116 protein-coding genes, 3 tRNA genes, 1 pseudogene and 1 riboswitch (1 of these 121 only partly in view) are annotated in these 112337 nt (G+C 60.3%); of the genes and pseudogenes, 64 read left to right on the forward strand and 56 right to left on the reverse strand.

Features of this window, described 5'->3' with window-relative positions; genetic code table 11:
- From FHT77_RS04800 to FHT77_RS04850, 11 genes are all read right to left on the reverse strand, one after another.
- On the reverse strand, positions 1-1387 hold the 5' portion of the coding sequence (locus FHT77_RS04800) for a phage terminase large subunit family protein (RefSeq protein WP_183752970.1). The gene continues 629 nt to the left of window position 1, outside the view; the window shows 1387 of its 2016 coding nt (coding positions 1-1387); the start codon lies at positions 1385-1387; the stop codon falls past the left edge of the window.
- Entirely contained in the window at positions 1384-2013 is a 630-nt protein-coding gene (locus tag FHT77_RS04805) for a winged helix-turn-helix domain-containing protein (RefSeq protein WP_183752972.1), read from the reverse strand. Before FHT77_RS04805 ends, FHT77_RS04800 begins: the two co-directional genes overlap by 4 nt.
- Before the next feature lie 174 nt (positions 2014-2187).
- Positions 2188-2724, reverse strand: coding sequence for a phage tail protein (locus FHT77_RS04810; protein ID WP_183752974.1), 537 nt, complete (start codon positions 2722-2724; stop codon positions 2188-2190).
- Between the two features lie 240 nt (positions 2725-2964).
- Positions 2965-3630, reverse strand: coding sequence for a transcription termination/antitermination protein NusG (locus FHT77_RS04815; protein ID WP_246719651.1), 666 nt, complete (start codon positions 3628-3630; stop codon positions 2965-2967).
- Positions 3620-4801 (reverse strand): helix-turn-helix domain-containing protein, encoded by a 1182-nt coding sequence (locus FHT77_RS04820; protein ID WP_183752978.1) that lies wholly within the window; start codon positions 4799-4801, stop codon positions 3620-3622. The genes FHT77_RS04815 and FHT77_RS04820 overlap by 11 nt, the downstream gene beginning before the upstream one ends.
- On the reverse strand, positions 4798-5463 hold the full coding sequence (locus FHT77_RS04825; RefSeq protein ID WP_183752980.1) for a hypothetical protein: 666 nt from the start codon (positions 5461-5463) through the stop codon (positions 4798-4800). Before FHT77_RS04825 ends, FHT77_RS04820 begins: the two co-directional genes overlap by 4 nt.
- Complete coding sequence (locus FHT77_RS04830; RefSeq protein WP_183753881.1) at positions 5460-5750, reverse strand: hypothetical protein; 291 nt, start codon at positions 5748-5750, stop codon at positions 5460-5462. The genes FHT77_RS04825 and FHT77_RS04830 overlap by 4 nt, the downstream gene beginning before the upstream one ends.
- 5 nt (positions 5751-5755) lie before the next feature.
- Positions 5756-7105 carry an SAM-dependent methyltransferase gene (locus FHT77_RS04835; RefSeq protein ID WP_183752982.1) on the reverse strand — a complete coding sequence of 450 codons (1350 nt, stop codon included), beginning with the start codon at positions 7103-7105 and terminating at the stop codon, positions 5756-5758.
- Positions 7105-7329, reverse strand: coding sequence for a hypothetical protein (locus FHT77_RS04840; protein ID WP_246719653.1), 225 nt, complete (start codon positions 7327-7329; stop codon positions 7105-7107). Before FHT77_RS04840 ends, FHT77_RS04835 begins: the two co-directional genes overlap by 1 nt.
- A gap of 2 nt (positions 7330-7331) precedes the next feature.
- The gene (locus FHT77_RS04845; protein ID WP_183752986.1) at positions 7332-7823 is read right to left on the reverse strand and encodes a phage regulatory CII family protein; all 492 of its coding nucleotides are present in this window, start codon (positions 7821-7823) and stop codon (positions 7332-7334) included.
- Positions 7824-8031: 208 nt separating this feature from the next.
- Positions 8032-8283 carry a hypothetical protein gene (locus FHT77_RS04850; RefSeq protein WP_183752988.1) on the reverse strand — a complete coding sequence of 84 codons (252 nt, stop codon included), beginning with the start codon at positions 8281-8283 and terminating at the stop codon, positions 8032-8034.
- Positions 8284-8380: 97 nt separating this feature from the next.
- Between FHT77_RS04850 and FHT77_RS04855 the strand changes: the two genes are divergently transcribed.
- From FHT77_RS04855 to FHT77_RS04930, 16 genes are all read left to right on the forward strand, one after another.
- Positions 8381-9067 carry an XRE family transcriptional regulator gene (locus FHT77_RS04855; RefSeq protein WP_183752990.1) on the forward strand — a complete coding sequence of 229 codons (687 nt, stop codon included), beginning with the start codon at positions 8381-8383 and terminating at the stop codon, positions 9065-9067.
- Positions 9068-9330: 263 nt separating this feature from the next.
- Positions 9331-9525, forward strand: coding sequence for a hypothetical protein (locus FHT77_RS04860; protein ID WP_183752992.1), 195 nt, complete (start codon positions 9331-9333; stop codon positions 9523-9525).
- A gap of 72 nt (positions 9526-9597) precedes the next feature.
- A complete protein-coding gene (locus FHT77_RS04865; protein WP_183752994.1) occupies positions 9598-9771 on the forward strand; it encodes a hypothetical protein in 174 nt (57 codons plus the stop codon).
- The gene (locus FHT77_RS04870) at positions 9768-9956 is read left to right on the forward strand and encodes a hypothetical protein (RefSeq protein ID WP_183752997.1); all 189 of its coding nucleotides are present in this window, start codon (positions 9768-9770) and stop codon (positions 9954-9956) included. Before FHT77_RS04865 ends, FHT77_RS04870 begins: the two co-directional genes overlap by 4 nt.
- Positions 9941-10291, forward strand: coding sequence for a hypothetical protein (locus FHT77_RS04875; protein WP_246719655.1), 351 nt, complete (start codon positions 9941-9943; stop codon positions 10289-10291). Before FHT77_RS04870 ends, FHT77_RS04875 begins: the two co-directional genes overlap by 16 nt.
- Positions 10281-10523 carry a hypothetical protein gene (locus FHT77_RS04880; protein WP_183753000.1) on the forward strand — a complete coding sequence of 81 codons (243 nt, stop codon included), beginning with the start codon at positions 10281-10283 and terminating at the stop codon, positions 10521-10523. The genes FHT77_RS04875 and FHT77_RS04880 overlap by 11 nt, the downstream gene beginning before the upstream one ends.
- Positions 10516-10704, forward strand: a complete 189-nt coding sequence (locus FHT77_RS04885; RefSeq protein ID WP_183753002.1) for a hypothetical protein — start codon at positions 10516-10518, stop codon at positions 10702-10704. Before FHT77_RS04880 ends, FHT77_RS04885 begins: the two co-directional genes overlap by 8 nt.
- Complete coding sequence (locus FHT77_RS04890) at positions 10701-10946, forward strand: hypothetical protein (RefSeq protein WP_183753005.1); 246 nt, start codon at positions 10701-10703, stop codon at positions 10944-10946. The genes FHT77_RS04885 and FHT77_RS04890 overlap by 4 nt, the downstream gene beginning before the upstream one ends.
- Entirely contained in the window at positions 10946-11488 is a 543-nt protein-coding gene (locus tag FHT77_RS04895) for a hypothetical protein (RefSeq protein ID WP_246719657.1), read from the forward strand. The genes FHT77_RS04890 and FHT77_RS04895 overlap by 1 nt, the downstream gene beginning before the upstream one ends.
- Complete coding sequence (locus FHT77_RS04900; RefSeq protein ID WP_183753007.1) at positions 11485-12105, forward strand: hypothetical protein; 621 nt, start codon at positions 11485-11487, stop codon at positions 12103-12105. The genes FHT77_RS04895 and FHT77_RS04900 overlap by 4 nt, the downstream gene beginning before the upstream one ends.
- Positions 12106-12178: 73 nt before the next feature.
- Positions 12179-12460, forward strand: coding sequence for a hypothetical protein (locus tag FHT77_RS04905; protein ID WP_246719659.1), 282 nt, complete (start codon positions 12179-12181; stop codon positions 12458-12460).
- Positions 12457-12756 (forward strand): hypothetical protein, encoded by a 300-nt coding sequence (locus FHT77_RS04910; protein ID WP_183753011.1) that lies wholly within the window; start codon positions 12457-12459, stop codon positions 12754-12756. Before FHT77_RS04905 ends, FHT77_RS04910 begins: the two co-directional genes overlap by 4 nt.
- Complete coding sequence (locus tag FHT77_RS04915; protein WP_183753013.1) at positions 12756-13172, forward strand: hypothetical protein; 417 nt, start codon at positions 12756-12758, stop codon at positions 13170-13172. The genes FHT77_RS04910 and FHT77_RS04915 overlap by 1 nt, the downstream gene beginning before the upstream one ends.
- Complete coding sequence (locus FHT77_RS04920) at positions 13169-13738, forward strand: hypothetical protein (RefSeq protein ID WP_183753015.1); 570 nt, start codon at positions 13169-13171, stop codon at positions 13736-13738. Before FHT77_RS04915 ends, FHT77_RS04920 begins: the two co-directional genes overlap by 4 nt.
- Positions 13735-14028 carry a hypothetical protein gene (locus FHT77_RS04925; protein WP_183753017.1) on the forward strand — a complete coding sequence of 98 codons (294 nt, stop codon included), beginning with the start codon at positions 13735-13737 and terminating at the stop codon, positions 14026-14028. The genes FHT77_RS04920 and FHT77_RS04925 overlap by 4 nt, the downstream gene beginning before the upstream one ends.
- Before the next feature lie 40 nt (positions 14029-14068).
- The gene (locus FHT77_RS04930) at positions 14069-14299 is read left to right on the forward strand and encodes a hypothetical protein (protein WP_183753019.1); all 231 of its coding nucleotides are present in this window, start codon (positions 14069-14071) and stop codon (positions 14297-14299) included.
- Here FHT77_RS04930 and FHT77_RS04935 read toward each other — a convergent pair.
- Both FHT77_RS04935 and FHT77_RS04940 read right to left on the reverse strand, forming a co-directional pair.
- Complete coding sequence (locus tag FHT77_RS04935; RefSeq protein WP_183753021.1) at positions 14259-15632, reverse strand: DUF6538 domain-containing protein; 1374 nt, start codon at positions 15630-15632, stop codon at positions 14259-14261. The genes FHT77_RS04930 and FHT77_RS04935 overlap by 41 nt on opposite strands.
- 137 nt (positions 15633-15769) lie before the next feature.
- A tRNA-Gly gene (locus FHT77_RS04940) sits at positions 15770-15843 on the reverse strand.
- Between the two features lie 261 nt (positions 15844-16104).
- Between FHT77_RS04940 and FHT77_RS04945 the strand changes: the two genes are divergently transcribed.
- Genes FHT77_RS04945 through FHT77_RS04955 form a run of 3 tightly spaced genes read left to right on the forward strand, consistent with a single transcriptional unit; the run spans position 16105 to position 20990 of the window.
- Positions 16105-17490 (forward strand): HlyD family secretion protein, encoded by a 1386-nt coding sequence (locus FHT77_RS04945; protein WP_183753023.1) that lies wholly within the window; start codon positions 16105-16107, stop codon positions 17488-17490.
- A 39-nt stretch (positions 17491-17529) separates the two neighbouring features.
- Positions 17530-18837: a hypothetical protein gene (locus FHT77_RS04950; RefSeq protein ID WP_183753025.1), complete on the forward strand. Its 1308-nt coding sequence runs from the start codon at positions 17530-17532 to the stop codon at positions 18835-18837.
- Complete coding sequence (locus FHT77_RS04955) at positions 18822-20990, forward strand: glycosyltransferase (protein WP_183753027.1); 2169 nt, start codon at positions 18822-18824, stop codon at positions 20988-20990. The genes FHT77_RS04950 and FHT77_RS04955 overlap by 16 nt, the downstream gene beginning before the upstream one ends.
- 21 nt (positions 20991-21011) lie before the next feature.
- Here the strand turns inward: FHT77_RS04955 and FHT77_RS04960 are convergent, their stop codons facing one another.
- Entirely contained in the window at positions 21012-22106 is a 1095-nt protein-coding gene (locus FHT77_RS04960; RefSeq protein ID WP_183753030.1) for a 2'-deoxycytidine 5'-triphosphate deaminase, read from the reverse strand.
- Positions 22107-22178: 72 nt separating this feature from the next.
- Positions 22179-22257: riboswitch (SAM riboswitch) on the forward strand.
- A 45-nt stretch (positions 22258-22302) separates the two neighbouring features.
- Between FHT77_RS04960 and FHT77_RS04965 the strand changes: the two genes are divergently transcribed.
- Together FHT77_RS04965 and apaG are read left to right on the forward strand one after the other, a co-directional pair.
- Positions 22303-23487 (forward strand): O-succinylhomoserine sulfhydrylase, encoded by a 1185-nt coding sequence (locus tag FHT77_RS04965; protein WP_183753033.1) that lies wholly within the window; start codon positions 22303-22305, stop codon positions 23485-23487.
- A gap of 200 nt (positions 23488-23687) precedes the next feature.
- A complete protein-coding gene (gene apaG, locus FHT77_RS04970) occupies positions 23688-24080 on the forward strand; it encodes a Co2+/Mg2+ efflux protein ApaG (protein ID WP_183753035.1) in 393 nt (130 codons plus the stop codon).
- Here apaG and FHT77_RS04975 read toward each other — a convergent pair whose 3' ends face one another.
- The 3 genes from FHT77_RS04975 to FHT77_RS04985 form a co-directional block, all read right to left on the reverse strand.
- Positions 24081-25076, reverse strand: coding sequence for an Hsp33 family molecular chaperone (locus tag FHT77_RS04975; protein ID WP_183753037.1), 996 nt, complete (start codon positions 25074-25076; stop codon positions 24081-24083).
- 92 nt (positions 25077-25168) lie between these two features.
- Positions 25169-26086, reverse strand: a complete 918-nt coding sequence (gene argF, locus FHT77_RS04980) for an ornithine carbamoyltransferase (protein WP_183753040.1) — start codon at positions 26084-26086, stop codon at positions 25169-25171.
- Between the two features lie 42 nt (positions 26087-26128).
- Positions 26129-27325 carry an aspartate aminotransferase family protein gene (locus FHT77_RS04985; RefSeq protein WP_183753042.1) on the reverse strand — a complete coding sequence of 399 codons (1197 nt, stop codon included), beginning with the start codon at positions 27323-27325 and terminating at the stop codon, positions 26129-26131.
- A 428-nt stretch (positions 27326-27753) separates the two neighbouring features.
- Here FHT77_RS04985 and FHT77_RS04990 point away from each other — a divergent pair, with 428 nt between their 5' ends.
- Positions 27754-28287 (forward strand): GcrA family cell cycle regulator, encoded by a 534-nt coding sequence (locus tag FHT77_RS04990; protein ID WP_037138066.1) that lies wholly within the window; start codon positions 27754-27756, stop codon positions 28285-28287.
- Between the two features lie 83 nt (positions 28288-28370).
- Here FHT77_RS04990 and phoB read toward each other — a convergent pair whose 3' ends face one another.
- The 7 genes from phoB to phoR all read right to left on the reverse strand — a co-directional run bounded on the left by phoB (position 28371) and on the right by phoR (position 36083).
- Positions 28371-29054: a phosphate regulon transcriptional regulator PhoB gene (phoB, locus tag FHT77_RS04995; RefSeq protein WP_007529789.1), complete on the reverse strand. Its 684-nt coding sequence runs from the start codon at positions 29052-29054 to the stop codon at positions 28371-28373.
- A gap of 36 nt (positions 29055-29090) precedes the next feature.
- Positions 29091-29804 (reverse strand): phosphate signaling complex protein PhoU, encoded by a 714-nt coding sequence (phoU, locus tag FHT77_RS05000; RefSeq protein ID WP_183753044.1) that lies wholly within the window; start codon positions 29802-29804, stop codon positions 29091-29093.
- A 43-nt stretch (positions 29805-29847) separates the two neighbouring features.
- A complete protein-coding gene (pstB, locus tag FHT77_RS05005; RefSeq protein ID WP_016552614.1) occupies positions 29848-30663 on the reverse strand; it encodes a phosphate ABC transporter ATP-binding protein PstB in 816 nt (271 codons plus the stop codon).
- A gap of 14 nt (positions 30664-30677) precedes the next feature.
- On the reverse strand, positions 30678-32000 hold the full coding sequence (gene pstA / locus FHT77_RS05010) for a phosphate ABC transporter permease PstA (protein WP_183753046.1): 1323 nt from the start codon (positions 31998-32000) through the stop codon (positions 30678-30680).
- Positions 31997-33478, reverse strand: a complete 1482-nt coding sequence (gene pstC / locus FHT77_RS05015) for a phosphate ABC transporter permease subunit PstC (protein WP_183753048.1) — start codon at positions 33476-33478, stop codon at positions 31997-31999. Before pstC ends, pstA begins: the two co-directional genes overlap by 4 nt.
- A 148-nt stretch (positions 33479-33626) precedes the next feature.
- A complete protein-coding gene (locus FHT77_RS05020; RefSeq protein WP_016552611.1) occupies positions 33627-34661 on the reverse strand; it encodes a substrate-binding domain-containing protein in 1035 nt (344 codons plus the stop codon).
- A 198-nt stretch (positions 34662-34859) separates the two neighbouring features.
- Entirely contained in the window at positions 34860-36083 is a 1224-nt protein-coding gene (gene phoR / locus FHT77_RS05025; RefSeq protein WP_183753887.1) for a phosphate regulon sensor histidine kinase PhoR, read from the reverse strand.
- Between the two features lie 236 nt (positions 36084-36319).
- On the opposite strand from phoR, the gene ppk2 reads away from it, so the two are divergent.
- The gene (gene ppk2, locus FHT77_RS05030) at positions 36320-37201 is read left to right on the forward strand and encodes a polyphosphate kinase 2 (RefSeq protein ID WP_183753050.1); all 882 of its coding nucleotides are present in this window, start codon (positions 36320-36322) and stop codon (positions 37199-37201) included.
- A gap of 1 nt (position 37202) precedes the next feature.
- Here the strand turns inward: ppk2 and FHT77_RS05035 are convergent, their stop codons facing one another.
- Positions 37203-38381 (reverse strand): hypothetical protein, encoded by a 1179-nt coding sequence (locus FHT77_RS05035; protein ID WP_183753052.1) that lies wholly within the window; start codon positions 38379-38381, stop codon positions 37203-37205.
- Between the two features lie 255 nt (positions 38382-38636).
- Between FHT77_RS05035 and FHT77_RS05040 the strand changes: the two genes are divergently transcribed.
- The 8 genes and pseudogenes from FHT77_RS05040 to FHT77_RS05070 all read left to right on the forward strand — a co-directional run bounded on the left by FHT77_RS05040 (position 38637) and on the right by FHT77_RS05070 (position 48157).
- The gene (locus FHT77_RS05040) at positions 38637-39596 is read left to right on the forward strand and encodes a nitronate monooxygenase family protein (RefSeq protein WP_183753054.1); all 960 of its coding nucleotides are present in this window, start codon (positions 38637-38639) and stop codon (positions 39594-39596) included.
- A gap of 130 nt (positions 39597-39726) precedes the next feature.
- A tRNA-Thr gene (locus tag FHT77_RS05045) sits at positions 39727-39802 on the forward strand.
- A 265-nt stretch (positions 39803-40067) separates the two neighbouring features.
- Entirely contained in the window at positions 40068-40580 is a 513-nt protein-coding gene (locus tag FHT77_RS05050) for a hypothetical protein (RefSeq protein ID WP_183753056.1), read from the forward strand.
- A 179-nt stretch (positions 40581-40759) separates the two neighbouring features.
- Positions 40760-42265 carry a DUF3300 domain-containing protein gene (locus FHT77_RS05055; RefSeq protein ID WP_246719660.1) on the forward strand — a complete coding sequence of 502 codons (1506 nt, stop codon included), beginning with the start codon at positions 40760-40762 and terminating at the stop codon, positions 42263-42265.
- 17 nt (positions 42266-42282) lie between these two features.
- Positions 42283-43229, forward strand: a pseudogene (locus tag FHT77_RS05060) (DUF2950 family protein).
- A gap of 2 nt (positions 43230-43231) precedes the next feature.
- Positions 43232-44449, forward strand: coding sequence for a hypothetical protein (locus FHT77_RS32185; RefSeq protein ID WP_409527433.1), 1218 nt, complete (start codon positions 43232-43234; stop codon positions 44447-44449).
- Between the two features lie 674 nt (positions 44450-45123).
- The gene (locus tag FHT77_RS05065; protein ID WP_183753060.1) at positions 45124-47355 is read left to right on the forward strand and encodes an autotransporter outer membrane beta-barrel domain-containing protein; all 2232 of its coding nucleotides are present in this window, start codon (positions 45124-45126) and stop codon (positions 47353-47355) included.
- Positions 47356-47422: 67 nt separating this feature from the next.
- Positions 47423-48157 (forward strand): DUF6065 family protein, encoded by a 735-nt coding sequence (locus tag FHT77_RS05070; protein ID WP_183753062.1) that lies wholly within the window; start codon positions 47423-47425, stop codon positions 48155-48157.
- Positions 48158-48608: 451 nt separating this feature from the next.
- Here the strand turns inward: FHT77_RS05070 and FHT77_RS05075 are convergent, their stop codons facing one another.
- Together FHT77_RS05075 and FHT77_RS05080 are read right to left on the reverse strand one after the other, a co-directional pair.
- A complete protein-coding gene (locus FHT77_RS05075) occupies positions 48609-49268 on the reverse strand; it encodes a response regulator transcription factor (protein WP_183753064.1) in 660 nt (219 codons plus the stop codon).
- Positions 49269-50633, reverse strand: coding sequence for a sensor histidine kinase (locus FHT77_RS05080; protein WP_183753066.1), 1365 nt, complete (start codon positions 50631-50633; stop codon positions 49269-49271). It lies immediately after the preceding gene.
- 581 nt (positions 50634-51214) lie between these two features.
- On the opposite strand from FHT77_RS05080, the gene FHT77_RS05085 reads away from it, so the two are divergent.
- Both FHT77_RS05085 and FHT77_RS05090 read left to right on the forward strand, forming a co-directional pair.
- Positions 51215-52708 (forward strand): MDR family MFS transporter, encoded by a 1494-nt coding sequence (locus tag FHT77_RS05085; protein ID WP_183753068.1) that lies wholly within the window; start codon positions 51215-51217, stop codon positions 52706-52708.
- Between the two features lie 122 nt (positions 52709-52830).
- A complete protein-coding gene (locus FHT77_RS05090) occupies positions 52831-53106 on the forward strand; it encodes a hypothetical protein (protein WP_183753070.1) in 276 nt (91 codons plus the stop codon).
- Positions 53107-53193: 87 nt separating this feature from the next.
- Here FHT77_RS05090 and FHT77_RS05095 read toward each other — a convergent pair whose 3' ends face one another.
- Positions 53194-54105 carry a GntR family transcriptional regulator gene (locus tag FHT77_RS05095; protein WP_183753071.1) on the reverse strand — a complete coding sequence of 304 codons (912 nt, stop codon included), beginning with the start codon at positions 54103-54105 and terminating at the stop codon, positions 53194-53196.
- Between the two features lie 238 nt (positions 54106-54343).
- Here FHT77_RS05095 and FHT77_RS05100 point away from each other — a divergent pair, with 238 nt between their 5' ends.
- From FHT77_RS05100 to FHT77_RS05130, 7 genes are all read left to right on the forward strand, one after another.
- Positions 54344-55846 carry a UxaA family hydrolase gene (locus FHT77_RS05100; protein WP_183753073.1) on the forward strand — a complete coding sequence of 501 codons (1503 nt, stop codon included), beginning with the start codon at positions 54344-54346 and terminating at the stop codon, positions 55844-55846.
- Between the two features lie 33 nt (positions 55847-55879).
- Positions 55880-56899, forward strand: coding sequence for an aldo/keto reductase (locus FHT77_RS05105; RefSeq protein WP_183753075.1), 1020 nt, complete (start codon positions 55880-55882; stop codon positions 56897-56899).
- Between the two features lie 9 nt (positions 56900-56908).
- Positions 56909-57385, forward strand: coding sequence for an RbsD/FucU family protein (locus tag FHT77_RS05110; protein WP_183753077.1), 477 nt, complete (start codon positions 56909-56911; stop codon positions 57383-57385).
- Positions 57386-57560: 175 nt separating this feature from the next.
- Positions 57561-58547 carry an ABC transporter substrate-binding protein gene (locus tag FHT77_RS05115; RefSeq protein WP_183753079.1) on the forward strand — a complete coding sequence of 329 codons (987 nt, stop codon included), beginning with the start codon at positions 57561-57563 and terminating at the stop codon, positions 58545-58547.
- 123 nt (positions 58548-58670) lie between these two features.
- Positions 58671-60218, forward strand: coding sequence for a sugar ABC transporter ATP-binding protein (locus tag FHT77_RS05120; RefSeq protein WP_183753081.1), 1548 nt, complete (start codon positions 58671-58673; stop codon positions 60216-60218).
- Positions 60219-60242: 24 nt separating this feature from the next.
- On the forward strand, positions 60243-61217 hold the full coding sequence (locus tag FHT77_RS05125) for an ABC transporter permease (RefSeq protein ID WP_183753083.1): 975 nt from the start codon (positions 60243-60245) through the stop codon (positions 61215-61217).
- 66 nt (positions 61218-61283) lie between these two features.
- The gene (locus FHT77_RS05130) at positions 61284-62303 is read left to right on the forward strand and encodes a zinc-binding alcohol dehydrogenase family protein (RefSeq protein WP_183753085.1); all 1020 of its coding nucleotides are present in this window, start codon (positions 61284-61286) and stop codon (positions 62301-62303) included.
- Between the two features lie 30 nt (positions 62304-62333).
- Here the strand turns inward: FHT77_RS05130 and FHT77_RS05135 are convergent, their stop codons facing one another.
- Together FHT77_RS05135 and FHT77_RS05140 are read right to left on the reverse strand one after the other, a co-directional pair.
- The gene (locus tag FHT77_RS05135) at positions 62334-63056 is read right to left on the reverse strand and encodes a copper homeostasis protein CutC (protein WP_183753087.1); all 723 of its coding nucleotides are present in this window, start codon (positions 63054-63056) and stop codon (positions 62334-62336) included.
- Positions 63057-63086: 30 nt separating this feature from the next.
- The gene (locus FHT77_RS05140) at positions 63087-64280 is read right to left on the reverse strand and encodes a LysR family transcriptional regulator (RefSeq protein ID WP_183753089.1); all 1194 of its coding nucleotides are present in this window, start codon (positions 64278-64280) and stop codon (positions 63087-63089) included.
- Between the two features lie 420 nt (positions 64281-64700).
- Between FHT77_RS05140 and FHT77_RS05145 the strand changes: the two genes are divergently transcribed.
- The 6 genes from FHT77_RS05145 (at position 64701) to FHT77_RS05170 (ending at position 71431) form a co-directional block, all read left to right on the forward strand.
- Positions 64701-65609: an ABC transporter substrate-binding protein gene (locus FHT77_RS05145; protein WP_183753091.1), complete on the forward strand. Its 909-nt coding sequence runs from the start codon at positions 64701-64703 to the stop codon at positions 65607-65609.
- Between the two features lie 65 nt (positions 65610-65674).
- A complete protein-coding gene (locus FHT77_RS05150; protein ID WP_183753093.1) occupies positions 65675-66841 on the forward strand; it encodes an ABC transporter permease in 1167 nt (388 codons plus the stop codon).
- Positions 66838-67782 carry an ABC transporter ATP-binding protein gene (locus tag FHT77_RS05155; protein WP_183753095.1) on the forward strand — a complete coding sequence of 315 codons (945 nt, stop codon included), beginning with the start codon at positions 66838-66840 and terminating at the stop codon, positions 67780-67782. Before FHT77_RS05150 ends, FHT77_RS05155 begins: the two co-directional genes overlap by 4 nt.
- The gene (locus FHT77_RS05160) at positions 67779-68528 is read left to right on the forward strand and encodes an ABC transporter permease (protein ID WP_183753097.1); all 750 of its coding nucleotides are present in this window, start codon (positions 67779-67781) and stop codon (positions 68526-68528) included. Before FHT77_RS05155 ends, FHT77_RS05160 begins: the two co-directional genes overlap by 4 nt.
- A gap of 47 nt (positions 68529-68575) precedes the next feature.
- Complete coding sequence (locus tag FHT77_RS05165) at positions 68576-68971, forward strand: VOC family protein (RefSeq protein WP_183753099.1); 396 nt, start codon at positions 68576-68578, stop codon at positions 68969-68971.
- Positions 68972-68980: 9 nt separating this feature from the next.
- Complete coding sequence (locus tag FHT77_RS05170; RefSeq protein ID WP_183753101.1) at positions 68981-71431, forward strand: glycoside hydrolase family 2 protein; 2451 nt, start codon at positions 68981-68983, stop codon at positions 71429-71431.
- Positions 71432-71547: 116 nt separating this feature from the next.
- On the opposite strand, the gene FHT77_RS05175 is transcribed toward FHT77_RS05170, so the two are convergent.
- Positions 71548-71940 (reverse strand): PRC-barrel domain-containing protein, encoded by a 393-nt coding sequence (locus tag FHT77_RS05175; protein WP_183753103.1) that lies wholly within the window; start codon positions 71938-71940, stop codon positions 71548-71550.
- 249 nt (positions 71941-72189) lie between these two features.
- On the opposite strand from FHT77_RS05175, the gene FHT77_RS05180 reads away from it, so the two are divergent.
- Both FHT77_RS05180 and pgi read left to right on the forward strand, forming a co-directional pair.
- A complete protein-coding gene (locus tag FHT77_RS05180; RefSeq protein ID WP_183753105.1) occupies positions 72190-73890 on the forward strand; it encodes a long-chain fatty acid--CoA ligase in 1701 nt (566 codons plus the stop codon).
- A gap of 138 nt (positions 73891-74028) precedes the next feature.
- Complete coding sequence (gene pgi / locus FHT77_RS05185) at positions 74029-75654, forward strand: glucose-6-phosphate isomerase (RefSeq protein WP_183753107.1); 1626 nt, start codon at positions 74029-74031, stop codon at positions 75652-75654.
- 73 nt (positions 75655-75727) lie between these two features.
- Here the strand turns inward: pgi and FHT77_RS05190 are convergent, their stop codons facing one another.
- The gene (locus FHT77_RS05190; protein WP_183753109.1) at positions 75728-76012 is read right to left on the reverse strand and encodes a BON domain-containing protein; all 285 of its coding nucleotides are present in this window, start codon (positions 76010-76012) and stop codon (positions 75728-75730) included.
- 175 nt (positions 76013-76187) lie between these two features.
- Between FHT77_RS05190 and FHT77_RS05195 the strand changes: the two genes are divergently transcribed.
- Positions 76188-76988: an alpha/beta fold hydrolase gene (locus tag FHT77_RS05195; RefSeq protein WP_183753111.1), complete on the forward strand. Its 801-nt coding sequence runs from the start codon at positions 76188-76190 to the stop codon at positions 76986-76988.
- 8 nt (positions 76989-76996) lie between these two features.
- Here the strand turns inward: FHT77_RS05195 and FHT77_RS05200 are convergent, their stop codons facing one another.
- Positions 76997-77923 carry a carbohydrate kinase gene (locus FHT77_RS05200; protein ID WP_183753113.1) on the reverse strand — a complete coding sequence of 309 codons (927 nt, stop codon included), beginning with the start codon at positions 77921-77923 and terminating at the stop codon, positions 76997-76999.
- A 90-nt stretch (positions 77924-78013) separates the two neighbouring features.
- Complete coding sequence (locus FHT77_RS05205) at positions 78014-78703, reverse strand: orotate phosphoribosyltransferase (RefSeq protein ID WP_183753115.1); 690 nt, start codon at positions 78701-78703, stop codon at positions 78014-78016.
- Between the two features lie 219 nt (positions 78704-78922).
- Between FHT77_RS05205 and FHT77_RS05210 the strand changes: the two genes are divergently transcribed.
- Positions 78923-80194 (forward strand): MgtC/SapB family protein, encoded by a 1272-nt coding sequence (locus FHT77_RS05210; protein WP_183753117.1) that lies wholly within the window; start codon positions 78923-78925, stop codon positions 80192-80194.
- Between the two features lie 16 nt (positions 80195-80210).
- Here the strand turns inward: FHT77_RS05210 and FHT77_RS05215 are convergent, their stop codons facing one another.
- A complete protein-coding gene (locus FHT77_RS05215) occupies positions 80211-80861 on the reverse strand; it encodes a TetR/AcrR family transcriptional regulator (RefSeq protein ID WP_183753119.1) in 651 nt (216 codons plus the stop codon).
- 98 nt (positions 80862-80959) lie between these two features.
- Between FHT77_RS05215 and FHT77_RS05220 the strand changes: the two genes are divergently transcribed.
- A complete protein-coding gene (locus FHT77_RS05220) occupies positions 80960-81784 on the forward strand; it encodes an NmrA family NAD(P)-binding protein (RefSeq protein ID WP_183753121.1) in 825 nt (274 codons plus the stop codon).
- Entirely contained in the window at positions 81781-82269 is a 489-nt protein-coding gene (locus FHT77_RS05225; RefSeq protein ID WP_405049503.1) for a DUF1772 domain-containing protein, read from the forward strand. The genes FHT77_RS05220 and FHT77_RS05225 overlap by 4 nt, the downstream gene beginning before the upstream one ends.
- A 33-nt stretch (positions 82270-82302) precedes the next feature.
- Here the strand turns inward: FHT77_RS05225 and FHT77_RS05230 are convergent, their stop codons facing one another.
- The 8 genes from FHT77_RS05230 to FHT77_RS05265 all read right to left on the reverse strand — a co-directional run bounded on the left by FHT77_RS05230 (position 82303) and on the right by FHT77_RS05265 (position 89633).
- Positions 82303-82839 carry a glyoxalase superfamily protein gene (locus tag FHT77_RS05230; RefSeq protein ID WP_183753123.1) on the reverse strand — a complete coding sequence of 179 codons (537 nt, stop codon included), beginning with the start codon at positions 82837-82839 and terminating at the stop codon, positions 82303-82305.
- Between the two features lie 190 nt (positions 82840-83029).
- Entirely contained in the window at positions 83030-84208 is a 1179-nt protein-coding gene (locus FHT77_RS05235) for a GGDEF domain-containing protein (RefSeq protein ID WP_183753125.1), read from the reverse strand.
- 180 nt (positions 84209-84388) lie between these two features.
- Entirely contained in the window at positions 84389-85429 is a 1041-nt protein-coding gene (gene pyrC, locus FHT77_RS05240; protein WP_183753127.1) for a dihydroorotase, read from the reverse strand.
- Between the two features lie 91 nt (positions 85430-85520).
- The gene (locus FHT77_RS05245; protein ID WP_183753129.1) at positions 85521-85871 is read right to left on the reverse strand and encodes a DUF805 domain-containing protein; all 351 of its coding nucleotides are present in this window, start codon (positions 85869-85871) and stop codon (positions 85521-85523) included.
- A gap of 112 nt (positions 85872-85983) precedes the next feature.
- Positions 85984-86610: a nucleoside triphosphate hydrolase gene (locus FHT77_RS05250; RefSeq protein WP_183753131.1), complete on the reverse strand. Its 627-nt coding sequence runs from the start codon at positions 86608-86610 to the stop codon at positions 85984-85986.
- Entirely contained in the window at positions 86607-87389 is a 783-nt protein-coding gene (locus tag FHT77_RS05255) for an ATP-binding cassette domain-containing protein (protein WP_183753132.1), read from the reverse strand. Before FHT77_RS05255 ends, FHT77_RS05250 begins: the two co-directional genes overlap by 4 nt.
- Before the next feature lies 1 nt (position 87390).
- Positions 87391-88455, reverse strand: a complete 1065-nt coding sequence (locus FHT77_RS05260; protein ID WP_183753134.1) for an ABC transporter permease — start codon at positions 88453-88455, stop codon at positions 87391-87393.
- Between the two features lie 152 nt (positions 88456-88607).
- Complete coding sequence (locus FHT77_RS05265; protein ID WP_016552567.1) at positions 88608-89633, reverse strand: sugar ABC transporter substrate-binding protein; 1026 nt, start codon at positions 89631-89633, stop codon at positions 88608-88610.
- A 231-nt stretch (positions 89634-89864) separates the two neighbouring features.
- Here FHT77_RS05265 and FHT77_RS05270 point away from each other — a divergent pair, with 231 nt between their 5' ends.
- Together FHT77_RS05270 and FHT77_RS05275 are read left to right on the forward strand one after the other, a co-directional pair.
- Positions 89865-91112 carry an ROK family transcriptional regulator gene (locus FHT77_RS05270; protein ID WP_183753136.1) on the forward strand — a complete coding sequence of 416 codons (1248 nt, stop codon included), beginning with the start codon at positions 89865-89867 and terminating at the stop codon, positions 91110-91112.
- Positions 91096-91578 (forward strand): RbsD/FucU family protein, encoded by a 483-nt coding sequence (locus FHT77_RS05275; protein ID WP_183753138.1) that lies wholly within the window; start codon positions 91096-91098, stop codon positions 91576-91578. Before FHT77_RS05270 ends, FHT77_RS05275 begins: the two co-directional genes overlap by 17 nt.
- A gap of 3 nt (positions 91579-91581) precedes the next feature.
- Here FHT77_RS05275 and FHT77_RS05280 read toward each other — a convergent pair whose 3' ends face one another.
- The 4 genes from FHT77_RS05280 to FHT77_RS05295 form a co-directional block, all read right to left on the reverse strand.
- The gene (locus FHT77_RS05280) at positions 91582-92619 is read right to left on the reverse strand and encodes a 4-hydroxyproline epimerase (protein WP_183753140.1); all 1038 of its coding nucleotides are present in this window, start codon (positions 92617-92619) and stop codon (positions 91582-91584) included.
- 799 nt (positions 92620-93418) lie between these two features.
- Positions 93419-93790: a surface protein gene (locus FHT77_RS05285; RefSeq protein WP_183753142.1), complete on the reverse strand. Its 372-nt coding sequence runs from the start codon at positions 93788-93790 to the stop codon at positions 93419-93421.
- A gap of 167 nt (positions 93791-93957) precedes the next feature.
- Positions 93958-94281: a hypothetical protein gene (locus FHT77_RS05290; protein ID WP_016552562.1), complete on the reverse strand. Its 324-nt coding sequence runs from the start codon at positions 94279-94281 to the stop codon at positions 93958-93960.
- Between the two features lie 96 nt (positions 94282-94377).
- Positions 94378-95364: a GlxA family transcriptional regulator gene (locus FHT77_RS05295; RefSeq protein ID WP_183753144.1), complete on the reverse strand. Its 987-nt coding sequence runs from the start codon at positions 95362-95364 to the stop codon at positions 94378-94380.
- Between the two features lie 116 nt (positions 95365-95480).
- Here FHT77_RS05295 and FHT77_RS05300 point away from each other — a divergent pair, with 116 nt between their 5' ends.
- The 3 genes from FHT77_RS05300 to FHT77_RS05310 all read left to right on the forward strand — a co-directional run bounded on the left by FHT77_RS05300 (position 95481) and on the right by FHT77_RS05310 (position 97338).
- Entirely contained in the window at positions 95481-96053 is a 573-nt protein-coding gene (locus FHT77_RS05300; RefSeq protein WP_183753146.1) for a cysteine hydrolase family protein, read from the forward strand.
- A gap of 160 nt (positions 96054-96213) precedes the next feature.
- The gene (locus FHT77_RS05305) at positions 96214-96684 is read left to right on the forward strand and encodes an aminoacyl-tRNA deacylase (protein ID WP_183753148.1); all 471 of its coding nucleotides are present in this window, start codon (positions 96214-96216) and stop codon (positions 96682-96684) included.
- 390 nt (positions 96685-97074) lie between these two features.
- A complete protein-coding gene (locus tag FHT77_RS05310; protein ID WP_183753150.1) occupies positions 97075-97338 on the forward strand; it encodes a hypothetical protein in 264 nt (87 codons plus the stop codon).
- A gap of 137 nt (positions 97339-97475) precedes the next feature.
- Here the strand turns inward: FHT77_RS05310 and FHT77_RS05315 are convergent.
- From FHT77_RS05315 to FHT77_RS05325, 3 genes are all read right to left on the reverse strand, one after another.
- Positions 97476-97552, reverse strand: a tRNA-Arg gene (locus tag FHT77_RS05315).
- Positions 97553-97673: 121 nt separating this feature from the next.
- On the reverse strand, positions 97674-99197 hold the full coding sequence (locus FHT77_RS05320) for an ATP-binding protein (RefSeq protein ID WP_183753152.1): 1524 nt from the start codon (positions 99195-99197) through the stop codon (positions 97674-97676).
- 155 nt (positions 99198-99352) lie between these two features.
- Complete coding sequence (locus FHT77_RS05325) at positions 99353-101353, reverse strand: methyl-accepting chemotaxis protein (protein WP_183753154.1); 2001 nt, start codon at positions 101351-101353, stop codon at positions 99353-99355.
- 446 nt (positions 101354-101799) lie between these two features.
- Between FHT77_RS05325 and rpmH the strand changes: the two genes are divergently transcribed.
- From rpmH to yihA, 4 genes are all read left to right on the forward strand, one after another.
- Complete coding sequence (gene rpmH, locus FHT77_RS05330; protein ID WP_016552555.1) at positions 101800-101934, forward strand: 50S ribosomal protein L34; 135 nt, start codon at positions 101800-101802, stop codon at positions 101932-101934.
- 21 nt (positions 101935-101955) lie between these two features.
- Positions 101956-102357 carry a ribonuclease P protein component gene (rnpA, locus tag FHT77_RS05335; RefSeq protein WP_016552554.1) on the forward strand — a complete coding sequence of 134 codons (402 nt, stop codon included), beginning with the start codon at positions 101956-101958 and terminating at the stop codon, positions 102355-102357.
- Positions 102357-104150 carry a membrane protein insertase YidC gene (gene yidC, locus FHT77_RS05340; protein ID WP_183753156.1) on the forward strand — a complete coding sequence of 598 codons (1794 nt, stop codon included), beginning with the start codon at positions 102357-102359 and terminating at the stop codon, positions 104148-104150. Before rnpA ends, yidC begins: the two co-directional genes overlap by 1 nt.
- Positions 104151-104285: 135 nt before the next feature.
- Positions 104286-104945 (forward strand): ribosome biogenesis GTP-binding protein YihA/YsxC, encoded by a 660-nt coding sequence (gene yihA, locus FHT77_RS05345; RefSeq protein ID WP_183753158.1) that lies wholly within the window; start codon positions 104286-104288, stop codon positions 104943-104945.
- A gap of 52 nt (positions 104946-104997) precedes the next feature.
- On the opposite strand, the gene FHT77_RS05350 is transcribed toward yihA, so the two are convergent.
- From FHT77_RS05350 to FHT77_RS05360, 3 genes are all read right to left on the reverse strand, one after another.
- Positions 104998-105555, reverse strand: a complete 558-nt coding sequence (locus FHT77_RS05350; protein ID WP_183753160.1) for a fasciclin domain-containing protein — start codon at positions 105553-105555, stop codon at positions 104998-105000.
- A gap of 123 nt (positions 105556-105678) precedes the next feature.
- Positions 105679-106398: an anti-sigma factor domain-containing protein gene (locus FHT77_RS05355; protein ID WP_183753162.1), complete on the reverse strand. Its 720-nt coding sequence runs from the start codon at positions 106396-106398 to the stop codon at positions 105679-105681.
- Positions 106395-106934: a sigma-70 family RNA polymerase sigma factor gene (locus FHT77_RS05360; RefSeq protein WP_114711098.1), complete on the reverse strand. Its 540-nt coding sequence runs from the start codon at positions 106932-106934 to the stop codon at positions 106395-106397. The genes FHT77_RS05355 and FHT77_RS05360 overlap by 4 nt, the downstream gene beginning before the upstream one ends.
- 132 nt (positions 106935-107066) lie before the next feature.
- Between FHT77_RS05360 and argB the strand changes: the two genes are divergently transcribed.
- Positions 107067-107954 (forward strand): acetylglutamate kinase, encoded by an 888-nt coding sequence (gene argB / locus FHT77_RS05365; RefSeq protein WP_016552548.1) that lies wholly within the window; start codon positions 107067-107069, stop codon positions 107952-107954.
- An 18-nt stretch (positions 107955-107972) separates the two neighbouring features.
- Here argB and FHT77_RS05370 read toward each other — a convergent pair whose 3' ends face one another.
- Entirely contained in the window at positions 107973-108749 is a 777-nt protein-coding gene (locus FHT77_RS05370) for an isocitrate lyase/phosphoenolpyruvate mutase family protein (protein WP_183753164.1), read from the reverse strand.
- Positions 108746-109825 (reverse strand): bifunctional transcriptional activator/DNA repair enzyme AdaA, encoded by a 1080-nt coding sequence (locus FHT77_RS05375; protein WP_183753891.1) that lies wholly within the window; start codon positions 109823-109825, stop codon positions 108746-108748. The genes FHT77_RS05370 and FHT77_RS05375 overlap by 4 nt, the downstream gene beginning before the upstream one ends.
- Before the next feature lie 101 nt (positions 109826-109926).
- Between FHT77_RS05375 and FHT77_RS05380 the strand changes: the two genes are divergently transcribed.
- Together FHT77_RS05380 and FHT77_RS05385 are read left to right on the forward strand one after the other, a co-directional pair.
- A complete protein-coding gene (locus tag FHT77_RS05380; RefSeq protein WP_114711094.1) occupies positions 109927-110634 on the forward strand; it encodes a pyrimidine 5'-nucleotidase in 708 nt (235 codons plus the stop codon).
- Between the two features lie 110 nt (positions 110635-110744).
- Positions 110745-111383: an EF-hand domain-containing protein gene (locus FHT77_RS05385; protein ID WP_183753166.1), complete on the forward strand. Its 639-nt coding sequence runs from the start codon at positions 110745-110747 to the stop codon at positions 111381-111383.
- A gap of 46 nt (positions 111384-111429) precedes the next feature.
- On the opposite strand, the gene FHT77_RS05390 is transcribed toward FHT77_RS05385, so the two are convergent.
- Positions 111430-112296: an LOG family protein gene (locus tag FHT77_RS05390; RefSeq protein ID WP_183753168.1), complete on the reverse strand. Its 867-nt coding sequence runs from the start codon at positions 112294-112296 to the stop codon at positions 111430-111432.
- Positions 112297-112337 lie beyond the last annotated feature (41 nt).

Below are 112337 nucleotides of genomic sequence, written 5' to 3' on the forward strand. Positions count from 1 at the left end.
CCCAGGTGTAGACCACGTGGGAACGGTATCCGGAGTCGATGCCAAACGCGTCGACGGAACGATGGCGGCCGAAGGCATCCGGCCACTGCTTGGTGCGGAGCTCCTCGAGCTTCAAGAACGCGCCGGCATGTGGATCATCCGTGGCGCCCTCGATAAACCCTGCGTCGACACGCCAGGACTGGCGATCAGGTCCGAAGGCCTTGAAGACGTAATAGATGCCGTTCAGCTGGACGTCGGCGGCACCCACAAAGACTAACCCGAGCGCAGGGATGCGGCCGCGCAGAAGTTCAGGATCACGGCGTTCCATCAGTCTGACGTGGTCCGGCGCGTCGCCCTTCATGTCGTAGGGCAGGCCGAGGATCAGATTGTAGAAGGTCTTGAGTTTGTGTGGATCGTCCTTGCACTGGCAGAACTCTGCAGCGATCTCGTGCCACGGCACGAATGGCGACGACAAAGCATCGAAATGATAGGAAGGATACGCGCCTGGTCGCGGGCTTTCCGCGACCCAGCGACCCTTCTTCATCAGGCCGACTTTTTCATGTGGCTCGATGATCGAACCGCAGCAAGGCGTGACGTAATGAGGCTCGTAAGGGAACGCGTCATTGAACCGGAAATGTATCCGGTCAAAGACAAACTTGAAACGCTCCCCGCAGCCAGGGCACGGCATCTGCCAGTAGCGCTGGTCTCCGGCCTCGAAGTAATCGTCGATCTTCGACGCGCCCTTGATGGTGGGCGTCGAGATGTAGACCCGCAGCCATTCGCCCGACATCAGGAACGACGTCTGGCGTGCCTTGACCATCCCGATGGGATCGCCCTGCCCGTCGAGGTCGTCCGGATACTCGTTGACCTCGTCGAGAAACGCTTTCTTGATTGTCGATGAACGAAGGTCGGCAGCCGAGCTGGCGATCGCGAGCTTGAGCGATCCGCCCGGAAAGCGTTTCGCCTGCGCGGTCGAACCTTCACCGCTGCGGCTTGTCTGTTCTCGCACGAGCTTTCTAAGCTGCGGCGACGTCTGCAGCATGACCGTAAGCTTCTCTCGGTTGAACTCCGAGAGAGCGCCGGTCGTCGGCTGCACAATCATCATGCGGCAAGGATCTTGCCCGATGTGGTAGGCGGCTGCCGCGAGGAGAAGCGTCGTGAAGCCGGTCTGCGCCGACTTCCGAACGGCGATCTCGTTGACGCCACTTTCCGTCATCGTGAACTGGAGAGGTTCGACGATGTACGGCGTCAGGCTGTCGTCCCACAATTCACCCGCTTTTGGGCCATCTGGCACGACCATGTTCGAGCGGGCATAGTCGACTGCCGTTGCCTGTTCGGTTGGCATGATCGCTGCCGAGAGGGCTGCGGCAATAACCGCCAACGCAGACCGTTTCAGCGTAACTCTCACGCGCCTTCCCCAAACATGAAATCAACTTGCAGACCGGCTTTCTCTGCCTCAGCCGCCTCACCTGCGAGCTTTGCCAGCGTTTGCGCCATGGATGTTCGCTGTTCGCGAACCTTGTTTCTGAGAAGCCGGCGCAGGGCCGGTTCCCCTTCCCGCGACGCTTCGATAATTTCAGAAACCCAGTTCAGCGGCGCGCCGAGATCCCGCAGCAATGCTTCGGTCACGCGCACTAGCGCCGTTTCAAGACCGTGCTCGCCGCGTAGCGCGACCAGCTGACCTTGGCGCTCCGCGAGATCCAGCGCCTTCAGCTGAGCATCGTACTTCGCGCGCTCTGTCTGAGCATCGCGAAGGCCTGAATTCACTTCCGAGCTGCTATCGTCGCGTTTCGTTTCTGCGCCGATCTCTTTGGCTGCGTCACCCACCGCACCGATCGCTCGGTCATAAGTAGCCAGCTCGACCAGGCGCCGCCTTCCATCTCGACGAGTGGTAATCCGACCCTCGTCCTCAAGACGGTTAACTTTCTCAGCGGCTGTCTGCTTGCTAACACCCTTGCGGCGAGCGAGCTCGGCCACCGTGATCCAAACACCGCCATCGACCGAAAGGAGGTTCTGTTGTGCGTCGGTTGCCATCGGAGTCAGGTCGTCAGCCTTTGAGTCAGGTGAGTCAGGTCAGTTTTCCGTCCGCCGTGACTAGCGAAATTTCGGGGTCGTCCCGGCCCGTATGGGGGCAGCCCCGAGGGAGGACCCGTTAGGGGGGGTTGGGGTCGGCGGGCCCCAAAGGGGTCGACTGGCCTGCCCGACCGTTTACTGGGGAAGGAGGCGATCGATTTCGTGGAGCACGCGAGGAGCAAGGTGCTCCTGTATGATCTCGGCCAATACGTCGAGGTAGACGTCCGGATTGTTCGTGATGGCATGCGCTGGGTTGGGGCCGAATAGCTCACGTATTGGCAGACGTTTGTCCGAGACCCTCATCGCCACTGCCCTGTGTCCACTGTCCATCTCAGCGAGGAATGCGCCGGCATATGAGCCTCGCGCCCGAACTCTGACACCGCGTGAGGTTTGGGTTGCTCCGAGCTTGTAAAGCGGCACCCATCCGGATTTGACGATGACGTCCTGCGTATTGCCACCGGCATTGAACCGCGCCGTCGTCGCCTTTCGAACCACGCCTTGCGGCAGTCTCGTATGTTCTGCCGAGCGCTTGACTATGCGGGTTCGAGCCATCTCGCGCATTCGGCGCATGGCGCTCGCCAGCGCCTTGGTCTTGATGCCCTCGGGCAGAGCCCGGATTGCACGTGACAGGTTGAGGATTTCGCTTGCGTCGAAACGAAGCTCTGCTGTCACGTGCTGGCTCCCGGAGAAAGGCCGCTGAAAGTCAGCGGCTATCCTTTAAGCAAAAAAGGCGACCCGAAGGCCGCCTATCTCATAGCAGTAGCACTTGCCCAGAACCGCGCCTCGTCGAGGCAGTCAAGGCGGGGTCTGACCGGTAAGCAACCCTGAAGATTTCGCTTCATTCGCCGATGGTCGAGCCATCGACTGATTGGGCCCACGCTGGGATCTCAGATCGTCCGAGGCAATTTGTAGTCAGATTTTTTCCAGCTGCGCAAGATCCAACTCCATCGGATTTTTCCGACCGAAAAGCTCGACCTCGACCTTCACACGGCAGCGCTCGACATCGATCGACATCACCCGCGCCTCGAAGGAGGCGAACGGTCCATCGCTGATGCGAACAATCTCCTCAGGCAGAAAATCTACCTTCGGCTTTGTCTTGTGGTCGTATTTGCCCTGCAATGCCATCGCCTTGAAACGAGCGATGGATTCGGCATCGGCCCGCCATGGAGTTTCTGCCCCGCCAACCACCTCGATAACGTCCTTCACCGAGAGCAATCCTGTCATGGCAGCGGCCGTTGGGACACACCGGACGAGGACATAACCGACAATTACGGGCCGCTCCGGGACGATGCGAACCCGTCCACGCTTGACCGTCTTATAGGCGTTGGTGCTGACCACGAGGCTCTCGACATCCGCATCAGCAAGAAGTTTTTCCACAGCGAACTCGCGACCGGTCATCACGCGAAGGCAATACCAGTGCGCCTTTACCTGTTCTGAAGCCGTGATTCGCTCGACATTGGCCTTCGAAGCCATAGAGAGCATCGTCGCGTTGATTCTACGGAGGCTGACGATCTGATCGAGCGCCGGCATCAGGCGGTTCATGTCGACCTTCTCGGCCATTGTGATCTTACGCTGCATTATCATCGCCCTTGCCCTCGTTAAGTTTCGCCTGAAAATCCGTCATTGCCGTTTCCGGCTCACCAGCCGGAAGATAGAGCCATTCGAGACCTGTAGACGGCAGCCACGGCCATCCCATGCGCTCGTGCAGAGCCTGCCACCGACGCGCCAGATCACTGTCACGATGCACCGCCTTGAACTGCTCGGAGATCCCGAGCAGCGGTCCAGGCACCGTCATGCCGACCGCACGCTCTGCCCTGGAATGCATGTCGGTGACCTTCGGCCAGCCGTAGCGCGCCTTGCGCTCGCGATCGACGAGGCGAGCAGCGTCTGCGTCCCGCATCTGCATTTTCTGGAATGCCGTCAGCGTCGGCCAACCGACCGTCGTCATCGGCTTCGACAGTTCTGCCAGGCGCAGCGCCATCCATGGGCGGCTGAACGGATTATGCACCGACGGTGGAGCGAACTCCGACTTCGGATCGTCCATCTTCAGCCAACCACGCTCCCGGAGGTAGACGCTGGGATAGACGAAGTTTGCCTTGGCCGCCTTGCCGGCCGCGATGAAGGCGGGAGTGCGAGCGATGCATTCTGCCCGATCCTCGTCGGTCAGTGCGAACCACTGCTTGCGAGCCGCATCCTCGCTTGTGTGCTGATAGCCCGGATAGGTCGGGTACCAGAGCTTGAACTTCCGCTCGATCGCTTTCGGGCTTTCCTGAGAAGAAGCCTCGCTCGCGCGCTCCCTCTCAGTTACGGGTTCTATTACTGGTTCCCTTACAGGTTCTATTGAGGACTCAGGAGTCCGGTTCAAACCGTCAGAATTGTCCGGTTCAAACTGCTCTTCCTGTCCGGTTGTCGCCTCGGATGAACCGGACAAATTGTCCGCTTGATTTTCCGCCTTCTCGGCAGGGGAAAACGCACGGAATCCGTTCTCGAAACCGAGGCTGTAGCGGTTCGCCTTGCGGTTCTTTCCCTCGCGCTGCTCGATCCAGTTGACGAGGCCCTTGTCGCGAAGCGCAGCCAGGCAGCGGCGCACCGAGCGCTCGTCGATCTCGCAGGCGTCGGCCAAATAGTCCTGCTTGGGATAGCAGCCGAAGATCGGGTTGTGGCAGTCGGCCAGATGCCACAGCACCCGCGCCTCGGCGCAGCTGATGCCGCGTACCTTGACCGCCCACATGGTGGCTTCGTGGCTCATGCTGCCGCCGCCTCCTGTAGGGCGTAGCCGCCCCACTGTGCTGCCGCCGCTGCGGCGATGCCCGGATAGGTCTCCGAACGAAGCTTCCAGCGATCGACGGATGGCGGGGCGCGGTGCACCCGCGCCCACCGGTTGCGCTCGTCTGTTCCGACCGCCGGAGGCGTCAGCTTGTTGGTTGGTACCAGCTTTGGAAGGCCCTTGAGATAGAAGCTAGTTGCCTTCAGCGCTTTATCGCCAAACCACCACGGCTGAACTGTTTGCGCCGGCGGTTGATAATTTCGGATGCGTTCCTTCGCATGGCGATGCATGACCGGGTTTTCGATGGCGATACGCTCGATCGGAGCATTCCAGCAATCCGAGAAAAGAGCAGCACCGTCATCGAGATCCGACCACATCTGCTCCAGCGTCTTGCCTGTCGGCGGCTTTGTAAGCCAGCGGACACCAGAGTTGCAGAGACGCGTGCACGGCGGATGCATCACTGCCAACAGGTCCCAGCCCTCCGCGAGCAGATCACGGACGTCACCGATGATATGTCGGTTGCTGCCGTCCACCGATGGCAAAAGATCGCACGACCAGACATCGTGCCCCAGCTCGGCAAAGGCGCGCCGCATGCGCCCCGATGTCTCGCAGCCGATCAAAACCCTCAAGGAATTCCCAGTCATTCAGCCCCCGTGGCGCCCGCCCGCGCCGCTATGTTCAGATCAATTAAGGTGAGGTTCAGCGCGAGAATGCGCGTTTGTGGCATCGCCCCGTCCGGCGTGCGCACAGAGTTCACGGCAGCAAGCCGTGCATCGAGGAAGTTGATGCCAGCGTCGAAGCCGACGGCCTGCAGCAGCTTGCGAATGTCCATATGGTCGCGGAAAACCACCCCGTCAGGGACTCGCCGCAGCCAATCTGCCCGCTCCGAATCCGTCGACATGTCCGCGAGGATATCCAGAAGAGGAAGCATGGCGTTCACGAGACCTCGCTTTCCGCCGGCTGGAATTTCTTCCAGTCGACGCGTACGAGATCCGGATGCTGGTTGCCGTAGGTTCCGTCCTCCTGCAGCTCCCACACGAACCACGCCGTGTTCATGCGGCTGCTGGCTTCCGGGCCGTCCCAGCCATCGCGGTGCATCATCGGCAGGCGGCGGGTGAAGACGTAGATGCGCGCCGGCGGATTGTCGTCCATTGCGAAGTTGCGGTCTTCGTCATCGAAACCGCAGACGAAGTTGAGGTTCAGCAGCAACGCCATCTTGCGCGGCTTATGGATGCGCAGCGCGTGCGCCACGTAGCTATTCAGCACCTGCCCATAGGGCGGATTGGTGACAATGTCGAAACTGCTGGCACCTTCCGGATCGCCTTCCGTTGTGAGGAAGTCGACCTGCCTCTGCACCTCCCCGAAGCTGTCTGCCGTGCCGTAGTCGACGAGGTCGGAGAGCACGACCCCGTAGCTTGCCGCTTCGAGCATACGGGCAATCGCGCCCTTGCCACATGATGGCTCCCACACCGTCGCGGTAAAGGCTTCGAGCGCGAGCAGCGTATGCATCGCCTCGGGTGGAGTTTCGTACAGGTTGTGGCCGCGCTCTTCCTTTGTCGCGGTCGCGGTACCTACCGCTGCCTTGAGGTTGGCACGCGACGGCTCAAGCCCCGCGTCGACACGTGCCTGAATTGCGCGCTCAACGAGACCCGGCGCCTTCCGCTCAGCCTCAGCCAGCCTGCGCGCCTCGTGGATCTCCTTGCGGGTGAGCCCAGCCTCCTCGGCAGTGAAAGCGTTCTCGTCTGGAACGCTTTTCGGACGACCCTTCAACGTCTTGCCATCGGCGACGGCGCGATCCCATTCTTGCGCGAGCAGGATCTTGGCGCGAGCCTCGATCAGCAACGCTTCGGCCTGCAGGCGCCGCGCCTTTTGCACAAGGCGATCCTTGGCACCGACCCGCGCGGCGAATTGCGCGCCGGCCTTTGCCTGGTCGTAGGCGCCGGACGCGAGAATGCGGGCCGCCACCGCGTCGCCCTCGTCGAGAAGCGTGCGCGCCCGATCCACCACCTGAACGAGGCCGGATGCATCGGCATTCACGATCGAGATGACGGCGTTAGCATGAGCTTCAACCGCAGCCTCGGGTTCGTCGAACTCGTCTAGCAAAGCGACATATTCCCGCGTCTTTTCGGTTGGATAGAAGCGCGTGCCGACCTTAGGATCTCGCGAGAGCAATTGTCGGCCATTCAGGCGTCGGGCAGACGCGACATCGCGTTCTTCAGGGCAATCGATGACGCCATCAGCAACGGCCTTGCGAAGCATTTCGTTCGCCTTGTCACTGAGCTTCATTACTCGCACCTCATGACAAGGTCGAGGTAGGCTTCGCCTTTCTCGGTGATGGTGACGAAGTGAGGGTCGTCGTTGAGGCGCGCGAGGTAGCCACCATCGACGGCCGGGCCGGCGCCGCGCAAATCACAAGCCAATGAAAGCGGATACGCCCGGCGGTTCTGCCGGGCGTAGAGCCTTACGCGGTAGAGGAGGCGGCGACCAGCGCTGCAGAGCCCTGGTTCCATGATCATTCCCCGACCACTTTCAGCTCTGTCTTGGCGCCGCCGGTCGCCTTGATGACTGCGAGCGACTGACGGAACTGCGACAGTCCTCGCTCGATCGCAGACGCCTCGCGATCCATCGAGTGAGCCTCAGCCGGCGTGACGATGCCGTCCGCCATGGCTGTAGCGCTCGCCGCCATCAGCGAAGCCGCCTTCTGCATCAGCTCGGAGTAGGAGGTCAGAACATTGACGTTTGCCTTTTGCTCCGCATCGGGGTCCGAAAGGCGCCTGCCGCTCAGCTCCGCCATCGCCTGCGTGACGACCGGGACGCCACATTCGTTTTCCAGCGCGTAGACGACGGAGATCGTCATCAAATCCGTGTCACGCGGATTGTTCATCCGGCCGATATGGCTGGCCGAGACCGAGGAGATCTCCGAAGCGCGGTCGATGCCGCCTACCAGCTTGATGAGATCCCGCTGCGCTGCTTTGACACGATGAAACCAGGCATCCGTAGACATGACAAAGTCCTTTCCCGCGCCGGGAATTCCGAGCGGTTTTTCCCGTGGTGGGAATTGATCGAAAATGTGAGTTTCAGTCCGTCAGCAGCTCACGGAGGTCCGCATGACTGAACGAAACTTCGAAGAGAAAGCGCGCCGGAAAGCGGAAGTCGTGCAATCCGGCGCGAGGTGGCGCGGCCTCGGTGGCCGCACTGGGAACAACGGGATTTCATGCCGCCTCCTTCACAGGCTCGGGACGGCGCAGAGGGCCAACATCTGGCCAAGCAACGCTTTCGGGCCAGTTGTCGGAAAACCATTGGAGAGCACGCTCGAACGTGCCGGTGGCGAGATCGCCGCCGTCGACAATGTCGTCGAGCTTGGCGCCCCGGTTGAAAACGATCGTCGACAGGCGCTTGCGACCGAAACCAGAGGCTTCGGCGTAGGCATCGGCAATAGTGATAAGTTGCTCTCTTAAGGTCATGGTGGCAAAATGCGGTCAAATGGCCGCATCTGTCAAGATCAAATAACCGCTTTCCAATGTTCGTACTGCGGCTGATAATCCGCACATGGAGAAATCTGTGACAGACATCCTCAAAGATCTCATTGCCGAGCAAGGGCTTACGTGGGAAGCCGCGTCCCTCAAGAGCAACTTGGAGCGGAGCTATTTTCGCAAGCTATTTGAGCGCGGCGGCGCTTCCCCGCGCGGTCAAACGTTGAAGAAGATCTCGGATGGCCTTGGCGTCCCGATGACGGTTTTGCTGGGTGAGTCCACCGACGCCAGCGCCATCAATATTGCCCCCGCGCTGAAAACCGATGTGCGCCCCGCATCTGCCCACTTGCCTCTTCCGATGGAAATGGCGAAAGATGTGCCGGTCATGGGAACGGCGGCCGGGTCTCACCTCAGAGGTGCATTTCAGCTGTCTTCCGAGCCGGTAGACTACGTGAGGCGCCCGCATACGTTGATAAACGCTCGTAATGTTTATTCCCTCTACGTCGAGGGAACCTCGATGGAACCGCAGTTTCAACCTGGCGATCTTATCTACGTGCACCCGGATAAGCCGCCGCGCTTCGGCGACGCCGTCGTCATTCAGGTGCAGTTGGGCGACAGCGAGGCAATGGAAGCGACGATCGGCATTTTCAGCAAGCGCGCGCCCGAGATGGTGACCATTCGCAAGCACAACCCCAGCGCCGAGATAGAAATTCCGCGCTCGACAATCGTGGCGATTCACAAGGTTCTGTCGGTAAACGAACTCTACGGCGTCTAGCCTCACCAATCCTGTTGACGGACACAAAAGAGCGGCGAATCACTTCGCCGCTCTTTCAGTTTTTGCCTCTATTTTTCAGGTACATCCGCAGCAATGCGGTTAAATAGCCGCACAGATCGTTGACAGCGGGCATTTGTCCGCATTATTGTCCGCTCTGTCCGGCTCTATTCCTCCTCCCAAGACCCGGACCGCCTACGGGGGCGCGCCGCTGCTCTCTCCTCCTCCCGGAGCAGCGGCGAAACCGGGAGGCGAAGGAGAGCAAAGTGCAGACACAGACCTACCCCGCAGCCGTCGCCCGCAGCATCGCACACGAAATGGCAGATCTGGCCCTTGAGCGCGGCGAAGGCATGACCCGCAAGGACTTTCAGGACCTCGGCTACACCAACGAGCAGATCGACAGCTACAGCAAGCAGGCCGCCCAGATCCATTCCCGTCTCTCGGTGCGCCGGGTCCGCTGAAACCTTCCGGTTTTGGCTCCCGCTCCGACCAGGAACGGAGCGGATGCCCAAACGGAAGAAAGGGCTCCTCTCATGCAGACAATTCGGACAGTTCGTCCGGCAGCATTGGCGCTGCCGGAACCGGGATCGCTTTACCTGCGCGTGACGCGGATGCCGGTGACGAGCCAGCGTCGTGCGGAGTTCGCGCTGCTGGCCGTCATCGTTGCGGTTTTGCCATACGCAATCATCCTGCAGGCGACGCGATGAATGACCAGGTATTCCTCGTTCTTTTGTCCCTCGGGTCCACGCTTGCCGGTGGCGCGCTCTATGGCGTCGCGATGTGCACCATCGACAGGATCGCAAAGGTGTATCGGCGCCGCGCTGAGCGCCGCCGTCTCGACACGCTACGTGTCGACAGCACGTGGGATCGCGCACCATGGAGGGATTTCTGATGGCCGAGATCCTGTCATTCCCTCCGAAGCTGCGCCCCGTCTCAAACGATTTCAGCCCAAGCATCGCTGAGGAAATCGAGATTGAGATGGGCCGCATTCGCCGCCGCAAAGTTGCGCAAGCGCTGGAGCACGTGGCGAGCGCTAACATCGATCTCGCTGTCGACAATCTCTGTGGCACGTCCGGCTTCGAAGGCCTCACCGACGAGACAATGATCGGCCTCGCCCACGCGATGATCTGCGTAATCGACGCGCTCGGCTGCCGCAATTCGGATCTGCCGCTCCGCCGGACGCTCAAGGAAACGATCGAGAGGATGGAGAACGCCAATGCAGGCTAAAGCCCTTTCTACTGCCGTGTTTACGCGGGTTGCCCTGCCGCTGCGGCACGAACGCGACAACGTTGGCACCATCGTTGACGCAACCGGACGCGGCATCGTCGTTGTCGATATGCATCGCGAAATGCCAGACGATCAGGTCAGCGCGATCGCCGATATGATTGTTCTCGCCGTTAACGAGCACCTCGGCTTCCCGCCACTGACCCCGCAACTCAAGGCTGTTGCCGATGCGTAAGATGAAAAAGCTGAAAGCTCGCGACCTTCGCCAGCAGACCCTTGATCGGCCGTTTGTCGTCAAGACGATCACGGTCAACCGACGTGTCGTCGCCGGTGATCATGGCGGCATCGCCTATGTCGACTTCACCATGCCATGGACGGCCATGTATGCCGCAGCGCTGAAGGAGGCGAGAACGTGAGCGAAGGTTTTCAACGCGTCCTCACGGAATATCAAGGCGAGGTCGCAGACGCCATCATTGCGGTATTGAGGGGCGTTGAAGTCTCGGATGCTCTTCCGGCAATTTGCTCGCTCCTTGCAGCGACCATCAACACTCACGCGCCAACTCACGCGGAAGCCTACGCCGTAGCGGAAGGATTCGGCGATCAACTGCTCGATCTCGTCGAGTTGGGCCAAGCCGACCAACTGAGGATGGCCCGCTGATGGCAACGCCAGAGGAAAAAGAACGCCTGGCGCAGATCCGGCGGCGCCACGAAGAGGCGAGCACAGATTGGCAGCTCGGCAGTGGCGGCGTTGAATTGTTTGCTGTGATCATCCGGCGGACCCCGCCAGCGCCGATCGTCAAACTTCTCGGCGACTGCGGCTACACCGATCGCGACTTCCTGATGCATGCGCACGAGGACATCACATTCTTGCTGGCGATGCTGAAGCGCGCAGCCGAGAAGCTGCGCAGCGTCATTCCGCCAGAAGATCCACGCGACATCGAGCGCCGAGAGCGCGAGGCCGCCGAAAAGAACTTCGCGGCCGAGTGCGCGATGAAGTGCCAGACCGACCGCGCCTTCCGTCGGTTCCTCATCGAGCGCCACCAGCTTGAGGACCCTGCCGACACCGAGCGCGTGAAGACGCGCGTCCGATCCATTCTCGCCATCTCCTCTATGGGCGAGCTGAACGAAGACGAGAACGCCGCCGCGCGCTGGAAGGCGCTACGGTCCGATTTCAAAGCATGGATGAAAGTTAGCGCATGACTGACGATGCAACTATTGAGCAAATGCGGAACAGCACAATCCGCCGCGCAATCGGCCCCACAATCCTCCTGGGCTCTGGCACGTATTTCGATTTTCAAGATCCCAGAAGCTCCTCCATCACGATCGAGGACATCGCCTTTGGCCTCGCCTTCGAGGGTCGATGCGCCGGCCAATGCTACAGTCGTATCCTGCAGAAGCGGGTGTTCTACTCAGTGGCCGAACACTGCGTTCGGATGAGTTGGTCTGTCGCCCCCGAGCTCGCTCTTGAAGCGCTCATGCATGAGGTTGGGGAATCCGTGTGTGGGGACATGAGCGCCCCTTTGAAATCCTTGAATCCGTCCTTCAAGCAGATTGAGAAGAACTGCGAGGCCGCGATTCTCGAAAAGTTCGGAGTAACCATCACCGACCCCGTGGAGATTAAGCGGGCCGACCTGCGGATGCTCGCTACCGAGCGCAGAGATCTTTTGCCGTGGAAAGGCGAGAGATGGGGCATCGACGAATACGCCCAGCCATATGACTGGGAGATCATCCCATGGGAGCCAGAAGTTGCCGCCAAAACATTTTTGGCGCGATATGAACAGCTGGTCGCTGCGCGGGGTACCCACGATGGACGCTAAGCAGCTTCGCATTCTGCAGCACTCGCTGGGCCTCGATCAATATGGCCGAGGCACCTTCTTTCGGAACCACTTTGTGACCGGAGAAGATAGCAAGGACCACGGTGATTGCATGGCGCTAGTCAAGGCGGGCTTCATGCGGGTGCGGAAAGATCATCCGCTAAGCGGCGGCGATCACGTCTTTTGGGTTACCGACGCCGGCAAGGCTGCTGTAGTCGAGCAAAGCCCACCGCCGCCAAAGCTTTCACGTGCCAAGCAAACCTATCAGGACTGGCTCGACTACGACAGCAGCATGTCCTTCATCGAGTACGCGAAGTGGAAATCGCGCCAGCGCACGGAAGGCCGGGTCTCCAGATGAGCATGTCGGAAAGCACCTACCGAGCCGAACGTGCTCGGCAAACCGAGATCCTGTCCCAAGCCGTAGCGAAGGTGATGCAGGAAGAAGCCAACCACTTTGATCCGCCAATGCTCAACGCGGCAATCGGCGCACTCGTTGCCAACCTCGCGGAAACACTTGCCGCGATCGGAGATCAACGCTCTCGCAAGCAGATGCGACAGCTCGTCGAAAAGGAGCTTTCGCGTCAGGTTGCGCAGCTGGTAGCGGCGGGCCGCCCAAATTCGAAAACCATAGTCGTTGATGGAGGGCTTCACTGATGGCAGATCGCCATATGCTGATCCAAGCACTCTCAAGGCTGGCAGGCAACCGCCACTCTGACGGCACCTCTTCAATCGTCAGCCAGGAGGATCGCACGACAATCATCAACGGTTGCCACGATCTGATGATAGCGGCTCGTCAGCCTCCCGTTCAGCTTGTGCGGGGGTACCCTGCTGACCTGACGGACGATCTACGCGAGATCCTTTCCATGATGATGTGGACCACCGGGCCAATCGCACACGCTCTTCGTGAAGGCGGACAGGACATCAAGCGCAAGGCCGAGGATGAGCAGGCAGAAGTCATGCACTGGCTGATCGGTCTTGCTCTAGAACACGGTAGCGAATGGCGGGCCAAGGCGTCTGACCGCATCCGCGAGATACGAGCCGCCCTCAGTGCTTCGGAGGTGGAGGGATGAAGATCGCTTCGCAACACGCCTGGAAAGATAAGGATTACAAGCCACGCCATGACTGGCCGGGGGATACTTTTGTGCAATGGGGCGGCAGCGGCGTCGTTCTCGGAAAGAACCCCTACACCACGGCATTCTTTGAGGCTTTCCCCGACAAGAACGTATCGAGCGCCGGCGGCTTTATCCGTGGGGAAGGCCCGACGATCGAGGAGGCAGAAGCCGCCGCTTTCGCCAAATTCACGAAGCAGGGCGAATGCAATCATCTGTGGGGACGCGAGAAATATCGCAATAGCGGGCAGCTATGCCGGCATTGCCGCGCGTTCCGTTGCGATCAGCTCAAAGAGGTCGTCATCCTCGGCAGACACCGCAAGCCGGTGGAGTGGTGGGAGGCGCATACGTTGGAGATCGATAGCGGAAGCAAGTATGTCCGCATCCTTCGCCTCAGAGCCAAGCTGTTCGGCATAACTGAGCGACCGCCCAAAGCGACCGCAACAGACGCGTTCATCGCATCTATCCTACCTGAAAGCGACGAGCCTCACCCCCCGGCGCCCGTAGAGATCGGAGGTGCGGAATGAGCTTCGTAGGCCTTGGCAGCAAGCGTGTCACCGCTAGGAAGGCACACGTATGCGTGTGGTGCGGACACCGTATCTTGATAGGCGCTCGCTACGATCGACAGAGCGGCATCATGGATGGCGACTTCCAATCGAACGCTTGGCACGAGGCGTGCTTAAGGGGTTTCGACGCATACTATGACGAAACTCGAGAAACAGAGTTCGAGCCCGAAGAGCACGAAATGCCGTTCTTCGCGCTCTATCAGCTTGAGACGCAGACCCCACCGCCCGTTTCGAGGGAGCTTGGGGAATGACGGCGAAGGAAATCATCGAGGCTCTCTGGAGAACGATACGATGAGCGCCGCTTCAGCATCGAAGCCTGTTACGATCGACCGAATTGAGCGAAGCCTAGACAGGCTTGCGCAGATCATGGTCGCATCTGGCGCTGAGGGTCGCGCCTACCTGCCGATCTATGAGCGGCTTGAAAGCGAACTTGAAGCGATGCACGATACCGATGACAAGATGTCGAGGATCTACGCGCGCGTCAGACGATCGAAGGATCGTACGGCAGCTCGATCTTCTTAAGTTCCGCCTGCCGTAGAACCAACGAACCGCCCTCTCCGTATTCCGGGCGGTCGATCGAGTGCCCCATCAGGATGCGGCGCAGCTCGGAATCCACCCTCGCCTCCTTCATCATGTCCTCGAAGCTATGCCGGAACGAATAGACGGTATGCTTCGGTGTTGGGAACAACTCGTTCTCCCGGAAGAACTTATTGAGCGCTGCCGATAGGTTGCTTTCCTTGTCCTTGTAGCGGGGGAAGCCGTTGGGGTGCTTCTTCATGACATCGAGCGCGATACCGACGAGCGGCACGACGCGGATCGAAGACTCGGTCTTGATCTCGCGCGGATCTTCCGGATCGTCACGCGGCTCTATTTTCAGATGCGGGACGGGATGGTTGAGCACGATCATCTCGGGCGGCAGATTGCATATCTCGCTCGGCCGAGCACCGAGCTGAGCCACCACCAGGACCACGCCGCGAGCCTCGTCATTGAGATTGGCGAGCTTCTTCGACTGGAAAATTACGTCCCTTATCCAGTCGATCGGGAAGGACGGGCGCTTTCTTTTCTTCTTGCCGCGCTCCTTGTAGCTCATTTTCTCGAACGGGTTCCGACGGTCGATCTCACCGAGATGAGTGAAATATGACCGGTAGAGAACGCGGAGATTGCCGATCAAGCGATTGCCGTGAGACGGCGTGTGGGTTGCCGGCCCCTCCTTCGGAGCAATCCGCTTCATCCAGTGATCGTAGAACTTCCGGGCATCGTCGCGCGAGATCTTGTCCATCTCAATGTCGCCGACGATCTCGACGAAGTAGTCGACCGCGAGCTGCTTGCCGTTCGTCCAGCGGACGCGCTGCCCCTTGCTTTTCCCCGCCAGCTCGTGCGGCACGATTTCGTCCTTATAGGTCTCGAACGCCTGGCTGATGGAGACAGAGGGCTGCGCAACGCCACCGAGCGCCGCCTTGATGGCAGTCGCCGGCGACTGCGGGCTCATGACCGCTTCAATACGCTGAAGGATCGAGCCGATATCTTCCTTCGCGACCTCGCCAGCCGGTCGATAGAAGAAGCCCATGGCCTGCGCCCGCTTGACGGCGGACATGTACGCCGACTTGGCTCCATTCGCCTCGACCCCGAGCGTCAATGACGCCCAGTACTCGTCGTCCGCTCCCTCATAAATGTCGCGCGCTGCCCGCGCTTGAGCGAGGTCGCTGGTCTGCAGCGAGATCCGGACATGCTGCCCGCGTCCGTCGAGATCGACGAGCGGCGTCGGTATTCTTCGCTTGTAATAGAAGACGCCTCCGCGCTCCGTGAGATAGCGGTTCGGGTCCTTCTGCTTTCCGCTTTGACGGCGATGTGCCATGCGCCTTAACTGCCATGTGGCTCACTTTGGGGCCCACTTTGTGGCACAGAAACTTGAATTCTGGCAAGATACAAAATTAAACTGTTAAATTTTGATAATCTTTTCAATCGACTAGCGCGAAATAGAGGCCACTAAAGTGGAGCGGGTGAAGGGAATCGAACCCTCGTATTCAGCTTGGGAAGCTGCTGCTCTACCATTGAGCTACACCCGCGTTAGAGCGAGACTTTCTACAGATGGCGGTGTCTGTCAAGCCGCCAAAATCGAGCCGGCAAGAAGTTGCGGTAGTGGATTGCGGCCTCGGCCCACCGCTGCGACTTTAACGCAACTCCCGGTCACTACCTCCTTTTAATAAGGAAATGTCATTTTACCAAGACTAACCCCAATGTTATAAGCGCCGGCAGGAACAAAACAAAATAACTTTGGAAACGCCCTTCAGTTCATCGAGATCGTGACAACGTCAGGATTGAAGAAAATGAAGGACGCAACTGCTAGCCTTGATCATCGTGATCACAGGATACTTTTGATATCTCGCATACTGGGCTACTCATTTGCCTTTATGCTTGTCTTCATCATCGCGATGGCGATGATCCCCAATCAGTTTTTTATCGTCTCTACGCGCGCCGTCGTCAACGCTCCCGTACAAATGATTGCTTCGCCAATCTATGGCAGGGTCGACAAGATTGCGCTGCAGGTCGGGCAGGTCGTCAATCTCGGCGACGTGATGGCAACGGTTTCCAATCCCAATCAGGACCAAACGTCACTGACGGGACTGCGGCTCGAGAAACTCGACCTGGCGGAGAAGCTCAACAATACGACGAGCGTGGTTGCCGAACGCAACGAGCAGTTGGAGAAGGTCAAAGCCCAGATTGCCAGCGTCAAGGACGGTGTGCTCAGCGAGCTATCCGCGGTGATCGACAATGCGAAATCCAACGTCCAGACATACGAGGCGCGCCTCAGCGAACAGGATGCGTTGCTGCAGAGGCAACTGGTGCTCCTGAAAAGGGGCCTCGTCTCCGACGCGAGTATCGAGCCGCAGCGCCAGAAGCGCAATGCTGCGCAATATGAACTCGACGCCGCGAGGGGCGAACTGCGCCGCAACGAGATCGTCCAATCACTTGTCAGCCGCGATATCTACACCGGGGGCACAGTTGCCGCCAACCTTTTGACGCTTGAGATGCAGCGGTCGAAGCTCTCCGGCGATATCGCCGAAGACACCATCGAAATCAATCAGATGGCAGAGCGTAAGCAACAGGTCGAAAACCTCATTGGACGTGAAGAGGGACGCCTCGGCAAGACCGGTGCCGCAGAGGTGGTGGCGGAGCGACACGGCCAGATTGTCAGCGTGGATGCGTCCTTCGGTGATTTCGTCATGCAGGGACAACCGGTCGCCAAATCGCTGGATTGCAATGATGCTTTTGCTGCCGCCGTCTATCGAAGCCGCGACGTGACCTCGCTTGAGATCGGGATGCCGGCGATAGTCAATTTCCGCAGTCTGGGGGTCAAGCGAAACGCCCACATCTACAAGATCGTTCGGTACTTCAACTCAGGCCCCGAGAACCGGTACTTTGCAAAATTCCCGGAAGCCGAGGGCCACGAAGTCTACGTACTGGTCAAGATGGATGAGCCGGCCGCGGACGAGGCGACGACGGCACAGCGGAGCAATGACAAATTCTTCGGATGCCACGTCGGCGAAGATGTCATCGTTTCACTCGGGGAAACGATGATCTCGCGGGTCGCCCGGTATTCAAGCTTGGCGATCAATACGATCTTTTCCTCCGGCAATATCCTCTCCGCCTCGGCACTGCTCGACAAGACCGTCCGTCCACGCGCCGCAAGCGCTCAGACCGCAGCCCCATAAACACCACGCCGATCTCAACCGTTGTATTGCGAGGCAGGAATGAAGCGTGCGAATTGGTCGATACAAACCTTGCCGGTGCTTGCGTTCATTCTAGCGGGCATTGTGCTTTTCGCCTCTTTGGCGAAGGCGGATGACGAACAGCGCAGGCAATTGGCTTGCTCGCTTTGTGACGGCTTGGCCGCGCAGATGAGCGGCGAGCCGGAACAGCCTTTCATCTTTCGCAGCTTCGAGCCCGCGAATGGTGGCTCCGCGCTACACCCGGCTCTAGAGAATACGGGATTCACCTACGACAATGCGGTCGCTCTGATGGCCCTCTACGGCTGTCAGCGGAAGAAGGAAGCGCGCCGGGTTGCCGATGCGCTCGTGCTCGCGCTGGAAACCGATCGTCACTACCACGACGGACGTCTTCGCAACGCATATCGTTCGGGGCCGGTCACCCCAGGCAAGGAAGGGATGCTGCTGCCAGGTTACTGGAATACCACCAGCAACTCCTGGATCGAGGACGGTTACCAGGTGGGCTCGGCAACGGGCAGCACCGCGTGGGGCGCGCTGGCGCTGCTGATGGCCTTTGAGGAAACAGAGCAGCCGGCCTATCTAGACGCTGCCCGCAAAATCATGGATTGGATCCACCGAAGCACGGCAGACCCCCGGAACGCAGGATACTTCGGTGGCTACTTCGGCCACGAGCCAACGCCTGAGCGGATGACGTGGAAATCGACCGAGCATAATCTCGACGTCTACGCGGCGGACCGCTGGCTTGCACAACTGGACGAAGGCGGGGATTGGCCGCACCAGGGCGACCGCGCTCTGCAGTTCCTCAAAGCCATGTGGAACGAGGGTGAAGGGCGGTTCTTTATCGGCAGCGTGCCTGACAGCAACGCTCCGAACATCGAGATGTCCGGCCTCGACGCGGAGCTTTGGCCGCTGATTGCGGTTCCCGATTTCAAGGGCAAGGCCAGCCGCGTGATCGAGTGGACAGAAATCCATCACGGCGTCGACGGAGGCTTCGACTTCAACAGCGACCGCGACGGGATCTGGCTCGAAGGAACGGCACAGGCAGCCCTCGTGCTTCGCCTTACCGGCCAACCGGCGAAGGCGGAGCCATTGTTCAAGACGATCGAAGCTCAACGGTCCCCCGGCAACCTGATCTACGCGACGGTCAACGAGCAGCTGTCCACGGGTCTCCAGGTCGGGCCGAACTCTGCGCCCGGCGACTTCAAGTATTACCGTTTGCCGCATGTCGGCGCCACAGGCTGGGCCGTGCTTGCAGCGCTCGATCTCAACCCCTTCGTTGGCAGCGCGGGCCAGGCGTCCGATGGCAAGGAGTCCCCATGTCCCCAGAAGTAGTCACGCTGTCCGATTCGATGCTGTTTTCGGCGCTGGCCATTGCGCTGATACTGGGATGCAGTTGGCTTCTCGATAGCCGCCGCAGCGCCGACCGGATTATCTTCGGTTCGATCCTCGTCGTGATGCTGTCGAACTACCTGTATTTTCGCCTCACCAAGACCTTGCCGGACTTCGAATGGAGCGCCTACGCGATCTGGCCCAGGATCTATTTGTCCTTCGAACTAGTCGTCATCTTCTACACGGTCTTGTCGATCGTTTTCTTTTTTCGACGAACCGATCATCACGGCGCGGCCGACGCCAGCGAGGCACTGCTGGCAAGACTTGCTCGACAGCCTGCCGTGGACGTTTTCATCTGCACCTACAACGAAGAACTATCGATCCTGGAACGAACGATCCTTGCCGCTAAGGCGATCGACTACAGCAACTTCACGGTATGGGTGCTAGACGACGGACGGCGAGACTGGCTGCGGGATTATTGCGCCGAGGTCGGCGTCCGGTATCTCGGGCGCGAGGACAATGCCGGCGCCAAGGGCGGCAATATCAACAATGCGATACGGCAGACGGCGAAGGAAACCAACGCGCCCTTCATTCTGATCCTCGATGCGGATTTCGCACCACAGCGTGCAATTCTGAACCGTACGGTAGGCCAGTTCATCAACACGGACGTCGGCCTCATCCAGACCCCGCAGTTTTATTACAACGCCGATCCTGTCCAGCACAATCTTCTGGCCTCGAAAGCCTGGGTAGATGACCAGCGTATTTTCTTCGATGTCATGCAGCCGTCGAAGGATGGCTGGGGGGCCGCTTTCTGTGTCGGAACGTCGTGCGTGGTCCGCCGGGACGCCTTGGCGATGATCGGCGGCATGCCGCAGGAAACGGTGACCGAGGATATTCACCTGACCTATCGGCTGCTGCAGAAGGGGCTGAAGACACGCTGGCTGAACGAGCGCCTGAGCGTTGGCCTGTCGGCCGAAAGCCTCTCCGGCTACATTACACAGCGCTGCCGCTGGTGCCTTGGCACTATCCAGGTAGCGCTCCTTCGTGATGGTCCCTTCCTTGGCAAGGGCTTCAGCTTCGTGCAGCGGATGCACTACTTTCACGGCCTGCTTTTCTGGTTCTGCCGCCCGTTCATCCTGCTGCTGATGGCGGCACCGCTGCTCTACTATTTCCTTGGCCTACCGGCCATTCGCATGGAGCCCGAGGCTTTCTTCCTCTACGCACTGCCGATGGTCGCCGGCATGTGGGCGTTCCACGCATGGGTCTCGGGCGGACGCAGCCTGCCTCTCTTTACCGAAGTGTCGCAAATGGTTTCGGCCGTGCCGATCACCATCGCCCTCTTTCATGCGCTCCTGCATCCGTTCGGCCGCCCGTTCAAGGTGACGGCCAAGGGCGAGGACCGCGGGCGGGTCGAAGTCATTTATCCGATTGCCGGGACATTTCTCTGCGTCATTGTGCTGACATTTGTCGGGATGCTGAACGGACCGCTGCTCGGAACCTACAATGATCTCGACGGCTTCAGCGTTGCATGGGGCATAGTCGTGATGGTTTATGCCTTCGTGTCACTGCTCGTCTGCATCGAGCTTCCAAGAGAGGCGCTTGATGACATCGAGTTTCCCCTCGAGCGCAAAGGGCATGTCGCCAGCCGCGGCAAATCAGCCCCCTGCACCTTCGACACAATATCGATTCACAGGGCAAGGATGACCATGCAGGACGAGGTCGCCTTCGCCGACATGCGGTTGGGAGACCTTCTGATCTTTACGCCTTTCGCCGACTTCGATGTCGCCGGCCAAGTGACCGCTATGGACAGGGGGAGATCAGGTGTATCGGTGTCGATCGTCGGCATCAGGGACCGGCGGGATGCCTGGGAAATCAAGAAAACGCCGGAAGAGGTTCGCCAGAAGATGGTGCAGCGGATCTTCAGCGAGATGCCGGAAGTGATGCCGCGGCGCGCTTACCCGCTTGCGGCAGGAAGAGGCCTCTGGAAACGTATGTTCGCGCGCCCTTCGGTCCTTGTCAGCAAGCTGGAACACCGCACCGTCACCGCGCGGACACCGCAGCGCTCACGAAGGCTTTACCGCCCACCCTTTATCAGCCGTCGAACGCCGCTTCTCCAGATCGGCAGCAGGAACGTTGCCCCGCCTCTCGCCGAATAATGGCGCACGCCGGCAGAGTTCTCAGATGCGGAAGTGCTTGGAGAGCTTCAGGCCCTGCGCCTGATAGTTCGAGCCGAGGCCAGAACCATAGAGGCTTTCCGGATGCTCCTGCATGTGCTCGTAGACAAGACGGCCGACGATCTGGCCGTCTTCGAGGATAAACGGGACCTCGTGGCTGCGAACCTCAAGCACGGCGCGGCTGCCACGGCCGCCGGCAGGGGCGTGCCCAAAGCCCGGATCGAAGAAGCCCGCATAGTGCACGCGGAATTCGCCGACCAGGGGATCGAAGGGGGTCATCTCGGCCGCGTAGTGCGGTGGCACATGGATGGCTTCGCGCGAGACGAGAATATAAAACTCGTCCGGATCCAGGATCAGTTCATTGCGACCACGGCTATAGAGAGGTTCCCAGAAGTCATAGATGTCGTGCTGCGCCTTCTTGTCGACATCGACGACGGCCGTGTGATGTTTTCCGCGGTAACCGATCAAGCCACCCTTGTCGCCAGCCAGATCGATCGACAGGGCAATGGCGCCGCCCGAGACGTTCGGCTGCTTGCTGGCAACCAGCGTTTCGGCATCGTGCAGCACCAGAAGCTCTGCCTCGCCAAGCACGGAATGACCGACGCGGAAACGGATCTGCGAAAGGCGCGAACCGCGGCGCACGACGATCGGGAAGGTGCGCGGGCTGATTTCGAGATAGAGCGGACCGGAATAACCCGCCGGGATCTTGTCGAACTCCTGAGCGTAGTCGGTGATGACGCGCGTGAAGATATCCAGCCGTCCCGTCGAACTCTTCGGATTGGCCGAGGCCGACATGTCGGCCGGCAGGTCGAGGCGTTCCATCAACGGAACGATGTAAACGCAGCCCGTCTCGAGAACCGCACCTTCAGAGAGGTCGACGACGTGGAGGCTGAGGCGATCGAGCTTGTCGGACACAAGATGGGATGGGCCCGGCATGAAGCTCGCGCGAACGCGAAAAGCCCTTGCGCCGAGCCTGAGATCGAGGCTTGCCGGCTGGATCTGGTCGTGGTCCAAATCGCGCTCGCTGGTGAGACTTCCCGCCTCAAAGAGCGCAGCTATCGCGCGATCCGCCAAAATTCCTGTTTCGCGAGCCATCATGCCCCATCCATATTCGGTGGAGACAAAACCAAACTCAAGGAATTGACGCAAGCATAGAACGGCAGTATTGCACTTTTATCCCGTGGTGATTTGGCCGGTCGGCTTGCAGCCACGTTAAACAAGTGGCTAAAAGGACCGGGTGCAAAACCGGTCTGCTTTCGCGGCCGGTTTTTTTGTTGTTTGAAAGTGGTGATTCATGAGCAAGACTTGGCGCCCCGCAACCCAACTCGTTCACGACGGCTCTCTGCGCTCGCAATACGGCGAGACCTCGGAAGCAATCTACCTCACGCAGGGCTTTGTCTATGACAGCGCGGAAGCGGCGGAAGCACGCTTCAAGGGCGAGACGGAGGGCTATATCTACGCCCGCTACGGCAGCCCCACCAACGACATGTTCGAGAAGCGCATGTGCGCGCTCGAAGGCGCCGAGGAAGCCCGCGCTACCGCTTCGGGCATGGCAGCCGTCACGGCAGCAATCCTCTGCCAGCTGAAGGCAGGCGACCACATCGTTGCCGCCCGCGCACTTTTCGGTTCGTGCCGGTGGGTCGTCGAGACACTCGCGCCGAAATACGGCATCGAATGCACGCTTGTTGACGGCCGCTATCTCGAGAACTGGGAAAAGGCGATCCGCCCGACCACCAAGGTGTTCTTCCTGGAAAGCCCGACCAACCCGACGCTCGAAGTGATCGATATCGCCGGCGTTGCCAAGCTTGCCAACCAGATCGGCGCCAAGGTCGTGGTCGACAACGTCTTTGCAACCCCGATCTTCCAGAAGCCGCTTGAACTCGGCGCCCATATCGTCGTCTATTCGGCCACCAAGCACATCGACGGCCAGGGCCGCAGCCTCGGCGGCGTGATCCTCTCCGACAAGGAGTGGGTCAGCGAACATCTCCAGGACTATTACCGACACACCGGGCCTGCCATGTCGCCATTCACGGCATGGACGCTGCTGAAGGGGCTCGAGACGTTGCCGCTTCGCGTCAAGCAGCAGACCAAAAACGCGGCGAAGATCGCCGACTTCCTGGCCGAGCAGCCGAAGGTCGCCAAGGTCATCTATCCAGGCCGCAAGGATCATCCGCAGGCCGACATCGTCGCCAAGCAGATGAAGGGTGGCTCGACACTGGTCGCCATCGAACTGAAGGGCGGCAAGGAAGCGGCCTTCGCCTTGCAGAACGCCTTGCAGATCGTGAAGATATCCAACAACTTGGGCGATGCCAAGAGCCTGATCACCCACCCGGCGACGACGACGCACAAGAACCTGACGGACGAAGCGCGGGCGGAACTCGGCATTTCCGGCGGCACCGTTCGTCTGTCTGCAGGCATCGAGGACACGGACGACCTGATCGAGGATTTCGCCCAGGCTCTCGCAAAAGTAAACGCCTGATCGATCGGCATCGGCCGGATTGATGCGAATCCGGCCGACGGCCATACGCCCTTTATTGCAAGCAAGACCGCCGAAAACCGGACTTAATACGCGAAACTTCTTGCCATTACAGGCATTTCTGACGTGATCGACTATCGGTTTTATTGACGGATCGGTCGCTGTATAAGATACCGGTAACGTATGTTGACTATGGTGTAGGTATGTACCGCGCCCTTACACGAGACATTGAAGTCGTCGTCGAGCCTTTTTATCTGGAGGAGCAATCCGATCCGGAGGACGACCGCTATGTCTGGGGCTACAGGATCGTCATCAGCAACAATTCCGACAAGAGCGTGCGGCTGGTGAACCGTTACTGGAACATCACCGACCAGAACGGGATCGTCGACGAGGTCACGGGTGCTGGTGTCGTTGGCGAACAGCCTACGCTTGCTCCAGGCGATACCTATGAGTATTCCTCGGGTTGCCCGCTCGATACGCCATCAGGGCTGATGTTTGGCCACTACCAGATGGAAACGGACGAAGGCGAGCTTTTCGATGTCGAAATTCCCGCCTTCTCTCTGGACTCGCCAGGACTGCTCAGAGTCCTGAACTGATCATTCAGCCGCCTGGGCTACCTCTTCGACCTCGAAGCGATAGGTCGTCGAGCAAAACTCGCAAGTGACCGAGATCGCGCCGTCTTCCTGGCTGGCATCGATTTCTTCCGCCGAGAAGCCCTTCAGCACGCCCTTGATCTTCTCACGCGAACAGCTGCACCGATCGAAGACCTCGCGCGCGTCGTAAACGCGAACGCCGCGCTCATGAAACAGCCTATAGAGCAGCCGCTCAGTGCCGACCTGCGGATCGGTCAACTCGTCGGCGTCGATCGTGTCGACGAGCGAACGGGCTTCCATCCAGGCGTCGTCTTCCTTGTGAGCAAGGCCTGCCGTGTCGCCGTCACCGCCGTGAAGATCCGGCTGACGCATGCGCTCCGGCGCTTCCGGCAGGAACTGGGCGACCAGCCCCCCTGCCCGCCAGCGATGGCGCGGCTTGCCGGCCTCGTCGCGATCGAAGAGTTCAGCGGCGGCAAGGCGCACCCGCGTCGGGATCTGCTCGGACTGGCGGAAATATGTGCCGGCAATTTCCTCAAGCGTAGCCCCGTCAAGCGCAACGATGCCCTGATAAGGTTGGCTGAACTTGCCCTGATCGATTGTGAACGCCAGCATGCCCTTGCCGAGCAGCTGTTCGGGTTCGACCTGGCCGGCAGCAACCGCCTTGTCGAGGAGGCCCTGGTTGAAGCGGGCGTAGGCGCGCACATTCTCGGGCGTCGAGAAATCGCAAACAAGCAGGTCCACAGGGCCATCACCCTTGGTCTGGACCGTAAACTTGCCTTCGAATTTCAGCGACGTGCCAAGCAGCACCGTCAGCACGACGACTTCGGCAAGAAGCCGCGCGACGGGCGCGGGATAGCGATGGCGCTCGAGGATCGCGTCCAGCATCGGCCCGAGCTGGACGGCGCGACCGCGCACATCCAGGCCCTCAACCTGAAAAGGAACGACGTGATCATCACCGGCGAAATTGAACTCGCCGAGGGTGGCTGCAGGTTCTGCCATGGTCTTCTCCTAGTCTGAGAGCGGCGGACAAGTGTATCCATCCGCTCGCGCGGCCACGGGCCATTCCGCCCTGATGTGGCATCCAGTATGGTTCAGATCGCGCCCAGGCACCAAGCAAGAATCGACTTCTGCGCATGAAGACGGTTTTCCGCTTCATCGAAGACCACGGATTGCGGGCCGTCGATCACCTCGTCCGTGACTTCCTCACCACGATGGGCGGGCAGGCAATGCATGAACAATGCATCCTTGCCGGCCTGTGCCATCAAAGCCGCGTTGACCTGATAAGGCTGGAAGACGTTGTGACCCCGGGCCCGATGTTCCTGATTCATGGAGACCCAGGTATCGGTCACCACGCAATCGGCGCCAGCAACCGCGCGGTCAGCATCGTGACCAAGCATGACTTCGGCGCCCTCATTGCGGGCCCAGTTCAAATAGTGATCCTTTGGCTCGGAACCAAGGGGTACCGCCATGTTCATGCGATAGCCGAAGCGGGCAGCGCCTTCGATCAGAGAATGCAGCACATTGTTGCCGTCGCCCGTCCAGGCAACGGTCTTGCCCTTGATGGGTCCGCGGTGCTCCTCGAACGTCATGATGTCGGCCATGATCTGGCAGGGGTGCGTATCGTCGGTCAGCGCGTTGATGACGGGAACTGTTGCGTGCTCGGCCAGCTCCAGCATGCGGGCGTGATCGGTCGTGCGGATCATGATCGCATCGACATAACGCGAAAGCACCTTTGCCGTGTCGCCGATCGTCTCGGCGCGGCCTAGCTGCATTTCGGTTCCGGACAGGAACAGCGTCTCGCCGCCGAGCTGACGCATGCCAACATCGAAAGACACGCGGGTACGGGTCGAAGGCTTCTCGAAGATCATCGCAAGCATCTTGCCAGCGAGCGGCTTGTCGCCCTGCCCGGCCTTGAAGGCCTGCTTGCGTGACATCGCGTCATTCATGATGAGCCGCAGGTCGGATGCCGCGACGGCGGAGAGGTCGAGGAAGTGTTTGGGGGAAGCCATTGTCTTTACCTATCACGCCCGTCTTGCAACAGGCACTGTCCATTAAGCCGTCTTCTTAACCTTCGAAGCGCGCAGGCTTTCGGCTGCGCGTTCGAGGCGGGCCAGGCCCTCGCGGGCTTCGTCAGGCGTAACGACCAGTGGCGGCAGAAGGCGAATGACGTTGTCGCCAGCGGGCACGCCGAGCAAATGGGCATCACGGATCGCCTGCAGCAGTTCGGAGGACGGCACGGCTGCCTTGACGCCGAGCAGCAGTCCCTCGCCCCTGATATCCTCTATGATATCAGGATAGCGATCCTTGAGCGAGGCCAGCCCCTGACGGAAGACCAGCGAGACGTCGCGCACCTGCTGCAGGAAGCCATCCGCGAGGACCACCTCGAGCACGGCACTACCGACAGCCATGGCCAGCGGATTGCCGCCATAGGTGGAGCCGTGGGTACCGGCTTTCATGCCGGAAGCGGCCTCTGCCGTCGCAAGGCAGGCGCCAAGCGGGAAACCTCCGCCAATGCCCTTGGCAACTGCCATGATGTCGGGGGCGGCACCAGACCACTCATGGGCAAAAAGCTTGCCGGTGCGGCCCACGCCCGTTTGCACTTCGTCGAAGATCAGCAGCAGACCGTGCTCGTCGCACATTGCGCGGAGCGCCTTCAGAAACTCGTTGGTCGCCGGGCGAACGCCGCCTTCTCCCTGAATAGGCTCGATCAGGATAGCGGCCGTCTCGCTTGTAATGGCAGCGCGAACGGCATCGAGATCGCCGAAAGGAACCTGGTCGAAGCCGGGTGCCTTGGGACCGAAGCCTTCAAGATATTTCTCCTGGCCGCCGGCCGCGATTGTCGCCAGCGTACGGCCATGGAAGGCGCCTTCAAAGGTGATGATATGGAACCGCTCGGGATGGCCCTTCGAAAACTGATAGCGGCGTGCGGTCTTGATCGCACATTCCAAGGCTTCCGCGCCGGAGTTCGTGAAGAACACCTTGTCGGCGAATGTCGCCTCGGTCAGCCGCTTCGCGAGCGTCTCCTGACCGGGGATCTCATAGATATTGGAAAGGTGCCAGACCTTGTCTGCCTGCTCCTTCAACGCCCCCACCACGTGCGGATGGCCGTGACCGACAGAGGTGACAGCAACGCCCGCGCCGAAATCAAGATATCGCTCGCCCGTTTCGGTGATCAGCCACACGCCCTCGCCTCGCTCGAACCGCAGCGGGGCACGAGAGTAGGTATCGTAAAGCGCGGCTTCAGCCATGGCGCGATCTCCTGTCATTGATTACCAGTGGCCGGATTCCGGCTAAGGAAAGCAGGTCCGGAAAATTAAAAATGCCGCCTTTCGGCGGCGAGCAGCACTATTTACTTTTCGCACTGCGATGTCAACAAAACTGAGGCTTTGCAACATGCGTCAAGCAGCCATCTGAGGCCGCAGGACCTATCAACAACTAATGTTGCAGAAATGACTCTCCCGTCCAGCAAGTTGGGGAAAACTTGAAATTCGATTCGCCGGGATTCAACCGACTCTTGTCACAGAGTCAGCCTCACACTAGGTTAAAACTCAATTACTAGACTGCATGCGGCGGAACTAGTCACCAAAATCGAGCAAGCGTTTCTTGCCTCGGATACGTCCGGGGCAACGGTGAAGGATTCTGCCTACACCAACGCTAATAAGGCGGAGACAGGGGCATGAACTGGACAGACGAGCGCGTTGAAAAACTGAAGAAGCTTTGGTCCGAGGGCCTTAGCGCCAGCCAGATCGCAGCACAACTTGGCGGTGTAAGTCGCAATGCCGTCATCGGCAAAGTCCACCGTTTGAGTTTGCCCGGCCGAGCCAAGGCCGGAGGCTCGACGACAACTGTCAGAACGCCCAAGCGCACCACATCCGCGCCGCGCGCTCCGAACTATGCATCTCGCGTCACCACGCGCACCGTCACCCGCCAGCAGGGTGCGACGATGCTCAAGGAAGAGATCGAAATCGATGCTATCGAGCAAGTCAGCTTCCGCCCGGCCGCAAACGTGGTCGTTCCGATTTCCCGCCGCCTCGGCCTGACGGAACTGACCGAACGCACCTGCAAGTGGCCGGTCGGTGATCCGCTGAAGGACGACTTCCACTTCTGCGGCTGCGAATCTCCGGATAATTCCCCGTATTGCACGTACCACCAGCGTATGGCGTACCAGCCGGTCAACGAGCGCCGCAAGGCAGCCAACCGGGTCGCCTGACCCGGAAGCCGGATAAGGACACAAGAAAACGGGCCCTCGCGGGCCCGTTTTTCGTTGAAGCAGTATGGAGGTCGAGGGAAGCCTCAGGCTTCCATGGAGTATCCGGCACCACGCACGGTGCGGATGACGTCCTGCATGTTGGAGAAGTTCAGCGCCTTGCGCAGGCGGCCAACGTGCACGTCGACAGTACGCTCATCGACATAGATGTCGTGACCCCAAACGCCGTCGAGCAACTGCGAACGCGAGAAAACGCGCCCCGGTGACGCCATCAGGAACTCGAGGAGACGGAACTCGGTCGGGCCGAGGCGAACTTCGCGGCTCTTGCGATGAACGCGGTGCGTCTCGCGGTCGAGCTCGATGTCGCCGCACTTCAAGAGCGTCGAGAGTACCTCGGGCTTGGCACGACGCAGCATGGCCTTGACGCGGGCGACAAGCTCCGGCGTCGAGAACGGTTTGACGACGTAGTCATCGGCGCCGGTGGAGAGGCCGCGAACGCGTTCGCTTTCCTCGCCGCGCGCTGTCAGCATGATGATCGGCAGGCGCTCGGTTTCCGGCCGCATGCGCAGGCGGCGGCAGAGTTCGATGCCCGACACGCCCGGGAGCATCCAATCGAGGATCAGCAGGTCCGGCGTGCGTTCCTGCAGCCGGATCTCGGCCTCGTCGCCGCGCAGGATGGTATCGACCTCGAAGCCTTCAGCTTCAAGGTTATAGCGAAGAAGCACGCTCAGCGCTTCTTCATCTTCAACGACAGCTACTTTGGGTATCATTCGTTTCGGTCTCCTGGGGGCACGGTCGCGGAACGATTATTCCGTGACGGCGCCGACGGTGTTGGCGGTATCGTCCTTCGGACGTTCGCCTTCCGGCTGGGCACCGGTGGCCATGTAATAGATGGTTTCGGCAATGTTGGTCGCGTGGTCGCCGATACGCTCGATGTTCTTGGCGCAGAACAGAAGATGCGTGCAGCTGGTGATGTTGCGCGGATCTTCCATCATGTAGGTGAGCATCTCGCGAAACAGCGAGGTATACATCGCGTCGATTTCCTCGTCGCGTTCGCGGATCGACTTTGCCTTGTCGGCGGCCCGGCTCGTGTAGACGTCGAGCACTTCCTTGAGCTGGACGAGTGCCAGTTCGGAGAGATGCTCGAGGCCGCGAGCGAGCCTGCGCGGCACGCCGGCGCTCTGGACGGCAATGACGCGCTTGGCGGTGTTCTTGCCAAGATCGCCGACGCGCTCGAGGTCAGCCGCAATGCGGATCGAGCCCATGATTTCGCGAAGATCGGCGGCCATCGGCTGGCGGCGGGCGATCGTAACGATCGCCTTGTCACCAACCTCGCGTTCGGCGTGATCGAGGATCACGTCGTCGGAGATGACCTTCTGGGCCAGAGCCGTGTCGCCGTTGACGAGGGCGCGAACCGCATCCGAGACCATCTGCTCGGCCAGGCCGCCCATTTCCGAGATACGGCGGGACAGGAACTTCAGATCGTCGTCGTAGGCAGAAAAGATATGTGTCGATGCCATAGGGCTCATCCTTGAATATGGTGAGGGTTACCGACGCCGGCGATCAACCGAAGCGACCCATGATGTAGTCCTGGGTGCGCGGGTCGTCCGGGTTGGTGAACATCTTGTCGGTGTCGTTCTCCTCGACGAGATTGCCGAGGTGGAACATCGCCGTGCGCTGCGAAACGCGGGCGGCCTGCTGCATCGAGTGCGTCACGATGACGATCGTGTAGTTTTCGCGAAGCTCGTGGATCAGCTCCTCGACCTTTGCCGTGGCGATCGGATCGAGAGCCGAGCACGGCTCGTCCATCAGGATCACTTCCGGGCTGACGGCAACGGCGCGGGCGATGCAGAGACGTTGCTGCTGACCACCGGAAAGGCCGGTGCCGGCTTCATGAACGCGATCCTTCACCTCGTTCCACAGACCGGCGCGCTGCAGGCTGACCTCGACGATCTGGTCCATGTCGGCCTTCGACTTGGCAAGACCATGGATGCGCGGGCCGTAGGCGACGTTCTCATAGATCGTCTTCGGGAACGGGTTCGGCTTCTGGAACACCATGCCGACGCGAGCGCGGAGTTCCACGACATCGATATCCGGATCGTAGATATCGTCACCATCGAGCGTGATCTTGCCGGTAACCCGGCAACCATCGATCGTGTCGTTCATGCGGTTCAGGCTGCGCAGGAAGGTGGACTTGCCGCAACCGGACGGGCCGATCAATGCTGTCACCGTGTTTTCGCGAATGTTTAGCTTCACATCGAAAAGCGCACGCTTTTCGCCGTAGTAAACCGAGACGTCCTGGCCGATCATCTTATAGGGAACGGTATTCATCTTCTGATCCAGCGCCTTCTCAACTGCTGCTTCCGTCAACATGTTCATAATGTCTACTCCGTTTACCAGCGGCGCTCAAAGCGACGACGCAAGAGAATGGCTCCGAAGTTCATGACGACCAGGAACAGGAGCAGGACGATGATGGCACCCGATGTGCGCTCGACGAAGGCACGCTCGGCTTCGTTGGCCCACATGTAGACCTGGACCGGCAGGGCTGTCGAAGGCTCCATCGGCGTTGCCGGTGCGTTGGCGACGAAGGCGACCATGCCGATCAAGAGCAGCGGAGCCGTCTCGCCGAGTGCATGTGCCAGGCCGATGATCGTGCCGGTCAGGATGCCGGGCATCGCGAGCGGCAGGACGTGGTGGAACACCATCTGCATCTTCGAGGCACCGAGACCAAGGGCAGCCGCGCGGATTGACGGCGGCACGGCGCGGAGCGCTGCGCGCGTCGCGATGATGATCGTCGGAAGAGTCATCAGCGACAGCACCAGACCGCCGACCAGCGACGCGGAACGCGGCAGGCCTGCGAAGTTGATGAAGACGGCAAGACCGAGCAGGCCGTAGACGATCGAGGGAACAGCCGCGAGATTGTTGATGTTGACCTCGATCAGGTCGGTCAGCTTGTTCTTCGGCGCAAACTCTTCGAGATAGATCGAAGCTGCGACACCGATCGGCAGTGAGAGGGCGAGCACGATCAACATCAGGTAGAGCGAACCGATCAGCGCAACGCCGAGTCCCGCAGCCTCCGGACGGCTGGAGTTGCCGTTGACGAAGAGACCGGTGTTGAACTTCTTGTGCAGGGTGCCATCGGCGGCAAGCTGGTTCATCCAGCCGACCTGCTTGTCGTTCACCTTGCGGTTCTTTTCGTCCACGTTGAGGTCGATCTGACCCTTGTTGGCGGAGTCGATATTGGCGTCCGCAAGCAGCGTGACACTGACCGTCTTGCCGATCAGCGAAGGATCGGCAACGACCATGTCGCGCAGCTGGATCGGCGCACCCTTCGAGATCATCGCGGCTGCGTCACGAAGGTCCGGACGGCTCGACGGATTGAGGTTGAGCGCCTTGATCATCGCGTCGCGGATGAGAGGCGCGTAGTTCGCAGCAACCAGAACCGAGGGATCGGTCGCTCGCTTGTTGTTTGGGTCGATCGTTTTCTCGCTGAACTCGATCGGCAGCGTGATCGCCGTCTGCTGAAAGGCCGTATAGCCTTTGCTGATAACGCTCGTCAGCAAGATTGCCAGGAAGATCAAGCCAAAGGAGATTGCGGCAATCCCATAGGCCCGGAACCGACGTTCGGCGGCATAGCGGCGCTTCAGGCCGATGTCGCGACGTTCAGGCGCCTTCGAGACGACAACGCCTTGAACCGGAGAAACAATATCCGTCATTCGTACTGCTCCCGGTATTTGCGCACGATGTAGAGCGCGTAGATGTTGAGGCAAAGCGTGATGAAGAACAGCGTGATGCCGAGGGCGAAGGCAACCAGCGTCTGCGGCGAGGTAAATTCAAGGTCGCCTGTCAGCTGATTGACGATCTTGACCGTCACTGTCGTCATAGGCTCGAAAGGATTGATCTGGATGCGGGCAGCAACGCCTGCCGCCAGCACGACGATCATGGTTTCACCGATCGCACGCGAGGCCGTCATCAGAAGTGCGCCGACGATGCCGGGAAGCGCTGCGGGAAGCACGACCTTCTTGATCGTTTCCGAGCGCGTCGCACCCAGACCGAGCGAACCGTCACGAAGCGCGCGCGGCACCGCTGTGATGATATCGTCCGACAGCGACGAAACGTACGGGATCAGCATGATGCCCATGACGATACCCGCAGTCAGAACGCTCTGCGCCTGAATGAAGTTCGTGTAGTTGCCGGAAAGGAGGCCGCTCACCTGCGAAGACAAATCGCGCAGGAACGGACCGACGGTGACCAGGGCGAAGAAGCCGTAGACGATCGTCGGAATACCGGCGAGAACTTCGAGCAGCGGCTTTGCGATCGAGCGAACCCTGGGAGCGGCGTACTCAGCCATGTAGATCGCCGCGAAGAGACCGACTGGTACCGCCACGAGCATTGCAACGAAGCCGATATAGAGCGTACCGAGCAACAGCGGGATCAAGCCGAATTGCCCGAAGGACGAGCTGCCGGCACCGGCGAAGCGCGGATCCCATACCGTCCCGAAGAAGAAGTCTGCAGCGGGAACGGCAGCGAAGAAGTGGGCCGCTTCCGTCAGCATCGACAGAACGATACCGATTGTCGTCAAGATGGCGATCGACGATGCCAGGAGCAGGCCCCAGAGCATGACGCGCTCGACGCGGTTTCGCGCGCGGAACCGCGGAGCGACTTCGCGAAGCGCATAGAATGCGCCAGCGACGGCAAGGACGAGAACCAGCGCCGTCATCACGAGGCGGCTGGAGCCGGATTCTGCATTCAGCTTCTGCGCCGCCTCGATCATATAGGGCTGAGGCGGACCGGCGAGCGGAACGCCCTTTGCGGCAAGCTTTGCCTGGAGGCCGGCCGGATCGTCGGCAGCACCGGCAACCTCGTCAGCAGTGAGCAGCGGCAAGCCCCGCGCGATGGCGCTGACCATGCCGTAGTTCAGGTTCTGCTGTGCGGCCGGTTGGGCCTTTACGTCATCCGGGAAGGCGCCACGGACGGAAGATTCAATGATTGAAGGGCTGATCGCCAGCCAGGCGCACAGCAAGATCAGTGCAGGCAGCACCGTCCAGATTGCGGCATAGACGCCATAGTAACCCGGTCGCGAATGCAGTGCGGAGGACTTGCCCCCGGCAAGTGCCGTAGCACGGCTGCGCGCTGCAAGATATGCAACGGCGCCAAGTACCACGAGGCACAAGAGAATGATGGATGTACCCATTCGTTTAGGTCCCCAGGCCCTTTGACTCCAAAAGCGGAAGCGGCAGGCAGACCGATCCGGCTCTCAAACTTGGAGGAGTTCAAACCTCGTTCCAGTGGCGGAACAAGGCGATGCCGGCGCGATCTGGTAATCGCGCCGGCAAAGGTCATTACATGGTCTTGCCGTCTTCAACGCTCTTGCGGATGGCGTCGCGTTCAGCGTCCGGAGCGGCAACGAGGCCGTACTCGACGAGCGGGCTGTCAGGGCCGATCATCTGCTCGGAAACGAAGAAATTGACGTATTCCTTCAGGCCCGGGATGACGCCGAGATGTGCCTTCTTGACGTAGAAGAACAGCGGACGGGAAACCGGGTAGGTGCCGTTGGAGATGGTTTCGGTCGACGGAACGATACCGTTGACGGTCGCAACCTTCAGCTTGTCGGCGTTGTTTTCATAGAAGGAAAGGCCGAAGACGCCAACGCCGGTCTTGTTGGCAGCGATGCGTGCCAGCGTTTCCGGATAGTCGCCGTCGATGTCGACGGCAGCGCCGTCCTTGCGAACTGCAACGCAAGCCTTGGTCTGAGCAGCAGCGTCAGAGATCGCAGCCTTGATGACGTCGAGAGCGCCGGAAGCCTTGCAGCCAGCAGCGAGAACGTTCTGTTCGAAGACTTCGCGGGTGCCGTGCTTTTCGCCCGGGATGTAGGCAGCGATATCAACAGCCGGGAGAGCCGGGTTGACTTCCGACCACTTCTTGTACGGGTTGTCGACGAGCTTGCCGTCAACGACGACCTGAGCGGCCAGAGCCTTGTAGATGTCGGCCGGAACGTAAGCAACGTCCGGGTTGGACGAGTCAGTTGCGAAGACGATGCCGTCATAACCGATCTTGACTTCCTGGATGTCGGTTACGCCAGCTGCCTTGCAGGCGTCCAGTTCCTTGGCGTTGATCGGACGCGAAGCGTTAGCAACGTCGATGCTATCCGGGCCAACGCCCTTGCAGAATTCCTTGAGGCCTGCGCCCGTACCGCCGGATTCAACGACCGGCGTCTTGAAGTCCGTGAAGGTTTCGCCGAAAGTTTCGGCAACGATCTTGGCGTAAGGCAGGACGGTGGAGGAACCGGCTACCTGAACCTGGTCGCGAGCAACAGCCGCGCCAGCAAAAGCGGCGGAAGCGGCAAGTGCAGCGACCGTAAGTTTAAAAGCGTTCATAACAATCTCCCGGGCATAATGCGGTCTGAGTGCGGCCTTCAATGGCCTTTGGCGGTGCCGTCTCATCAGCGGCACGCTCTCTTTAGCCCCTGATGGCTAGAGCTTTTATGTCATTTTGACGAAACATTTGTGACAGCTTATGTATTTGAATTTACAATACAAAGAATAGACGATGGTCGAGGTCGCTGCAGTTTTATGTCAAAACCGCACGGTGAAGCTCGTCCCCTTCCCGACTTCCGACTTGACGATCAGCCGGGCGCGGTGCCGGGTCAGGATGTGTTTGACGATGGCAAGGCCCAGCCCCGTGCCCTTCTTCGAACGGCTATCCTCGATGCTCACGCGATAGAATCGCTCGGTCAGACGGGGCACGTGCTCGGCAGGAATGCCCGGCCCCCTGTCGACCACGGTGACCTCGACAGGTTCGCCCGAGCCATTCTTCAAGAAGACATCGACGGCCTTCCCCTCCTGCCCATATTTGCAGGCATTTTCCATCAGGTTTTCAAATACCTGAACCAACTCGTCGCGGTCGCCGAGCACCTCTGCCTTGCCTTGCGGCAGATGCAGAGCGATCTCCACACCGACGTCATTTGCAAGCGGCACCAGCGAGTCCCTGACGTGGCCGAGAAGGGGGACGAGGTCGACCTTCTGATCCGGGGCGATATGCGACTTGAGTTCCAGCCGAGAAAGGGAAAGCAGGTCGTCGACCAGACGGCTCATGCGGGTGGCCTGATCCAGCATGATACCCAGAAAGCGCTCCTGCGCCTTCGCGTCGTTCTTTGCTGGTCCCTGGATGGTCTCGATGAAGCCTCGCAGGGACGCCAGCGGCGTCCGCAACTCATGGCTGGCGTTGGCGACGAAGTCGGAACGCATGCGGTCGATGCGCCGGACTTCGGAAATATCGCGAAACGAGACCAAGAAGAAGCGCTCATCCGTCGGCTGCTGTCGATCCAACTCCACGGGTGCGCTGCGGACGATGTAAACGCGCTCGGACGGCAGGCGCTCGGAGTGCTCGATCTGGTTCGGCGCATTGGTCGCAATCGTTTCGGCGATAATGTCGAGGACGCCCGGCGAGCGCAGGCGCGCGGAAATGTGGGCACCAATGGTGACCTCGCCAAACGCCTTTTCCGCAGCGCGATTTTGGTAAAGCACCGAAGCATCGTTTGAAAGCACCATGACGGGCATGTCGAGCGCGGCCAACGTCGCCGTTACTTCAACCAATCTGCTGGGCGGCGTTTCGATAATCTCAGGTGCAGGCTCAAGCGGCGCCTCTCGGATGACCGGAACCGCGTGCCACACCGCGGTGATGACCATCAATAGCAAAAGCCCGAGGACGACCCACTTGTTCACGCCCGCGGCAAGAGCGATCAGTGCAATCAGCAGCGCCACCAGCAGAACCGGGCGTTCCTGCCGAACGCGTGCGATCAAGTTTCTTGTCCACGGTACTTTGTCTTCCACTGCCCCTCGCGATCCCGACTCGTACTATTGCCTTCAAACCTCTGCGTGATAGCCGTGAATCATGACAGAAGTTTTCGACCGCAGCCAGCAGTGGAAGGGCTGTAACAGGAACACACAGGAATTTCCGCGATCTGCAAGACATTTGATTTTCAAAAGAAAATATGATCGCCTGTCTCAGCGAAGGTTACAGCGGGAGAGAAGTCATGGCCGATGATGTCGAAAGCAGAGCCGTCGAACTGGACATCCGCGGAAAGAAGCGCGTCTTCGATGTCGACGATCCCGTGTTGCCGGACTGGGTCGACGAAGCAGCCCTGCAATCGGGCGACTTCCCCTACAACAAGAAACTCAAGGAAGAGGAATACCTCGAGGAGCTGCAGAAACTGCAGATTGAACTCGTCAAGGTGCAGTTCTGGCTGCAGGCGACCGGCAACCGCGTCATGGCGCTTTTCGAGGGACGCGATGCGGCGGGCAAAGGTGGGGCGATTTCGGCCTCGTCCGCCCATATGAATCCGCGCCTCGCCCGGGTGGTTGCCCTGACCAAGCCCACTGAACGCGAGGCAGGGCAATGGTATTTTCAGCGCTACATCACGCAGTTTCCCACCGCCGGCGAGTTCGTGCTGTTCGATCGGTCCTGGTATAACCGGGCCGGGGTCGAGCCGGTCATGGGCTTCTGCACTCCAAAGCAATATGAGGACTTCCTGAAGCAAACGCCTCAGCTCGAGAACGGCATCGCCCACGAAGGCATCTTCTTCTTCAAGTTCTACCTCGATATCGGCCGCGAGATGCAGCTGAAGCGGTTCCATGACCGCCGGCACGATCCGCTCAAGGTATGGAAGCTCTCTTCGATGGATATAGCGGCGCTGACGAAATGGGGCGACTATAGCGATAAGCGGGACCGTATGCTGAGGGAGACGCATACGGACGCAGCGCCCTGGACGGTCATACACGCCAACGACAAGCGTCGCGCGCGGCTAAACCTGATCCGTCACATGCTGAAGAGGATGGACTACGACGGCAAGGATAAGGACGCCATCGGCAAGCTCGACGACAAGATCATCGGCTCGGGTCCCGGCTTCCTGAAATAGCTTATTGTCCCGGCAAGATCCGCACGGCGTAGAGATTGATGCCGCGCGCCTTGCCGTCGACGTCGGTGTTGATCGTCAGGCTGCCGGCAGAGTTCGGCGCCAATGATCGATCGAAGCGGACCTGCAGAAGCACATCCGATTTCTGGCGACCGACGGAAAAGCGGTGGCGGGCGCAGTCGCCGAGCGACTGGAAATTGCACTCCACGGTAATCTGCGTCGGTTCGTCAGACGTCGATTGCAACGTGATTGCAATCGTCGAGGACTTGCCGGCCAATTGCTGCAGCACATCCGCCGGCACGCTGACACTGACATTGCCGTCGTTGCCATTGGTTTGCGAGGTCAGGCGTACTGCCGGGCCATCGCTTTCAGCAACGTTCTGCGTCTGGGATTGCGGGCCGGTCTTGATCTTGTCCGCATCGGACGGCTTGAAAACCTCGATCCAATCTGCCGAGAACGAGTTTTGCGGGTCGATTGTGACGGGAGCCGCATTATCGCCCGCAGCAGTGTTTTCGGTGCCGTCAAAGTCTTCCGGTTGCGTGGTCGCCGGCGGATTGGCAACGCCTGTATCTCGTTCTGCGGCGGTCATCAGCAGGCCCGATGAATAGACCCACCATGCGCCCATGCCGATGAAGGCGAGAAGAACGCAAGCGACGAGCAGCCTGGAGAAGAACTTGCGCGGCTTGCGCCGAACCGCCGCACGCTCCGGCCGAAAGTCCATCCGAGCCGGTTTTTGCTCCACCGTCGCCGGCGCCTCGGCCGTCGGCGCAGCGCCGAGGTGATCGCCGCTGCCCGCATGCACGCCAGCGAGGCTGGATTCGTCGTCGAAGCGTGGGTCCGTGACCGAATGCTCACGGGTCTCGCCGCCGATCGAGACGTTTGCCGCCTCGTCCTCTGCGGCATGGGCCACGGGCTTCGGCATTTCCACCTCGGGTGGCACAGGAATTTCAGGCGGCCCCTGACGCGGATGCAGACGCTCGCGCTCTTCAGCCTCGATCGTATGGATCGTGGTTTCGAGTCTATGGCGATGATGGGTCACCGCTTCCGCGTCGGTGATGTCCTGTTTGCGGAGACCGGCTTCAAGCGCCTGACGTGCGGATTGATAAATCTTTGCACGGACTTCGGGATTGTCGCGATCGGCATTGTTGAGCGCCGTTCTGATAGCCGTTTCTAATCCGCTCACGTCCGGTCCTTTACTCTGAGACTGGGCTTTGTCCTTAACACTTCGTAAAAGCGGTAGCTGCTACCAGGGCAAATCGCAAGCCTCACCCCGCTACCGGGTCGGATCGGCCGGGGAAAACGCAGGGTTGCCGCATGCTGCCTTATCGTCTTGCAAGAATAGCCGATATTTATGGAATCGATAGAGCGAGCTTTTCCTCACCGAAAGTCTCTGCTATCACATTGACGTTTTCGTAAACGTCAATTCTTACGGTGTCTCATGGCCCTGCCTCCGATCCTCACCCAGAATCTCAGATTGCCGGTTGTCGCCTCGCCGCTCTTCATCATTTCGCACCCGGCGCTGACGCTGGCGCAGTGCAAGGCTGGGGTCGTTGGCGCCTTTCCCGCGCTAAACGCACGGCCGGAGAGCCAGCTCGACGAATGGTTGGCGATGATCACCGAGGATCTCGCTGCCCACAACGCGGCAAACCCTGATCGGCCGGCTGCCCCGTTTGCGGTCAACCAGATCGTCCACATGTCGAACAAGCGGCTGGAGCATGACCTCAGGCTCTGCGTCAAATACAAGGTGCCTGTGGTCATCTCGTCGCTTGGCGCCGTGCCGGAAGTCAATGCCGCGGTGCATTCCTATGGCGGCATCGTACTCCACGATGTCATCAACAATCGCCATGCCAACTCGGCCATCCGCAAGGGTGCCGACGGGCTGATTGCCGTCGCAGCCGGTGCCGGCGGTCATGCCGGGACGCTTTCGCCCTTTGCCCTCGTTCAGGAGATCCGCGAATGGTTCGATGGGCCGCTGCTGCTTGCCGGCGCCATCGCCAATGGCGGCGCCATCCTCGCGGCGCAGGCCATGGGGGCCGACATGGCCTATATCGGCACGCCCTTCATCGCGACCGAGGAGGCTCGCGCCTCCGAGGCCTACAAGCAGGCAATCGTCGACGGCATGGCGAACGACATCGTCTATTCCAACTACTTCACGGGCGTTCACGGCAACTACCTCAAGCCCTCGGTCAGATCCGTCGGCCTCGATCCCGACAATCTCCCGGCCGCCGATCCCTCCAAGATGGATTTCGAACAGGCCGTCGGCGGCGCCAAGGCCTGGAAGGATATCTGGGGCAGCGGCCAGGGCATCGGCGCCATCAAGGCCATCGAACCGGTCGGCAAGCTCGTCGACCGGCTCGAGAGCGAATATACCGCTGCCCGTGCGCGCCTGTCGTTGTAACGGTCGACCACAGATTTCCACAGCGCCGTTCTTTTTTACCGAAGAGATGACAGGGCGCTTGAAATCTTCAAACAATGCCTGTATCAGCCCCATGCAAATCGCGGGGCCGCATGGTTCGCCCGCACGGGTTGCCGCTTTAGCTCAGTCGGTAGAGCACATCATTCGTAATGATGGGGTCACGTGTTCGAGTCACGTAAGCGGCACCATTTTACTCTTTTATAATCAATGTGTTGACGTGCGCCCACCAGCTGCACGCTGGTGAACGCAATCGGCGGGTCGTCACCGTGGCGGCCATGTTCCATTCCTGTTGCCGCCATTCCCGTTGATTTCCAACGGATGAAGGCAGCTGTCGGCGAATCCACGCGACATGGAATGCAACGTTGAAAGATTCTTCTCCACGCACTCTGCGAGTTTGAGTGTCGCGTTCTTCCTGTATACACACGACAGAGCTAAGTAATCGAATAGTGATAAATGCGAGCCCAAGCGGCGATTTTGCGCCTCGTTGCGTCGAATGCGGGCATCAATCAAAGGCTTCGTTCGTGCGGGCGCGATCAGCAGTCGATCGAGAAGGCGAACCAGCAAACCTCCGCGCTGCAGCAGGAAATCTGGAGCCAGGTCACTGTTATCGTTCGCCAACGCCCGGACGCCGTCACGGCAGCCCTGATGAGCGCTGTCAACGAGACTTTTGATACCGGAACCTCCGAGCGGCTTGCGCTTGATACCCGCCTGCCCGCCCAGATTTTCTGGCTGCTCATCGGGGTCATGATGCTGAGCATGGCGACCCTCGGATATCAGTTCGGGATCAAGGGACAACCCGTGCGTTTCCTTGTTCTCCTTCTTACTTTGGTCTGGACGGCCGTCGTGATCGATATCCTCGATCTGGCCACGGCTCGCCTTGGCAGTTTCCGAACCGACGTCCATATGTACGAGTGGACCAGGCAAGGACTTGGCGAAGCGCGCCCGCCTCCCGTGCCAATTCAGTAGATCGCGTTGCCGGGCCTAAGCCTGAACGTTGCTCGATCCTTCTTTGTTACGTTCAAGTTTACCGTAAAGTACTTTCGCAACTGCTCGAATTCTGTTCGGCTGCCTCCCTGAAGTTAGATGGTTTGCCCGACGACTTGCGTACGCGGTGAGCCAAGCCGGCAACTCCTGGAGACGTGTCAATGGGATTTCGCTTCTTTAACGCCTACGCAAGACGCTCAGCGATCTTTCTCGCGGCGGCAACTGTCATCGCCTTCGGCGCAGGGCTGGTCCACGCCCAAGACCAAGCGGCTTCCTCGCAAAGATCCGCAACGACCGAGAGCGCGGCCTCGACCGAACTGAGCGACGCGGAAATGCAGGTGCTCGTCGCCCGGATCGCGCTCTATCCCGATGAACTCGTCGCGCTGATAACCTCGGCTTCGCTCTATCCGCTGCAGATTGTGGAAGCATCCCGGTTTCTCGATCAGGTCAAAAGCAACTCATCGCTAAAACCCAAGGACGACTGGGATGGCAGCGTCGTCTCCCTGCTCAACTACCCCGATATCGTCAAAATGATGAGCGACGACCTCGACTGGACGCAGCAGCTCGGCGATGCAGTCGCCGACCAGCAAAACGACCTGCTGATTGCCATTCAGACGCTTCGCGACAAGGCGGTCGCGGATGGCATCATCAAGACCGACGACAAGGTGAAGGTCGTTCAGCAGAACGACAACGTCGTGATCCAGGCCGCCAATCCGGAAAAGATATACGTCCCGCAGTATGAGCCGCAGATGCTCTACGAAGAAGGATACGCTCCCGCGCCGATCGGCTACTATCCCGATCCCTATCCGAACTACTACTACCCGACCGCCACCTACTTCGCCGGCTTCGTGACGGGCGCGGTGTTTGGAGCGGTGGTCGATTGGGACAGGTGGGGCGTCTGGGGCGGTCGCTTCGACGGCAACGACATCGATATCGATTGCGACCACTGCTTCAACAGGTTCGATCGGAACGGCAAGGTCAACTTCAACGACGTCGACTGGAAGAATGTCGATCGCAGCAAAATCAAGTTCGATCACAACCAGTTCGCCAACATCGACAAAACGAACATTCGCAACAGGCTGGAAGCCGGCGGCAACAACGACATCCGCACGAAGGCCAAATCCGTCAAGGCACGAGCCGCAAATGCCAACCATGCGAGAGTGACGCCGTCTGCCATCAAGGACATCAGAGCCAACAAGATCGCTGGCGGCGGTGGCGAACTGCGCGACCGTGTCGCCAACAGACCGGGCGGAGGTGCAGACTTACGTGATCGTGTTGCCAACCGCCCTGGTGCCGGCGGTGAGGGAGAACTCCGCGATCGCATCGACAACCGCCCTGGCGAACGCCGCGGTGAGATCGGAGACCGCGTAAACCGCGACATCGGACATCACGCGATGGCCGGCAAGCGCGACATTCGTCCCAATGGCCCTTCGGGCCTTGGCGAAATTCGATCCCGCAGCGCCGCCAACCTTCACTCGCAACGTGGTGGCCGCGCGATGGGCGGCGGGCACCATGCCAGCCGCCCGGAATTCGCCGCACACCGTGGCGGCGGAGGCGGCGCTCACTTCAGCGGCGGCGGCAGAGGCGGCGGGGCCCACTTCAGTGGTGGTGGCGGTCGTGGTGGCGGTGGTCATGCCCGCGTCCCGCACGGTGGACGTCGTCGCTAGTTGAACCAAACGGAGTTATTGCCATGAGTGCTCATAACCATCGCATTGGATTTCGTTTGATTGCCTCCGCGGTCTTGTCGGTTCTGCTGTCGGCTGCCGGCACGTCGGCTGCCGAGAAGGATCTTGTTGATCTCGTCTCGAAGCAACTGCCAACCGAGTACGATAGCGCCGACGCGGCGATGACAGCGTTCAAGGACGCGGTGAATGCCTCAGACCTCGACAAGCTGGCGTCCGTGCTCGGCGTCGACGCGGCCCACCTGAAGGCCACCGACGGCGTTTCGGAAACGCTCGCGGCCATCAAGGACGGCATCGGAAAGCGCGTCGCGCTCGAAGAGAAGAACGGCCAGAACATCATCGATGTCGGCGAGATCATGTGGCCATTCCCCTTCCCGATCGTTAAAGCGGAGAACGGCAAGTATGCCTTCGACCCCGTCGTCGGCATCGAGGAGATTATCAATCGCCGCATCGGTGAGAACGAAATTCAGACGATCGAAACGGTCCGCGGGTATGTCGACGCTCAGCAGGAATACGCCAGCGCCGACCATGACGGCGACGGCGTGCTGGAATATGCTCAGAAGCTTGTCAGCAGTCCCGGTCGGGCTGATGGTCTCTATTGGCCCGAAAGCGAAGGCTTGGGCGAAAGTCCGGCCGCGCCCTATCTTGACTATGTCCAGTTCGAGAAGTCGAAAGACAATGGATACTTCGGTTACCGCTACAAGGTTCTTACACGCCAGGGCGGCAATATCGCCGGCGGTCCCTACGACTACGTCATCAACGGCAACATGATCGCGGGCTTTGCCCTGGTGGCGTGGCCGGTCAAATATGGCGAGACGGGCGTCAATACCTTCGTCGTCAACCGCAACGGCATCGTCTATCAGGCCGATCTCGGAGCGGACACAGACAAGATCGCGCGCGCCATGAAGCAGTTCAATCCCGGCGACCCTGGTCGGTCACCGAGGACTGAAGATGGCGGAGATGAAGGCTGCACCGCCAACTGCCGGCAAGCTCGATCAACCGCAGGATCGACTGCAATTCCTCGCGTCACATGGCGGCCCGTTCTTCGAACTTCAGCGGCGGCTCAAACTCGTTCATGAGAGAAACCTCCATACCGGTCGTCGAATCCTTGTGTTCGTCGCCATCGCCTGGGCCGTTCCGCTCCTTCTGACCCTACCCACCCTGGCTTCGGAGACGCCGACGCTGAAGGCCTATCTTACCGACCCCGGTCCCTGGGCGCGTTTCTTTGTTGGCATTGCCGCGTTTTTGGCCGCCGAGCAGGCTGTCGAAGCGGGATTGCGGCGCAAGCTTGGACAATTCCTCCGCGCGCCCCTGATCACACCGACCTCCCAGGGCGCTGCACTGGTTGCATTGAACAGGGCGCTCGGTCGACGCGATTCGGCGCTTGCGGAACTCGTGTGCCTCGCTCTCGCAGCCGTCTCCGCAGTTCTTGCCTTTGCCACGTTCAAGCAGCTCCCATCGACAAGTTGGGCAACGACGGTGACAGGTGATGCTCATCACCTGACAATGGCGGGCTGGTGGTGCGTGGTCGTCAGCATACCGCTCTTCATCTTCCTCTTGGTCCGCGGCATCTGGCGACACCTTGTCTGGGCTGAACTGCTACGAAGCATCGCGCGCCTCGACCTGAGGCTGGTGTCGACCCATCCGGACGGCAAAGGCGGACTTGCTTTCCTCGGGGAATATCCGAACGCCTATGTTCTCTTCGTCTTCGGTATCAGCTGCGGCATGGCGGCTGCGGTCGCTAAGCACCAGATGCAGGCCGATCTGTCAGCCACGACGCTCACGACCATCATGGCCGCCTGGCTTTTGGTCGTCCTCGCCTTTTTCGCCTATCCGCTCTCCGCCTTCTCGAAACCGCTCACGCAACTGAAGGACAAGACGCTCTTGACCCTATCGGCGCGAGCGACGACCCAGCAGAGGGCTGCGGAGCGCAAGTCGATCGGCGCGAACGTTGTTGCACCAGATGCCGACGAAGCGGAACAGGCAATCGAGCCTGTCGATCTTACGAAACAGTACGAGCAAACGCGCAAGCTGTCGTCGATGCTCGTCAACCGCAGCACGTTGCTGCCGGTCGCCGCTGCAGCGCTCCTGCCGTTTGCAATCGCGGGCGCGACCAAGCTGCCCTACAAGGAGGTCTTCTCGGTCCTCAAAAAGCTTCTGCTCATCTGAGCGTCACAGGTCCCTCCCAAGGGTGCGGGAAGTTGGGCTGGCTTCCCGCAGGTTCTGCAAATAAAATCGCTCTTAGGTGGTGCTTCTTACAGTGGGCGACCCGAGCGCATCAACCGTCGGATCCTTCGGTGGCGATTGCCTATTTGTGAAATTGTCATATTTTTCAAGACAATCCCTCTGTTGCCAGAGAACCACATGGGCTCCGAATTGCAATGCTTCAGTCTGACCTAATCAATTGACAGCTTGAAAAACTCAACCGACACTTGCCTCTGGGCTGGCTACTGGGGTAATCGATGATTGATCCGGGGTACACACAGTTTTGCGTTCATCCGATCGGCGAGCGTCTAGCTGATATGCAACTTCCTTCACGGATCCCAAATTATCCACCGTCTAGGACTAGCGCGTCGCGTCGCGCATCCGTACGCCTTCTCCTTCTCCAGTCATCCGTTGCTTCAATCGCCCTTCTCGGCCTGAGTGGCACACGAGCGGAAGCGGCCTGCGTCGAGAATACACCCGGTGTTATCGACTGCTCAGGTTCAACTCCTGGCCCAACTACGACCGGTCGGTCTGTAACCATCAATGCAGACAATACGGCGAGCCTAACCAGTAACGTAGAGGTCACGGGGCCCGGAACCAGCGTCGTTAACAACAACGGCGGAAGATTCACCAACAGCGTGGTGGCCACGGACAACGACAGTTTCACGCTCAACAACCGCGGGCATATCGATGGGAATATCAACCTCGGTGGTGTTGGAACCAACTTCATTTTCAACTTCGCCGAAGGCTCGGTCTCAAATGGAGTGACGAGTACAGGGAGTTCCGTCGACACGGTGATCAACCGTGGCTCTTTCCAGGGCTCCATTAGCCTCGGTGACGGCAACGATACCTTAGAGCTGCTCGGGGGGACCGTCCAGACACAGGTGGACATGGGCGCGGGCGACGACAATTTCACTTGGCTCGTTGGTAACATCGCCGCTACCGTCCAGATGGGAAGCGGAAACGACATCGCACGATTCACCAATCTGACGCAGGCAAACCTGACGGCGGGGAAGCTCATCGACGGCGGCCAGGGGACTGACACCCTGATCTGGGATCACACTTCCAATGACGACGGCGGCCAGGGAGGCGACGCCCCATCGAGCTTGATCAATTGGGAAACCATCAATCTCACCAATCAGTCTGAGTTTGTGTTCATCTATACCACGAGCGTCCTGACACTCGGCGATTCGACGACTGGCACTGGCACGATCTCGATCGACGCCACCAGCAAGATCGAGGCGGGAAATTCCTTTGGCTACGCCATCGTACCGGCCAACAATTCGCAATTGGTGACCGTGAACAACGCGGGTATCATTGACCTCACCAACGATGCACCGGGTGCCGGCACATCACTGCATGACACATTGAGGATCAAGGGCAACTATATCGGCCAGAGCGGCCAGCTCTTCCTTCACACGTATCTCGACACGGACAACTCCCCTTCCGACAAACTGATCATCGACACCGGGCAGGCGAGTGGCTCGACCAGCATCCTCGTCACCAACGTCGATGGCCAAGGCGCGCTGACGAACGCGAACGGCATCCAGGTCGTCGACGCCATCAACGGCGGTACGACAACGACAAGCGCCTTTGCACTCGGAGGCCCGGTCGCCGCCGGTCCGTTCGAATACTTCCTCTATCGCGGTGGCGTCAGCCAGGCGACTGACACCGACAACGACTGGTTCCTGCGGAATACGATCTCTCCACCACCACCACCTCCTCCTCCTCCACCACCACCTCCACCTCCACCTCCTCCACCTCCTCCACCTCCTCCACCACCTCCACCACCTCCGCCACTGCCGCCACCACCACCGCCTCCGCCATCGCCTCCCCCACCGCCGATTCCAAACATTCGGCCGGAGGTACCAGGCCAGGTGATCGCGCCGCTGGTCGCGCAGCGCATGGGCCTCATGACGATGGGGACGTTCCACCAGCGTCGCGGCGACCAATCGTTCCTGACGGGTGTCGGTGCATTGGTCTATTCGGGGCCAGGTGCACAGGGAGATGCGTCGGAGGGCGACGGCGACGGACCACCGCCCGGCGTCTGGGGGCGCGTCTTCGGAGCCAACAGCGATCTTGGCACCAATGCCACCCTCAGCATTGCGGGCTACGATGTCGGGCCACAGTTCGACGGCAACTACTGGGGCATCCAAGTCGGAAGCGATCTCTACGAGATCGAACACGACAATGGTCACACGGAACGCTTCGGCCTTTTCTACACCCATGCAAACACGGACGGAGACATCAGCGGCAACATCTTCGGTCAGATCAATCTATCCGCGGGGACGCTGGACCTCTCCGAAGACAGCGTGGCAGCCTATTGGACACACCTCTCGCCGGAAGGCTGGTACGTCGACGTGATCGCCAAATACGGCTGGCTCAACGGAACAAGCCGGTCGAACCGCGGCATCGAGTCCGACGTCGATGGGACCAGCTTTGCGATGTCGGCGGAAACAGGTCTGCCGTTCGTGATCGCCGAAGGCTGGACGATCGAACCGCAGGCGCAGATCATCTGGCAACGCATCGACTTCGACGACACCAGCGACCGGTTCTCGAAGGTATCAAACGAGGCCTTCGATTCCTTCACCGGACGGATCGGCGCTCGCGTGCAGTACAGCTCGGGACCCGCGTATGGCCATCTCGGACTTAACCTCTGGCATGGATTCTCCGCGGACCAGACGGTGACGTTCAATACGTTCCCGCTGGTCACCCAGACGGAAGGCACGTGGCTCGAGGTCAACCTCGGCGGCGCCTACGAGATCAGCGAGAACGTGTCGGCCTTCGGCGACCTCAGCTATTCCTTCGATGTCGACGGGGCAGAGAGCAACATGTTCGGGGGGCAAGTCGGATTGCGGTTCAAGTGGTAGGAGAGTTGCTGGACGAGGAACACCGTGGCAAAGATCGCCGCGTACACTCAAGCGGCGACGTCATCCAATGAAATCACTGACCGCCTACGTCATCGACGGCCACGATGTCCGCATTCGCCCGGCACCTGTCGAACGCGACTGGATGGACGGCACCGATGAGCGTTTCGCCTATCGGTGCCTGCCCCTCAACATCGCCAACGCCCACGGCTGGGAACTCCTTTGCACGACACCGTTTTCAGCGGTCTGGGACGGACGCAAGGGAAAGGATGCCATTCGCATCAAATCCCGTTCGGGAACGACGGCTCCCGCCGTCAGCCACTTCGGTGACGGGGTCCTGACGTTCCACGTGCCCTGTCTCTTCCGGACGGAGTCCGGGGTCGACCTTTTCGTCTCTGGCCCGATCAACCGGCCCAAGGATGCCATTGCTCCGCTATCAGGCGTCATCGAGACTGACTGGTCTCCATACACCTTCACGATGAACTGGAAGTTCACCCGACCGTTCCAGAAGGTGTATTTTGAAGCGGACGAACCCTACTGCCACCTCTTTCCGCTCGCGCGAGGAAGTCTCGAGGACATCGCCCCGGACATCCGCAATCTCTCGGAAAATCCGGATCTGGCGAGGGAATATGACCAGTGGACGAAGAGCCGCAACACCTTCAATGCGGCCCTAACCGAACCGGATTCGAAGGCATCCCAGGACAAATGGCAGAAGTCCTACTTCCGGGGGGCGGCTCCCAGCGGTGCGCCCGGGCCGAGCGATCACAAGAGCAGGCTTCGGTTGAAGCCGTTCTCGAAGGCGTAGAGCGCGCTTTCCACCACCAAGTTGTCCTGGCGTGTCGAGGCTGACCGAGTGATTGAGAGGAAGCGGTTAATTACAATTCGTTCGCGTAAAGTGCGCTTGCCCAAACCCGGTCGGTTGATCCTTCGGAACGTGTCCTCGGTGGCCTGTTGCCATGCTGTATCGGGTATGTGGTGGAAATGGTAGTTCCCGACATTCGTAATGATGGGGTCGCGTGTTCTAGTCGCGTAAGCGACACCATTTTTCTCCAATAATATCAATTACTTGCCATGACTCCGGCGCATCAACCGGCCAGATTTCCAGCCTTCAAATGTTTGGTTGGACTTTCCGTAACATGGAGGCACGCCGCCGCCATGCTCCTAACCATGTCGCTTGTGTGCTCATTGGGAAACGCCCTGACGCTTCTCTGACACTCGCATCGGAACCGACAACGCATTCGAAGCTCAGGCGCCTGCTACTCTTTGCCAGACATATCCGCCGCTTTCTGCGCGATGAGGGCCAATTCAACGCGGTTCTTCGCTTGAACCTTTTTGAGAAGCCTGGAGACATGAAACTTCACGGTGCGCAAAGTCGTTCCCGTCGCTTCGGCAATGGCCTGGTTCCCCATTCCGCGACCCACGCATTCCAACACGTGGCGCTCCTTTGCGGACAACGCGGTCAGCGGATTGCCGTCGGTTCGCGGCTGTGTGTGTCCTCTCATTGCGGCGACCAGTTTGGAACCCAGTGTCGGCGCTAAATAGGTGCTGCCGCGCTGGACAGTCGTCAACGCGTCGAGCAACTCGTTTGCGGCGATGCCTTTCAGAATGTATCCGGACGCGCCAGCCTCCAGGGCCTCCAGGACGTCTTGGTCATCCTCGGAAACCGTCAGCATCACCACCTTCACATCAGGCCATCGCTCGTGGATCTCGCGCGCCGCGGCAACCCCGCCACCCGGCATGGAAATATCCAGAAGCGCGATCGTCGGGTGATGGCGCGCCACGAGGTCCAGAGAATCCTGCTTGGATGCGCCCTCCGCAACGACCCGCAAGTTTTCATTGAGGGCAATCGTCTGCAATACGCCCATCCGAAACAAGGCGTGGTCGTCAACGACGATGACAGAAGCCGGCTCTACCATTCAGACTGCCTCCCCAAGCTCGAAACACATAGTCAGTTTTGTCCCGGCGTCCCCGCCGGCGATCTGCAGGCTGCCGCCCAGGCTCTCGATGCGCTGCCGCAGGCCATGAATGCCCATTCCTCCGCCGTCGCGGGCAGGTGGCTTGACGAAACCCCGCGGCGGCCCCTTGTCCGAAACGACCACTTTCATATGCGCTGTTCCCATCTCGCACCACACCTCCTGGCCATTTCCGCCAGCGTGTCTGTAAGAGTTATTCAAACCCTCCTGCACAAAGCGAAAGAGGCAGATCTTCAACGCCGCCGGAATTTCTCGTTCCGAGCCGACGAAGGTGGAAGCGACCTCTGTCCCTGAGCGGCCCTCGTGCATCTTGATCGCACGTTCGATGATGCGGCTAGGCGGAAAGTGCTCGATTTCTGGCAGGATCAGCGAGCGGGCAATCGCCCTGATCTCGGTCAAGGCGCTATCGAGCGACTCCTCGAGTACGGCGAGCGGCGCTTCGCGCCCCGGATCGGACCTGGCTTGGCGGACCTGTTCAACCTGCAGGCGCGCGAAGCTGAGAAGCTGGGCCGGGCCATCGTGGAGGTCTGCGCCAACGCCACGCATCAGATTCTCGTTACGCTCGGCGAGTTGCATCGAGGCCTGGCGAGCAACACCCTGCAGTTCGGCCAGCTTGCGCGATGCGGACTCCGCGTCTTCCGCGCGCTGACGCAGGGTCCGCCGCTGCTCTTCTATGGTGTTGCTTCCCCGGCGAACGATCGCGTAAAGACAGAGCAGGATCGCGCAGGAGGCAAGCGCCACCGCTGCCCAACTGACCATCCGCACGCGCTCCACATCGTGATCAAAGGTCGCGGGATCCTCCTGTATCTCCGCAATGGCTATGATCCGACCGGTCGAGTTGTCACGCAGCGGGCTATAGATCTCTAAATAGCGTGTCTGGAAATTGCGGGCGACATGTTCGCCTGCATCAAGATCGGCGAAGGAAAGTGAAACCTCGCCCGAAAGTGCATTCTCGGCCCCGGCGGGGAGCTCGAAGCGGTGACCGATCAGGTCTGCGGCAAGCGAATAGGCAATTGTACCATCGGTCGTCCAGATCTCCACATGCGGGAAACGCCCCCTCAGCATTGGATCGGTGAAAAGCCCGTGGAGCCTCTCGATATCCCCCTGTGGCAGGGCGTCCGCCGAAGCCAGCTTCTGAACAAGCGGCTCCATCATGCTCTGGACGAACGTTGCGGCCGCACCGGCTTTGCTGCGGATCGCATTTTGCTCGACGATTCCGGATATGACGTAGCCCGAGATCAATGTCGCGAAGAAGATCAGGATACCGCTGGCAAACAGGAACTGGATCGACAGCGGTCGGCGCCTCATCCAACTCAGCAACCCTTTGGACCGCAATCCTTGTCCCCCCGATCGAAGAAAGCAGCTATTTGTCAGTACAATGATCGCAGTGTTCGCGTCGAATTGAAAGACTGGCTCAAAGTGCGTTCGTTCGCGGTCGCCGCGGTCGAAAGCCAGTTGCTCGCAATCCGTCCATCAGGGAATCCGATTGGCGGAAAGACTTTGCCTTCTTCAGGCGTGTTCGAGCATGAGTGCGACCGATGGAGGCTGCCGACCCTCGGTGCCTCGATTGCGGTCACTCCCGACTACCTACGTCGTACCTGTGGCTAACCGATGTGCCCGCCAATCTCCGACCGACGGACCGACGTTTCATAGCCGTCTGGCAGGATGAAAAGACCATTCTCTACTCGGTCTCGAATGTTGGTCCTGCATCGGATACCAAACCAGCTCTGCCATTGGTCGCCGCCAAACCGGCCTCGTAACCAAACGGATAATAATTGACGCCTTTGGCTCGGCGGCATAGAACGGGGCAACACTTCGCGCCGGCGCTTTTCCCCCAGCCGACTTGCCGATCATCTTAGGCACTTCGCGGAGTACCCGGAGAAGATGTCGTGTCCAATACAGCCCAGCGCTCGAACCGTGCGCTCATTGTCGCCATCATCATGCTCGCAACCTTCATGGTCGCCATCGAGGCCACGATCGTCGCGACGGCGATGCCGAAGATCGTCGGGCAGCTTGGCGGCTTTACCTACTACAGCTGGGTGTTCTCGGCTTTTCTTCTGGCGCAGTCGACGACGACTGTCATCTACGGCAAGCTTTCGGACATCTTCGGACGCAAGCCGGTGCTGATTTCGGGCATTCTGATCTTTCTCGTCGGCTCTCTGCTTTGCGGTTTCGCATGGTCCATGGCGTCGCTGATCACCTTTCGCCTGCTGCAAGGGCTTGGCGCCGGAGCCATCCAGCCGGTGACGATGACGATCATCGGCGACCTCTTCACTCTCGAGGAGCGAGGCCGGGTGCAAGGCATCATGGCGACGGTTTGGGCCACATCGGCTGTCGTCGGGCCGCTTGCCGGCGGCGTTATCGTCGATACCGTTTCCTGGGCCTGGATCTTCTGGATCAACCTGCCGATCGGCATCGTGTCGATCGCGGCTTTTGCCGCCTTCCTCAAGGAATCGGTCGCACACAAGCAGGCAAAGATCGACTATCTCGGCGCCATTCTGTTTTCGGTCGCCGTCATTGCCTTGCTCGTCCTCCTCACGGAAGCGGCGGATGCCAATGCGTGGGTCCTGGTGTCGCTTGCGGTGGTCTTCGTCGTTGCTGCTGTGCTTTTCCTGCGACAGGAGAAGCGGGCGGCAGAACCGATCATTTCGATTGCTCTCTGGAGCCGCAGGCTGGTCGCGACCAGCAACGCCGCAACATTGCTTGCCGGGATGGCGCTGATCGGTCTTTCGACCGTGTTGCCCATGTATGTCCAAGGTGTCCTTGGGCGATCGTCGATCGTCGCCGGCTTCACTTTGACCATGCTGGTCGTCGGCTGGCCTCTGGCCGTCATGCTCTCCAGCCGCTTCTTCAAGGCGTTCGGCATCCGACGCACGCTACGGGTCGGCAGCCTGATGTTTCCCTTTGGCGCAAGTTTCCTGCTGTTTCTGACGCCCGACAGCCACCCCGCGCTTGCCGGTGCAGGCTCCTTCTTCATGGGCTTCGGGATGGGGTTGATCAGCCTCACCAGCATCGCGCTCGTTCAGGACAGCGTCGAATGGTCGATGCGTGGCAGCGCCACCGCATCGATCATCTTCGCTCGCAGCCTCGGCAATACGCTCGGTGCGACAGTGCTTGGCGCCATTCTCAACGCCGGCATCAGCCACTATGCGGTCGGCGATGCAGCAGCGTCGCTTCATGACGTGTTGAACCAGCCGACAGGATTGTCCGAGTTGGCCGCAGACCCTGCCATCCGCACGGTCTTCGATGCCTCCCTTCACTGGACATTCTGGGGGGTGGCCGTGGTCGCCGTCCTCACGTTCCTGTCGGCCTGGCTCATTCCCGTGGGACGCGAACACAGCCGGACGCCGGTGGCGTCAGCCGCCAGCGAAGCGTCGCATTAGATCCTCGCCGCCAGCCTCATTATGCTCCCGAACAACGCCAATGCGGCGGCTCGGCGAGTCATTTTTCAAGGAACCAGTTCTTTCCTCCTTCGTTGGTCTTCCATGAATGAAGGAGAATTGACATGCGAAAGACCCTTATGAACTGTACCGTTGCGGCGATGGCGTTCTGTTCGTTCGTCGCTCCTGCTATGGCTGACGGTGTGATCGTGACTCGCGAACGAAGTTACGACGACTACGATCAGGCGCGCCCTGCAATTACCATTAACGAACACGGCATCAGAGTTGGCGCCGTCCGTGATCGTGATCGCTATTATCGTGATGGCTGCTACACCAAGACCATCAGAACAATGACCGACGATGGGGATGAGATCACCAAAACGGTGCGTCGTTGCAGATAATCACGATCGCGGATGATATCCTTTCACCCCAGCAGGCGGCGGACGTGTAGCAACGTAAACCCGGCTTCGGCCGGGTTTTCTCTTAGACTACTTCTCGATAGCACCGTCGTCGGTGGCGGTTAATGGAATGGATTGGAGCAGCGTCTGACGCGCCGACCTCAAATGCAGGCGACAGGCGGAATTGATCGCCGCCTGATCGCCTGACTCCAGCGCAGCAATGTAGTCGAGATGCTCATGAATGGCGCGTTCGTTGCGCTCGCGCGCGAACGCCTTGTTCCATTGGTAGTGATAGTGAAAGATGATCGCGATCGCGTCGTAGAAGTCAGCGATGAAGCGGTTTTTCGATGCTCCGTGGATCAGCAGGTGGAAACGTTCGTCGAGCGCCGAAAAATCCTTGTAGCGCCTGTCGAGGTCGCGCAGCATGGCCTGATGCTCGGCCTTAATGTCAGACAATGCGCGCCATGCCTCGCTCTCTGGTGGAAGCCGGCCGAATTCGGCGGCCGAATGCAGCTCGAACATCTCGCGCACCTCGGCGAGCTCAAGCGCGAAGTCGCGGGTGAACCCCTTGAGGATCCAGTGGCTGTTCGGCCGTTTCTCGATCAGGCCGAAGCGCGAGAAACGGATGAGGAACTCACGAACGCTCGTGGTGCCGGTGCCGATCTCACGCGCCAGCTCCAGCTCATTAATCTGCATGCCGGGGGCGGCGTCATCCGACAAAATCCGCTGCATAAAACTGCGCTCGATAATGTCGTGCAGTGAATTCGTCTCTTCCGATGGAAAGAAATCGTCTTCCGTCGGTTGGCGCAGAACGATCTTCTGGCGCTTGTTCCAGCGGATGATTCCTGCATCGCTGAGCCGTGTCAGGATGGCGCGCGCCGTGCTGCGGCTGATCCCGAGCTGGGCCGCGATCTCAGGCTCGGACGGCAGCGCCGCGTCGGTACGCAAAGCGGCGACATAGCGGTTGTAGGCTTCCTTGAAGACTGTATTCTGCCTTGCCATGCACCCCGCCCTCTTGCCTCGGCAACACGGATCGGGCGGCCGCAAGGTTGCGGTGCGCAGCGTGGCAGAAGCTTATCTCTCGGCAATCCTTATCTTATTTTGGATTGCATGCGGCTGTTTGCCTCCCTCGTCCACAGGATCGATAATCCCGTTGACATTGAAAATGTTTATTGTAGATAAAAAACAAAATCAATGAGCATTCGCCGACGCAGCGAGTGTTTCCCTAGGGAGAAAAACGTTGACCAAAGACCCTTGGATCATCCTGTCCGCCGGCGACAATGTTGCGGTCGCGACTGCGGCGATTCCCTCCGGCGTGACGGTCGCCGGCATCCAGACGCAGCAAAAGATCGATCCCGGCCACAAGATCGCATTGACCGATATTCCGCTCGGCCAGCCGGTCGTCAAATACGGTCAGGCAATCGGACGCACGACGGCAGACGTCAAGGCCGGCGATCATATTCACAGCCACAATCTGCACTTCGAGAACGACCGCCTTGCGGCGACCGCCAACTCGGCGCCCGAGGAAGCAAGCATGGCCGACAGGGCGCGCACCTTCATGGGTTATCGCCGAGCCGATGGTCGCTCGGCGACGCGCAACTATATTGGCATCATTGCCAGCGTGAACTGTTCCACCACGGTCTGTCGCGCGATTGCCGACGAGGCCAACCGGACGATCCTTCCGCATTTCGACGGCATCGACGGCTTCGTGCCGATCGTGCACGACCAGGGCTGCGGCATGAGTTCCACCGGCGACGGCATGGCCGTGCTGCACCGGACGCTTGCCGGCTACACCCGACACGTTAATTTCGGCGGCGTGCTGATGATCGGCCTTGGCTGCGAAGTCAACCAGCTCACACTCTACGGCCAGAGCGGCGCCGGCAATGCCAAGCGTCATTTCAACATCCAGGACGCCGGCGGCTCGCGCCGCGCCGTCGAGCGCGCCATGGGCATGCTGCGCGAAATTGCCCAGGATGTCGGCAAGGAAAAGCGGGTTGCGCTGCCAATCAGTGATATCATCATCGGCCTGCAATGCGGCGGCTCTGACGGCTTTTCCGGCATCACCGCCAACCCGGCACTCGGAGTGGCCGCCGATCTGCTGGCGGCTGCCGGCGGCACGGCGATCCTTTCCGAAACCTCCGAAATCTACGGTGCAGAGCATCTTCTGCGCAGCCGAGCCGTCAGCGACGAGGTTGCTAGGAAGCTCGACGACAAGATTGCCTGGTGGGAAAAGTATGTCGAGTTGCATGGCGCGTCACTCGACAACAACCCCTCGCCTGGCAACAAGCGTGGCGGCTTGACGACGATCCTCGAAAAGTCACTGGGTGCCGTCGCCAAGGGCGGCCGCTCGCCGCTGACCGCCGTTTACGGCTACGCCGAGCGCGTCACTGCCCCGGGTCTCGTTTTCATGGACACGCCCGGCTACGATCCGGTCTCCGCAACCGGCCAGGTTGCCGGCGGCGCGAACATGATCGCCTTCACCACCGGTCGCGGCAGCTGCTTTGGCTGTCGCCCGGCGCCGTCGATCAAGCTTTCCAGCAATTCGGCTCTCTATGCCTCGATGGAGGAGGACATGGATATCGACTGCGGCACGATCGCGACAGGTGACGCAACGATCAGCGCCAAGGGCCGTGAGATCTTCGACCTGATCATCGACACGGCATCGGGCAAAAAGACGAAGAGCGAAGAATTCGGCTACGGCGACAACGAATTCGTGCCGTGGCACCTGGGAGCCACGCTCTAAGGCAGCGCATATCAAGTCTTCAGAGGAGGAATGATGAAGACGAGGAGGATCGGCAGGACAGAGCTTGAGGTCACCGAAGTAAGCTTCGGTGGCGCCGCTCTCGGTGGCCTCTATCGGGCCTGCCCGCGCGAACAGGCCATGGAGACGCTCGAGGCTGCGTGGGCCAGCGGAATTCGCTACTTCGATGTCGCACCATGGTATGGCCTCGGCCTCGCCGAGCGTCGCTTCGGCGACTTCCTGCGCGACAAGCCGGAGAACGAATGGGTGCTGTCGACCAAAGTCGGCCGGCTGCTACGCCCAGTGCCGACGGGGACGGTCCCCGACTACAGCTATGTCAACCCGCTCTCCTTCGATGCCGATTACGACTATTCCTACGACGGCATCATGCGGTCGGTGGAGTTCAGCTACGCGCGTCTCGGACTGAACCGGATCGACATCCTCTATGTCCACGATCTTGGCGGATACACACATGGTGCGGCGAAAAACGCCGTTCTTCAGAAGCAGTTCCTGGACACCGGCATCAAGGCGCTTGAGGAACTGAAATCTTCCGGCGCGATCAAGGCCTTCGGGCTCGGCGTCAACGAGGTCCCGGTGTGCCTCGACGTCATGCACAACGCCGACATCGACTGCATCCTTATCGCAGGGCGCTATACGCTGCTCGACCGGTCTGCGGTTGCCGAGCTGCTGCCGCTTTGCCGGAAGAAGGGTACCTCGCTCGTGGTCGGGGGCGTCTTTAACTCCGGCATCCTGGCGACGGGCCCGGTGCCCGGGTCGCATTTCGACTATATGCCGGCGACAGACGACATTCTCGCCAAGGTCGGCGATATGGAGAAGATCGCCGCCAAATATGGCGTGCCGCTGGCTGCTCCGGCGTTGCAGTTTGCGCTCCGGGATCCAATCGCATCGTCCGTGCTGATCGGCACTGCAAAGGCTTCGAGCCTGACGCGCAACATGGCACTTTTCGAACCCGCCTTGCCGGACTCGATCTTCCCTGAATTCGACCCACTGACGCTCGTCGCTCCGCCGCTCGGCGAAGACGCCGTGCGTGTTTGAGGACTTACCATGCTTAGAGGTATTCACCCCATTCTCAATCCCGACCTGCTCCGTGCGATTGCCCGCATGGGACATGGGGACGATATCGTCATCGCCGATGCGAATTTCCCTTCAAGCACCATGGGCCCGGAGGTCATTCGTGCAGACGGCGTCACCGCGACCGATATGGCCGAGGCCATCCTCACGCATTTTCCGCTCGACACTTTCGTGCCCGAGTCCGCATGGCGCATGGAGGTGGTGGGCGATCCGACCGCCGTGCCCGAAGTTTGCGCCGAGTTTCAGGAGATCGTGACAAGACGGGCCGGCGATTTCAAGATTGCCTCGCTGGAACGCTTCGCCTTCTATGAGCGTGCGCGGACCGCTGCCTACATCGTGGCGACGACTGAATTCCGGTTGTATGGCAACTTGATTTTGAAGAAAGGCGTGGTCCATCCGCATGAAGTCTATCGCGGCCGACAGAACTTTAGCCAGCGATTGAACAACTGAAAAAACAATTACTTGGGATGAAGAAAGAAACGATAATCAAGTCCGCCGCGCTACTTGCAATTTGACTTTCGCTCGGCTAGCTTCTGATGGTAATTGTTTTTTATCGATAAAAATCGCCCGCCTGCGTTCAGCGGTACGGTTTCTAGGAGGAGAACGCATCTTGGAGGAGAACCACATGCGCATGAAATCGATTCTCTCCCGCCGAGCCTTTACGGCTCTCGCGGGCGCCGCCGTTATCGCCACCGCAATGCCGGTGTCGTCGTTTGCGGCTGACGTGACGATCCCGATCATCGTCAAGGACACGACGTCCTTCTACTGGCAGATCGTTCTGGCCGGCGCCCGCAAGGCAGGTCAGGATCTCGGCGTCAACGTTCCGGAACTCGGCGCACAGGCCGAATCCGACATCAACGGCCAGATCAGCATTCTTGAGAACGCTGTTGCCGGCAAGCCGGCTGCAATCGTCATCTCGCCGACCGAGTTCAAGGCACTCGGCAAGCCGATCGACGAAGCTGCCAAGTCCGTTCCGATCGTCGGCATCGACTCCGGCGCTGATTCCAAGGCCTTTAAATCGTTCCTGACAACCGACAACGTCCAGGGCGGACGTATCGCGGCTGACGGCCTTGCCGCTGCCATCAAGGAAATGACGGGCAAGGAAGAAGGCGAGGTCGTCATCCTCACCAACCTGCCGGGCGTCGGCTCTCTCGAGCAGCGCCGTGAAGGTTTCCTCGACCAGGTCAAGACGAAGCATCCTGGCCTGAAGGTCATCGCCGACAAGTACGGCGACGGCCAGGCAACGACCGGTCTCAACATGATGACCGACCTGATCACTGCCAATCCGAACCTTGTCGGCGTCTTCGCCTCGAACCTCATCCTCGGACAGGGTGTTGGCCAGGCGATCGCGGAAAACAAGCTCGGCGACAAGATCAAGGTCATCGCCTTCGACAGCGACGACAAGACGGTCGGCTTCCTCAAGGACGGCTCGCTTGCAGGTCTCGTCGTGCAGGATCCTTATCGCATGGGCTATGACGGCGTGAAAACCGCGCTCGCCGTATCCAAGGGGGAAAAAGTCGAAGAAAACGTCGACACCGGTGCAAACCTGGTCACCAAGGCCAACATGAGCGACCCGAAAATCGACGCTCTGCTGAACCCCAAGATCAAGTAAATCACATGACGGTGGCCGCGCGAGAGGAAATCCCGCGCGGCCTTTCCTTCACCTGTGTTATCGTCCGCCTGAGGAGTGCGGGCGGCCGGTGGAGAGACGGCAATTCGCGAGGAGGAAACGCCCATGAGCCTGGAAGAGGTCAGTCATCGCCACGATGACAGCGCCAAGCTGACGGAGGCAAACCGCATTCCTGCGGGCGCCCCGATCCTCGAACTCAAGGGACTCCAAAAAAATTACGGCTACGTCCAGGCGCTGAAACCAGCGACGGTGACGTTCCTGGCCGGCGAAATTCATGCGATCGTCGGCGAGAACGGCGCTGGTAAATCGACGCTCATCAAGCTTCTGACCGGCGTAATCACCAGAACGGCTGGCGAAATTCTCTGGTGCGGCCATCCGGTCGCCCTGGCGACGCCGAACGAGGCGATCGCACGCGGCATCAATGCCGTGCATCAGGAAGTCGTTCTCTGCCCGCATCTGACGGTCGCGGCCAACCTCTTTCTCGGCGACGAGGTCAACCAGTACGGCCTGATGCGCAAGAAAGAGATGGAGAGGATGGCACAGGCCGTCCTCGACGATCTCGGCTTCGGGCTCCCAGCCCATGTCCTGCTGAGCGATCTGACGATCGGCCAGCAGCAACTCGTCGCGACGGCACGCGCGGCAATGCGCGGCACGCAGTTCCTGATCTTCGACGAACCGACCGCTTACCTGACCCGCCAGGAATCGGCCCAGCTTTTCAAGCTGATCCGCCGTCTGCAGGGTGAGGGCGTCACCATCGTCTACATCAGCCACCGCATGGAAGAAGTGTTCGAGCTCGCCGACCGCGTCTCGGTGCTGCGCGATGGCACCCATGTCGGCACGCGCACGATCGGCGAGACGAACGAAGCCGAGCTGATCGCACTGATGATCAACCGTTCGATCGAGCAGATCTACCACAAGGAAGAGATCCCGATCGGAGAAACGATCGTCGACGTGCGTGGACTGTCCGGCCCCGGTTTCGAGAATGTGTCGCTCTCGGTCAAGGCCGGGCAGATTGTGGGCCTCTACGGCTTGATCGGCGCAGGGCGCAGCGAGTTCGCGCTTGGCCTCTACGGCAGAGAGAAAACGACCGGCGAGATCCATTGGATGGGCAAGAAGGTCGATATCAAGGATGAGCGCACTGCGATGGAACTTGGCATCGCGCTGGCACCTGAGAGCCGCCGCGACCAGGGACTTTGCCTCAACTTGCCGATCGGGCTGAACATCAACCTCCCCGTCTTCAAACGGCTGAGCAAAGGCCCCGTCATCAGCCACAGCGAGGAATCACAGAACGCCGATCAGCAGATTCGCGATCTCGCCATCAAGACGCCGAGCCGACGCGTTCTTGTCTCGGCCATGTCAGGCGGCAATCAGCAGAAGGTCGTCATCGGCAAGTGGCTGAGCCATGGCGCCCGGCTCTTCATCTTCGATGAGCCGACGGTGGGCGTCGATGTCGGCACGAAGGCGGAAATCTACCGGCTGTTTGCCAAGCTTCTGAAGCAGGGCGCCGGGATCATCCTGATCTCGTCCTATCTGCCGGAAGTTTATGAACTCGCGGACAGGCTGCACGTCTTCCGTCGCGGCCAGCTTGTTGCCAGCCACGACTTCCACGCGGCAACACATGAAGAAGTGCTCGGCGAAGCGATCGGCGTCTAAAAGAATAAGAGGGAGAGACCATCAATGACCGTAACCCCCACTGAGATCGCAGCGCCGCCGGCGCGCCGGAAAGTGAATATCCTCTTCGGCCTGACCCTTATCGGTCTCCTGGCGTTCCTCTGGATCCTTCTCGGCTTCGTGACCGCCAGCTTCTGGACGCCGCTGAACATCTCGAACCTGCTGCGCCAGGGCGCCATGACCGCCATTCTGGCGCTCGGGCAGACCTTCGTGATCATTACCGCCGGCATCGACCTCTCGGTCGGCGCGATCGTCGGTTTCTGCACCGTCATCCTCGCCTGGCTGCTGCAGGCGGGCGTGCCGGTTTGGGCCTCCATTCTCATCACGCTACTGATCGGCGTCGGTATCGGCGTGTTCCACGGCTTCGGCATCGTCAAGATGGGGTTGCCGCCGTTCATCATCACGCTGGCAACGCTGACCTCGCTGCGTGGCATCGGGCTTCTGATCACCAATGGTTCAACGATCAACATCGTCAACGAGCCCTTCACGAACTTCGCCCGCGCCGACTTTCTCGGTGTGCCGAGCCTGTTCTGGATGGTCATTCTCGTTGCTGTCCCGTCCTATGTCTTCCTGCACTTGAGCCGCTGGGGGCGTTATCTCTTCGCCGTCGGTTCGAACCGCGAAGCGGCCCGCCTGTCGGGCGTGCGGGTGAACGGCATCATCTATCTTGCCTACATTCTCTCAGCGACGTTTGCGGCCTTCGTCGGCGTTCTCCTTGCCTCGCGTATCGCGATCGGCAACGCCACGCAGGCGGACGGATGGGAACTGCAGGCAATCGCCTCGTCTGTCATCGGCGGCACCAGCCTGTTCGGCGCTGTCGGTTCGGTTCATGGACCGCTGATCGGTGCATTCATTCTGGCAACCATCAACAACGGTGCGAACTTGCTCAACGTCAACTCGTTCTGGCAGCGCATCATCACCGGCTTGCTGATTATCGTGATCGTCTACTTCGATCAGCTGCGCCGCCGCCGCAACCCGTAAGCCGGTAGCGACATACGGAGCCGGCCCAAAGGCCGGCTTCTTCCATTCCAGGAATGCGAGATCATCATGAAAGCAGTGCTCTGCAAGGAACCCGGTGTCCTCGAACTCGTGGAACGCCCTTCCCCCACCGCGCCTGAAGCCGGTTGGGTAAGGCTTGCGGTCAGCCACGTCGGCATCTGCGGTACGGACTACCATATCTTCGAGGGCAAGCATCCGTTCCTGGAGTATCCCCGGGTGATGGGGCACGAGATTTCGGCGACGGTTCTGGAAGCCGGCGACGGGGTTCCCATGGCGGTCGGTTCACCCGTCATCGTCAATCCCTATCTTTCTTGTGGCATCTGCGTTGCCTGCCGTCAGGTCAAACCGAATTGTTGCACCAGCATCAAGGTCCTTGGCGTCCATACCGACGGAGCCTTCTGCGAGGAAATCACCGTTCCAGCCAGCAATCTTTATGCTGCCAATGACGTCGGCCTTGAAGCAGCAGCAACCACCGAATTTCTGGCGATCGGCGCCCATGCGGTTCGCCGTTCGATGGCACCAGCCGGATCGCGCTCCCTTGTCATCGGCGCCGGTCCGATTGGGCTGGGTGCGGCGATCTTCTCGCGGATTGCGGGACATGACGTGACGTTGCTCGATACCAGCCGAGAGCGGTTGCAGATGGCCGCGGATCGGTTCGGCTTCTCCTCAGGCATCCTCGCCGGGGAAGGCGTCGCCGAAGCGGTCAAGGCGAAGACCGACGGCGATGGTTTCGACGTCGTCTTCGATGCGACCGGCTATGGCCCATCCATGGAGAAAGCCTTCAGCTTTGTCGCCCATGGCGGCGCGCTGGTGCTGGTCAGCGTCGTCAAGGACGACATCCGCTTCTCCGATCCTGAGTTTCACAAGCGGGAAATGATGGTGATCGGCAGCCGCAACGCGACCCGAGTGGATTTCGAGCATGTGGCGGACTCGATTGCCAAGGGCCTTGTCCCGGTCGACAAACTGATCACGCATCGAACGACATTAGCGAATGCACCACGAGACCTGGCACGCTGGGCACACGAAAAAGGCGGGCTGATTAAGGCCGTGATCAAGATCGGCGCCTAAGCCATCCCAATTGCCTACGCTGGCGAACGATCAGGCTGCGTCGATCGCTGCCCGCATCTGGCGGACGACGCTGGCATCCGTCCGGTTTGTCGCTGCAGCCTCAAAGCCGAAGGCGACGGCGCGCGGATCGAGACTCTCGACCGGCGAACTGCAGGAGGCGTGAACCTCGCTTGTTCCGGTGGCCCGCAGGAACTCAGCAACGTTGCCGGGCCGTACGCCACTACCCGGCATGATGGCGATACGGCCGGCGGCCTTGCGGGAGAGACGGCTCAGCGTCTCCAGGCCATCGATCGCCTTCGGCACACAGCCGGATGTCAGGATGCGCTCGCAGCCAAGCTCGATCGCCTGCTCCAATGCCGCATCGGCATCCGGGACGAGATCGAAGGCGCGATGGAGTGTTGATCCAAGCCCCTCGGCGCGGGCTTTCAGCCGGCTGATCAGCGGCACATCCAGCGTGCCATCCTTGCGATTGGCACCGATGACGACGCCGGCAAGGCCGAAGGCGCGCACGGCATCAATGTCGGCCATCATCGCTTCTTCGTCGGCCGCATCGAACACGAAGGGGCCGGCATGCGGGCGGATCATTGCATAGACCGGAATAGGCGCCGCAGCTGCGGCCTTCATCAGGCCCGCGACGGGCGTCAATCCGCCCAGTTCCAGGGCCGAGCAGAGTTCGATGCGGTTGGCGCCGCCTGCAATTGCCGCCGCAAGACCTTGCGGGCTGTCCACGCACACTTCCAGCAAAACGTTCACGCTCGAATCTCCTTGTCCGCCGCTGTCTCTTTAAGCGAAGGTGCGCTCTTGTGCGACGGGTTCGGCGATTATTTTGGCAATGGCCGCTGTTATCATGGCGCTTGCGTCAGCCGAAGCTTTCCGATGGTTGAAGGCGACGTGATAGGACATCGGGATCGTCTCCTCGAGTTCGACGATGCGAACCTTGTCGGCAATGGGCATGGCGCTGACGCGGCCTAGAAACGAGATGTAGCCATGGTTGGCGACAAGGTCGACGATCACGGGCAGGGAGTCGGCCGCGGTGATGTCCTGGCTGCGGTGCCTGCGATTGGCGGTGCGCTCATGGCTGAGCGCCATTGCGGCGTGTCCGAGACCTGTTCGCGAACTCGGCGTGCAGATCGCGTGACCTTCGACGAGCTCGGCCACCGTCCGTTCGCGGCTCTGGGGCGGTGCGATGAGGACCATGTCGGTCTTCAGCAACTCGCGATGCTGGAAGTGCTCCAGACCGAAAACGGAGTCGAGAATGGCAACGTCGATCCGGCCGGACTTCAAAGCCTCCCGCAAGTCATCCGCCGTCATCAGAACCAGAGACAGCGCATTCTTGCTGCGGCGGGCGTTCCATTCGGCGACAAGGGCCCCGAGGCACCGCGCGACCCAGCTTTCCGATCCTGTCGGAATGATCGAACCGATGCGGAGCGCCCGCGCCGTGCGCTGATAGCGTTCGTCGGCGGACGCTTTCAGATCATTCCACTCCTGCGTGATGGCCTGGAAAATGGCATAGACCCGGCCGCCCTGCTCGGTCAGCGCCGAGCCGTTGGCTTGGCGCTCGAAGAGGCGATGACGCAGCGCTTTTTCCAAAGTCGCGATCTGAAGCGAAAGCTGCGGCTGACCAAGTTTCAGCCGTCGCGCCGCCCGGTTGATGCTGCCTTGGTCGGCGACCTCCAGAAATCGCTCCATCGTGGCGATCTTGATCGGCAGACGCGCCGGTTCGCCGGTCTCGATCCAATTTGCCAGTTCTTCGGCTGACTGTACGATCGGGGCGAGCTTTTCGCGCACGTCGTTGCTGGCGAGAAGCGTGGTTAGCTCACCGGAGCTGCGCTCCGTCAGCTTGAGCGCAAGCTCGGTCTCGAGATTGCGGACCGCCGTCGAGACCGTCGATGCTGCAAGCGAAAGGCTGCGCGCCGTCTCTCTGACCGAGCCGGATGCGAGCACGTGACTGGCGACAAACAACGTGCCGAGCTGCAATCGTTTTCTCCGTAACAATATGAAAAATCGAACGATATGGTGTGTTCGCGAAAAAAGATATCCCTGTCGCGAAATCAGACCGTTATCGTTCCCTTCAAGAACAAAACCGGGTTGGACAGTAGAAGCACTGAAGAGCACCGGACATCTGCGGAAACACGCAAGGGAACAAAAACAAATCGCTGCAGCGACGGAAAAGGAAATGCATTTTCGCGCAAGCATTTGCATTCACCGCCATAATCGCGCCGCGAACGCAAAACTGGAGAGGCTTGCATCGATTTTTCGAACGCGAACGCTATTTCCATGACGCACGTATTTCCGGCATGATCGCAGCCAGGCTGCTTTCGCCGGTGATTTTATACGTGAAAGGCTCCCGCCAGGGCCTGCCACGAGGTCAAACGGTGTAAATCAAGGGGACAATCCATGTTGAAGAAATTCGCTCTTGCCGTCTCGCTTTCCGCATTTGCGGCAGGTGCGGCCCATGCTGCAGACGTCGTCGTTTCATCCAAAATCGATACTGAAGGCACGCTGCTCGGCAACGTGATCGTGCTCGCGCTCAATGCAAACGGCATCAAGACGCAGGACCGCGTTGCGCTCGGGACCACGCCGGTTCTTCGCAAGGCAATCACCGCAGGCGAAATCGACATCTATCCGGAATATACCGGCAATGCCGGCTTCTTCTTCAACAAGGCCGACGATGCAGCCTGGAAGAACCTCCAGCAGGGCTACGATCTCGCCAAGAAGCTCGACTATGACGCCAACAAGATCGTCTGGCTGACGCCCTCCCCGGCCAACAACACCTGGGCGCTCGCTGTACGCAACGACGTCGCCGGCCCGAACAACCTGAAGACCATGTCGGACTTCGGCAAGTGGGTCGCCGGCGGTGGCGCTGCCAAGCTTGTGGCTTCCGCCGAGTTCGTCAACTCGGCCGGCGCGCTTCCGGCATTCCAGACGACCTACGGCTTCACGCTGAAGCCGGACCAGGAAATCGTCCTTTCGGGCGGTGACACGGCCGCGACCATCAAGGCGGCAGCCGACCAGACGAACGGCGCCAACACCGCCATGGTCTATGGCACCGACGGCGCGATTCAGGCTGCGGAACTGACGGTTCTGGAAGACGACAAGAACGTCCAGCAGGTCTATGCGCCCACCGCGATCATCCGCGAGGAAGTGCTGAAGGCAAACCCGAAGATCGAGGAAGTGCTCGCCCCAATCTTCAAGAGCCTGAACGCCGACGAACTGCGCAAGCTGAACGGCAAGATCCAGGTCGATGGCGAACCGGCGAAATCGGTTGCCGAAGGCTACCTGAAGGAAAAGGGCTTCCTGAAGTAATCTCGTTGCCAGACGCTCCGCCTGTTCGTGGGCGGAGCAGCCTTTCGACCGGACAGGATGGATCGATGGAAGAAACCTTAGCGGTCCGCAAACTGGACCGGCTTGGCGTGGTGCTGGTGACGGCAGGTGTCGTTGCAACTGCGCTCCTGCCCTTCATCTATGTGAAGGCAAACCGCATCGCCGCCGGAAAGCCCATGCTGCTGACGCAGCTGCTCAATCAACCCTCCGCCATCATCCTGACAATTCTGCTTATCGTCACGGCTCTGGCCGTTCTGTTTCTGCAAAATGCGATGCTGCGGCTGGTGGTTTCGACCCTCTGTTTTGCAGCCCTGCTGGCGACCATCGGTTTTGCTGCCTCGGCCTTCACCCCGCCCAACAGCAATGCCGCGCGCATGACGCCGGGCGGTGGGTTCTGGGTGCTGTTTGCGGTGATCGGGCTCATCGTCTCGGATGCTCTTGTGAAGATCAAGCTGACTCCGTGGATGCGCATTGCGGCGCTTGTCGTATACACTGGCTTGCTCGGCATCTTCCTTGCGTCCGGACTGCTCGACGATCTCTCTATCATGAAGGAATTCGCGACCCGATCCGCTCAGTTCTGGACGGAAGCGCTCGCTCATTTGCTGCTGGCGTTCGGCTCGCTGGCGATCGCCATCGTCATCGGCCTGCCGCTAGGTATCCTGTGCTTCTGGGTTCCAAAGTTGCGCGCCGTCGTGCTGCAGGGCCTTAGCCTGATCCAGACGATCCCGAGCCTCGCGCTCTTCGGCATCCTGATGCTGCCGCTCGGCTACCTCGCGACGCATGTGCCCGCCGCGGCCTCGATCGGCATTCGCGGCATCGGGGCCGCGCCGGCGTTGATCGCGCTTGTCCTCTATTCGCTGTTGCCGATCGTCGCCAACACCGTCGTCGGTCTGCAGGGCGTAGATCCCTCGGTGCGTGATGCCGCGGCGGGCATGGGATTGACGCGCCGCCAGATTTTGACCGGCATCGACCTGCCGCTTGCCTTTCCGGTCATCCTCACCGGCATCCGCATTGTCCTGGTGCAGGCGATCGGCCTGGTGACGGTCGCGGCGCTGATCGGCGGTGGCGGCTTTGGCATCTTCATCTTCCAGGGGCTTGGTCAGACGGCCATGGACCTCGTTCTGCTCGGCGCCGTGCCGACCGTTTTCTTCGCCTTTTCTTCGGCCGTCATCCTCGATGCGGTCATCGACAGCATACGGGGATCCGCCGCATGAGCATGATCGAAATCAGGAACGTCACCAAGCGCTACGGCACGGCGACCGTGGTCGACAGCGTCTCGATGGATGTGGAGAAGGGTTCGATCACCGTCATTGTCGGCACCTCGGGCTCGGGTAAATCGACGCTGATGCGGATGATCAACCGGCTTGTGCCGATCACGTCGGGCGAGATCTTCGTCGGTGGCCAGAACATCATGGACGTGCCAGTGACGGAACTGCGCCGCAAGATTGGCTACGCGATCCAGGGGCACGGCCTTTTTCCGCACCGGACCGTGGCACAGAACATCGCGACGGTGCCGCAGCTTCTCGGCTGGGACACGGTGAAAGTCAATGACCGCGTCGAGGAACTGCTCGGCCTGTTCAACCTCGATCCCGCGATATTTGCCGAGAAATACCCGCACCAGCTCTCGGGCGGCCAGCAGCAGCGCGTCGGCGTTGCGCGGGCGCTCGCGGCGGAACCGGAGCTGCTATTGATGGACGAGCCGTTCGGCGCGCTTGATCCCGTTATCCGCGGCAAGGCGCAGGATGATCTGCTGGCGATCCAGAAGCAGTTCGGTACAACCGTCGTCCTCGTGACGCACGACATGGACGAAGCCTTCCATCTTGGCAACCAGATCGCCGTGATGAGCGCCGGCAAGCTGCTGCAATGTTCGACGCCGGAAAAGATCCTGACCGAGCCGGCCGACCCCTTCGTGCAGCAATTGACCGGCACCTCCGACCGGGCGCTGAAGCTGATGTCGCTGCTGCCGCTGAAGGAAAGCATGGAGCCGACAAAGTCAGGCCTGGCTTACGCATTGCCGCAGACGCTCAGCCTGCGCGACGCCCTGGCCGAGATGATCTGGCAGGGCGTTGACGAAGCTGCCGTCCAGAATGCGGACAAGGCGCCTGTGGGCTCTATCTCGATGACCAGACTGCTCGAACTGGGTCGCAAAGCATGAGGCTCGTCTTTGCGAACCTCTTTCGCGTTGGCGCGCTGGTATTGCTGCTGATCCTGTTGTTCAGGACGGAGTGGCTGTCGTTCCTGCTCGTGCCGCTGACGAGCAACAATGCGCCGGCAGTCTATACCCAAAACAGCCTTCCGCAGCTTGCCGCTTCGCATCTCTTCCTCGTGGCGATCTCGATTGTCGGCAGCGCCGTTCTGGCGATCCTCGGCGGCATCTTTGTCACCCGCAAGAGCGGCGAGGACTTCCTGCCGTTGTCCCGGGCGATCGCCAGTGCCGGCCAGACTTTCCCGCCGGTGGCGGTGCTCGCCCTTGCCGTACCCGCGACCGGCTTCGGCGCCGGACCGACCTTGCTCGCCCTCTTTCTCTATGGCCTGCTGCCGATTTTCGAGAATACCGTCTCTGGCCTCAAGCAGGTGTCTCCCTCGGTGCTCGATGCCGCCGACGGCATGGGCATGAATGGCACACAGCGGCTCTTTCAGGTGGAATTGCCGCTCGCCCTGCCGCTGATCCTCGAGGGCTTGAAGATTGCGACCGTCATCAATATCGGCACGGCAACGATCGGCTCGACGGTGGCCGCCAAGGGCCTCGGCGAAGTCATCATCGCCGGGCTGATCTCCGATAACACGGCCTTCATCCTCCAGGGCGGCCTGATCGTCGGCCTGATGGCGGTGCTGATCTATGATGCGATGGGGGTTATCGAAAACGCCATCACGCAAAGAATTGGCTTGCGCGCGGCATGAAGCGGCGGCTACCAAGGCTGCCGTGATATCGGCAATGGGAGGCAGCCTTGGCCAAGATGATTCACTCCATGATCCGCGTCCTCAACGAGGCGCGCTCGGTCGAGTTCTACGGCAAGGTCTTCGGCCTCAAGGTCGCCGATCGCATCGATTTCGACACCTTCACCCTGATCTACATGAGCAATGACGAGGCCGGCTTCGAGCTGGAGCTGACGGTCAACAAGGGGCGCACCGAGCCCTACGATCTCGGCAACGGCTATGGGCATCTGGCTCTTTCCGTCCAGGAGGTCGAGGTGGAGCACAAACGTCTGACGGAAGCCGGCCTGAACCCCGGCAAGATCGTCGAGCTCAATCGCGACGGCCAGCTGCTGGCGCTGTTCTTCTTCATCACCGATCCCGACGGCTACAAGATCGAAGTCCTGCAGCGTCACGGCCGTTATCTCTAAGAGTTTCTCATGATCGAAAAGACCGAACTGAACCGGGGCTGGACGCTCTCCTGCAACGTTACAGGTCGACGCGACCTGCCTGCTGAAATTCCGGCACAGGTACCCGGCTGCGTGCATCTCGACCTGCTCGCCAACCGACTCATCCCCGATCCCTATCTCGACGTCAACGAGATCACCAACGACTGGATCGGCAAGGAAGACTGGACCTATCGCTGCAGCTTCGATGCATCGCCGGATGCCGGGAAGGTCCAGGAACTGGTGTTCGAAGGCCTCGATACCGTCGCGATGATCGTGCTGAACGGCGAGGAGCTCGGCCGCACCTTCAACATGCACCGCATCTATCGCTTCGACGTGTCGGAGCGGCTCAAGCAAGGTGCGAACGAGCTGGTCGTGACCTTCCGCTCCGCTTACGCCTACGGCGCCGAGATGGAGGCGCATTACGGCTATCGCCCGAACAACTATCCCGGCCCTGGCAACCTGATGCGCAAGATGGCCTGCAACTTCGGCTGGGACTGGGGTCCGACGCTGGTGACAGCGGGGATCTGGAAGCCGGCGCGGCTGGAAAGCTGGGAGCGAGCCCGACTTGCGGAGACACGGGTTTCGGCGACGCTTGCCGGCGGCGACGGGCGCGTGACAGTTCGTGCAAGCGTCGAGCGCCAAGACGGCGTTCCGGCAAAACTTGTTGCAACCCTCGCCGGCGTCAGCCATGTCGCCGAACTCCCGGAGGGAGCTGACGAGGTCGAGTTCCAGCTGACCGTTCCCTCGCCGCAGATCTGGTGGCCGCACCATCTTGGCGCCCAGCCGCTCTATCCGCTGCAAATCGAATTGCGGGACGGCGTAAGCGATGACTTACTCGACAGTTATTCGAAGGACATCGGCTTTCGTTCGGTTCGGCTCGATACGGCTCCAGACGAACACGGCTCAGCATTCACCTTCGTCATCAACGACGTGCCGCTTTTCCTCTGCGGCGCGAACTGGATTCCTGACGATTGCTTCCCGTCGCGGGTAACGGCCGAGCGCTACGTTTCCCGCATCGAGGAGGCGAAAGCTGCGAACATCAACCTGCTGCGCGTCTGGGGCGGCGGCATCTTCGAGCGCGACGAATTCTACGAGGCCTGCGACCGCGCCGGGATGCTTGTCTGGCAGGATTTCCTGTTTGCCTGTGCCTCCTATCCGGAAGAAGAGCCGTTGCGCAGTGAGGTCGAAGCCGAGGTCCGCGACAACGTCGTGCGCCTGATGCCGCATCCGTCGCTGATCGTCTGGAACGGCAACAACGAGAACATCTGGGGCTTCGACGAATGGGGCTGGCGGCCGATCATCAAGGAGGGCGTAAGCTGGGGGCTCGGCTACTATCTCGATATCCTGCCAAAACTCTGCGCCGAGCTCGATCCGGATCGGCCGTACTATCCCGGCAGCCCGTATTCGGGGACGATGGAGATCGAACCCAACGCCGATGAGCACGGCTGCAAGCACATCTGGGACGTCTGGAACGATGTCGGGTACGAGGTCTATCGCAACTATATCCCGCGCTTCTGCTCCGAATTTGGCTGGCAGGCGCCGCCGAACTGGGCGACGATCGAAGAAAGCGTGCATGACACGCCGCTGACGCCGGTTTCCAACGGCGTGTTCCACCATCAGAAGGCCACCCAAGGCAATGACAAGCTGATCCGCGGCCTTGCCGGGCATCTGCCTGTGCCGCAGACGATGAACGACTGGCACTTCGCAACACAGCTCAACCAGGCACGCGCCATCCGCTTTGCGATCGAGCACATGCGCTCGCATCGCGACGTCTGCAAGGGCGCCGTCGTCTGGCAGTTCAACGATTGCTGGCCGGTGACGTCCTGGGCAGCACTCGATTCAGCGGGACGGCGCAAGCCGCTCTGGTATGCCATGCAGCAGGCATTCGATCCCAGGCTGTTGACGATCCAGCCGCGCAACGGTGGACTGGCAGCCGTCGCCGTCAACGAACGCACGCTGTTCTGGCGGTCGAAAATATCAGGCAAGCGGCTGCGGCTTGACGGAACGGTACTGGCCGAATTCGAGTTCTGGCGGCTGCTCTGCGACCGCTTTGAGGCGAAGGAGTTTCCGCTGCCGGCCGATGTCGCAACGCCAGATGATGCCGGCAACGAGCTCATCGCCGTGCAGATGCTTGACCGGCGCGCGTTCCACTATTTCGCCGAGGACATTGATTTGAAGCTCCCGGCACCGCGGGCGTCGATCGAGCTTAGCGCCACCACGGACGGATATGCCGTGACGATTACGGCACAGACCTTCCTTAAGGATCTCTGCCTGATGGCCGACCGGCTCGATCCTGATGCAGTCGTCGATTCCATGCTGGTCACGTTGCTTCCGGGTGAAAGCCACACATTCGCGCTGCACACTGCAAAAGCGTTCTCGGCAGGCGATATCGCACTTGGCAAAGTGCTGCGCACGGCCAACGATCTCGTTGCCACGAACTGAAAAGGCCCCGTCCGCGACGGGGCCCATCCAGGTCGTTTTACCACGCCGCGCGCTAGAAGGCGCTTTGGCGCAGCGCATGTACGCGCGATCGCTGGATCGCACGTGAGCGGACGACGTTACATCCAGTAGGGCGGCACGCCGTAGTAATCATACACTCGGCGGCCATTATCGTTGTACCAGGTGTCGTCATCATCCGCATAGCTCGGCGCGCCTTCGATCTGCTCCTTCGTCAGGTCGATGCGATATCCGTCCAGCTGGGTGTCGTAGCTCAGCTTTTCCCACGGCAGTGGATAGTGATCGTGGCCGATACCCAAGAAACCGCCGAACTCAAGCACGGCGTAGGCAACGCGGCCGTCCCGCTTGCCGAGGATCAATCGTTCGATCGAACCGATATGCTTGCCATCGGCTCCATAGACGCGGGTGCCTTCCACACGGTCGCTGGCAATCAGCGTCGGAGTATCCTTCACGTTCGGGTCACGGCGGGTGTTGTCAGCGTCCTGATGCAGCATGGTGCACCTCCTTTTGGTTTTCCTCGTGGTTGGTCCACGCATAAAAACGCTACCCCGAACTCGATGTTCCCAACTTTACTCACGACAACCACGGACGCTGCGTTATTGACGTTTACGTTAAGGTTAGTGTAGCTCTATTCTCAGCTTGAACCATTCAGGCGATGACATAAGCTGCCGCGTTGGAAGATGGAGGATCGTCCAATCGGCTTGCCGATGGGACCGGCCGGCAGCGACAGGGAGAGAGACAATATGAACAGCATTTCCGTCCATCCAGGCGGTGCGAAGCCCGAAAAGCCCTGGCTTGCGACTTATCCCGAGAGTGTGCCGGCAGAGCTTCCCGCACTGGAATACGAATCGTTGGCGGAATTGCTCGAGAAATCCTGCGCGCGCTATGCCAATCGCACCGCCTTTTCCAGCATGGGCAAGACACTGACCTACGGCGAGCTTGAAAGCCAAACCCGCAAGATTGCGGCGTGGCTGCAGAGCATCGGCCTCGAGAAGGGTGACCGCATCGCCGTCATGATGCCGAACGTCCTGCAGAATCCGGTCGCCGTTTACGGCATCCTGCGCGCCGGCTTCGTGGTCGTGAATGTCAATCCGCTTTACACGCCCCGCGAACTGGAACACCAGCTGCGCGATTCCGGCGCCAAGGCCATTTTCGTGCTCGAGAATTTCGCTCGCACGGTCGAGCAGGTGCTGGTCAAAACCGACGTGCGCCATGTCGTCGTCACGTCGCTCGGCGAGATGCTGGGCGCCAAGGGCTTGATCGTCAATCTGCTCGTGCGAAGGGTCAAGAAGCTCGTTCCCTCATGGTCGATCCCCCAGCATAAGACATTCAAGCAGGTGCTTGGTGAAGGTGCAGGCAAGTCACTGAAGCCCGCAAGCCTCAAGGGCGACGATATCGCCTTCCTGCAATACACCGGCGGTACGACCGGTATCGCCAAGGGTGCAGTGCTGACGCACAGGAACCTGCTCTCCAACAAGCTGCAGCTCGAACTCTGGCTCGAATCGGCCTTCGACAAGAAGCCGCGCCCGGAAGTTCTGAACTTCCTCTGCGCCTTGCCGCTCTATCACATCTTCGCACTGACGGTGAATTCGCTGATGGGCATGTCGCTCGGCGCGCATAATATCCTGGTCGCCAACCCGCGCGATATTCCGGCCCTGGTCAAGGAATTCGGCAAGGTGAAGGTTCATATCTTCCCCGGTCTCAATACGCTCTTCAATGCGCTGATGAACAATGCCGATTTTGCCAAGCTGGACTTCTCTAACATCGTGATGTCGCTCGGTGGCGGCATGGCGGTACAGCGGCCGGTCGCGGAGCGCTGGATGAAGATCACGGGGTCCCACATCACCGAGGGCTACGGGCTTTCCGAGACCTCGCCGGTTGCCACGGCGAACCGCTTCGACTCGGCGGAGTTCACCGGCTCGATCGGTCTGCCGATTCCCTCCACCGAGCTCGACATTCGCGATGAGGACGGTAATTCGCTGCCTCTCGGCGAGATCGGCGAGATCTGCATCCGCGGCCCGCAGGTGATGGCAGGCTACTGGAACAAGCCGGAGGAAACCGCCCGTGTGATGACGGCGGACGGCTATTTCCGCACCGGCGACATGGGTTTCATGGACGCACGCGGCTATACCAAGATCGTCGACCGGAAGAAGGACATGATCCTCGTCTCCGGCTTCAACGTCTATCCGAACGAAATCGAGGAAGTGGCGGCGATGCATCCGGGCATTCTCGAGGCGGCGGCTGTCGGCATCCCCGACGGGCATTCCGGCGAGGCCGTGAAGCTCTTTGTGGTGCGCAAGGATCCGGCGCTGACGGAGGCCGATGTGAAGGCGCATTGCGCTGCGAACCTCACCAATTACAAGCGTCCGCGCTTCGTGGAATTCCGCACCGAGTTGCCAAAGACGCCGGTCGGAAAAATCCTGCGCAAGGATCTCCGCGGCTAAGTTTGACGGTTGCGTGAAATTACGGGCCATCCGCTTAGGCGGGTGGCTTTTTTGCGTCCAGCGAGGTCGCCGAACTTGATTTGCGCCCTACAAAGCGAATAGTTTCCGCGACCCTCTCGCCCTGCAAAGGAGCCTCCCATGAATGCCATCGTCGAACAATTGAAGAGCACTGCGGCTGCCACCAAGGCGACCGATCTGCGCGCCGCCTTTGCCGCCGATCCGCAGCGCTTCTCCCATTTTAGCGCGTCGCTCGACGACCTCCTGATGGATTATTCCAAGACGGCGGTGAACGACGAGATTCTAGCTCTCCTGGTTAAGCTCGCGGAAACGGGCGGCGTCGAAGCCAAGCGCGACGAGATGTTCTCAGGCAAGGTGATCAATTTCACTGAAAACCGGGCCGTTCTGCACACCGCTCTGCGCAACCGCTCCAACACGCCGGTGCTGGTTGACGGCAAGGACGTGATGCCCGACGTCAACGCCGTTCTATCAGCCATGGGCACATTCGCCGACGGCATCCGCTCCGGCAGCCTCAAGGGCGCGACCGGCAAGGCGATCACCGACGTCATCAATATCGGCATCGGCGGCTCCGACCTCGGCCCCGTGATGGCGACGCTGGCGTTGGCACCATTCCATGACGGTCCGCGCGCGCACTTCGTCTCCAACATCGACGGCGCCCATATCGCCGACACGCTGAAGCTCGTTCAGCCCGAAACGACTTTGTTCATCGTTGCCTCGAAGACCTTTACGACCGTGGAGACGATGACGAACGCGCAGACGGCGCGCAAGTTCATCGCCGACGCGCTCGGCGAGGCTGCCGTTCAGCATCATTTCGCCGCCGTTTCGACCGCACTCGACAAGGTCGCGGCTTTCGGTATCGGGAGCGAGCGCGTCTTCGGCTTCTGGGACTGGGTGGGCGGCCGTTATTCGCTTTGGTCGGCAATCGGCCTGCCGATTATGATCGCCATCGGGCCGGAGAATTTCATCAAGTTTCTTGAGGGCGCTCATGCCGTCGACAATCACTTCCGCACGGCGCCCGTTACCAAGAACCTACCAATGCTGCTCGGCCTGATCGGCTTCTATCACCGCAATGTGCTCGGCTATCCAACCCGTGCGGTCCTGCCCTATGACCAGCGCCTGTCGCGCTTTCCGGCCTACCTGCAGCAGCTCGACATGGAATCGAACGGCAAGGGCGTCACGATCGACGGCACGCCGGTAGAAGGCAATTCCGGCCCGGTCGTCTGGGGCGAGCCCGGCACCAATGGACAGCATGCCTTCTATCAGCTGATCCACCAGGGCACGAGCGTCATCCCGGCCGAGTTCATGATTGCGGCGAACGCCTTCGAACCAAATCTCCGCCACCAGCACCAGCTGCTGATCTCGAATGTGCTTGCACAGTCGGAAGCGCTGATGAAGGGGCGTACCTTCGAAGAAGCGAAGAAGCAGCTGACCGACAAGGGCATGGACGACAAAAAGGCCGATTTCATCGCGCCGCACCGTGTCTTCACCGGCAACCGCCCATCGATCACCTTCGTCTACGACAAGCTGACGCCCTATGCGCTCGGTCGCCTGATCGCGCTTTATGAGCACCGCGTCTTCGTCGAAGGCGTGCTGTTCCGCATTAACTCCTTCGACCAGTGGGGCGTCGAACTCGGCAAGGAACTGGCGACCGGCCTGCTGCCCGTTGTCGAGGGCAAGGAAAGCGCTGCCGGTCACGATTCCTCAACCCAGGGCCTCGTTGCCACGCTGGCGAAGCTCGCCAAGTAACACGAAATCAAAAAGCTCCCGCGGCTCGCCGCGGGAGCTTTCCACAGTGAACTGGGGGTTTAGAAGGCCGCCTCTAGTTTGGCCGCTTCGGGAAGCCACGACATAACAGTCGATTGTGAACGTAACTTGACCCGACGATGGCGGCGGCGACATCCACGGCCAGTTCGTCATCTCCACGACAGCGGACAAAGCCTTCAAGCACTACGAAATCGCCAAGCATTGAAACAATGATCTGCGTGCTGTCGAACTCCGATGACGCTTCCAGTGCGCACTTGATCGCGGCTTTGGTCGCCGCCGAACAATGTCCGGCTTCGACGCTGCCGAGCGACCAGCCGTGACCATCAACGCGTAGAACCATTTCTTCTCCTCCAACGTTAAACATTGAAGGTACAGGTCGGCATATTAGCGGTCTATTAAGTATGACATGCGTCGATTTCTACCCAGGCTCGCCCGCGACGCGGTATTTCGCGTAGTCCATGTCGAAATCCGACCTCGCCATGCGTTATAGGTACGTCGCGATGCGGAGAGGTTGAATGAGCGTAACGGACGACGAACTTGTGAATTTCGAAGCGCATGGCGCGGCGCCGCTACCTAGGTCGCGGCACCATGGCTTCGTTGAGAATGACGGCGCCCGCATCTGGTATGCGAGCTACGGCTCCGGTCCGGCCGTGATCCTGTTACATGGTGGGCTCGGCAATGCAGGAAACTGGGGCTTTCAGGTGCCAGCGCTCGTCGCCACGGGCCGGCAAGTCGTCGTCATTGACAGCCGCGGCCACGGCCGCAGCACGCGTGACGCGCGTCCCTATCATTACACGCGGATGTCCGAAGACGTGCTTGCGGTGATGGATCACCTAGGACTGGTAAAGGCCGCGCTCGTCGGCTGGAGCGACGGGGCATGCACGGCGCTTATTCTCGCCGACCAGCGGCCGGAGCGGGTTTCCGGTGTGTTTTTCTTCGCCTGCAACATGGACCCGAGCGGCACGCTTGAATTCAAGCCGACCCCGATCATCGATCGTTGCTTCAGCCGGCATCGAAAGGACTATCGGGCGCTATCCGCCACGCCCGACGCCTTCGAGAGCTTCGTCGGCGACGTGTCGAAGATGATGGCAAGCGAGCCGAACTATAAGCCCGCGGACCTCGCGAGCATCAAGGTGCCGGTCGCGGTCGTGCTCGGAGAGAACGACGAATTCATCAAGCGCGAGCACGCGGATTATCTGGCACGCAGCATTCCCGATGCCGAGTTGATCCTCCTGCCAGAGGTCAGCCATTTCGCACCGCTGCAGCGGCCCGAGCACTTCAACCGCGAAGTGCTCGCCTTTCTCGATCGGTTATAGGCCTCGGCTCAGAGGCCGATTTCCTTTGCCCACGGGGGATTGGCTCCGGCGCGCGAGACGGTGACGGCTGCGGCCTTGGCGCCGAGCGAGAGGGCGTTCTGCAGCGCCTTTTCGCTGAGCGACGCGACCTTTTCCTTGGTCAGGAGATTGTCGATCTTCAGCGACGCAAGCACGCCGGCGTCGAAGGTATCACCGGCGCCGACGGTATCGACGACGGTGACGCGCTCGCTCGGGACGGTGACCTTGCGTTCGTTGGTGTAGCCCGATGCACCTTCAGCTCCCTTGGTGATGACGACGAGCTTGGCACCCTGCTTCAGCCAGTAGGCCGCCAGGTCATCATGGCTGCCCTCGAGGCCGAACCACTCCAGATCCTCGTCGGAGAACTTCAGGATGTCGGACTTCGACGCCATGCGCTTGATACGCGCCATATGGGTTTCCTTGTTCTTGATGAAGCCGGGGCGGATGTTTGGATCCAGCGAAATCACCCGCTTGTCGCACTCGCGGTCGAGAAGCGCTTCATAGGTCTCGCCGCAAGGGCTAGGGATCAGGCTGATCGCGCCGAAATGCAGCGCCTCGCAATCGTCGCCGAGAACGGGCAGGTCTTCGGTCGTGATCATGCGCCCGGCTGTGCCTTCGTCGTAGAAGGCATAGGTGGCCTGACCGTTGACGAGCTTGACGAAGGCGACCGTCGACGGGCGCGGGGTGATAGCGCAGAGGCTGAAGTCGACATTGCTCGCCTTCAGCGTATCGCGCAGGATCTCGCCCATCATATCGTCGGCGAGGCCGGTGAAGAAGGCCGTCGGGATGCCGAGGCGTCCGAGCGCGATCGCCGTATTGAAGATCGCACCGCCGGCGTAGGGCGCAAACCCCTTCTCACCGAGAGTCGTTTCCCGCGGCAACATGTCAATCAGCGCTTCGCCACAGCACAAAATCATTCCGGCCTCCCAGGCATTACGATCCATCGATGTTCAAATCGATTAGATAATTTCGTGGCAAAAGCAAAGCGCCGCGACGCAATTCTTCATTCAAAGTGATGAAATGCCGCCGTTGCGTCCGGACCATGCGAGCGGCGCATCGAGGAACGCTTCGACTTCGTTCAGGGTCTTCTCGTCGAACAGCTTCTGCGCCTTGGCGACCGCCAGAACATCGCGCCAGGTGGCGATGTAGTGCAGCTTCACCTTGCCATCGGCAAAGCGCAACGCGCCTTCATCGAAAATGCCGTAATAAAACAGCGCGATACCGTGATCGACCACGCCACCGGCAGCCCTGACAGCATCGATGAACTTGAACATGCTGCCGCCTGCCGTCGTCAGGTCCTCGATGACGAGGACGCGCGAGCCCTCCGGCATGTTGCCTTCGATCTGTGCGTTGCGGCCGTGACCCTTCGGTTGCTTGCGGACATAGATCATCGGCAGGCTGAGGCGATCGGCGAGCAGTGCCGCAAACGGGATGCCCGCGGTCTCGCCACCGGCAATGCAATCGAACTGCTCGAAACCGGCTTCGCGCAGCACGACGCTGGCGGCAAAATCCATCACGGTCGAGCGGATGCGCGGGAAAGAGAGCAGCTTGCGGCAATCGATGTAGACCGGACTCGCCATGCCGGACGCGAACTTGTAGGGCTGGGCAGCATTGAAATGCACCGCCTTGATCTCCCAGAGCATCTTCGCCACGAGTTCCGCCATCGCGGCGCGGTCGGTGAATGTCGTCTGGATCATCGCTCTCTCCTTTGGTCAAATCTATGGGCCAATAGCAGCAAGCGCGACAGTTTTCCAGAACGGCCAGCGGTTCGATACTCAGAAAACGTCCTGACGATCGAACGGTGTCGCCGGCGCCGCACTCCAGCCACGCAGCGTTCGAGGCCTTGAGGCCGCAATGCACCAATTCTTTCAGATATTTGCGCTTGCGCGCGTATAAAGCGGCGATATCGTCATGCCATGGACCATATCGAAGTTTTCCAGCGCCTCGGCGTGGCGCTTGCGATCGGCCTCCTCGTCGGCGTCGAACGAGGCTGGCAGGAGCGTCAGATCCGTGCTGGAGGCAGGGCCGCGGGTATCCGCACGTTCGGCCTCACCGGCTTTCTCGGCGGAATAGCCGGAACGCTTCAATCCATGACGGGTCCGTATCTCCCTGCGACGATCGCAGTGCTGTTGGGTCTCGTTTACATAGCCGGTAAGTGGCAGGAGACGGAGGAGAACCACGATTACGGCATTACCACCGTCGTGGCCGCCCTTGTGGTATTCGGGCTCGGCGTCCTGGCTGCCGTCGGCGACGTTGTGACTGCGGCAGCCGGCGCCGTCGCAACGACGGTCATTCTCGCGGCACGCCACAGCCTGCACGGCTTTCTCAGAGGGTTGACCTGGGTGGAGCTCCGTTCCGCCCTGCTGCTGCTCGCGATGACCGTGATTGCCCTGCCACTGCTGCCGGACAGAGCGCTTGACCCCTGGGGTGCGCTCAATCCCTACTCGCTGTGGCTCTTGACGATCACCATTGCGGCGCTGTCCTTTGCCGGCTACATCGCGATCCGATTGATGGGCAGCGGTCGTGGCGTTCTGCTCGCCGGGGCGGCAGGCGGGCTTGTTTCGTCGACGGCCTTGACGCTGTCCTTCGCCCGCTATTCAGCGGAGGCACCTGAAGGTGCGCGGCATCTTGCGGCCGGCGCTGGCATTGCTGGCGCCCTCTCCTACGCTCGCGTTCTTGTCATCGCCAGTGCCCTGTCCTTCACGATGCTGGTACCGCTCGCCTCAGCGCTCGTCCCGGCGATCATCGGTTTTGTGGCCGCCGGCCTGTTTGCAGCGTGGCGTTCCAAGACTGCCACCGAGGCGCCGGAGATTGACCTGAAAAACCCCTTCGAGCTCACGACCGTCATCTCCTTCGCAGCGCTGCTCGGTCTCATCAGCCTCGTGTCGAAGATGGCGATCGACTACGTCGGGGCATCCGCGCTCTTCGTCGTGGCAGCAATCTCCGGCCTCGTCGATGTCGATGCCATCACGCTTTCCACGGCACGCCTCGTCGGCTCGACGATCGATGTGACGACGGCGGCCGATGTCATCCTGATCGCCGTCGCGGTCAATACCATCACGAAGGTTGTACTGGCCTTCACGGCCGGACGCCGGGAATACGCGATGGCCCTCGGTGAAGCGTCGGCGGTGGCGGTCGTGCTCGGAGGCATGGGCTACTTCACAGCGCGCAGTTTCCTGCCGGCTTAGCCGCTTGCGCCAGCGGCTAAGACAGTCGCGCGATATCGGCCGGCAGCATTCGTTGATAAAGGGCAATCGCGGCCTGTCCCTCGGCATCATCCAGCGAAATCGCGTAGCGGACGGCGGCGGCGAGAAGCTGCATCGTCAGTCTGGCAACGGCGATCAGCTCGCTTCTGCTCCGCTCCGGCTCCAGCTTTGCAAGAACGGAAAACAAGGCCTGGGCATGAAACTCCATGTCCTCGGCATCGACCTGCTGCAGCAGCCGATCGGCCTGGGTGGCGATCCAAATATCTCGCATCACCGGCTCCTGCCGGAAAAAGGCGTAGTACTGGTCGGCGATGTTGCAGAGAGCCTGGCGGAGCGTCTTCGCGTCCGCCACTGTTGCGAGCTCCGCCTCGACGCAAGCCCTGCCCTGCTCGTTGAAGCGCTCAGCAAGCGTGCGGATGATCGAACTCTTGTCGGGGAAATACTGATAGAGCGCCCCGAAGGATAGCTCGGCCTTTTCAACGATCTCGCTCATTCTCAGCGCGTCGCTGCCATTCCTCTCGATCAGTTCCAGCGCCGCCGACAAGATCTTCTCAAAACGCTCCCGGCCTCGCTTCTGCTGCGGGATGCGGCGTGGCTGGCCGGTCTGTTCCGGCTGTCGTCTGCGCCTGGCGGCAACCTTGTCGCCCATTCCGCTCTCCATTTTTCACTTGACGATCAAAATAAGAGAGTTTATCTCATTTTGCAAATGGGAGACTTTCTCTTATTTTGATCGGAGGAGTGTTCAGCATGCAAGATTCCGAAATCATTCTTATCGGCGGCTCAGGCAAAACAGGTGGCCGCGTGGCCGACCGGCTGAAGAAGAGAGAACTTGGCTTCCGCTTTGCCTCCCGCTCCAGCGTGCGGCCATTCGATTGGGAAAAGCCGGCCGCCTGGGCCGCAGCGCTCGTCGGAGCAAAAAGCGCCTATGTGAGCTTTCAGCCTGACCTTTCCGTATCTTGGGCCGCCGATGCAATCGGCAGACTCGCCCACACGGCTATCGACTGTGGCCTTACGCATATGGTGCTGTTGTCCGGTCGCGGCGAGGAAGGTGCGCACCGGGCGGAGGATGCGCTCAAGGCATCCGGCATCGGCTACACCATACTGCGCGCCTCGTGGTTCTGCCAGAACTTCAGCGAGGGCGCCTTTGCCGAGCCGATCGGCGCGGGTCTATTGGCGCTTCCGGCGGGCGCGGTGAAAGAACCTTTCGTCGATGCGGACGACATTGCCGACGCGGCCGTTGCTGCGTTGACCGATACCCGACACCTCGGGAAGACCTACGAACTGACCGGTCCGCGGGCGCTGACCTTCCGCGAGGCCGTCGCCGAGATCGCTGCAGCGAGCGGCAGGGACCTCAGCTATGAGCAGATCTCAATGGGAGAGTTCAGGGAGGGTCTTGCGGCCGCCGGGCTGCCGAAAGACATCATCGACCTGCTCGAGGAGCTCTTCACGCAGGTGCTTGACGGCAGAAATTCGCAGGTTGCGAGTGGAGTCGCGGATATTCTAGGCCGCCCTGCCAGGGATTTCGGTGTTTATGCTCGAGATGCCGCGGCATGTCGCACATGGAGGGTATGACAGTGGCAGGTGTTCTCGGTATCGTTTTGGCGGCCGCTGCGATCGGCAGCGGCCTCGTCGCGGGTATCTTCTTTGCCTTCTCGACCTTCATCATGACCTCGTTTGCCCGCATTCCTCCCGAGCAGGGCATCGCCGCGATGAACTCCATCAACCTCACGATCGTGCGCTCGCCCTTCATGCTGCTGTTCGTGCCGACGGCGGCCCTCTGTCTCGTGATCGCCGCCTTCGCGTTCCTTCATTGGCGTGGTGGCCTCAGCGTTTGGATGCTCGCGGGCGCAGCGCTCTATCTGCTTGCATCGTTTCTCTCGACGATCGTCTTCAACGTGCCGATGAATGACGCCTTGGCAAAGGTGAGCGGCAGCGGCGCCGAGGCGACTGCTCTCTGGACCAGCTATCTCAAGGACTGGACATGGTGGAACCATGTCAGGACGGTCGCCTCGCTGCTCGCCTCGATCGCCTTCGTGCGCGCCCTAATACTAATATGAAAAGGCGGGGGCGATCTTCCCGCCCTGCCGGCGTTACGTCCGCTCGCAGAATGTTAGCCGGTTATTGAAGGGGTCAATGACCTCCATTTCCAGGCCCCACGGTGCTTCCTGCAAACCGGGCTTCATATAGCGATAGTCCTTGGCCGCAAGTTCCGCCTGAAAGGCGCGAACGCCGGTGACGGGAATGAAGGCGCGGGCGCCGGGGCTGGCATCGCCGGAATGCTCGCTGAGGTGCAAGATCATGCCGCTTCTCGATACCTGGCAGTAGAGCGGGAAATGATCGCCGAAGCGGTGCTCCCAATCGAGGGTGAATCCGAGGAAGCCGCAATAGAACTCCTTCGTCTTGTCGACGTCGAAGATGCGGAAGATCGGGATTGGTGGCTGGATAGCAATGGCCGACGGCGCCGCTTCCCGCTCGTCAAGCTTGGCCGACAGGATATTCCATTGATCGAAGCCGAATTGGCGAGCAACGATCTCCAGAGTTTCGCTGTGCGTGAGGTCTATATTGCGGGCGGCCATTGCCTGCCGCAACGCTTTCGCCATGAGTTTGGCGTCGCGAAAATCGCGCATGATTCATTCCTTCCGTTGGCGGCAAACAGGATGATCAGTGCCCGCGTCTGCTGACCCGTTCGCCATCGATCGCCAAACGGCAAGGGATGTGAAGGATTGTATCTGGATGCATTCACCATCGCGCTTTCGCGCCGCGGGGCGGCTGGCCGCATCCGGCCGACTGTGACCATAGGCGAGCCGACGTTTCCGATCAAGAGCCGGTGCGAACGGGTCCGGCCGGTACTGAATGGAGACGGCTTGCAAGCTCGATCCGGTTACGACCCGCACGCTTGGCTTCGTAGAGCGCCTTGTCGGCGGCGCTCAGCATGGCGTCGAAATCCATTGGCATTGATCGCCCCGGCGCGACGCCGACGCTGACCGTGCATTTAAGGGTTTCGTCCTCAAGATAGATCTCTCGGGCGGCGAATGCCTTGCGGATGCGCTCCGCCACCATTTCGGCGCGGCCCGGCGCCATCTCTTTCAAAACCAGCGCAAACTCCTCGCCACCCAAACGGGCAGCGGTATCGCCGGCCCGGCAATTCGCAGCGAGCTCGCCGGCAAAGACCTTCAGCACGCGGTCGCCGCCGGCATGTCCGAATGTGTCGTTGATCGATTTGAAGTGATCGAGATCGAACACCAGGACGGCGGTCGCCGGCCCCATGGTGCCCTGTCCATAGCGATCGAAAAGAGCCCGCCGGTTCAAAAGCCCCGTGAGCGGATCCGTCATGGCATCCAGGCGATGGCGAGCGGCGAGCCGCCACTGATGAAGCGCCAGCGACAGCGCGCCGATACCGGTCATGCTGGCGATGCAGATCGCAAGGCTTAGATCCTCGGCCCAATTGCTGGGCGCAACCCCGAGGACCATCTTTCCATCGGCAATCAGAACGGCGGCGCAAAGCACAAAGGAGATCGCCGTCAGGGCATAGAGGCCGGTAATTCCCGTCAAAGGCGCCGGCGCCTCCGCGCGCGCGCGCCAGTACTGATGGGCGGTGGCAAAAAGCAATACGGCGATCGCGAGGTTATCCGCGATGAAGGCCAGCCCGTCCAATCCAAACAGCAACAGCGGGATCGAGACGAGCATCGCGGCGAGAGCGCAGCAAATGATGGCAATGCGCGGCAGCTTGCCAGTTCGGAATTGATAGCCGGCACCCCAAACAGCGGCAAAGCCGGCATGGAACAACACGAAGGCAACGACGGCAAGGCCCATCTTGGGCTCGTCGACATAAAGACCATAGGCGACAATGCCGCTGACGATCAGAACAAGACCGAAGGTACAGGTTAAGAGAAAAGTCTCGGTCCGGCGCGCAAACCAACTCCCGAGCAGCGTGACAGCAAGACACGTGGCCGAGACTGCAAGCGCCATCAAAAGGGAATTGTAATCAAGCGTCATGCTTTATCGCGACGGCTGCCGCGCCCCTCATTCGTGCGAAGCCTACGAGTCTGCTATGAGGAATGTCTTACCTATTTCATTAAAAATTCATGCATTTAAATCAACAATAAGGCGCGGACAGCACATTGCCGCCGCCCTGAAAGAACAGCGGCAGTAAAAATTGCGTGATGCCAGCAAATCCTACCGCTCAACGTCCCAATGGAGCGGGAACATTGGATCGAAAACAGTAACGAGGCCCGCGCCGGTTTCAACTTTACCTGGAAAATTGACCGGCTCTTCACGCTTGACCAGCGTTATTCTTTCCTCGTTCACCGGCAGACCATACCAGACGGGTCCGTTCAGCGACGCAAAGGTCTCAAGCTTGTCGAGAGCGTTTTCCTGTTCGAAGACATGCGCAAGGCAGCTCATCGTATTGATCGAGGTGTAGATGCCGGCGCAGCCGCAGGCGCATTCCTTCAACGGATCGACATGCGGAGCCGAATCCGTGCCGAGGAAGAAGCGCGGATCGCCGCTCGTTGCGGCGGCACGCAACGCAAGGCGATGATTTTCGCGCTTAGCGACCGGCAGGCAATAGTAATGCGGGCGGATACCGCCGACGAGAATGGCGTTGCGGTTGATGATCAGGTGGTGCGTCGTGATCGACCCTGCAAGATTGGCCTTCGCAGACTTGATGTAGTCGATGCCGTCCTTGGTGGTCACGTGCTCCATCGTGACCTTGAGTTCGGGCAGACGCTTGCGCAGGGGGTCGAGCACCGTTTCAATGAACACCGCTTCGCGATCGAAGATGTCAACCTCAGGTGTTGTCACCTCGCCGTGAACGCAAAGCGGAAGGCCGATCTTCGCCATCCGCTCCAGCACCGGCATCGCCTTTTCGATATCGCGCACGCCGCCATGCGAGTTGGTCGTCGCACCAGCCGGGTAGAGCTTGACCGCGGTGATGAGCCCGCTTGTCTTGCCGACTTCGACGTCATCTGGGTTGGTATGTTCCGTCAGATAGAGCGTCATCAGCGGCTGGAACCTGTCGCCCTTTGGTAGTGCCGCCATGATGCGACCGCGATAGGCTTCAGCATCCGCGGTGGTGACCACCGGGGGCACCAGGTTCGGCATGATGATCGCGCGGGCAAAGTCGCGGCTGGTATCACCAATCACACCTTCCAACATGGCTCCATCACGCAGGTGAAGGTGCCAATCATCGGGGCGACGGATGGTGATCGATTGCATGCGCTGAAACTCCGCGGGCTGCTGATAACGTTCAGCCCTGCGCATTATCACCCCGAAGCGGGGCATGGCAAACATTTTGCCCACGGCTCTTTCAAGCAGATGGTGAACCGTATTCGTTGACGCCTGATGTGCCGGGGCTGAGATACCAGACGAGCAAAACGATCCAGCCTACCAACGGAATGATGCCGACGAGGATCCACCAGCCGGAGCGGCCGACATCATGAAGGCGGCGGATCGCCACGCCCAAGCCGGGAAGCAGGACGGCAAGCCCGTAGATTGCGCCAAGGATCTCGTGACGGAAAAGAAGATAGTCGACGACGGCCAGGATCAGCGATGCGATAACGTTGAAGAGCGCAAACCACCAAAATTCCGGTCGCCCGGCGCGCCCGCTGAAAACGGCATATTTAGAGAAGACTGACGAGACTGCTTCGGTGAAGCTCATGCGCTATCCCTCCATGTCCAGGCGTTCCGCTCACAAAGCGGAAGTTGCATGTAGGCGAGCGTGCAACGATTCCATCTATTGCCGCAAGGCTGCTTGCCCCAGCAGAGGCGGATCAGGCTACCTCAAGCGTTACGTCCGCCCTACGGCGGTTACCGAGGATCAGCCGGCCATTGGGGAGGTCGTTGCCATAGACCTTGGCGCTCGCTTCCTCTTCGCTGAGCTTGTAGCCCCGCCAACGCTCCCACAGCCGTTCCTCGAGCACCTCGATCGGTGGCGCAAGCATGACCGAGTAGTCGAAGATGCCTTCGAGCTCCGCCCATTTGCCTTGGCTGAACAGCAGGTAGTTGCCTTCGACGATGATAAACCGATGTTCCGGCGAGACGACGCGCGCCGAGGCGATGGCAAGTTCGCGGGAACGATCGAAAACCGGGATCAACACTTCCTGGTCGGCCGGACGCACGGCGCGGATGATATCGAGGAAGCCGCGGACATCGAAGGTCTCCGGGATACCCTTGCGGGAAAGCAGGCCACGTTCGATGAGGATGGCATTGTCGATATGAAAGCCGTCCATCGGCAGGACCTCGGCCGTCTCTCCTCTAGCTCTGAGGGCGTCGGCGAGATTGTCCGCCATGGTCGACTTGCCAGCGCCGGGCGGGCCGGCGATGGCAATCAGGAAGCGCTTTACATCGCCGGCGCGGCTGACGACGTCGCCGGCGATTTCATCGATCGTTACGCTCATGCGGCGACCGGCTCCGTCGGAGCGGCCTTGGCGCCGGTCATGAAGGCGACGGCGTCCGACATCGTATATTCCTTCGGATTGATGACCGTGAGGCGACGTCCAAGCCGATGGATATGGATGCGGTCGGCAACCTCGAAAACGTGCGGCATGTTGTGAGAGATCAGCACGATCGGCAAGCCGCGCGAACGGACGTCGAGGATTAGTTCCAGCACCTTGCGGCTTTCCTTGACGCCAAGAGCCGCCGTTGGCTCGTCCATGATGACGACCTTCGATCCGAAGGCGGCCGCCCGCGCCACCGCCACACCCTGGCGCTGGCCGCCCGAAAGGGTTTCGACGGCCTGGTTGATGTTCTGGATGGTCATCAGGCCAAGCTCGGTCAGCTTGTCGCGAGCCCGTTTTTCCATCGCCGGGCGGTCGAGCATGCGGAACCAGCTGCCGAGGATGCCAGGCCTGCGAATCTCGCGACCGAGGAACATATTGTCCGCGATCGACAGCGCCGGCGACAAGGCGAGGTTCTGGTAGACCGTCTCGATGCCGGCTTCGCGCGCCTCCATCGGCGACTTGAAGTTGACAGTCTTGCCCTCCAGAGTGATCTCGCCTTCATCGGGCGTGATGGCGCCGGAGATCGCCTTGATGAGCGACGATTTGCCGGCACCGTTGTCGCCGATGACGGCCAGGATCTCGCCTGGGTACAGATCGAAATCGGCATGATCGAGCGCGGTAACGCGTCCGTAGCGCTTGACCAGACCGCGTGCCGAGAGAAGAGGTTCGTTCGCCATATTACACCGACACCTTTCTGATCCACTGGTCGATTGCGACTGCGGCGATGATGAGCACGCCGGTGAGCAACACCTTCCACTGCGGATCGGCGCCGAGCATGTTGAGGCCCATCGAGACAACGCCGACGATCATCGCGCCGAACAGGGTGCCGAGGATCGAGCCGCGGCCACCGAAGAGCGAGATGCCGCCGATCACGGTTGCCGTGATGGCCTGCAGGTTATAATCCGTGACTGCTGACGAGGGAGAGATCGAGCCATTTCGGCCGATCGAGACCCAGGCTGCGAAGGCGGCAATCACACCCGAAACCGTATAGACCGTGAGCAGGACGCTCTTCGTCTGGATACCCGAAAGCTTTGCCGCTTCGGGATCATCGCCGACGGCGTAGACGTGGCGGCCCCAAGCGGTGTGGTTGAGGATATACCAGAGCGCAAGGACGAGCAGCACCATGGCAATGACGCCGAGCGTCAGGACTGCACTGCCGAGCCTGAAGCTGATTGCAAAGAAATGCAGCAACGGCGCCTGCGTGTCGACATCGGTGTCGCGGATCGTTTCGTTGGCGGAATAGATGAAGTTCGTGGCCATCACGATGTTCCACGTACCAAGCGTCACGATGAACGGCGGCAGCTTCATGAACGCGACGAGGAAGCCGTTCAGTAGACCGCAAAGGCCGCCGACCAGCAGGCCGGCCAGCACCGCGATGGGCGTTGGAATGCCATAGGTGATGGCGCAATTGCCCATGATAACGGCCGAAATAACCATGATCACGCCGATCGAGAGATCGATACCCGCTGTGAGAATAACCAGAGTCTGCGCGGCGCCGAGAATACCGACGATGGCGATCTGCTGGAGAATAAGCGTCAGCGTGTAGGACGAGAAGAAGCGTCCGCCAAGCGCGATCCCGAAGATAATGATCGACAGCACGAGCACGATCAGCGGCACGGCGGCCGGCGTCGAGTGCAGGAAGTGCTGCGCACGCTTCACAAATGGTACGGCTTGATGCTCGAACGACGCGACATTCTTGTCGCTTCCGTCAAGCACCCGTTCGAAGTCTTGTGCTCCGGTCATTGTTTCTCCTCCGCTTTCGCGCCAAACCGCGCGCGGAAGCCCTGCCCCATATCGCTCCGGTCTTTGTTCGCCGGCTCCCGAGACAACAGCTATGGTCGGTCGAAACCGGCCGAGGATCAAGCCCCGGCCGGCGGTAAGTTATATCGCGGGATTTAGCCCCAGCACTTGTCGGTGCCGACCTTCGTGTCGATCGACTCGAGGCCCGAAACCGGCTTGTCGGTCACCAGCGAAACGCCGGTGTCGAAGAAGGACTTGCCTTCGGTCGGCTTCGGCTTTTCACCGCTGTCGGCAAACTTCTTGATCGCCTCGATGCCGAGCGACGCCATCAGCAGCGGATACTGCTGCGAGGTAGCGCCGATCACGCCTTCCTTGACCGACTTCACACCCGGGCAACCGCCGTCAACCGAGACGATCAGAACGTTCTTTTCCATGCCGACAGCCTTGAGGGCCTGGTAGGCGCCAACAGCAGCCGGCTCGTTGATCGTGTGAATGACGTTGATGCTCGGATCCTTCTGCAGAAGGTTTTCCATGGCCTTGCGGCCGCCTTCTTCGTTGCCGTTCGTTACGTCGTGACCGACGATGCGCGCATCGTCTTCATCGCCAATCTTGTTCGGATCCTTGGTGTCGATGCCGAAGCCCATCATGAAGCCCTGGTCACGCAGGACGTCGACGGTCGGCTGCGATGGCGTCAGGTCGAGGAAGCCGACCTTGGCATCCTTTGCCTTGTCGCCGAGCGTTTCCTTCGCCCACTGACCGATCAGCTTGCCAGCGAGCAGGTTGTCGGTTGCGAAGGTTGCGTCGGCAGCGTCAGCCGGATCGAGCGGCGTGTCGAGTGCGATGACCAACAGGCCTGCGTCGCGAGCCTTCTTGACCGAGGGAACGATGCCCTTGGTGTCGGACGCGGTGATCAGGATACCCTTTGCGCCGTCGGCAATGCAGCTTTCGATCGCGGCAACCTGGCTTTCGCTGTCACCATCGATCTTGCCAGCGTAGGACTTCAGCGTGACGCCCAGTTCCTTGGCCTTGGCCGTCGCGCCTTCCTTCATCTTCACGAAGAAGGGATTGGTGTCGGTCTTGGTGATGAGGCAGGCCGAAACGTCAGCTGCCATGGCAGGCGCCGAGAAGGCGACCCCTAGAGCGAGCGCGCCGAGCGCGGCGGAAAGCACTGATTTCTTCATTGAGTCCTCCCAGAGATTTGCCGACCCGCCCCAGGCGGTGCCGGAATTGACAAGCACAAGAACCGCTGCGGTCTCGCCGGCGGCCTCCCCCAAGCCGTTCCGTGCCGTTGACGATGGCAATTAAGAGCGAAAGAAATCGCCTTGTCAATAAATAAATCCAATTGAATTATTAATTCCGTATGGCATGCTTGGCAAAAATGGAGCATAGACCAAGAGGCGGGAGGAGCGGCTATGTCGTCTTTGGACGGTCCGGTGCAGACACCGGCCCAACTGCCTATTTTGAGTCCGGCCGGGGGCGCGAACCAGATCAGGGTGCGCGCTTATAACGAGCGGCTTGTGCTGTCGCTGGTGCGCCTCTACGGCTCCCAGTCGAAGGCGGATATTGCACGTCGAACCGGTCTTTCAGCGCAGACGGTCTCCGTCATCATGCGGGCGCTGGAGAAGGAAGGGCTGCTCTCCCGCGGCGAGCCGGTGCGCGGTCGGGTTGGTCAACCATCGATCCCGATGCGCCTCAATCCGGATGCGGTCTACTCGTTCGGCGTAAAAATGGGCCGACGCAGCGCCGACTTGGTGCTGATGGATTTCCTTGGCCAGATCCGCCTGCAACTGCACAAGACCTACGCCTATCCGCTGCCCGATACTTTCCTGGACTTCATCACCTCCGGCATCCAAGAGCTCGAAGGCCGGCTCGACGAGAAGCAGCGCAGACGCATCGCAGGCATCGGCATTGCCGCCCCGTTCGAACTCTGGAACTGGGAGGAAGAGGTCGGTTCTCCCAAGGGAGCCATGGACGTGTGGCGCGACTTCGATCTCCATGCCGAGATTGCTGCGCGCGTTCCCTATCCGGTCTACCTGCAGAACGATGCGACAAGCGCCTGCGGCGCCGAGCTCGTGTTCGGTATCGGCCCCTCCTATCCCGACTTCGTCTATTTCTTCATCGGTTCCTTCATCGGCGGCGGCATCGTTCTCAATTCTGCGATCTTTTCCGGACGCACCGGCACGGCCGGAGCCATTGGCCCCCTTCCCGTCCGCGGCAAGAACGGTGAGACGCTGCAGCTGCTGGAGGTCGCCTCGATCTTCGTGCTGGAAAACATGCTGCGCGAACGCGGCATTGACCCGCAGCCGCTGTGGTATTCTGCCGACGACTGGATCGATTTCGGCGAGCCGCTCGAAACGTGGATCCAGGACACCGCCAAAGCGCTCGCGCAGGCAATCGTCGCCGCGGCGTCTATCATCGACTTCAGTGCGGCCGTCATCGACGGCGGCTTTCCCGGATGGGTGCGGGAGCGGATCGTGCAGGCGACGATCCGCGAGGCGGATCTCCTCGACCTTCAGGGTGTTGTCATGCCTGATATCATCGAGGGAGCGGTTGGCGCCCATGCGCGCGCCATCGGCGGCGCCAGCCTGCCGATCTTCGCGCGCTACCTCACGGACCAGAACGTTCTATTCAAGGAGGTCGAATATGCTGAAGGGACTTAACCCGCTTCTGAGCCCCGAACTGCTTTCGACGCTGCGTGCCATGGGGCATGGCGACGAGATCGCGATCGTCGACGGCAACTATCCGGGTGTCGAGCATGCGCGGCGGCTGATTCGCCTCGATGGCCATGGCATCGTGCGCGTTCTCGACGCCGTCTTGAGCGTCCTGCCGATTGACGATTTCGTGCCGGACGCGATCTTCCGCTCCACCGTCAAGGCCGATCGCGACAAACTCGATCCTGTGCATGAGGAAATGATCGACTGCTGCGCCCGTCACGAGCCGCACCGACAAGTGGTGCCGCTCGTTGGCGCCGACTTTTACAATCGCGTGCGGGCCGCCCATGCCGTGATCCAGACCAGCGAACCACGGCTTTACGCCAATGTCATCCTGCGCAAGGGTGTCATCTACCCGGAGCAGGTGGGCGACCACGCCGTTGAAAAGGCAGAGGTCGACCCCTTCACTTACTGAGCGTCAGATCTCGCCCGCCAAAGGCCCCCAGACGTCCGTCAATGCAAAGCCGCCTGGATGCGGATCGAAGGGGTCGAGCGCGACCTGCGAAAGACCGAAGGTGAACCCGCGACCCGCAATCGTCGGGACAATTGCGGGACGACCAGCAACTTCGGTTTCCGCCAGCAATCCGACTTCGAACTCCGAGCCGATGATCGAACGCGACTTGAAGACATCGCCGACCTTCGCCTGGCCGCGCGCATGCCGCGCCGCGAGGTTGGCGGAATTGCCCGTGCCGCAGGGCGAGCGATCGGCGCGACCCGGCCACATCGTGGTGCAGGTGCGAACGGTACCGTCGGCCTCAAGGTCGCGGAACATGACATAGGCAACGCCGGAGATTGCCGGAATTTCCGGATGGACGACCTCGATGCTGCGATTGATCAGCTCCTTCAACACCATGCCGGCCTGTACGAGAGCCGCGGCATTGCCCTTCTCGATTGTCAGATTGATCTGTTCGACATCGACCAGCGCGTAGAAGATGCCCCCATAGCAAATATCGACCTTGATCTTGCCCCAGTGCGGCGTGTCGACGTCAACGTCGAGTTCCTGCACGAAAGACGGGACCATGGTGAGCTTGACCTTCTCGCAACGCCCATCGCGGCAGGTCGCTGTCGCCTTGACGAGGCCGGCGGCCGTCTCCAGCGTGACGATGGTTTCCGGCTCCTTCATCTCGACGATGCCGGATTCCAGCAATGCCGTCGTGACGCAAATCGAGTTCGAACCCGAGCTGGCGTGCGCCTGATCGGGCTGCAGGATGATGAAAGCCGCATCGGCATCCGGATGCTTCGGCGGCAGCAGCAGATTGACGGAGCCGATCGGAGCGCCGCGTGGCTCGAGGCAGAGGAAACGACGGAGTTCCTGACCCTTTGGATCGGTGTTCAGCCAGTTCAGTTGTTCGGCGACCGTATTGCCAGGGATCTTCGGCACGCCGCCGATTGCGACCTTGCCGATCTCCCCTTCAGCGTGAACATCCAGAAGCTGGATCGTGCGCGTCCATCTCATCAGTCAACTCCTCTCAAGCATGTCGTATCATGTCGGCCGAAGCAGCTTCGGCATCCGCGTCATGTTATCAGCCTGATATATCAGATCGTCGGCGGTTGCCTATGGGGAATTTTCGTTGATGCGGACTTGCGGCAGCCCACCGCCCGCTACACGCCAAGCAATGTAGCGCGACGGCGCACGTCTCTGCGAGCGATATGCCACGATTTGTCGATGCAGGAGGCAAAATAGAAAAGAGCCCGGTGCGGGAGGAGGTGCACCGGGCTCTTGATCCTGACTGACAACTGGGAGGAGGAGTGTTGTCAGTCCGATGAAGGAGCGCTGGGAGGAGGAGTGCGCTGCCTTCGAGGTAATAGATAGCCCATTGTTTCGATCAGGAATAGGGAGATTACCGCAACGCAGCAATGCAAATAACGCATACCTCGTGACTGCGGCTGGCCTCTTTTTGTGGCATTTTTGATCAACTAGTCAATTTTTTGGGCGAATAGAGCGCTCAATCTGCCGGAATTGCGCGATGAAACGTCAGAATTCCCATTCGAGGACCGATGAGGGGCCCAGTGACTCGAACTCTCGCCAATTGCTATCACGCCGAATTATGCGAACTGGCCGGGGAACGTCTACGCTGCGGAACGCGAATTGATGTGGAGCTCGACTGCGGCAGTGGGCCAAACGGCGGAGCACCAATACGATCTGTTGCGAGTCGCCCTTCGCCGACGAACCTCGAAAAAGTATCACCAGCAGTTGAGGAAGCAGTGAATGTGAAGGCGGGAGCTATCCCGCCTCACATTCAGACGCTACGTCATCAGTAGCCGTTGTCGCAGGGCATGCTGCCATCACCGTTGGTGCCGCCAAACGTGTTCTGGCAGTAGGTCTGGCGCTGCATGGGTCGCACCGGCTGAGTGCCGATGGAACCTGTCGTACCGCCCTCAACACCGAAGGCAGCCAACGGATACCAGTAGCCATCTGGCCCGCGGCGGGTGCCGGCGCGCTCAGTGCGCGAGCCGCGATAGCCGTTGAAATAGCCCGCCCGCTGCTGATTGTACTGCACCATTTCGACGTTCGAGGCGGTCGCGAGAGGAACCTGCTGCACAGGCGCCGCCTGAACGGGAACAGTTGATGGCAGTAGGAGGAGCGCTCCGGCTGACAGGGAGAAAGCAAAGCTGGACATTTTCATGATAAATCCTCCTTCCTGGATTTATCAGAGAAAAATGCGTTCCTGCGTAGCAAAGTTCCGCGATCACACGTTCCCTCCTGCAGTCGTGATCAGCGGCGATTGCGCGTGAAGCGGGCTGACGCGGCAGGCGCCACAGCGGGCTAGACGGCAGGCTTCAGCCAGCGAGCTTATCGGCCGTAAATTCGATACCCTTGGCTCGACAGGCAGGTAACATACTGCCGTTGCGCCGCGGCGATCGCGGTCGCTTCCTGCTGGGCGGGATCGATCGGATAGCGGCCCATTCCGGCGCGCAGCTCGTACTGCTTCTTTGATTCGCGGTACATGAAATTGCTGTCACCGGTGCAGATGTGATGGGCGACTGCCGGCAGATTGAGCGGCGGGTCGGAAGGCCATGCAACGGGTACAAGTGTCGGCATATTGGCGTCGACGCAGCTGGCAAGCGTTGCCATGACCGCGCACAACGCAAACGCTTGCACCGTATTCCTCAGCATATTTCCTCCGGCCATGCGCCATGAATCGCTGCCTATGCAGCGCCCATTGCACCATCGCGTCGCAATGTTGCGCCAAGCTAGCCAGCCGGCCTCAATTCATACCCTGCCGTTCAATCCGAAGCGGCTGCGGTAGTCTCCCGGCGACAGGCCGGTAATCTTCTGGAACACCTTGCGGAAGGCGCCCGGATCCTCGTAGCCAGCTGCAACGGCGATCTGCTCGACGGTCCGTTTCGAAGACTCCAGCATTTCACGCGCCTTGCCGACCCGCAGATGCTGGCAGTATTCCGTCGGTCGAAACCCTGTCGCCTTGTGGAAACGGCGAAGGAAGGTGCGCTCTTCCAGGCGCGCGCACTCGGCCATCGCGGGCAGCGTGACTTGGCGCGCGCCGCTCGCGTGCAGCCAATGCTGAACCTTCAGGATCGGTTCGTCTCCATGGTTCAGGCGCGGCGAGAAGCTGCTGTAGCAGCGTTGCTCCCTGCCAGGCGGATCCACCAGGAGGTAGCGTGCCGCCTCCAGCATGACAGCCGATCCCAGCAATCTGTCGACGAGCTTCAGGCCGAGATCGGTCCAGGCCATCAGGCCTCCGGCGGTAATGATGTCGCCTTCATCGATAATGAGCTTGCCGGTATCGACCCGTACATCGGGAAAGCGCTCAGCCAGTACAGCCGCGTAGGTCCAGTGGGTCGTCGCCATCCGGTGCGCCAGAAGACCGGTCTCGGCAAGCAGGAACGCGCCGATACAGACCGAAGTGAGCGTCGTTCCCTCGGCATGCCGCTGGCGAAGCCATCGGGCCAGCGGGGCGGCCTCCTCGGATGTCATCGGTTCGCCGAAGCTCGGGGGCAGCAGCAGCACGTCGGGCGACCCCGTGGTGCCAGGTGCCGTATCGAATACGCGCTCGACCGCCTCCTCGGCTTCTGTCTGCTGCCAATGGCTCACGCGCAACGCCGGGCTCCCCGAAGTCCGTTGCCTCGTTGCAAACCGATTCGCCAGATTGAATAGATCAGTCAGCCCATAGACGGCCGCGAGTTGGACGTGCGGATAGAGCAGGATGCCGATCTCGGTCGGTGCGTCGGCGTGGCTCATTTGTCAGTTTTGACCTCGATAATGTCAATTTCGCCAATCCACACCATGCAGCTTCAGACATAGTTTGTCCATCAACGGACGGGACCGTCCCGGAAGGAATGAAAGGATATCAGGACATGACCAAACAAGCCCTCATCGTCGTCGACATTCAGAACGATTATTTCCCGAACGGCAAATGGCCGTTGAGCGGCGCCGATGCCGCTGCCGACAATGCTGCACGGATCATCGCGGCGACCCGCGATGCCGGCGACCTAGTCATCCACGTCAGGCATGAGTCGATCGGCGAGACTGCGGCTTTCTTCGTTGCTGGGTCGGAAGGTGCGCAGATTCATCAGAAGGTGCTGAATCGACCGGGCGAGACCGTCATCGTGAAGAACCATGTCAACGCGTTCCGTGAAACAGAGCTGAAGGCGACGCTTGATCGTCATGGCATCGAAGAGGTGACGGTCGTCGGCAGCATGAGCCACATGTGCATCGATGCCGTGACACGCGCCGCCAGCGATCTCGGCTACCGGGTAACGGTTGTCCATGATGCCTGCGCAACACGCGACCTCGAATTCAATGGCACGCTGGTTCCCGCCGCACAAGCGCATGCGGCGTTCATGGCGGCGTTCGCATTTGCCTACGCCTCCGTGCTCTCGACGGACGAGGCACTGGCCAAGCATGGCGAGGCGAGAGTCTCCGCCTAGGGAGGAGACGGCCGGCGCGCCAAAGTGGTGCGCCGAACTTGCGTGACCGCCATCGTCCTGTGGCGGTCATCAGGCATTGCACCCTTCGCCGTTGACTTCGTGGATGATGAGAGGAGAATGCCTTGTATGCCTTCCGACGCAATCTTAAGGGGAACCCAAGATGACCATCGCAAGGAAGCTTCAGGACTATATCGACGGTGAAGGCATCGCCTACGACACCGTGCCTCATCATCGTACAGCGACGACCAGCCAGTCAGCGCAGGCCGCCCATGTTCCGGGCAGCAGGCTCGCCAAATCTGTCGTCGTCCATCACGAAATGGGATATGTACTGGCCGTTGTTCCGAGCACCCACCGGCTCGAGCTCAGCACGCTGCAGGATGTGATGAACAAGCGCCTCGGCCTCGCCTCGGAAAATGAAGTCAGCACACTTTTCGCCGATTGCGATATAGGTGCGGTCCCGCCGATCGGATCGGCCTACGACGTGCCTGTCATTCTCGACGAAAGCCTCGGCAACGCCAGCGACGTCTATTTCGAGGGCGGCGACCATACGACCTTGGTACATGTCAGCGGTCCCAACTTTCGCAACCTGATGAAGAATGCGCAAATCGCCCGCTTCAGTCACCGACCGTAACGACTCGATTCCACGGGCGGCGGATCACGTGCTTGCCGCCTGAAACACACATCGGCTGACTTTGGTGAGTCTCGGGAAGACTTGCGGGTCTCACACCATACCCTGGTTGGAGTCGCGTCATTTTCATGACTGACGTGCATGTCGTTCTAAGGCAGCCTCGCAAATCACAAGCGGCCTTCCTTACATCCGAACAATCGAAGAAAAGCGTTGATCGCCGCGATCTCATAATCGCTCTATTGCGGCGGTAGGCGCGTCGACCACCCTCGCCGTCTTGGGACTGCCTGACGGCGACGTTTATGAACGGCCGCCTCAGCCAAGGTTCATGCTGAGAAAAATATCCTTTGAAACAAACGCCTAACCAGCGGCGTTACATGCTCAAAGGAGTAGAACATGAAAAAGCTTATTACCGTAGCAGCCATTGTCCTGACATCGCTTGTATCAACAGCCGCCCCTTCGTTTGCCGATAATGTCAGAGTGATTATTGGAACGCCGGGCTACCATGATGATTACCGGCCCAACTATCGCCACGGCCCGCCGCCACGCTACTGGCGCGATCGCCACTATTCTTCCTACCAGCGTTGCTGGAGGGAACCCTACCAGGTGCGCAGCCATCACCATGAGATTACCAAGTACAAGACGGTTTGCCGTCACTAACGATGGCTGACGCCACCGTAGACCAAATCCCTGCAGCCCTGCCGAGTCGGCGGGGCTTTTTTTGCCCAAGCCGCAGAGGGATGGTTGTGCGCGCAGTACGGCGCCAACCAGACATAAATATGATGTGAGGAAGAGAATGGCGCACCCGAAGAGATTCGAACTCCTGACCCCCAGATTCGTAGTCTGGTGCTCTATCCAGCTGAGCTACGGGTGCGTGCCGAAGCGGCCGAACCGCTTGCGTGGGCGGTTCTCTAAAGGGTCCTTTCGGGGATTGCAATAGGCTTTCTGAAAAAATCGCGACTTTGATGGCGCAGAGCGGAAATGCGCAAAATGCATCACTTTTCCTGCAGCGCGCGGCCGCGGTAGTCGTCCAGCGATAACGGGCGATCCGGAATCTCGATGCGAAACTGCGTTCCAACCGAAGGCTTTTCCACAAGAGCGATGGTGCCACCGTGCGCCAGCACGAGTTCGCGGGCGATCACCAGCCCCAAGCCCGTGCCGCCGGAGCGGGCCGAGCCGCGGAAGGCAGCAAAGAGATTTTGTCTGGCCTTTTGCGGCATACCGGGCCCGGTATCATCGACGATGATGCTGACCACGCTACCGACACGCTGCGCCGAAACGGTGATGCGCTTGGCGCCGTCGGCTCCACGCGCTACCGCCGGTGCGCTGAGGGCCTGCACGGCGTTGCGGCAGAGATTGTGGATGACACGAAACAATTGCTCGCTGTCTGCATCGACCTCGAGCTCGGGCGCGACCTGGCCGACGAACTCGATACCGCTCTGAGCATCGATCGCCAACATGTCCTTCACGTCCTGGGTCAGGTCATGGAGCCGGATGCGGCGCCGACGGGGTGCCGCTTCGCTTGCCTGGCCATAGGACAGCACCTCAGTCGTATAACCGACGGCGCGGTCGATTGTGCGTAGCAACTTTGGCGCAAAGGCCTTCACCATCGGATCATCGACGTCCACGAGACGGTCCGACATCAGCTGTGCCGAGGCCAGGATGTTGCGCATGTCGTGGTTGATCTTGGAAACTGCTAGGCCGAGCGCTGCAAGGTTTCTCTGCTGCTTCAGCGTCTTTTGCAGTTCCAACTGCATGGAGGTCAGGTGCCGTCCGGCAACGGCAAGCTCGTCGCGGCCGCCGTCGCCGACAAAGACATTCTGCGGATTTTCCGGATCGGAGGAGAATTGCTGCATGCTGCCGGTCAACTCGCGAATCGGCCGAATCAGGATGCGGTTGATCGCGAAGAACACCAGCGTCGCGGTAAACAGTGAAATCAGGATCGACAGCAGAAAGACGTTGCGGGAATAAACAAGCATCGCATTGCGGAGGTGCTTGTCCTTCATAAGCACTTCGACACCGGTATTGGTGTCCTGTACCGGACCATAGACGCGGATCAGGCGGTTGCCGCCAAAAATCATCGTATCGAGCGCGTCGCGAATCGCGGTCACTGGTGGCACGTCGGTCAAATCATACTGTTCATCGACCGAGGTCGGCATGTCCGTCGTCGCAAGTAGGCGCGAGGTGCCCTCTTTCCGCAGCACGATCGCCTTGGTGCCGGTCGCTTCCAACGTTTCCTTCTGCAGCGCGCGCGGCAGTTCCACCGGCTGTAGACCGTCGATCACGATCGCGGCCGCAGCCGCGGCATTCAGCCTTTCGTCCAGCCACCGCAGGCGCATGGTGGCAACCGACGGAAAGAAGATCAGCACCTCGGCGAGCATGATGCAGACAACCGTCAGCCACAGCAACTTGCCGGAAAGCCCGCCGAACATGCCGGACGGGCGCTGGTCCGCCCGGTCGGGCTCGGTCCCGGCAGCACCGTCTGGGAGAAGATTGTCGCCTTGATCGTGGGCTTGCATTGTCTTTCGTCCGCTTGGCGCCGGGCGCCCTTTGCGCGTTCTATATTAGACGATGACGGTCCGCTTTCAAATCTTTGCGAGCAAAGCCATTTGCGACAAATGGAAACGCCGCCCTGAGGCGGCGTTTCGTCTTTGTCCAAGGGAGCGCAGGGCGATTAAAATTCTTCCCAATTCTGCTCGGCGACGGCGGCGTTGCCGCTGAACGCCCGCGCGACGGTCCCCATGGCGCGGCGGGCCGGAGAGGCCACCGGACGATGTTCCTGATGGCGCGCGACGGCGACGGGGGCCGCTGCCGGCACGTTGGAGACCTTGAAGCGGGAGATCAGGCGGACAAGCCCATCGGCTTCGCCGGAGAGCTTGTGCGTTGCTGCCGAGGTTTCCTCGACCATGGCGGCGTTCTGCTGCGTCACCTGATCCATCTGATTGACGGCGGTATTGACCTCCTTGAGGCCAGTTGATTGCTCCTTCGCAGCCGTCGCGATCGAGTGGATATGGTCGTTGATCGCGTTGACGCGGCGTTCGATCTGGGACAGCGCCTCGCCAGTCGCCTGCACCAGCTTTACGCCAACCTGCACTTCATCGCCGGACTTGGTGATCAGGCCCTTGATGTCCTTAGCGGCGGTTGCCGAACGCTGTGCCAGCTCGCGAACTTCCTGAGCGACGACGGCGAAACCCTTGCCCGCCTCGCCCGCACGCGCCGCTTCGACGCCTGCGTTCAGCGCCAGCAGGTTCGTCTGGAAGGCGATCTCGTCGATGACGTTGATGATCTGGCTGATTTCGCGCGAAGCCTGCTCAATGCGACCCATGGCGTCGACGGCATTGCGGACGACCACGCCCGACTTGCCGGCGTCGTCCTTGGCCTCGGAGACCATGACACTGGCTTCCTGAGCACGCTCTGTCGAATTGTTGACGACCGCGGTGATCTCGTCGAGAGCCGCCGAGGTCTCTTCGAGGGCAGCGGCCTGCTGCTCGGTGCGCTTGGAAAGGTCGTCGCTTGCGGCGCGCAGCTCGTTTGTGTTGCCGTGGAAGCCTTCGGCCGTCTCGCGTACTTCGCGCATCGTTGTCTGCAGCGTCGCGAATGTGCTGTTGACGTTCTGCTGCAGTTCGGCGAAGGCGCCCTGGAAGTTGCCGCGCATCGTCTGCGTCAGGTCGCCCTCCGCCAGGCTTGCAATCACCCGGCGCGTTTCGCCGACACCGGCATCGATGCTGGAAAGCAGATGGTTGATGTTGCTGGCGAACTGGTTGAGGTTGTCGTCGCCGTAGTCCTTTTCGATGCGGCGGCTGAAGTCGCCGGCGGCTGCGGATGCAACGACGACGGACATGCTGGACTGCAGATCGTCGCTCTTGGCGCGCATGGCGGTTTCCTGCGCATTCATGCGACGTACGGCGAGGCCATTCTCCTTGAAGACAGCGACCGCGGCGGCCATTTCGCCGATTTCATCCTGACGTCCCGCGAAAGGCACTTCGGCCTCAAAGTTACCGTCGGCAACCTGCTTGATCGCGTCCGTGACCTTCTTGATCGGGCGGCTGAGCTGAATGGTGCCGATGTAGAAGCCCATACCGACGCCAGCCACAATGCCAACACCGGTAATCGCAATCACGAGCCACAAGACGGAGGTGCGCGAGCTTTCGACCTGCACATTGACAGCATCGAGCGTCGCCTTGTCGGTCGCGACGATCGCATCGATCTCCGCCTGGAAAGCCTTGCGATTGGCTCGGTTGGCGTCGTTGTTGCCCTGCTCGTTCGCTGCCTGCGGGCTCACTTCGGTGCCGAGGCGGGCTGTTTCAGCGCGGAACGCCCGGAATTCCTTGGCGCGCTCGGTCATTTTGACGAAGGTGTCTTTCTGGCTTTCAGGAACCAGCGAAGCCCAGGAGGCAATTACCTTGTCGATCTGATCGAGATCCGTCAGAAGCCCCTTGGCGAAGGCAGCGGCTTCCTTTGTCGAGGGAGCGCCGTAGATTCCGCGGGCCTCCATGACCGTCGCTGTCACGAAGCGGTTAAGGCGCTCGCCATAGTAAGCGCGATCAGACGCGTCTTCATATGCCGACAAATTCTCGTCATATTGATGCACGGCCCAAAGTGCCGTTGCCCCGATCAGCAATGCAACGCCGCACATGGCGGAAACGAGCAGATTGATCTTACCTCGGATTTTCAAAGGAAGCCCCCCAGAAACTGATGACAAGCCGGGAAAGCTTTCCGGCCGATAGCTAAATTTGGCCGAAATAAATTAACGTTAGATTTCGGATGCTTGGCCGCCTAACTACAAAAAATTACCTGTACTTAGTCGTCAACGTTTGGTTTTTTGCGCCGAAAAACGCTAGATCGCCCCGAGAATGCGCGCAGCAGTTGCGAGCGAAGAAAAATATTACGCACGGCCGACTTTAACGCGCCGTCACAAACATTAATGTGCGTCGCTAAATCTTGTAGCGCTGGGCTGAAATCCAGAAATTCCGGGCGATAATTGACTTTGACGGCCTTCATCCGTATAAGCCGCCGCACGTCCGGTCATATAAGGCTCTCGTTAGCCTCGCCCGTTCGAAAAACAACGCTCCTTGCAATATGCAAATTCAAGAAGGGCCGCACTCCGCGGTGTTTAAATAAATGAAGCGTACCTACCAACCATCCAAGCTTGTTCGCAAGCGCCGCCACGGTTTCCGTGCACGCATGGCCACCAAGGGCGGCCGTAAGGTTATCGTTGCTCGCCGCGCACGCGGCCGCAAGCGTCTTTCGGCCTAAGGCCGAATTGCCCGATAAGAGATGGCGGGCGAATTGACGACCAATAAGAAGAAAATGACTGCCGGGCGGCTGAAAAGCCGCCCGCAGTTTCTTGCTGTCCGCAATGGCGAAAAGCGCAGGGGCAGCTTCTTCCTGCTCGAAGTCCTCGACCGGAAGGAACCAGAGGCCGAAGCCCGCGTCGGCTTCACCGTCACCAAGAAACATGGCAACTCGGTCGAAAGAAACCGCATGAGGCGGCGCCTGAAAGAGGCGGTGCGACTTCATGCAGGGTTTGCAATGCAGCCCGGACACGACTATGTGGTTGTCGCGCGAAGAGACGTGCTGCAAGCACCCTTCGAAAAATTAGCCGCAGAGCTCAAAACTCGCGTCGAGACCAAGCCGAAACACAAGCGGTCCGGAGACGGCCGCCCCAGGAACGTATGATGCAAAACAACCGCAACTACTTCATTGCGATCGCCCTCTCCGTGCTGATCGTTCTCGGGTGGCAATTCCTCTACATGAATCCGCGCATCGAAGCGCAGCGCAAGGCTGAACTCGCTCAAAAAGCGCAGCAGAAGACCGAACAGGTGCAGACCCCTGCTGCGGGTGGCGCGGGTACGGCCCAGACGAGTGGCGCCGCGCCTTCCGGTCAGGCTGCCGCGACAACCTCGCTTGCTGACGCACTTGCCAAGAACCCGCGCGTCACGATCGATACCGCCGCTCTTGCCGGCTCCATCAACCTCGTCGGCGCCCGTCTCGATGACCTGAAGCTCAAGGGCTATCACGAGACCGTGGACGACTCGAGCCCGATCATTACCCTCTTCAGCCCGTCGGAGACGAAGGACGGCTACTTCGCCGAACTCGGCTACATCGGCGACGCCACCACCGGCAGCGTTCCGGGTCCCTCGACCGTCTGGACCGCACCGGAAGGCGCCAAGCTGACCGAAACGACACCGGTTACGCTGACCTACACCAATGACAAGGGCATCACCTTCGCCCGCACGATCTCGGTCGATGAGCACTACATGTTCACGGTCACCGACAAGGTTACCAATGCGGGCCAGGCTCCGGCGGCATTGTCCTCCTATGGCCGCGTCACCCGTTACAACAAGCCTGCCGTTGCCTCGACCTACGTGCTGCACGAAGGCTTCATCGGCGTGATCGGGGACAGCCTGCTCGAGAGCAAGTACGCCGCTGTCGAGAAGGAAGCCGTCACGCCGGCAACGGCAACCGGTGGCTGGCTCGGCATCACCGACAAGTACTGGGCGGCAACGATCATTCCGCCGCAGCAGACCCCGTACGATGCACGCTTCACGCACTTCACGGATGGTCAGCCGCGTTTCCAGGCGGACTACAAGCAGAACGCCGTTACCGTCGCTCCTGGCCAGTCGCTTGAACTGAAGAACCTCGTGTTCGCCGGCGCCAAGGAAGTTCCTGTCATCGACGGCTACGAGAAGACCTATTCGATCCCGAAGTTTGACCGGTTGATCGACTGGGGCTGGTTCTACTTCCTGACGAAGCCGATGTTCAGGCTGATGGACTTCTTCTTCCGTTACTTCGGAAACTTCGGCGTCGCCATTCTGATGACCACCATCGTCGTCAAGGCGCTGTTCTTCCCGCTCGCCAGCAAGCAGTACGCTTCGATGGCGAACATGAAGCGCGTGCAGCCGAAGATGGAAGAGCTGAAGGCCAAGTTCGGCGACGACCGCATGGGCCTGCAACAGGCGACGATGGCGCTCTACAAGGAAGAGAAGATCAACCCGATCGCCGGTTGCTGGCCGATCGCGCTGCAGATCCCGATCTTCTTCTCGCTCTACAAGGTGATCTACATCACCATCGAGATGCGCCACGCGCCGTTCTTCGGCTGGATCCAGGACCTTTCGGCGCCCGATCCGACGTCGTTCATCAACCTCTTCGGCCTACTGCCGTTTGCGGCTCCCGCCTTCCTGCATCTCGGCGTCTGGCCGCTGATCATGGGTGTGACGATGTTCCTGCAGATGCGCATGAACCCGACGCCGCCGGATCCGACGCAGGCAATGATCTTCAACTGGATGCCGCTGGTTTTCACCTTCATGCTGGCGAGCTTCCCGGCAGGTCTGGTCATCTACTGGGCCTGGAACAACACGCTGTCGGTGATCCAGCAGTCGGTGATCATGAAGCGCCACGGCGTGAAGATCGAACTCTTCAGCAACCTGAAGGGGCTCTTCAAACGAAAGCCGGCCCCGACGGAGAAATGACCAAAGCCCCGCTTCGGCGGGGCTTTTCATTTCAGCCGGCATTGCTGCGGTAACCTGGCAGCTGCCGGTCGGTTGACAAAATCGCCCGAAACCTGAATGCCATAGGCACATTGGATCTGGACTGGAAAAGGCCGAATGACCGACAACAAGAACGACAAGCCGCTGTTCGGGCGCCCCTGGACCTTTATCCGCGGCGTACCGTCCCTGAAGTTCCTGCCGCCGGAAGGGCCGCTGGAAGTGGCCTTTGCCGGCCGATCGAACGTCGGCAAGTCGTCACTGATCAATGCGCTCGTCAGTCACAAGGGGCTGGCGCGTACCTCGAATACGCCGGGGCGCACGCAGGAACTCAACTACTTCGTGCCGGAGGGTTACTCCGGTGAAGCCGGCGACCTGCCACCGATGGCGCTGGTCGACATGCCGGGCTACGGCTACGCGCAGGCGCCGAAGGACCAGGTCGACGCCTGGACGAAGCTCGTCTTCGATTACCTGCGCGGCCGCGCGACGCTGAAGCGGGTCTATGTGCTGATCGACAGCCGCCACGGCGTGAAGAAGAACGATGACGAGGTTCTGGATCTGCTCGACAAGGCGGCGGTCTCCTATCAGATCGTTCTGACCAAGACGGACAAGATCAAACCACCGGCTGTGACCAAGCTGCTCGCGGACACCGCGGAAAAGATCAAAAAACGGCCGGCCGCCTATCCCGGCATCATCGCCACCTCCTCGGAAAAGAGCGAGGGTCTCGATGACCTGCGTGAGGCGATTGCCCAAACGGTTGGGATCGCCAACTGGAAATGAAAGAAGGCGCCCAGATGGAATTGGGCGCCTTCCGCTGACTGCCTGAACCGGCTTACATTTTCGGCAGCAGAACCTTGTCAACGACGTGGATGACGCCGTTCGACTGCTTCACGTCAGCGATGGTCACATGGGCGACATCGCCGTTTTCATCGGTGATCGTGATCTTGCCCATGTTTTCCTTGGCCTTCAGCACGCAACCGCCGACCGTCTTGATGTCGTGTTCGCCGCCGTCGGCCTTGATCATCTTGGCAACGGTTTTGGCCATCGCGTCAGCGGCAACGACGTGGCAGGTCAGGACCTTCGTTAGTTGGGCCTTGTTTTCCGGCTTCAGCAACGTATCGACCGTGCCGGCGGGCAATTCCGCGAAGGCTTCATTGGTCGGAGCAAAGACTGTGAAAGGTCCCTTGCCTTCCAGCGTCGATACCAGACCAGCAGCCTTTACAGCCGCAACCAGCGTCGTGTGATCCTTGGAGTTCATGGCATTCTGCACGATATCCTTGGTCGGATACATTGCGGCGCCACCGACCATTGGGTTCTTGGCCTGCGCAGCGAAAGCAAATGCGGAAACGGCAGCAGCAAGCACGCTCAAGCGCAGTGCGGACTTCATCATGATGGTTCTCCTCTAGCGTCCGTGGCTAAGCCGACCGGATGCCGACATTCCTTACGGACATGAGGATCTACGAGAGGCTCGTGGGGAGAGTTTCAGCCAGAGCGCAAACTTGCTGAAAAAAGGTCAACGGCGGTGCGCCGTACCGCTTGCCACGATCGGCCCGGTGGCCTGCCCGGTCGGCGAGCCGCCGAAAGGCTCGAGGCTGACCGCCAGAGTCGCACCTTCGCCTACGCTGCCGCGCATATCGACAGGGATGACCAATTCGCCTGCCTGACCCGGAGGAAATACGCCAAGCGATCTTGGTGCACCGCTTGCCGGAACAAGCCAGAGCTCCAGCGACTTCTCTTCGGGCTTGCCGGTTGCGATGGGTACGATCCGCAGTTTTCCGCTCTGTCGTTCATAGGAGGCAAGTAGATTGACCTGGCTGCTGGAGGCCGTCAGTTCGGCCACGAGCGGTGCTGAGGCCTGAGGCGGAGTGACGGCAACTGTGGCAATCGTTAGTGCGCCCGCGGTGATCAACAGCGAGACGAGCGCGAGACAGCGCCAGAAAATGAGCGAACCCCACACTCCACGCGCCGGCGTCGGGGTTGCTTCCGGCGCACCAAACAGCCGCGCCTCGATCTGCTTGAACGTTTCCTGGCTGGGGCTAACGACGTCGTAATCGTCGTTGAAGGAGGAGAGATTGGTTTCCCAGCGGCTGACGATGGCCGCGAACTGCCTGTCGCGACGCATCCGCTCCTCTACAACTCGCCGATCCTTGAAGGAAAGAACACCAAGAACATACTCACCGGCGAGTACCTCGTCGCGGGAGCGGCCTCCCTTGCTCTGATCCGGCGATGTCATCGTTCCATGCACTCTCTCAGTTTCAAGAGGCTGCGACGCAGCCATGTGCGCATCGTGTTCAAAGGGACGCCAAACTGATCGGCCAGTTCCTGATAGCTCTGCCCTTCGACGTAAGCTTTCTTCACCGCCATTGCCCGATCAGCTTCCAACTCTTCCATGCAGGTGTCAATGCGCCTTCCTTCATCCTTGATCACAGTCTGTATCTCGGGGGAGGGTTCGTCATCCGCGAGGTCGTAGGCACTATCGAGTTCGTCGGCAATCGGCTTTCGCGCGCGCATGATGTCGATCGCCTGGTTGCGCGCGATTGCCGCGAGCCAGGAAGACGGCGCACCGGATCCGGCAGCGAACACGCCGGCACGCTGCCAAATCTTCACGTAGACTTCCTGAAGCGATTCCTCGGCCTCGGTTCTGTCTTTCAAAATACGCAGGCAGATGGAAAAGAGTTTCGGGCTGGTCTCGCGATAGAGCGTGGCAAAGGCCTTGCGATCGCCGATCGCCACCAGGCTGATCAGATGCGCGATTTCGTCGCTTGTCATGCCATGCCCCTTACCACTAGCCCGACTCCCCGGGCTTACTGCCAGCTGATACGGCAAACTAATGGCCTCTGGATTATTCCATCTGTCAAAAACTTGAGATAAAAGGCCGCGATCAATTCCGCGGGGTATCCCATGAACCAGTCCGAAAGCGAAACCCAGGCACGCCTGCTTGCGCAGGCCCTGCCTTTCATGCAGCGCTACGAGAACAAGACGATTGTCGTGAAGTACGGCGGCCATGCCATGGGCAATGCCGAGCTCGGCAAGGCTTTCGCGAGCGACATCGCGCTCTTGAAACAGTCCGGCGTCAATCCCATCGTCGTCCACGGCGGCGGCCCGCAGATCGGCGCGATGCTGACGAAGATGGGCATCGAATCGAAGTTCGAGGGCGGCCTGCGCGTCACTGACGCCAAGACGGTCGAGATCGTCGAAATGGTTCTCGCCGGCTCGATCAACAAGGAAATCGTCGCGCTCATCAACCAGACGGGCGAATGGGCGATCGGCCTTTGCGGCAAGGACGGCAACATGGTCTTCGCCGAAAAGGCGCAGAAGAAGATCAAGGACCCGGATTCGAACATCGAGCGCGTGCTCGACCTCGGCTTCGTCGGCGAGGTCGTCGAAGTCGACCGCACGCTGCTTGACCTGCTTGCCCGCTCGGAGATGATCCCGGTCATCGCACCGGTCGCCCCCGGCCGCGACGGCGCGACCTACAACATCAACGCCGACACGTTTGCCGGCGCGATCGCCGGTGCGCTGAACGCCACCCGCCTGCTTTTCCTAACTGACGTTCCTGGCGTTCTCGACAAGCAGGGCAACCTGATCAAGGAATTGTCCGTCGCGCAGGCGCACGCGCTGATCGCCGACGGCACGATCTCCGGCGGCATGATCCCGAAGGTCGAGACCTGCATCGACGCGATCAAGGCCGGCGTCCAGGGTGTCGTCATCCTGAACGGCAAGACCGCCCATTCCGTGCTGCTCGAGATCTTCACCGAGCACGGCGCGGGAACGCTGATCGTTCCCTGAGCCTTTTCCGGACCTCTGTTAGCCCGCCGCGGCGGCATAGACCGCCGCGGCTGCCTCTTTCAGCTTCTCCATCATCGCCCGATACGGTCCCGGCCCGTAGCTCACGCGGCTGACACCGAGCTTCGCCAGCGTTTTCCCGTCGGGGGCGCCCGGCCGCATCATGATGTTGACCGGCAGCGGCGACGCGGCGCAGACCTTCTCGATGAGACCCTCGTCGATCAGCCAAGGCACGAAGAAGCCGTTGGCGCCGGCGGCGGCGTAAGCCTTGCCGCGCTCGATCGCTTCCTCAACCAGACCGGCATGCTTCGAAAGATCACCTTCGCGCAAGAACAGATCGGTGCGTGCATTGATGAAGAAGGTAATGCCGCGGCGGTCCGCCATCTCGCGGATGGCGCGGATGCGGGCGACCTGCTTCTCGACGGCGTGCAGCCCTTCGCCGCCAACCACCTGATCTTCAAAGTTGATACCGACTGCGCCGGCGTCGATCAGCTTTTCGACATTGGTGGCAGCACCCGCCGGATCGGTGGAATAGGCACCCTCGAAATCGACCGAGAGCGGCAGGTCGTTGACGGCGGTGATCTGGCGGGTAGTGGCGACCAACGCCTCCATCGGAATCTTTTCACCATCACCATAGCCCTGCGCTGCCGCGACCGACCAGCTTCCGGTCGCCAGCGCCTTTGCGCCGGCTTCGGTCACCGCCTTCGCCGTTCCGGCGTCCCATATGTTATAAAGGACGACGGGATTGCCCTTTTGATGCAAGGCGCCGAACGCGTTTGCCTTCTCAGCCTGGTTCATTGAATTCCCTCCACAGACAATCTCTTGGATTTCATCTCATTTTCGTGTCGCAAAAGCCATTGCTTGCGCCAGAGCCCGCCGCCGTAGCCGGTCAGTGAGCCATCGGCGCCAATCAGCCGGTGGCAGGGGATGACAATCGCCATCTGGTTCGCCCCGTTTGCGCGGCCGACCGCGCGCACGATCTGCCGGTTTTCCATATCGCGCGCAATGTCGCCGTAGGCGCGTGTCTCGCCAACGGGTATCTCCATCAGCTTCGACCAGACCTGCCGCTCGAAAGCCGTGCCGAAACCCAGCGCAAGCGGCGTCCGGAAGGATGCCGATCTGCCATCGAAATACGCCTTCAGCTCGGCATCGATCTGCTCGATCGCCGGCGTGCGGCCGGCTGCGACGGTAGAGCGCGTCTTGCGCTGCAGCTTGTCTAGCTCAGCAGGCAGCGCCTTGCGGTCGTGGAATTCGAGGAGATGCAAATGCGTCTGGTCGGCCACAGCAACCATGGGGCCGAGCGGCGTTTCGAACCAATCCGCACGCAGAAGATCGCGTTGCTGCGATAGCGCGGGCGCTTTGCCGATCAGCCGCTGAAATGCCGCGCGGAAGCCGCTGCCCGATTCATACCCTGCCTCGATCTGAGCGTCGATGACACGGGCGCCATTCGCCAGCTGTTTCGCCGCCTCGCCAAGACGGCGATAACGGGCGATATCGAGAAAGGTCATGCCGAGGGATCGCTTGAAGGCTCTCCGTACGGTCGAGGGATCGTAGCCGCCCGCAATCAGATCGTCCTCCGTCCATCGCGCTGCGGGATCGCGGTCGAGCGCGGTGAGGAGCTGGTCGACGATCGGCTCCCTGCCCGCCTCCTCCAGAGGCCGGCAGCGTTGGCAGGGCCGAAATCCGGACTGCATGCAGGTGGCGATAGAACCATAGAACAGCGTGTTTTCCCGCTTCGGTTTACGAGCCGGGCAGGTCAGCCGGCAGAAGATGCCGGTTGTCTTGACGCAGACATAGGCAAGGCCTTCATAGGCCGGGCTGCGGGCAATCAGCGCATCGTAAAGCGCGTCGTCACTGGGAAGGTCGAAGAGCATGAGGCGTTCTACCATCCCTTCCCGGCTGCGTCCGCCGCAAATCGGGCGTCTATTTTTTTTTGCCGATTTCCTTGCCCGGCAAGCCGTGCCATAACGACCGCATGACCAAGATAGATCGCACGCCGACCAAGGCGGACTTCTCGCATGTGACCGAGTGGGTTTTCGACCTCGACAACACGCTCTATCCGCACCACGTCAATCTTTTCGCGCAAATCGACAAGAACATGACGGCCTATGTCGCGACCCTGCTGCAGATGGAGCGGGACGAGGCGCGTAAGCTGCAGAAACAGTACTACCTCGATCACGGTACGACCCTGCAAGGGCTGATGATCCACCACGGCATCGATCCGAACGACTTCCTCGAGAAGGCGCATGCGATCGACTATTCGAGCCTGACGGCGCAGCCGGAACTCGGCGCGGCAATCAAGGCCCTGCCGGGCCGCAAGTTCATCTTCACCAATGGCAGCGTCAGGCATGCCGAGATGGCGGCGGGCGCGCTCGGCATCCTCGAGCATTTCGACGACATCTTCGACATCGTGGCCGCCGATTTCGTGCCGAAACCGGCGCAGGAGACCTATGACAAGTTCACTGCGCTGAAGCGGATCGAAACCGGCAAGGCGGCGATGTTCGAGGATCTCCCACGCAACTTGAAGGTCCCGAAAGCGCTCGGCATGCAGACGGTCCTGCTGGTGCCGAACAATCTCGAGGACACGGTCGTCGAATGGTGGGAAAAGACCAGCGGAGAGGACGATCACATCGACTTCGTGACCGACGATCTCACTGATTTTCTTGCGAAGATTGCCGACTAGATTACAGAAATTTCATCCAGCTTACCGATCTTTAATTGGGCAATTTGCCGCACCGGCCCTACCCTTTCACCTGTAGTCCTCATTGTGATTGCAGATCGAAAGGAATTGAGATGTCACGAAACAAGCTGATACTGGCCGCACTCTCCTCCGTCATGATCGTCGGTGCCGCAGCCGGCACCAGTTTTGCCGCCTCTCACGACAAGAAGCATCATTCGTCGCGCCCGCAACACGCCATGGGCATGATGATGGGGCCGCGCATGGGCGCGATCCGCGAAGTCATCTTCGTTCGCATGCTGAAGCAGTTCGACACGAATAAGGACGGACAGATTTCCAAGCAGGAAGCCAAGGACGGGATGGAGGCAATCTTCGTCGCGATCGATACCGACAAGGACGGCTCCCTGACGCCAGGCGAAATCCGCAAATACCGCGAAGCGCAGATGGCCAAGGTAAAGACACCCGCCGATGATGCAACGGATGACGATGCTACGCCGATGGCGCCGCCGGCCGATGCCGACAATGCTCAGCCGGCGCCACCGCAGCCCGGTCCCGACAGCCGTCCGGATCGCCGCGGCATGCATGGCGGGATGATGCGCGGCATGATGATGATGCAGCGCTTCGATACCGACGAGAACGGCCAGATCTCCAAGCAGGAAGCCGAAGCGGCCTTCGACAAGTTCTTCACCTGGATGGACCGCAACAAGGACGGCACGATCTCGCTCGACGACATGCCGGATCGTCCGTTCCCGTAAGCTAGAGTTTACATAGATCGAAGCCCGCCAACCGGCGGGCTTTTTCTCACTCGTGGTGTTCGTAGAAATCCTGGATGATCTTCCAGGCAGCGTCGGCAGTATCGACGAAGCTGATCAGGTCGACATCGTCGGGCGCAATCGTGCCGAATTCCGCAAGCGCCTCGAAATTGACGATGCTCCTCCAGAACTTCTCGCCGAACAGGATCAACGGCATCTTTTCCATCCGGCCGGTCTGGATCAGCGTCAGGCACTCGAAGAATTCATCGAGCGTACCGAAGCCGCCGGGGAAGACAGCGATCGCCTTGGCCCGCACCATGAAGTGCATCTTGCGGATCGCGAAATAGTGGAAATTGAAGCTCAGTTCCGGCGTCACATAGACGTTCGGCGCCTGCTCATGCGGGAGCACGATGTTGAGGCCGATCGAGGGAGCACCTTCATCAGCCGCACCACGGTTGCCGGCCTCCATGACGCCAGGGCCGCCGCCCGTAACGACGACATACTCATGAAAATCGAAGCCCGCCGAATATTTCGAGCACAGACGGGCAAACTTGCGTGCTTCGTCGTAGTAGACCGAAGCTGCCTCGAGGTTGGCGCGCTGCGTTTCGTTTCTCGCTGCCCAGGCGCTCTGGCCTGGCGCCGGAATGCGGGCGCCGCCGAACATGACGACCGTCGACTTGATGCCGCGCTCGGTCAGCAGCATTTCCGGCTTCATCAGCTCCAGCTGCAGGCGGATCGGCCGCAGCTCTTCGCGGCATAGAAAGTCTTCATCGACATAGGCAAGACGATAGGCAGGCGACAGCGTCTGGGGTGTCTTCGGCACGGCTTCGGCGCGATGCTTGTCGGTTGCGCTCGTCTTCAGCGGGTCCCAGACGCCATCCTTGCGCCGCAGCCTGCTGTTTTTTGTTTTTGCCATGTCAAAATGCCTCTCAGTACGCCCGGCAGGTGCTGCCGGTA

The sequence above is a fragment of the Rhizobium sp. BK181 genome (assembly GCF_014193305.1).
Taxonomy (GTDB): domain Bacteria; phylum Pseudomonadota; class Alphaproteobacteria; order Rhizobiales; family Rhizobiaceae; genus Rhizobium.

Bases quoted from the DNA above. Each gene is read 5' to 3' on its own strand.
- FHT77_RS05090 (WP_183753070.1), top strand. From the start codon at position 52,831: ATGCGAAAGACCCTTATGAACTGTACCGTTGCGGCGATGGCGTTCTGT.
- FHT77_RS05280 (WP_183753140.1), bottom strand. From the start codon at position 92,619: ATGAGATGGACGCGCACGATCCAGCTTCTGGATGTTCACGCTGAAGGG.
- FHT77_RS04820 (WP_183752978.1), bottom strand. From the start codon at position 4,801: ATGAGCCACGAAGCCACCATGTGGGCGGTCAAGGTACGCGGCATCAGC.
- FHT77_RS04875 (WP_246719655.1), top strand. From the start codon at position 9,941: ATGGAGGGATTTCTGATGGCCGAGATCCTGTCATTCCCTCCGAAGCTG.
- phoB (WP_007529789.1), bottom strand. From the start codon at position 29,054: ATGATACCCAAAGTAGCTGTCGTTGAAGATGAAGAAGCGCTGAGCGTG.
- FHT77_RS05200 (WP_183753113.1), bottom strand. From the start codon at position 77,923: ATGATTTTGTGCTGTGGCGAAGCGCTGATTGACATGTTGCCGCGGGAA.
- FHT77_RS05375 (WP_183753891.1), bottom strand. From the start codon at position 109,825: ATGCTCTTCGACCTTCCCAGTGACGACGCGCTTTACGATGCGCTGATT.
- FHT77_RS05275 (WP_183753138.1), top strand. From the start codon at position 91,096: ATGCTGAAGGGACTTAACCCGCTTCTGAGCCCCGAACTGCTTTCGACG.
- FHT77_RS04950 (WP_183753025.1), top strand. From the start codon at position 17,530: ATGAAGCGTGCGAATTGGTCGATACAAACCTTGCCGGTGCTTGCGTTC.
- FHT77_RS05370 (WP_183753164.1), bottom strand. From the start codon at position 108,749: ATGAACCAGGCTGAGAAGGCAAACGCGTTCGGCGCCTTGCATCAAAAG.
- FHT77_RS04840 (WP_246719653.1), bottom strand. From the start codon at position 7,329: ATGGAACCAGGGCTCTGCAGCGCTGGTCGCCGCCTCCTCTACCGCGTA.
- FHT77_RS04850 (WP_183752988.1), bottom strand. From the start codon at position 8,283: ATGACCTTAAGAGAGCAACTTATCACTATTGCCGATGCCTACGCCGAA.
- FHT77_RS04815 (WP_246719651.1), bottom strand. From the start codon at position 3,630: ATGCAGCGTAAGATCACAATGGCCGAGAAGGTCGACATGAACCGCCTG.
- FHT77_RS05220 (WP_183753121.1), top strand. From the start codon at position 80,960: ATGCAAGATTCCGAAATCATTCTTATCGGCGGCTCAGGCAAAACAGGT.
- FHT77_RS05160 (WP_183753097.1), top strand. From the start codon at position 67,779: ATGAGGCTCGTCTTTGCGAACCTCTTTCGCGTTGGCGCGCTGGTATTG.
- argF (WP_183753040.1), bottom strand. From the start codon at position 26,086: ATGGCTTCCCCCAAACACTTCCTCGACCTCTCCGCCGTCGCGGCATCC.
- pgi (WP_183753107.1), top strand. From the start codon at position 74,029: ATGAATGCCATCGTCGAACAATTGAAGAGCACTGCGGCTGCCACCAAG.
- FHT77_RS04805 (WP_183752972.1), bottom strand. From the start codon at position 2,013: ATGGCAACCGACGCACAACAGAACCTCCTTTCGGTCGATGGCGGTGTT.
- FHT77_RS04990 (WP_037138066.1), top strand. From the start codon at position 27,754: ATGAACTGGACAGACGAGCGCGTTGAAAAACTGAAGAAGCTTTGGTCC.
- FHT77_RS05310 (WP_183753150.1), top strand. From the start codon at position 97,075: ATGAAAAAGCTTATTACCGTAGCAGCCATTGTCCTGACATCGCTTGTA.
- FHT77_RS05235 (WP_183753125.1), bottom strand. From the start codon at position 84,208: ATGACGCTTGATTACAATTCCCTTTTGATGGCGCTTGCAGTCTCGGCC.
- FHT77_RS05270 (WP_183753136.1), top strand. From the start codon at position 89,865: ATGTCGTCTTTGGACGGTCCGGTGCAGACACCGGCCCAACTGCCTATT.
- yihA (WP_183753158.1), top strand. From the start codon at position 104,286: ATGACCGACAACAAGAACGACAAGCCGCTGTTCGGGCGCCCCTGGACC.
- FHT77_RS05105 (WP_183753075.1), top strand. From the start codon at position 55,880: ATGAAGACGAGGAGGATCGGCAGGACAGAGCTTGAGGTCACCGAAGTA.
- FHT77_RS04830 (WP_183753881.1), bottom strand. From the start codon at position 5,750: ATGCTTCCTCTTCTGGATATCCTCGCGGACATGTCGACGGATTCGGAG.
- FHT77_RS05230 (WP_183753123.1), bottom strand. From the start codon at position 82,839: ATGCGCGATTTTCGCGACGCCAAACTCATGGCGAAAGCGTTGCGGCAG.
- FHT77_RS32185 (WP_409527433.1), top strand. From the start codon at position 43,232: ATGGCGGAGATGAAGGCTGCACCGCCAACTGCCGGCAAGCTCGATCAA.
- FHT77_RS05170 (WP_183753101.1), top strand. From the start codon at position 68,981: ATGATCGAAAAGACCGAACTGAACCGGGGCTGGACGCTCTCCTGCAAC.
- FHT77_RS04845 (WP_183752986.1), bottom strand. From the start codon at position 7,823: ATGTCTACGGATGCCTGGTTTCATCGTGTCAAAGCAGCGCAGCGGGAT.
- FHT77_RS05285 (WP_183753142.1), bottom strand. From the start codon at position 93,790: ATGAAAATGTCCAGCTTTGCTTTCTCCCTGTCAGCCGGAGCGCTCCTC.
- FHT77_RS05245 (WP_183753129.1), bottom strand. From the start codon at position 85,871: ATGAGCTTCACCGAAGCAGTCTCGTCAGTCTTCTCTAAATATGCCGTT.
- pstC (WP_183753048.1), bottom strand. From the start codon at position 33,478: ATGGGTACATCCATCATTCTCTTGTGCCTCGTGGTACTTGGCGCCGTT.
- FHT77_RS05295 (WP_183753144.1), bottom strand. From the start codon at position 95,364: ATGAGCCACGCCGACGCACCGACCGAGATCGGCATCCTGCTCTATCCG.
- FHT77_RS05110 (WP_183753077.1), top strand. From the start codon at position 56,909: ATGCTTAGAGGTATTCACCCCATTCTCAATCCCGACCTGCTCCGTGCG.
- phoU (WP_183753044.1), bottom strand. From the start codon at position 29,804: ATGGCATCGACACATATCTTTTCTGCCTACGACGACGATCTGAAGTTC.
- FHT77_RS05260 (WP_183753134.1), bottom strand. From the start codon at position 88,455: ATGACCGGAGCACAAGACTTCGAACGGGTGCTTGACGGAAGCGACAAG.
- FHT77_RS05355 (WP_183753162.1), bottom strand. From the start codon at position 106,398: ATGACATCGCCGGATCAGAGCAAGGGAGGCCGCTCCCGCGACGAGGTA.
- FHT77_RS04825 (WP_183752980.1), bottom strand. From the start codon at position 5,463: ATGACTGGGAATTCCTTGAGGGTTTTGATCGGCTGCGAGACATCGGGG.
- FHT77_RS05255 (WP_183753132.1), bottom strand. From the start codon at position 87,389: ATGGCGAACGAACCTCTTCTCTCGGCACGCGGTCTGGTCAAGCGCTAC.
- FHT77_RS05125 (WP_183753083.1), top strand. From the start codon at position 60,243: ATGACCGTAACCCCCACTGAGATCGCAGCGCCGCCGGCGCGCCGGAAA.
- FHT77_RS04975 (WP_183753037.1), bottom strand. From the start codon at position 25,076: ATGGCAGAACCTGCAGCCACCCTCGGCGAGTTCAATTTCGCCGGTGAT.
- FHT77_RS05055 (WP_246719660.1), top strand. From the start codon at position 40,760: ATGGGATTTCGCTTCTTTAACGCCTACGCAAGACGCTCAGCGATCTTT.
- FHT77_RS04920 (WP_183753015.1), top strand. From the start codon at position 13,169: ATGAAGATCGCTTCGCAACACGCCTGGAAAGATAAGGATTACAAGCCA.
- FHT77_RS05350 (WP_183753160.1), bottom strand. From the start codon at position 105,555: ATGATGAAGTCCGCACTGCGCTTGAGCGTGCTTGCTGCTGCCGTTTCC.
- FHT77_RS04965 (WP_183753033.1), top strand. From the start codon at position 22,303: ATGAGCAAGACTTGGCGCCCCGCAACCCAACTCGTTCACGACGGCTCT.
- pyrC (WP_183753127.1), bottom strand. From the start codon at position 85,429: ATGCAATCGATCACCATCCGTCGCCCCGATGATTGGCACCTTCACCTG.
- FHT77_RS05265 (WP_016552567.1), bottom strand. From the start codon at position 89,633: ATGAAGAAATCAGTGCTTTCCGCCGCGCTCGGCGCGCTCGCTCTAGGG.
- FHT77_RS05080 (WP_183753066.1), bottom strand. From the start codon at position 50,633: ATGAGGCGCCGACCGCTGTCGATCCAGTTCCTGTTTGCCAGCGGTATC.
- FHT77_RS04955 (WP_183753027.1), top strand. From the start codon at position 18,822: ATGTCCCCAGAAGTAGTCACGCTGTCCGATTCGATGCTGTTTTCGGCG.
- FHT77_RS04870 (WP_183752997.1), top strand. From the start codon at position 9,768: ATGAATGACCAGGTATTCCTCGTTCTTTTGTCCCTCGGGTCCACGCTT.
- FHT77_RS04930 (WP_183753019.1), top strand. From the start codon at position 14,069: ATGAGCGCCGCTTCAGCATCGAAGCCTGTTACGATCGACCGAATTGAG.
- FHT77_RS05115 (WP_183753079.1), top strand. From the start codon at position 57,561: ATGCGCATGAAATCGATTCTCTCCCGCCGAGCCTTTACGGCTCTCGCG.
- FHT77_RS05320 (WP_183753152.1), bottom strand. From the start codon at position 99,197: ATGCAAGCCCACGATCAAGGCGACAATCTTCTCCCAGACGGTGCTGCC.
- FHT77_RS04900 (WP_183753007.1), top strand. From the start codon at position 11,485: ATGACTGACGATGCAACTATTGAGCAAATGCGGAACAGCACAATCCGC.
- FHT77_RS04865 (WP_183752994.1), top strand. From the start codon at position 9,598: ATGCAGACAATTCGGACAGTTCGTCCGGCAGCATTGGCGCTGCCGGAA.
- FHT77_RS04895 (WP_246719657.1), top strand. From the start codon at position 10,946: ATGGCAACGCCAGAGGAAAAAGAACGCCTGGCGCAGATCCGGCGGCGC.
- FHT77_RS05190 (WP_183753109.1), bottom strand. From the start codon at position 76,012: ATGGTTCTACGCGTTGATGGTCACGGCTGGTCGCTCGGCAGCGTCGAA.
- FHT77_RS05145 (WP_183753091.1), top strand. From the start codon at position 64,701: ATGTTGAAGAAATTCGCTCTTGCCGTCTCGCTTTCCGCATTTGCGGCA.
- FHT77_RS05215 (WP_183753119.1), bottom strand. From the start codon at position 80,861: ATGGGCGACAAGGTTGCCGCCAGGCGCAGACGACAGCCGGAACAGACC.
- rnpA (WP_016552554.1), top strand. From the start codon at position 101,956: ATGGCGGGCGAATTGACGACCAATAAGAAGAAAATGACTGCCGGGCGG.
- FHT77_RS04835 (WP_183752982.1), bottom strand. From the start codon at position 7,105: ATGAAGCTCAGTGACAAGGCGAACGAAATGCTTCGCAAGGCCGTTGCT.
- FHT77_RS05120 (WP_183753081.1), top strand. From the start codon at position 58,671: ATGAGCCTGGAAGAGGTCAGTCATCGCCACGATGACAGCGCCAAGCTG.
- FHT77_RS04935 (WP_183753021.1), bottom strand. From the start codon at position 15,632: ATGGCACATCGCCGTCAAAGCGGAAAGCAGAAGGACCCGAACCGCTAT.
- FHT77_RS04885 (WP_183753002.1), top strand. From the start codon at position 10,516: ATGCGTAAGATGAAAAAGCTGAAAGCTCGCGACCTTCGCCAGCAGACC.
- FHT77_RS05180 (WP_183753105.1), top strand. From the start codon at position 72,190: ATGAACAGCATTTCCGTCCATCCAGGCGGTGCGAAGCCCGAAAAGCCC.
- FHT77_RS05175 (WP_183753103.1), bottom strand. From the start codon at position 71,940: ATGCTGCATCAGGACGCTGACAACACCCGCCGTGACCCGAACGTGAAG.
- FHT77_RS04960 (WP_183753030.1), bottom strand. From the start codon at position 22,106: ATGATGGCTCGCGAAACAGGAATTTTGGCGGATCGCGCGATAGCTGCG.
- FHT77_RS05130 (WP_183753085.1), top strand. From the start codon at position 61,284: ATGAAAGCAGTGCTCTGCAAGGAACCCGGTGTCCTCGAACTCGTGGAA.
- pstA (WP_183753046.1), bottom strand. From the start codon at position 32,000: ATGACGGATATTGTTTCTCCGGTTCAAGGCGTTGTCGTCTCGAAGGCG.
- FHT77_RS05070 (WP_183753062.1), top strand. From the start codon at position 47,423: ATGAAATCACTGACCGCCTACGTCATCGACGGCCACGATGTCCGCATT.
- FHT77_RS04915 (WP_183753013.1), top strand. From the start codon at position 12,756: ATGGCAGATCGCCATATGCTGATCCAAGCACTCTCAAGGCTGGCAGGC.
- FHT77_RS05075 (WP_183753064.1), bottom strand. From the start codon at position 49,268: ATGGTAGAGCCGGCTTCTGTCATCGTCGTTGACGACCACGCCTTGTTT.
- pstB (WP_016552614.1), bottom strand. From the start codon at position 30,663: ATGAACATGTTGACGGAAGCAGCAGTTGAGAAGGCGCTGGATCAGAAG.
- FHT77_RS05390 (WP_183753168.1), bottom strand. From the start codon at position 112,296: ATGGCAAAAACAAAAAACAGCAGGCTGCGGCGCAAGGATGGCGTCTGG.
- FHT77_RS05020 (WP_016552611.1), bottom strand. From the start codon at position 34,661: ATGAACGCTTTTAAACTTACGGTCGCTGCACTTGCCGCTTCCGCCGCT.
- FHT77_RS04925 (WP_183753017.1), top strand. From the start codon at position 13,735: ATGAGCTTCGTAGGCCTTGGCAGCAAGCGTGTCACCGCTAGGAAGGCA.
- argB (WP_016552548.1), top strand. From the start codon at position 107,067: ATGAACCAGTCCGAAAGCGAAACCCAGGCACGCCTGCTTGCGCAGGCC.
- FHT77_RS04910 (WP_183753011.1), top strand. From the start codon at position 12,457: ATGAGCATGTCGGAAAGCACCTACCGAGCCGAACGTGCTCGGCAAACC.
- apaG (WP_183753035.1), top strand. From the start codon at position 23,688: ATGTACCGCGCCCTTACACGAGACATTGAAGTCGTCGTCGAGCCTTTT.
- FHT77_RS04945 (WP_183753023.1), top strand. From the start codon at position 16,105: ATGAAGGACGCAACTGCTAGCCTTGATCATCGTGATCACAGGATACTT.
- yidC (WP_183753156.1), top strand. From the start codon at position 102,357: ATGCAAAACAACCGCAACTACTTCATTGCGATCGCCCTCTCCGTGCTG.
- FHT77_RS05040 (WP_183753054.1), top strand. From the start codon at position 38,637: ATGGCCCTGCCTCCGATCCTCACCCAGAATCTCAGATTGCCGGTTGTC.
- ppk2 (WP_183753050.1), top strand. From the start codon at position 36,320: ATGGCCGATGATGTCGAAAGCAGAGCCGTCGAACTGGACATCCGCGGA.
- FHT77_RS05205 (WP_183753115.1), bottom strand. From the start codon at position 78,703: ATGATCCAGACGACATTCACCGACCGCGCCGCGATGGCGGAACTCGTG.
- FHT77_RS05305 (WP_183753148.1), top strand. From the start codon at position 96,214: ATGACCATCGCAAGGAAGCTTCAGGACTATATCGACGGTGAAGGCATC.
- FHT77_RS05150 (WP_183753093.1), top strand. From the start codon at position 65,675: ATGGAAGAAACCTTAGCGGTCCGCAAACTGGACCGGCTTGGCGTGGTG.
- FHT77_RS05290 (WP_016552562.1), bottom strand. From the start codon at position 94,281: ATGCTGAGGAATACGGTGCAAGCGTTTGCGTTGTGCGCGGTCATGGCA.
- FHT77_RS05360 (WP_114711098.1), bottom strand. From the start codon at position 106,934: ATGACAAGCGACGAAATCGCGCATCTGATCAGCCTGGTGGCGATCGGC.
- FHT77_RS05050 (WP_183753056.1), top strand. From the start codon at position 40,068: ATGCGAGCCCAAGCGGCGATTTTGCGCCTCGTTGCGTCGAATGCGGGC.
- FHT77_RS05210 (WP_183753117.1), top strand. From the start codon at position 78,923: ATGGACCATATCGAAGTTTTCCAGCGCCTCGGCGTGGCGCTTGCGATC.
- FHT77_RS05095 (WP_183753071.1), bottom strand. From the start codon at position 54,105: ATGGCAAGGCAGAATACAGTCTTCAAGGAAGCCTACAACCGCTATGTC.
- FHT77_RS05155 (WP_183753095.1), top strand. From the start codon at position 66,838: ATGAGCATGATCGAAATCAGGAACGTCACCAAGCGCTACGGCACGGCG.
- FHT77_RS05380 (WP_114711094.1), top strand. From the start codon at position 109,927: ATGACCAAGATAGATCGCACGCCGACCAAGGCGGACTTCTCGCATGTG.
- FHT77_RS05300 (WP_183753146.1), top strand. From the start codon at position 95,481: ATGACCAAACAAGCCCTCATCGTCGTCGACATTCAGAACGATTATTTC.
- FHT77_RS04985 (WP_183753042.1), bottom strand. From the start codon at position 27,325: ATGGCTGAAGCCGCGCTTTACGATACCTACTCTCGTGCCCCGCTGCGG.
- FHT77_RS05225 (WP_405049503.1), top strand. From the start codon at position 81,781: ATGACAGTGGCAGGTGTTCTCGGTATCGTTTTGGCGGCCGCTGCGATC.
- FHT77_RS05250 (WP_183753131.1), bottom strand. From the start codon at position 86,610: ATGAGCGTAACGATCGATGAAATCGCCGGCGACGTCGTCAGCCGCGCC.
- FHT77_RS05195 (WP_183753111.1), top strand. From the start codon at position 76,188: ATGAGCGTAACGGACGACGAACTTGTGAATTTCGAAGCGCATGGCGCG.
- FHT77_RS04880 (WP_183753000.1), top strand. From the start codon at position 10,281: ATGCAGGCTAAAGCCCTTTCTACTGCCGTGTTTACGCGGGTTGCCCTG.
- FHT77_RS05385 (WP_183753166.1), top strand. From the start codon at position 110,745: ATGTCACGAAACAAGCTGATACTGGCCGCACTCTCCTCCGTCATGATC.
- rpmH (WP_016552555.1), top strand. From the start codon at position 101,800: ATGAAGCGTACCTACCAACCATCCAAGCTTGTTCGCAAGCGCCGCCAC.